The 103,573-nt window shown below is 59.0% G+C and carries 103 protein-coding genes and 1 pseudogene; 48 read left to right on the top strand and 56 right to left on the bottom strand.

Going from position 1 to position 103,573, the window contains the following annotated elements:
• Positions 1–18: 18 nt before the first annotated feature.
• Positions 19–912 carry an AraC family transcriptional regulator N-terminal domain-containing protein gene (locus tag ACIQY3_RS07310; RefSeq protein ID WP_403018202.1) on the bottom strand — a complete coding sequence of 298 codons (894 nt, stop codon included), beginning with the start codon at positions 910–912 and terminating at the stop codon, positions 19–21.
• Positions 913–1,050: 138 nt separating this feature from the next.
• On the opposite strand from ACIQY3_RS07310, the gene ACIQY3_RS07315 reads away from it, so the two are divergent.
• Complete coding sequence (locus ACIQY3_RS07315; protein WP_403018205.1) at positions 1,051–1,794, top strand: SDR family NAD(P)-dependent oxidoreductase; 744 nt, start codon at positions 1,051–1,053, stop codon at positions 1,792–1,794.
• On the opposite strand, the gene ACIQY3_RS07320 is transcribed toward ACIQY3_RS07315, so the two are convergent.
• The gene (locus ACIQY3_RS07320; protein ID WP_403018206.1) at positions 1,791–2,306 is read right to left on the bottom strand and encodes a GNAT family N-acetyltransferase; all 516 of its coding nucleotides are present in this window, start codon (positions 2,304–2,306) and stop codon (positions 1,791–1,793) included. The genes ACIQY3_RS07315 and ACIQY3_RS07320 overlap by 4 nt on opposite strands.
• A 336-nt stretch (positions 2,307–2,642) precedes the next feature.
• On the opposite strand from ACIQY3_RS07320, the gene ACIQY3_RS07325 reads away from it, so the two are divergent.
• Positions 2,643–3,683 (top strand): ABC transporter substrate-binding protein, encoded by a 1,041-nt coding sequence (locus ACIQY3_RS07325; protein WP_403018207.1) that lies wholly within the window; start codon positions 2,643–2,645, stop codon positions 3,681–3,683.
• A gap of 190 nt (positions 3,684–3,873) precedes the next feature.
• On the opposite strand, the gene ACIQY3_RS07330 is transcribed toward ACIQY3_RS07325, so the two are convergent.
• From ACIQY3_RS07330 to ACIQY3_RS07345, 4 genes are all read right to left on the bottom strand, one after another.
• The gene (locus tag ACIQY3_RS07330) at positions 3,874–5,253 is read right to left on the bottom strand and encodes an MFS transporter (protein WP_403018208.1); all 1,380 of its coding nucleotides are present in this window, start codon (positions 5,251–5,253) and stop codon (positions 3,874–3,876) included.
• A gap of 115 nt (positions 5,254–5,368) precedes the next feature.
• On the bottom strand, positions 5,369–6,229 hold the full coding sequence (locus ACIQY3_RS07335) for a CAP domain-containing protein (protein ID WP_403018211.1): 861 nt from the start codon (positions 6,227–6,229) through the stop codon (positions 5,369–5,371).
• Between the two features lie 596 nt (positions 6,230–6,825).
• The gene (locus ACIQY3_RS07340; protein WP_403018213.1) at positions 6,826–8,130 is read right to left on the bottom strand and encodes an ATP-binding protein; all 1,305 of its coding nucleotides are present in this window, start codon (positions 8,128–8,130) and stop codon (positions 6,826–6,828) included.
• A complete protein-coding gene (locus tag ACIQY3_RS07345; RefSeq protein ID WP_054055184.1) occupies positions 8,127–8,867 on the bottom strand; it encodes a response regulator in 741 nt (246 codons plus the stop codon). The genes ACIQY3_RS07340 and ACIQY3_RS07345 overlap by 4 nt, the downstream gene beginning before the upstream one ends.
• A 297-nt stretch (positions 8,868–9,164) precedes the next feature.
• On the opposite strand from ACIQY3_RS07345, the gene ACIQY3_RS07350 reads away from it, so the two are divergent.
• From ACIQY3_RS07350 to ACIQY3_RS07360, 3 genes are all read left to right on the top strand, one after another.
• Entirely contained in the window at positions 9,165–9,428 is a 264-nt protein-coding gene (locus ACIQY3_RS07350) for a DUF2790 domain-containing protein (RefSeq protein ID WP_403018214.1), read from the top strand.
• A 39-nt stretch (positions 9,429–9,467) separates the two neighbouring features.
• Entirely contained in the window at positions 9,468–9,722 is a 255-nt protein-coding gene (locus tag ACIQY3_RS07355) for a hypothetical protein (protein WP_403018215.1), read from the top strand.
• A gap of 170 nt (positions 9,723–9,892) precedes the next feature.
• Positions 9,893–11,104: a cytochrome c biogenesis protein DipZ gene (locus tag ACIQY3_RS07360; RefSeq protein ID WP_403018216.1), complete on the top strand. Its 1,212-nt coding sequence runs from the start codon at positions 9,893–9,895 to the stop codon at positions 11,102–11,104.
• A gap of 9 nt (positions 11,105–11,113) precedes the next feature.
• Here ACIQY3_RS07360 and ACIQY3_RS07365 read toward each other — a convergent pair whose 3' ends face one another.
• Positions 11,114–12,103: an AraC family transcriptional regulator gene (locus ACIQY3_RS07365; protein WP_403018218.1), complete on the bottom strand. Its 990-nt coding sequence runs from the start codon at positions 12,101–12,103 to the stop codon at positions 11,114–11,116.
• Positions 12,104–12,283: 180 nt separating this feature from the next.
• On the opposite strand from ACIQY3_RS07365, the gene ACIQY3_RS07370 reads away from it, so the two are divergent.
• Entirely contained in the window at positions 12,284–12,574 is a 291-nt protein-coding gene (locus ACIQY3_RS07370; RefSeq protein WP_213942169.1) for a DUF4242 domain-containing protein, read from the top strand.
• 33 nt (positions 12,575–12,607) lie between these two features.
• Positions 12,608–13,420: a class I SAM-dependent methyltransferase gene (locus tag ACIQY3_RS07375; RefSeq protein WP_403018219.1), complete on the top strand. Its 813-nt coding sequence runs from the start codon at positions 12,608–12,610 to the stop codon at positions 13,418–13,420.
• Positions 13,421–13,980: 560 nt separating this feature from the next.
• On the opposite strand, the gene ACIQY3_RS07380 is transcribed toward ACIQY3_RS07375, so the two are convergent.
• The 3 genes from ACIQY3_RS07380 to ACIQY3_RS07390 form a co-directional block, all read right to left on the bottom strand.
• Positions 13,981–14,367 carry a DUF488 domain-containing protein gene (locus ACIQY3_RS07380; protein WP_403018220.1) on the bottom strand — a complete coding sequence of 129 codons (387 nt, stop codon included), beginning with the start codon at positions 14,365–14,367 and terminating at the stop codon, positions 13,981–13,983.
• Positions 14,368–14,373: 6 nt separating this feature from the next.
• A complete protein-coding gene (gene pcsA / locus ACIQY3_RS07385; RefSeq protein ID WP_403018221.1) occupies positions 14,374–15,096 on the bottom strand; it encodes a phosphatidylcholine synthase in 723 nt (240 codons plus the stop codon).
• Positions 15,097–15,417: 321 nt separating this feature from the next.
• Positions 15,418–15,783, bottom strand: a complete 366-nt coding sequence (locus ACIQY3_RS07390; RefSeq protein WP_403018222.1) for a VOC family protein — start codon at positions 15,781–15,783, stop codon at positions 15,418–15,420.
• Between the two features lie 162 nt (positions 15,784–15,945).
• Here ACIQY3_RS07390 and ACIQY3_RS07395 point away from each other — a divergent pair, with 162 nt between their 5' ends.
• The 3 genes from ACIQY3_RS07395 to ACIQY3_RS07405 all read left to right on the top strand — a co-directional run bounded on the left by ACIQY3_RS07395 (position 15,946) and on the right by ACIQY3_RS07405 (position 18,789).
• Entirely contained in the window at positions 15,946–16,671 is a 726-nt protein-coding gene (locus tag ACIQY3_RS07395; RefSeq protein WP_403018224.1) for a tellurite resistance TerB family protein, read from the top strand.
• A gap of 496 nt (positions 16,672–17,167) precedes the next feature.
• Complete coding sequence (locus tag ACIQY3_RS07400; RefSeq protein WP_403018225.1) at positions 17,168–18,295, top strand: saccharopine dehydrogenase family protein; 1,128 nt, start codon at positions 17,168–17,170, stop codon at positions 18,293–18,295.
• A gap of 2 nt (positions 18,296–18,297) precedes the next feature.
• Positions 18,298–18,789, top strand: a complete 492-nt coding sequence (locus tag ACIQY3_RS07405; protein ID WP_403018227.1) for a DUF2269 family protein — start codon at positions 18,298–18,300, stop codon at positions 18,787–18,789.
• Positions 18,790–19,098: 309 nt separating this feature from the next.
• Here the strand turns inward: ACIQY3_RS07405 and ACIQY3_RS07410 are convergent, their stop codons facing one another.
• Positions 19,099–19,773: a DUF3313 domain-containing protein gene (locus ACIQY3_RS07410; RefSeq protein ID WP_403018229.1), complete on the bottom strand. Its 675-nt coding sequence runs from the start codon at positions 19,771–19,773 to the stop codon at positions 19,099–19,101.
• A gap of 224 nt (positions 19,774–19,997) precedes the next feature.
• Between ACIQY3_RS07410 and ACIQY3_RS07415 the strand changes: the two genes are divergently transcribed.
• Positions 19,998–21,008: a hypothetical protein gene (locus ACIQY3_RS07415; RefSeq protein ID WP_403018230.1), complete on the top strand. Its 1,011-nt coding sequence runs from the start codon at positions 19,998–20,000 to the stop codon at positions 21,006–21,008.
• Positions 21,009–21,047: 39 nt separating this feature from the next.
• On the opposite strand, the gene ACIQY3_RS07420 is transcribed toward ACIQY3_RS07415, so the two are convergent.
• From ACIQY3_RS07420 to ACIQY3_RS07430, 3 genes are all read right to left on the bottom strand, one after another.
• Positions 21,048–21,326, bottom strand: coding sequence for a DUF3303 domain-containing protein (locus tag ACIQY3_RS07420; protein ID WP_403018231.1), 279 nt, complete (start codon positions 21,324–21,326; stop codon positions 21,048–21,050).
• A 221-nt stretch (positions 21,327–21,547) separates the two neighbouring features.
• Positions 21,548–21,949 carry a hypothetical protein gene (locus ACIQY3_RS07425; protein WP_403018233.1) on the bottom strand — a complete coding sequence of 134 codons (402 nt, stop codon included), beginning with the start codon at positions 21,947–21,949 and terminating at the stop codon, positions 21,548–21,550.
• A 113-nt stretch (positions 21,950–22,062) separates the two neighbouring features.
• Positions 22,063–22,377: a DUF2388 domain-containing protein gene (locus ACIQY3_RS07430; protein ID WP_054055228.1), complete on the bottom strand. Its 315-nt coding sequence runs from the start codon at positions 22,375–22,377 to the stop codon at positions 22,063–22,065.
• 224 nt (positions 22,378–22,601) lie between these two features.
• Here ACIQY3_RS07430 and ACIQY3_RS07435 point away from each other — a divergent pair.
• From ACIQY3_RS07435 to ACIQY3_RS07445, 3 genes and pseudogenes are all read left to right on the top strand, one after another.
• Positions 22,602–23,357 (top strand): annotated as a pseudogene (locus tag ACIQY3_RS07435) (MCP four helix bundle domain-containing protein); the annotation flags it as partial.
• A 132-nt stretch (positions 23,358–23,489) separates the two neighbouring features.
• Positions 23,490–24,215 (top strand): methyl-accepting chemotaxis protein, encoded by a 726-nt coding sequence (locus ACIQY3_RS07440; RefSeq protein ID WP_403018755.1) that lies wholly within the window; start codon positions 23,490–23,492, stop codon positions 24,213–24,215.
• Between the two features lie 66 nt (positions 24,216–24,281).
• On the top strand, positions 24,282–24,947 hold the full coding sequence (locus ACIQY3_RS07445) for a polysaccharide lyase family 7 protein (RefSeq protein ID WP_403018235.1): 666 nt from the start codon (positions 24,282–24,284) through the stop codon (positions 24,945–24,947).
• 135 nt (positions 24,948–25,082) lie between these two features.
• On the opposite strand, the gene ACIQY3_RS07450 is transcribed toward ACIQY3_RS07445, so the two are convergent.
• On the bottom strand, positions 25,083–25,484 hold the full coding sequence (locus tag ACIQY3_RS07450; protein ID WP_403018237.1) for a winged helix-turn-helix transcriptional regulator: 402 nt from the start codon (positions 25,482–25,484) through the stop codon (positions 25,083–25,085).
• A 100-nt stretch (positions 25,485–25,584) separates the two neighbouring features.
• Here ACIQY3_RS07450 and ACIQY3_RS07455 point away from each other — a divergent pair, with 100 nt between their 5' ends.
• Positions 25,585–26,514: an aromatic alcohol reductase gene (locus ACIQY3_RS07455; protein WP_403018238.1), complete on the top strand. Its 930-nt coding sequence runs from the start codon at positions 25,585–25,587 to the stop codon at positions 26,512–26,514.
• 124 nt (positions 26,515–26,638) lie between these two features.
• On the opposite strand, the gene ACIQY3_RS07460 is transcribed toward ACIQY3_RS07455, so the two are convergent.
• Positions 26,639–27,070: a nuclear transport factor 2 family protein gene (locus ACIQY3_RS07460; RefSeq protein WP_403018240.1), complete on the bottom strand. Its 432-nt coding sequence runs from the start codon at positions 27,068–27,070 to the stop codon at positions 26,639–26,641.
• A 183-nt stretch (positions 27,071–27,253) separates the two neighbouring features.
• On the opposite strand from ACIQY3_RS07460, the gene ACIQY3_RS07465 reads away from it, so the two are divergent.
• The 4 genes from ACIQY3_RS07465 (at position 27,254) to mqo (ending at position 30,840) form a co-directional block, all read left to right on the top strand.
• Positions 27,254–27,475 (top strand): hypothetical protein, encoded by a 222-nt coding sequence (locus ACIQY3_RS07465; protein WP_403018241.1) that lies wholly within the window; start codon positions 27,254–27,256, stop codon positions 27,473–27,475.
• A gap of 12 nt (positions 27,476–27,487) precedes the next feature.
• Positions 27,488–27,919, top strand: a complete 432-nt coding sequence (locus ACIQY3_RS07470) for a DNA methylase (RefSeq protein ID WP_403018243.1) — start codon at positions 27,488–27,490, stop codon at positions 27,917–27,919.
• Between the two features lie 53 nt (positions 27,920–27,972).
• The gene (locus ACIQY3_RS07475) at positions 27,973–28,638 is read left to right on the top strand and encodes a DUF72 domain-containing protein (RefSeq protein WP_403018244.1); all 666 of its coding nucleotides are present in this window, start codon (positions 27,973–27,975) and stop codon (positions 28,636–28,638) included.
• A 549-nt stretch (positions 28,639–29,187) separates the two neighbouring features.
• Positions 29,188–30,840, top strand: a complete 1,653-nt coding sequence (mqo, locus tag ACIQY3_RS07480) for a malate dehydrogenase (quinone) (protein WP_403018245.1) — start codon at positions 29,188–29,190, stop codon at positions 30,838–30,840.
• A gap of 137 nt (positions 30,841–30,977) precedes the next feature.
• Here mqo and ACIQY3_RS07485 read toward each other — a convergent pair whose 3' ends face one another.
• The 5 genes from ACIQY3_RS07485 to ACIQY3_RS07505 all read right to left on the bottom strand — a co-directional run bounded on the left by ACIQY3_RS07485 (position 30,978) and on the right by ACIQY3_RS07505 (position 35,363).
• Entirely contained in the window at positions 30,978–32,165 is a 1,188-nt protein-coding gene (locus ACIQY3_RS07485) for a hypothetical protein (protein ID WP_403018246.1), read from the bottom strand.
• Positions 32,166–32,285: 120 nt separating this feature from the next.
• Positions 32,286–33,143, bottom strand: coding sequence for an HNH endonuclease signature motif containing protein (locus ACIQY3_RS07490; protein WP_403018248.1), 858 nt, complete (start codon positions 33,141–33,143; stop codon positions 32,286–32,288).
• A gap of 181 nt (positions 33,144–33,324) precedes the next feature.
• Complete coding sequence (locus ACIQY3_RS07495; RefSeq protein WP_403018249.1) at positions 33,325–34,125, bottom strand: restriction endonuclease; 801 nt, start codon at positions 34,123–34,125, stop codon at positions 33,325–33,327.
• A gap of 172 nt (positions 34,126–34,297) precedes the next feature.
• Positions 34,298–34,570 carry a hypothetical protein gene (locus ACIQY3_RS07500; protein WP_403018250.1) on the bottom strand — a complete coding sequence of 91 codons (273 nt, stop codon included), beginning with the start codon at positions 34,568–34,570 and terminating at the stop codon, positions 34,298–34,300.
• Positions 34,571–34,613: 43 nt separating this feature from the next.
• A complete protein-coding gene (locus ACIQY3_RS07505) occupies positions 34,614–35,363 on the bottom strand; it encodes a hypothetical protein (RefSeq protein ID WP_403018252.1) in 750 nt (249 codons plus the stop codon).
• A gap of 306 nt (positions 35,364–35,669) precedes the next feature.
• Between ACIQY3_RS07505 and ACIQY3_RS07510 the strand changes: the two genes are divergently transcribed.
• The 3 genes from ACIQY3_RS07510 (at position 35,670) to katG (ending at position 40,414) form a co-directional block, all read left to right on the top strand.
• Positions 35,670–36,737 (top strand): NAD(P)-dependent alcohol dehydrogenase, encoded by a 1,068-nt coding sequence (locus ACIQY3_RS07510; protein ID WP_403018253.1) that lies wholly within the window; start codon positions 35,670–35,672, stop codon positions 36,735–36,737.
• A 196-nt stretch (positions 36,738–36,933) separates the two neighbouring features.
• Positions 36,934–37,785 (top strand): class I SAM-dependent methyltransferase, encoded by an 852-nt coding sequence (locus ACIQY3_RS07515; RefSeq protein ID WP_403018254.1) that lies wholly within the window; start codon positions 36,934–36,936, stop codon positions 37,783–37,785.
• A gap of 373 nt (positions 37,786–38,158) precedes the next feature.
• Positions 38,159–40,414 carry a catalase/peroxidase HPI gene (gene katG, locus ACIQY3_RS07520; RefSeq protein WP_403018256.1) on the top strand — a complete coding sequence of 752 codons (2,256 nt, stop codon included), beginning with the start codon at positions 38,159–38,161 and terminating at the stop codon, positions 40,412–40,414.
• 464 nt (positions 40,415–40,878) lie between these two features.
• On the opposite strand, the gene ACIQY3_RS07525 is transcribed toward katG, so the two are convergent.
• The gene (locus ACIQY3_RS07525; RefSeq protein WP_403018258.1) at positions 40,879–41,493 is read right to left on the bottom strand and encodes a hypothetical protein; all 615 of its coding nucleotides are present in this window, start codon (positions 41,491–41,493) and stop codon (positions 40,879–40,881) included.
• A gap of 500 nt (positions 41,494–41,993) precedes the next feature.
• On the opposite strand from ACIQY3_RS07525, the gene ACIQY3_RS07530 reads away from it, so the two are divergent.
• Positions 41,994–42,215, top strand: coding sequence for a hypothetical protein (locus tag ACIQY3_RS07530; protein WP_403018259.1), 222 nt, complete (start codon positions 41,994–41,996; stop codon positions 42,213–42,215).
• 154 nt (positions 42,216–42,369) lie between these two features.
• Here ACIQY3_RS07530 and ACIQY3_RS07535 read toward each other — a convergent pair whose 3' ends face one another.
• From ACIQY3_RS07535 to ACIQY3_RS07550, 4 genes are all read right to left on the bottom strand, one after another.
• The gene (locus ACIQY3_RS07535; protein WP_403018260.1) at positions 42,370–42,588 is read right to left on the bottom strand and encodes a hypothetical protein; all 219 of its coding nucleotides are present in this window, start codon (positions 42,586–42,588) and stop codon (positions 42,370–42,372) included.
• 61 nt (positions 42,589–42,649) lie between these two features.
• Positions 42,650–43,672 (bottom strand): AbrB family transcriptional regulator, encoded by a 1,023-nt coding sequence (locus ACIQY3_RS07540; RefSeq protein WP_403018262.1) that lies wholly within the window; start codon positions 43,670–43,672, stop codon positions 42,650–42,652.
• Between the two features lie 73 nt (positions 43,673–43,745).
• Entirely contained in the window at positions 43,746–44,156 is a 411-nt protein-coding gene (locus ACIQY3_RS07545) for a low affinity iron permease family protein (protein WP_403018264.1), read from the bottom strand.
• A 177-nt stretch (positions 44,157–44,333) separates the two neighbouring features.
• Entirely contained in the window at positions 44,334–46,913 is a 2,580-nt protein-coding gene (locus tag ACIQY3_RS07550) for an EAL domain-containing protein (RefSeq protein ID WP_403018266.1), read from the bottom strand.
• Positions 46,914–47,276: 363 nt separating this feature from the next.
• Here ACIQY3_RS07550 and ACIQY3_RS07555 point away from each other — a divergent pair, with 363 nt between their 5' ends.
• From ACIQY3_RS07555 to ACIQY3_RS07565, 3 genes are all read left to right on the top strand, one after another.
• Entirely contained in the window at positions 47,277–48,497 is a 1,221-nt protein-coding gene (locus ACIQY3_RS07555) for a helix-turn-helix domain-containing protein (protein ID WP_403018267.1), read from the top strand.
• Between the two features lie 35 nt (positions 48,498–48,532).
• Entirely contained in the window at positions 48,533–49,162 is a 630-nt protein-coding gene (locus tag ACIQY3_RS07560) for a PQQ-binding-like beta-propeller repeat protein (RefSeq protein WP_403018269.1), read from the top strand.
• A 180-nt stretch (positions 49,163–49,342) separates the two neighbouring features.
• The gene (locus ACIQY3_RS07565) at positions 49,343–49,705 is read left to right on the top strand and encodes a hypothetical protein (protein ID WP_403018271.1); all 363 of its coding nucleotides are present in this window, start codon (positions 49,343–49,345) and stop codon (positions 49,703–49,705) included.
• On the opposite strand, the gene ACIQY3_RS07570 is transcribed toward ACIQY3_RS07565, so the two are convergent.
• The 6 genes from ACIQY3_RS07570 to ACIQY3_RS07595 all read right to left on the bottom strand — a co-directional run bounded on the left by ACIQY3_RS07570 (position 49,700) and on the right by ACIQY3_RS07595 (position 54,841).
• Complete coding sequence (locus tag ACIQY3_RS07570) at positions 49,700–50,488, bottom strand: alpha/beta hydrolase (RefSeq protein WP_403018273.1); 789 nt, start codon at positions 50,486–50,488, stop codon at positions 49,700–49,702. The two genes, ACIQY3_RS07565 and ACIQY3_RS07570, sit on opposite strands and share 6 nt — an antisense overlap.
• Before the next feature lie 70 nt (positions 50,489–50,558).
• Positions 50,559–51,680, bottom strand: coding sequence for a hypothetical protein (locus ACIQY3_RS07575; RefSeq protein ID WP_403018275.1), 1,122 nt, complete (start codon positions 51,678–51,680; stop codon positions 50,559–50,561).
• 88 nt (positions 51,681–51,768) lie between these two features.
• Entirely contained in the window at positions 51,769–53,232 is a 1,464-nt protein-coding gene (locus ACIQY3_RS07580; RefSeq protein WP_403018277.1) for a GDL motif peptide-associated radical SAM/SPASM maturase, read from the bottom strand.
• A gap of 103 nt (positions 53,233–53,335) precedes the next feature.
• Positions 53,336–53,917 carry a DUF1842 domain-containing protein gene (locus ACIQY3_RS07585; RefSeq protein ID WP_403018278.1) on the bottom strand — a complete coding sequence of 194 codons (582 nt, stop codon included), beginning with the start codon at positions 53,915–53,917 and terminating at the stop codon, positions 53,336–53,338.
• Positions 53,918–53,971: 54 nt separating this feature from the next.
• Complete coding sequence (locus tag ACIQY3_RS07590; RefSeq protein WP_403018279.1) at positions 53,972–54,613, bottom strand: DUF1842 domain-containing protein; 642 nt, start codon at positions 54,611–54,613, stop codon at positions 53,972–53,974.
• Between the two features lie 39 nt (positions 54,614–54,652).
• Positions 54,653–54,841: a DUF1843 domain-containing protein gene (locus tag ACIQY3_RS07595; RefSeq protein WP_163913938.1), complete on the bottom strand. Its 189-nt coding sequence runs from the start codon at positions 54,839–54,841 to the stop codon at positions 54,653–54,655.
• Between the two features lie 317 nt (positions 54,842–55,158).
• Between ACIQY3_RS07595 and ACIQY3_RS07600 the strand changes: the two genes are divergently transcribed.
• Positions 55,159–55,392, top strand: coding sequence for a hypothetical protein (locus ACIQY3_RS07600; protein ID WP_403018281.1), 234 nt, complete (start codon positions 55,159–55,161; stop codon positions 55,390–55,392).
• Here the strand turns inward: ACIQY3_RS07600 and yghX are convergent.
• Positions 55,380–56,288, bottom strand: coding sequence for a YghX family hydrolase (gene yghX / locus ACIQY3_RS07605; protein WP_403018282.1), 909 nt, complete (start codon positions 56,286–56,288; stop codon positions 55,380–55,382). The two genes, ACIQY3_RS07600 and yghX, sit on opposite strands and share 13 nt — an antisense overlap.
• A 24-nt stretch (positions 56,289–56,312) precedes the next feature.
• The gene (locus ACIQY3_RS07610; protein WP_403018283.1) at positions 56,313–56,813 is read right to left on the bottom strand and encodes a transporter suffix domain-containing protein; all 501 of its coding nucleotides are present in this window, start codon (positions 56,811–56,813) and stop codon (positions 56,313–56,315) included.
• Positions 56,814–56,987: 174 nt separating this feature from the next.
• Between ACIQY3_RS07610 and ACIQY3_RS07615 the strand changes: the two genes are divergently transcribed.
• The 4 genes from ACIQY3_RS07615 (at position 56,988) to ACIQY3_RS07630 (ending at position 61,330) form a co-directional block, all read left to right on the top strand.
• Positions 56,988–58,523, top strand: coding sequence for an efflux transporter outer membrane subunit (locus ACIQY3_RS07615; protein ID WP_403018757.1), 1,536 nt, complete (start codon positions 56,988–56,990; stop codon positions 58,521–58,523).
• The gene (locus ACIQY3_RS07620) at positions 58,516–59,655 is read left to right on the top strand and encodes an HlyD family secretion protein (RefSeq protein ID WP_403018286.1); all 1,140 of its coding nucleotides are present in this window, start codon (positions 58,516–58,518) and stop codon (positions 59,653–59,655) included. Before ACIQY3_RS07615 ends, ACIQY3_RS07620 begins: the two co-directional genes overlap by 8 nt.
• The gene (locus tag ACIQY3_RS07625) at positions 59,645–60,661 is read left to right on the top strand and encodes a DUF2955 domain-containing protein (RefSeq protein ID WP_403018287.1); all 1,017 of its coding nucleotides are present in this window, start codon (positions 59,645–59,647) and stop codon (positions 60,659–60,661) included. The genes ACIQY3_RS07620 and ACIQY3_RS07625 overlap by 11 nt, the downstream gene beginning before the upstream one ends.
• A gap of 90 nt (positions 60,662–60,751) precedes the next feature.
• Entirely contained in the window at positions 60,752–61,330 is a 579-nt protein-coding gene (locus tag ACIQY3_RS07630) for a DUF4337 domain-containing protein (protein WP_403018289.1), read from the top strand.
• Positions 61,331–61,777: 447 nt separating this feature from the next.
• Here the strand turns inward: ACIQY3_RS07630 and ACIQY3_RS07635 are convergent, their stop codons facing one another.
• Together ACIQY3_RS07635 and ACIQY3_RS07640 are read right to left on the bottom strand one after the other, a co-directional pair.
• Entirely contained in the window at positions 61,778–65,575 is a 3,798-nt protein-coding gene (locus tag ACIQY3_RS07635; RefSeq protein ID WP_403018292.1) for a CheR family methyltransferase, read from the bottom strand.
• Positions 65,576–65,945: 370 nt separating this feature from the next.
• Positions 65,946–67,709 (bottom strand): L-lactate permease, encoded by a 1,764-nt coding sequence (locus ACIQY3_RS07640; RefSeq protein ID WP_403018294.1) that lies wholly within the window; start codon positions 67,707–67,709, stop codon positions 65,946–65,948.
• Positions 67,710–68,016: 307 nt separating this feature from the next.
• On the opposite strand from ACIQY3_RS07640, the gene ACIQY3_RS07645 reads away from it, so the two are divergent.
• Positions 68,017–68,271, top strand: coding sequence for a hypothetical protein (locus ACIQY3_RS07645; RefSeq protein ID WP_403018297.1), 255 nt, complete (start codon positions 68,017–68,019; stop codon positions 68,269–68,271).
• 6 nt (positions 68,272–68,277) lie between these two features.
• On the opposite strand, the gene ACIQY3_RS07650 is transcribed toward ACIQY3_RS07645, so the two are convergent.
• Positions 68,278–68,538 carry a hypothetical protein gene (locus ACIQY3_RS07650; RefSeq protein WP_403018299.1) on the bottom strand — a complete coding sequence of 87 codons (261 nt, stop codon included), beginning with the start codon at positions 68,536–68,538 and terminating at the stop codon, positions 68,278–68,280.
• A 457-nt stretch (positions 68,539–68,995) separates the two neighbouring features.
• On the opposite strand from ACIQY3_RS07650, the gene ACIQY3_RS07655 reads away from it, so the two are divergent.
• Positions 68,996–70,081, top strand: a complete 1,086-nt coding sequence (locus ACIQY3_RS07655) for a hypothetical protein (RefSeq protein WP_403018302.1) — start codon at positions 68,996–68,998, stop codon at positions 70,079–70,081.
• Between the two features lies 1 nt (position 70,082).
• Entirely contained in the window at positions 70,083–70,436 is a 354-nt protein-coding gene (locus ACIQY3_RS07660; protein ID WP_123509042.1) for a DUF1428 domain-containing protein, read from the top strand.
• 15 nt (positions 70,437–70,451) lie between these two features.
• Here the strand turns inward: ACIQY3_RS07660 and ACIQY3_RS07665 are convergent, their stop codons facing one another.
• Complete coding sequence (locus tag ACIQY3_RS07665) at positions 70,452–70,646, bottom strand: hypothetical protein (protein WP_290029574.1); 195 nt, start codon at positions 70,644–70,646, stop codon at positions 70,452–70,454.
• Positions 70,647–70,706: 60 nt separating this feature from the next.
• Between ACIQY3_RS07665 and thpR the strand changes: the two genes are divergently transcribed.
• Entirely contained in the window at positions 70,707–71,243 is a 537-nt protein-coding gene (gene thpR, locus ACIQY3_RS07670) for an RNA 2',3'-cyclic phosphodiesterase (RefSeq protein ID WP_403018307.1), read from the top strand.
• A 366-nt stretch (positions 71,244–71,609) separates the two neighbouring features.
• Here the strand turns inward: thpR and ACIQY3_RS07675 are convergent, their stop codons facing one another.
• From ACIQY3_RS07675 to ACIQY3_RS07695, 5 genes are all read right to left on the bottom strand, one after another.
• Positions 71,610–72,707, bottom strand: a complete 1,098-nt coding sequence (locus ACIQY3_RS07675; protein ID WP_403018310.1) for a polyamine ABC transporter substrate-binding protein — start codon at positions 72,705–72,707, stop codon at positions 71,610–71,612.
• Positions 72,708–72,924: 217 nt separating this feature from the next.
• Positions 72,925–73,809 carry an ABC transporter permease subunit gene (locus ACIQY3_RS07680; protein ID WP_401320186.1) on the bottom strand — a complete coding sequence of 295 codons (885 nt, stop codon included), beginning with the start codon at positions 73,807–73,809 and terminating at the stop codon, positions 72,925–72,927.
• Positions 73,806–74,720, bottom strand: coding sequence for an ABC transporter permease subunit (locus ACIQY3_RS07685; protein WP_054051129.1), 915 nt, complete (start codon positions 74,718–74,720; stop codon positions 73,806–73,808). The genes ACIQY3_RS07680 and ACIQY3_RS07685 overlap by 4 nt, the downstream gene beginning before the upstream one ends.
• Positions 74,717–75,859, bottom strand: a complete 1,143-nt coding sequence (locus ACIQY3_RS07690) for an ABC transporter ATP-binding protein (RefSeq protein WP_054051131.1) — start codon at positions 75,857–75,859, stop codon at positions 74,717–74,719. The genes ACIQY3_RS07685 and ACIQY3_RS07690 overlap by 4 nt, the downstream gene beginning before the upstream one ends.
• Before the next feature lie 372 nt (positions 75,860–76,231).
• The gene (locus ACIQY3_RS07695; RefSeq protein WP_290029736.1) at positions 76,232–76,993 is read right to left on the bottom strand and encodes a gamma-glutamyl-gamma-aminobutyrate hydrolase family protein; all 762 of its coding nucleotides are present in this window, start codon (positions 76,991–76,993) and stop codon (positions 76,232–76,234) included.
• A 280-nt stretch (positions 76,994–77,273) separates the two neighbouring features.
• On the opposite strand from ACIQY3_RS07695, the gene ACIQY3_RS07700 reads away from it, so the two are divergent.
• The 5 genes from ACIQY3_RS07700 (at position 77,274) to ACIQY3_RS07720 (ending at position 83,573) form a co-directional block, all read left to right on the top strand.
• Positions 77,274–78,650, top strand: a complete 1,377-nt coding sequence (locus ACIQY3_RS07700) for a glutamine synthetase family protein (RefSeq protein ID WP_403018314.1) — start codon at positions 77,274–77,276, stop codon at positions 78,648–78,650.
• 301 nt (positions 78,651–78,951) lie between these two features.
• A complete protein-coding gene (locus ACIQY3_RS07705) occupies positions 78,952–80,442 on the top strand; it encodes an aldehyde dehydrogenase (RefSeq protein WP_403018315.1) in 1,491 nt (496 codons plus the stop codon).
• Between the two features lie 52 nt (positions 80,443–80,494).
• Positions 80,495–81,781 (top strand): NAD(P)/FAD-dependent oxidoreductase, encoded by a 1,287-nt coding sequence (locus tag ACIQY3_RS07710; protein ID WP_403018318.1) that lies wholly within the window; start codon positions 80,495–80,497, stop codon positions 81,779–81,781.
• Between the two features lie 461 nt (positions 81,782–82,242).
• Complete coding sequence (locus ACIQY3_RS07715; RefSeq protein WP_028623608.1) at positions 82,243–82,791, top strand: cupin domain-containing protein; 549 nt, start codon at positions 82,243–82,245, stop codon at positions 82,789–82,791.
• 299 nt (positions 82,792–83,090) lie between these two features.
• On the top strand, positions 83,091–83,573 hold the full coding sequence (locus ACIQY3_RS07720) for a hypothetical protein (protein WP_403018321.1): 483 nt from the start codon (positions 83,091–83,093) through the stop codon (positions 83,571–83,573).
• Between the two features lie 17 nt (positions 83,574–83,590).
• On the opposite strand, the gene ACIQY3_RS07725 is transcribed toward ACIQY3_RS07720, so the two are convergent.
• Both ACIQY3_RS07725 and ACIQY3_RS07730 read right to left on the bottom strand, forming a co-directional pair.
• Positions 83,591–84,277 (bottom strand): DUF4225 domain-containing protein, encoded by a 687-nt coding sequence (locus ACIQY3_RS07725; protein WP_403018322.1) that lies wholly within the window; start codon positions 84,275–84,277, stop codon positions 83,591–83,593.
• Positions 84,270–84,770 (bottom strand): Hcp family type VI secretion system effector, encoded by a 501-nt coding sequence (locus ACIQY3_RS07730; RefSeq protein ID WP_403018323.1) that lies wholly within the window; start codon positions 84,768–84,770, stop codon positions 84,270–84,272. Before ACIQY3_RS07730 ends, ACIQY3_RS07725 begins: the two co-directional genes overlap by 8 nt.
• Before the next feature lie 417 nt (positions 84,771–85,187).
• On the opposite strand from ACIQY3_RS07730, the gene ACIQY3_RS07735 reads away from it, so the two are divergent.
• Complete coding sequence (locus ACIQY3_RS07735) at positions 85,188–85,679, top strand: GNAT family N-acetyltransferase (protein WP_403018324.1); 492 nt, start codon at positions 85,188–85,190, stop codon at positions 85,677–85,679.
• A 443-nt stretch (positions 85,680–86,122) separates the two neighbouring features.
• On the opposite strand, the gene ACIQY3_RS07740 is transcribed toward ACIQY3_RS07735, so the two are convergent.
• Entirely contained in the window at positions 86,123–86,416 is a 294-nt protein-coding gene (locus ACIQY3_RS07740; protein WP_403018325.1) for a fructose-bisphosphate aldolase, read from the bottom strand.
• Positions 86,417–87,182: 766 nt separating this feature from the next.
• Here ACIQY3_RS07740 and ACIQY3_RS07745 point away from each other — a divergent pair.
• Entirely contained in the window at positions 87,183–88,523 is a 1,341-nt protein-coding gene (locus ACIQY3_RS07745) for a hypothetical protein (RefSeq protein WP_403018327.1), read from the top strand.
• Positions 88,524–88,871: 348 nt separating this feature from the next.
• Here ACIQY3_RS07745 and ACIQY3_RS07750 read toward each other — a convergent pair whose 3' ends face one another.
• The 3 genes from ACIQY3_RS07750 to ACIQY3_RS07760 all read right to left on the bottom strand — a co-directional run bounded on the left by ACIQY3_RS07750 (position 88,872) and on the right by ACIQY3_RS07760 (position 90,914).
• Complete coding sequence (locus ACIQY3_RS07750; RefSeq protein WP_054051149.1) at positions 88,872–89,072, bottom strand: PLD nuclease N-terminal domain-containing protein; 201 nt, start codon at positions 89,070–89,072, stop codon at positions 88,872–88,874.
• A gap of 101 nt (positions 89,073–89,173) precedes the next feature.
• Positions 89,174–90,043, bottom strand: coding sequence for an alpha/beta fold hydrolase (locus ACIQY3_RS07755; RefSeq protein ID WP_403018328.1), 870 nt, complete (start codon positions 90,041–90,043; stop codon positions 89,174–89,176).
• A 241-nt stretch (positions 90,044–90,284) separates the two neighbouring features.
• Positions 90,285–90,914 carry an ABATE domain-containing protein gene (locus tag ACIQY3_RS07760; RefSeq protein WP_290029718.1) on the bottom strand — a complete coding sequence of 210 codons (630 nt, stop codon included), beginning with the start codon at positions 90,912–90,914 and terminating at the stop codon, positions 90,285–90,287.
• A 163-nt stretch (positions 90,915–91,077) separates the two neighbouring features.
• Between ACIQY3_RS07760 and ACIQY3_RS07765 the strand changes: the two genes are divergently transcribed.
• Positions 91,078–92,046, top strand: coding sequence for a zinc-binding alcohol dehydrogenase family protein (locus tag ACIQY3_RS07765; protein WP_403018330.1), 969 nt, complete (start codon positions 91,078–91,080; stop codon positions 92,044–92,046).
• Between the two features lie 20 nt (positions 92,047–92,066).
• Positions 92,067–92,837, top strand: a complete 771-nt coding sequence (locus tag ACIQY3_RS07770) for an SDR family oxidoreductase (RefSeq protein ID WP_403018332.1) — start codon at positions 92,067–92,069, stop codon at positions 92,835–92,837.
• A gap of 117 nt (positions 92,838–92,954) precedes the next feature.
• Here ACIQY3_RS07770 and ACIQY3_RS07775 read toward each other — a convergent pair whose 3' ends face one another.
• The 3 genes from ACIQY3_RS07775 to ACIQY3_RS07785 all read right to left on the bottom strand — a co-directional run bounded on the left by ACIQY3_RS07775 (position 92,955) and on the right by ACIQY3_RS07785 (position 96,480).
• On the bottom strand, positions 92,955–94,664 hold the full coding sequence (locus ACIQY3_RS07775; protein WP_403018333.1) for an amidase: 1,710 nt from the start codon (positions 94,662–94,664) through the stop codon (positions 92,955–92,957).
• Positions 94,665–94,769: 105 nt separating this feature from the next.
• Positions 94,770–95,264, bottom strand: coding sequence for a PaaI family thioesterase (locus ACIQY3_RS07780; protein WP_403018334.1), 495 nt, complete (start codon positions 95,262–95,264; stop codon positions 94,770–94,772).
• Positions 95,265–95,328: 64 nt separating this feature from the next.
• Positions 95,329–96,480, bottom strand: coding sequence for a GGDEF domain-containing protein (locus tag ACIQY3_RS07785; protein WP_403018336.1), 1,152 nt, complete (start codon positions 96,478–96,480; stop codon positions 95,329–95,331).
• Positions 96,481–96,613: 133 nt separating this feature from the next.
• Between ACIQY3_RS07785 and ACIQY3_RS07790 the strand changes: the two genes are divergently transcribed.
• Positions 96,614–97,048 (top strand): GNAT family N-acetyltransferase, encoded by a 435-nt coding sequence (locus ACIQY3_RS07790; protein WP_403018338.1) that lies wholly within the window; start codon positions 96,614–96,616, stop codon positions 97,046–97,048.
• An 8-nt stretch (positions 97,049–97,056) separates the two neighbouring features.
• Here the strand turns inward: ACIQY3_RS07790 and dapF are convergent, their stop codons facing one another.
• The 3 genes from dapF to ACIQY3_RS07805 are packed head-to-tail and all read right to left on the bottom strand — an operon-like array spanning position 97,057 to position 98,834.
• Positions 97,057–97,875: a diaminopimelate epimerase gene (gene dapF, locus ACIQY3_RS07795; RefSeq protein ID WP_403018339.1), complete on the bottom strand. Its 819-nt coding sequence runs from the start codon at positions 97,873–97,875 to the stop codon at positions 97,057–97,059.
• Between the two features lie 38 nt (positions 97,876–97,913).
• Complete coding sequence (locus tag ACIQY3_RS07800; RefSeq protein ID WP_403018340.1) at positions 97,914–98,399, bottom strand: GNAT family N-acetyltransferase; 486 nt, start codon at positions 98,397–98,399, stop codon at positions 97,914–97,916.
• Between the two features lie 54 nt (positions 98,400–98,453).
• Positions 98,454–98,834 carry a hypothetical protein gene (locus ACIQY3_RS07805; RefSeq protein ID WP_403018341.1) on the bottom strand — a complete coding sequence of 127 codons (381 nt, stop codon included), beginning with the start codon at positions 98,832–98,834 and terminating at the stop codon, positions 98,454–98,456.
• Positions 98,835–99,031: 197 nt separating this feature from the next.
• On the opposite strand from ACIQY3_RS07805, the gene ACIQY3_RS07810 reads away from it, so the two are divergent.
• The gene (locus ACIQY3_RS07810) at positions 99,032–99,391 is read left to right on the top strand and encodes a hypothetical protein (RefSeq protein ID WP_403018343.1); all 360 of its coding nucleotides are present in this window, start codon (positions 99,032–99,034) and stop codon (positions 99,389–99,391) included.
• Here ACIQY3_RS07810 and ACIQY3_RS07815 read toward each other — a convergent pair.
• A complete protein-coding gene (locus tag ACIQY3_RS07815) occupies positions 99,386–100,321 on the bottom strand; it encodes a DMT family transporter (protein WP_403018344.1) in 936 nt (311 codons plus the stop codon). The two genes, ACIQY3_RS07810 and ACIQY3_RS07815, sit on opposite strands and share 6 nt — an antisense overlap.
• A 74-nt stretch (positions 100,322–100,395) precedes the next feature.
• Between ACIQY3_RS07815 and ACIQY3_RS07820 the strand changes: the two genes are divergently transcribed.
• Positions 100,396–101,244: a LysR family transcriptional regulator gene (locus tag ACIQY3_RS07820; RefSeq protein WP_403018346.1), complete on the top strand. Its 849-nt coding sequence runs from the start codon at positions 100,396–100,398 to the stop codon at positions 101,242–101,244.
• A gap of 140 nt (positions 101,245–101,384) precedes the next feature.
• Positions 101,385–103,304 (top strand): tyrosine-protein phosphatase, encoded by a 1,920-nt coding sequence (locus ACIQY3_RS07825; RefSeq protein ID WP_403018348.1) that lies wholly within the window; start codon positions 101,385–101,387, stop codon positions 103,302–103,304.
• Positions 103,305–103,573: the final 269 nt, after the last annotated feature.

Genomic DNA, 103,573 nt, shown 5'->3' on the forward strand with positions numbered 1-103,573 from the left:
TCCAGAGAGTGTCCATATTCATCGGGTCGCCCCTCGCGTATCCGCCAGAATCCGCGCCGCATCCCGTGCCGGCGGCAAGCCGAATACGCGGGCATAGTCGCGGCTGAACTGGGTCGCGCTTTCATAGCCGACATCGAACGCTGCGCTGGTGACGCTTTTGGCGCTGGCCACCAGCAGCGTCCGGGCCTGAAGCAGTCGAACGCGCTTCTGATACTGCAACGGACTGAAGTTAGTCACAGCCTTGAAGTGGCGGTGGAAGGACGACACGCTCATCGCCGCTGACTGCGCCAGGGTCTCCACTCGCAACGGCGCGGCGAAGTCGCGGCGGATCCACTGGATGGCCTGGCTCACGCGGGCCATCGCGCTGTCGGGCGCGGCGATTTCCCGCAGCATTGCGCCGTGGGGACCTTGCAGCACTCGATAGAGAATTTCCCGCTCATAGACCGGGCTCAGCGCCGCGATGTCCGCCGGCCGGTCCATCAATCGCAGCATGCGCACCCAGGCGTCCATCAGTTCGGGCGTGACCGCGGCGACGGAAAAACCGCTTTCCTGTTCATGACGCCCGGTCGCCGGGGGAAGGTCCGCCAGCAGGTTCGCCACAACGGTGGGCTCCAGCGTCAGACTGACCGCCAGGTAAGGTTCGCCAGTCGCAGCCGGATGCACCTGGCCCACCGCCGGCAGCTCGATGGACATGACAAAGTAGGTCGCCGGGTCGTACCGCAGCGTGCGGTCGCCGACGGTCATCGATTTACTGCCCTGCAGGATCAGGTTGATCATCGGGTCGTAGACCGCTGCCAACAGGTGTTCCGGAATCGCGCCCTGGACCATGGCCACCCGTGGGATGCCCGTCTCGGTGCGGCGGTTTTCGGCCCTGGCGGCCAGGGTTCTGAGTTCATTGAGCTGATTGTTCATGGGGAGACATCTGATCCCATGGCAACCCTCGGCGCAAGTAAAAAGCAGAAACAGGCAGTTTCCGAGTAGAAACGGCTGCGCCCGTCGGGAGGTCAATCGCTACCGTGGTGGCTCACCTCATCCACAGTGGAGCAGCACATGAACATCATCGTCATCACCGGCGGCAGCCGAGGCATTGGCGCCGCCACCGCCCAATTGTGTGCCCGGCGCGGCATGGGTGTGATCCTGACCTACACCAGCAATGCGCAGGCCGCCGAGTCGGTCGTGGCAGGAATCCATGCAGACGGCGGCAAGGCTGTCGCGCTCGAACTGGATGTAAGTGATATCAAGTCGTTCGGTGCTTTTACCGACGCCGTTCGCGCTGAGCTGCAATCAATCTGGCAGAAGACGTCGCTAAGCGGCCTGGTCAACAACGCCGGTCACGGCTTGTTCAACCCGATCGAGACGGTCAGTGAGGCGCAATTCGACGGCCTGTTGAACGTCCACCTCAAAGGCCCGTTTTTCCTGACCCAGGCGCTGTTGCCACTGATGGAGGAGGGCGCAAGCATCGTCAACCTGACCAGCGCGACGACCCGCGTGGCCACCGCCGGCGTCGCGCCATACGCCGCGTCCAAGGGCGCACTGGACGTACTCACCCGCTACATGGCCAAGGAGTTTGGCGAGCACCGGATTCGCGCGAATGCCGTCTCGCCGGGTGCGATTCGTACGGAACTGGGCGGCGGCTTGAATGACGAGTTCGAAGCCTTGCTGGCCTCGCAAACCGCCCTTGGTCGGGTGGGTGAACCGGACGATGTAGCGCGGGTGATCGCCACGTTGCTGTCCGAAGACAGTGGCTGGATCAACGGGCAGAGCATCGACGTATCGGGTGGCTACATCCTCTAGCGGCGATCGGCCCTATACACCAGGCTTTGCGGCTGTCCCGGCACATCGTCGAGCAGGTCGATGCACTGCATGCCGATTTTCTCCAGCACGCCGATGGACGCCTGATGACTCGGCCGGACCAGCGCAAACACTTGCTCGGCCTGTAGCTCATTGAAGGCGAACGCCAGCGCCGTGGTGCCCAACTCCGTCGCATAACCCTTGCCCCACGCGGCGGCGTCAAACCGATAACCGAGGTTGAGGCGCAAGACGTCGAGGTAGTTGTACAACGCGATGCCACCGAAACCGATGACCTGCTCCGGCGCTTCACGGGTGGCAATCGCCCATTGTCCGTAGCCGTTTTCATCCCAATGGCGCAGCCAGCCTGCCAGCAAGGTTTCGGCCTGTTGGACATCGGCCAACGGGCCGGCCGGGTTGAATTGGTTGGTCGCCGGGTCGCCGTAGATGGCAAACAGGCGAGCCAGGTCTTCGGCCTGCGGTGGCCTTAATATCAATCGCGCGGTGGTTTGTTGCATGGTCCGGTCAGTCCTTGGTCGGCACAGAAAGCGCCTGATGGGCGAGGCGTCAGGTCAGGGCATCGGTTGGCCCCGAGTGTATCGCCAACACGGATTTGAAGCGCCTGGGCTAACGAGCTTTTTTATCGCTCCCAAGCATATTTTTAATAATTTTCCTCTGCAGAGGGATGTCGCACTATCGAGCCACACCCAGCGTGGTTCGGCTCTCCCGGATGAAGGCCGTTGCTCATAACGATGTAGGTCCCATGAGACCAGCACGATGGAACTGTTATTGGTCTCTGGCCAGCACTGCCCGGCTTTACCCTAATTTTAAAAAAACAGCTGCGGGAGCGTTCCATGTCTTTAACCTTACGTACGTGTATCCCTTTTTCCCTGGCCCTGTTGTGCACCGGCGTGTTCGCCGCGCCGCAGGATTTGACCGTCATTTCGTTTGGCGGCGTCACCAAGCAGGCCCAGGACAAAGCCTACTTCCAACCCTTCAACGCCAGTGGCGCCGGACGCATCGTCGCCGGTGAATACAATGGCGAGTTGTCGAAAATCAAGGCGATGGTCGATGTCGGCCACACCAGTTGGGACGTGGTCGAGGTCGAGAGCCCGGAGCTGTTGCGCGGCTGCGATGCCGGTTTGTTCGAGAAACTCGACCCGGCCAGTTTTGGCGATCAGAGCCAGTTCGTGCCGGGGACGTTTACCGAGTGCGGCGTGGCCACTTACGTCTGGTCGATGGTCATGGCGTTCGACCAGAACAAGCTGACCAAGACCCCGACTTCGTGGGCGGATTTCTGGAACGTCAACGACTTTCCGGGCAAGCGCGGCCTGCGCAAAGGCGCGAAGTACACCTTGGAAATCGCGCTGCTGGCCGATGGCGTCGCGCCGGATCAACTCTACAAAGTGCTGAACACTACTGAGGGTGTCAGCCGCGCCTTTGCCAAGCTCGACAAGATCAAGTCGAACATCCAGTGGTGGGAGGCCGGCGCGCAACCGGCGCAGTGGTTGATTGCCGGTGACGTGGTGATGAGTGCCGCCTACAACGGCCGGATCGCCTCGGCGCAGAAAGAGGGCATGAACCTGAGCATCGTCTGGCCGCAAAGCCTTTACGACCCGGAATACTGGGCCGTGGTCAAAGGCACGCCGAACAAGGCCATGGCCGAGCGTTTCATCGCGTTCGCCAGCCAGCCGCAGACCCAGAAAGTGTTCTCGGAAAACATCCCTTACGGCCCGGTTCACCGTCAGGCCCTGGCACTCTTGCCGCAGCAAGTGCAGCAGCAACTGCCGACTGCCGACGCCAACATGGCCAAGGCCAGGGCGGTGGATGCGGAGTTCTGGGTGGATCATGGGGAGGAGCTGGAAGAGCGGTTTAATGCGTGGGCGGCTCGTTAACTCAGCCACTCGAATCTTTGGCGAAAGTGCTTTTGTGGCGAGGGAGCTTGCTGTGGCGAAGGGGCTTGCTGTGGCGAGGGGGCTTGCCCCCGTTGGGTCGCGAAGCGGCCCTCGCTTTTAGGGGACTGCTGCGCAGTCCAACGGGGGCAAGCCCCCTCGCCACAAAAAAACCCTCGCCACAGGTCCGGTGTCATGCCCTGGCCGCCACCAACCGCAACGCACTCGCCACACTCCCCACCGCTGCGAACCCCGCCCCAATACTCAGCGCCAGCACCGGACCATGGGTGCCCGACATCCCGAAGCTCAACGCCACCAACGCGGCGCCGGTCGCCTGGCCGATCAGCCGGGCCATGGCGATGGTGCCACTGGCGCCGCTGCTGCGTTCCCGGGGCGCGCTGGTCATCAGGGCTTTCTGGTTCGGAGCCTGGAAGAAGCCGAAACCGATCCCGCAGATGAGCATGCGAATCACGATCCCGGTGGCACTGAGATCCGCCGGCATGATCGCCAGGGACACCATCCCTGCGCAGAGAATCGCCAACCCGATTCCGCCCAGCAAACCGGGTGGATAAGTGTCGGACAGGCGCCCGGCCACGGGTGCGATCATCGCCACGATGATGGACCACGGTGTCATCAGGAAACCGGTCTGGATCGGGTCGCGGCCCAGGGTGGTTTCGAAGAAGAACGGCAGAGAGACAAACGCCAACCCCTGAGTGGCGAAGGCGCAGAACGCGGTCAGTGTCGACAGGGCGAACATCGGGCGCTTGAGCAGGTCGAGGGGGAACATCGGCGCCGGATGCCCGGCCTCACGGCGCAACATCAATGCCCCGGCAACCAGGAACACCGCCAGGGCAATCACCACGCTACTCATCGAGCCTAACTGCGCGGCCTGACTCAGTGCGAAGATCAACGCGCCGAACGTGATGACGTTGAGCACGGCGGTCATCCGGTCAAACACCACGGCTTTGGGCTGGCTGGTCGGCAATGAACTCCAGGCGAAGCTCAGGGCGAACAGTCCCAGGGGCAAGTTGATCGCAAACAGCCAGGGCCAATTGGCCACCGACAGCACCAGCGAAGCGATGGTCGGGCCGGCGGCGAAGCAGGTGCCGACCACCAGCGCGTTCAATCCCAGGCCACGGCCCATGCGTTCCGGCGGGAAGATCAAACCGATCAGCGCAGCGTTCACACTCATGATCGCGCTGGCTCCGACGCCCTGAAGCACGCGGGCCACGGTCAGGGTCGGCAGCGACCACGCGAGCGCACACAACCCCGACGCCACCACGAACAGGATGATGCCGCTGAGGAATACTTTGCGATGCCCGATGATCCCGCCGAGGGCGGCGAACGGCAGCAGCGTGGCCACGGCCGCCAGTTGGTAGGCGTTGATGATCCACACCGACGCGGCGGGGGAGGCGTTGAGGTCTGCGGCAATGGTGGGCAGCGCGGTGTTGGCGATGGCGGTGTCGAGCACCGCCAGGGCGATCGACACCAGAATCGCAACCAGCCCGCGCAGTTCACGGGAGGTGAGTTTGCCGGGGGCGGCGGTCGGGAGTGGCGAGGCCGGCTGAGTCATGAGTTGCGACCGCCAAGGGCAAGGACTGAAAGACTGATCATGCTGATTCCCCGTGTGCAGGCGTTGCGCAAGGGCCTCACTCTACCTAAATCCGTGGACGGTTCGCGAGCCTGACTTACTTCGCGCCGAACAGCATCGTCCAGTACACGCCCTCGTCGCTGCGTGCATCGGTGGCGAAGGCTGCGCCGACCTGGGTGAACATCGGGTTCATCAGGTTGGCGCAGTGCCCGGGGCTGGCGAGCCAACCGGCCATCGCCTTGCTCGGTGAACTCTGACCGGCGGCGATGTTTTCGCCGATCTGCCGACCACGAAAGCCAGCGGCCCTGGCGCGGTCCGCCGGCATTTCACCGTCGGGGTCCTGGTGCGCGAAGTAGTTGCCGTAGGCCATGTCTTTGCTATGACCTTGCGCGGCGGCGCCCAACGCGGCGTTCCAGCTCAATGGCCGGGCGGCGGCGAAGCGTCGGCCGCCACACATTCGCGACTTTGCCCGTGCTGCGTTGACTTCGGCCAGCAACGTTTTGCTGGCTGATCGGACATCGCTGACCTGATTGTCGAGCACCGGCCGCGCCAGCACGATTTGCCATTCACTGCGGGCGCGACTGATGCCGATGTCGGCGTACTGTGCGTCGAGCAGCGCGCCGCAATAGTTGTCCTGCAACTCATCGAAGGCGTCCTCGGCATCCCGGGCGCCGACCAGGCGGATCGTCCGCACGGTCACCGCTTGATACCCGTTCTGCTTCAACCCTTCACGCAGAGCACCGCCATAACCGAGCGGCAGCGCCAGGTTCGACTTCAGCACCAAGGGCTTCAAACCCTGGACCGGACGTATCGAACAGCCCCGAGGGTGGGCGCGGTAATTGTTGATCTCCGACACCAGTTGCCGCTCCTCACCGGCATGGGCGGGTGTGGCGAACAGGGGAAGAAGTGGAACCAGACAGAGCGAAACAACGCGAAAAGACAGGACGATTTGGCGCATGAGGCGAACGGCTCTGAGGAGATGACGACGGTACGGGCGACCATTGGGCTGAGGATGCGCTGGTCGTTTGGCGGACGAGCGCATTTCAGGGCAGGTCTAAGACTGCGGGTTTCAAATCTGGTTCATGGGCGGAGAGGGCAAATTTCGAGGGGGCGGCGGCCCGCCGCAGATCCCCTGTGGGAGCGGGCTTGCTCGCGATAGCGGAGTGTCAGCCGACATCCATGCTGGATGTGCCGGCCCCTTCGCGAGCAAGCCCGCTCCCACAGGTAATCAGCGGTGGACACAATATTAGCAATCCACACAGATCCCCTGTGGGAGCGGGCTTGCTCGCGAAGGCGGGGTGTCAGTCGATATCCATTTTGGATATGCCGGCCTCTTCGCGAGCAGGCTCGCTCCCACAGTAGATTAGGGTCGATCAGGAATGTTGTGACCGCCGCAGTTCCCTTGTGGGAGCGGGCTTGCTCGCGAAGGCGGCGTGTCAGTCGATATCCATTTTGGATATGCCGGCCTCATCGCGAGCAGGCTCGCTCCCACAGGGAATCAGTGTTGGACACAAAATTGGCAATTCCCACAGATCCCCGGGGGGATCTGCGGGGTTATTTGCTTGCGGGCAACCGCAGTTCTGCGCACAAGCCGCCGCCTTCGCGGTTGCTCAGGGTCAGTGAGCCGCCGATCGCGAGGGCCAGTTGCTGGGCGATGGCCAAGCCAAGCCCGGTGCCGCCGGTGCTGCGGTTGCGTGAGTTTTCCACGCGGTAGAACGGCTCCATCACCTGGGCCAGTTCTTCCTCGGCAATCCCCGGTCCGCGGTCCATGACTTTCACCGACAAGCTGCCGTCGGTCTTTTTTTCTACCTGCAACTCCGCCGCCCCGGCGAATTTCAGGGCGTTGTCCGTCAGGTTCACCAGCACTCGACGCAAGGCGTGGGGCCGGGTGTCGATGACGGCGGCGGTTTTGCCGCTCAGTTGCACGTCTTTGCCCATGTCCTGGTAGTCGAACACCAGGCTGTCGAGAAACGAATCCATATCCGTGCGCCGACTCTCTTCGGTCGCGCCATGGACGCTGCGCGCATACGCCACGCCTTCGCGCACCAGGTGTTCCATCTCGCCGAGGTCATTCCACAGTTTGTCTTTCTCGCTGGAGTCGTCCATGAATTCCGCCCGCAGTTTCATGCGGGTGATCGGGGTTTGCAGGTCGTGGGAAATCGCCGCCAGCAGTTGCATGCGTTCCTTGAGGTACGCCGCGATCCGCGCCTGCATGGCATTGAACGCCATGGCGGCATGGGCAACTTCGGTTGGGCCTTTTTCGTCCAGGTGCACCGCGTGGGTGTTGGGGTCGAGGGTTTCCACGGCCACGGCGAGGCGGGTGAGGGGACGGATAGCGATCCGTACGGCCAGCCAAGTGCAGGCGATCATCAGCGCCAACTGGCCCAGCAACACGATCGGCAGCCACGGCGACAACGGCACCATCGCCGGCCGCACATCGATGGTCACCGGGCTGCCGTCCGCCAGTTTCAGGTGCACCTGGAAGTGTTTTTGCGCCCCGGGGATATCGGTCACGGTCATCGGGTATTCCATGCCGATGGCGTCCTTGATCGAAGTCACTGCGATCGGCGTATCACTCATGGCCGTGCCCGGCGAGCCTTCGTCCAGCAGATAGCGATAATTTCGCCGTTCCAGTTGCTGCAACCAGCCCGCACGCTCATTTGCCGGCAAGCGATCAAGAATCGCGATGGACGTAGAAACGTCGGTTTCCAGATTGCCCAGCATGGTGTTTTTCGAACTTTCGTAACGCTCGTAATACTGCGCGCCAAAGGACAGCGCCTGAGCGAGGATCAGGCCCACCAGAAAGATCAGCGACAGCCGTGACGCCAGGGTACGCGGCCAGCGCATCGAGAGGTTCATGACGACGCCCCGATCACTTCCACCGGAAGGGAAAACACATAACCTTCGCTGCGCACGGTCTTGATGTAGGCCGGCTCGCGGGCATCATCGAGCAGGCGTTGGCGCAGGCGGCTCACCAGCAAATCGATGGAACGGTCGAACAGGTCGGCGTCGCGGCCCTGGGTCAGGTTCAGCAACTGGTCACGGTTGAGCACCCGTTGCGGGTGATCGAGGAACACCCGCAGCAACCGATATTCCGCGCCGCTGAGGGCGACCATGGTGCCGTCACTGTCGAGCAGGTGCCGGGCCGAGGTGTCCAGGCGCCAGCGCCCGAAAGCCAGCAGACGACCGCTTTCGGTGACCACCAGGTTCGGCGGCAGCATGCGGGTACGGCGCAGTACGGCGTTGATCCGCGCCAGCAATTCACGGGCGGCGAACGGCTTGACCAGGTAATCGTCGGCGCCCATTTCCAGGCCGATGATGCGGTCGGTTTCGTCGTTGCGTGCGGTGAGCATCAGCACCGGCGTGGCTTTGTGTTTGCCGGCGCGCAACTCGCGGCAGAGCATCAGCCCGTCGTCGCCGGGCATCATGATGTCGAGCACGATCAGGTCCACCGGCGTCGACTCCAGGAACGAACGCATCTGCCGCCCATCCGCCACCACCGTGGTGCGCAGGCCATTCTTCTTCAGGTAGTTACCTACCAGCTCTCGAATCTCGCGGTCATCGTCCACGATGAGAATGTGATCGACGTGTTCCATGGGGCCAAGCCTCTATAAATGGGGGATGTCGCGCAGTCTATCGAGCCTTTGTCCATTCGCCTGCTGCCCTTTGTATTCCAATGTATCTGATGTGTCGACGGATACATGCAGACGCAAAAACATGAATTTTCGGGGGTTTTGTATCGCTGTGTATCGGGCGACGGCTTTGATACGTAACGATTTACTCGCGGCGAATCCCGACACAGACGGGATACCTCCCGGGCTTCTAATGGGTCCCATCGAGGCAAACCAACCCGCCTCGGACCAACTAATCATTGAAGTCTTGAGGGAACCACTATGAACACCAAAGCCGTCTACGCCGCTTGCCTGTTTGCCGCCCTGAACATCTGCACCTTGTCGGCCCGTGCCGAAGCCGAGGTCACCCCGCAAACCTACACCTACGGCACGCATCTGGACATCCAGAAAGTCGTGTCGCTGAAAGAGGGCACCGGCCCTTCCTGCGGGATTGTGAATGCCCGGCTGACTTACCTGGATTCCCAGGGCAAAACCCAGGCTCTGGACTACAGCAAGTTTTCCGATGACTGCCACGAAGGCAACTGAATCCTTCTCCCAATCCCTATTTGAAACAGGAAGAACACCATGAACAACGTGACTCGTTATTTGACCGCCATGGCCTTTTCCGTGGCCGGCGCCGCCGCCCATGCCAATGCTGCGGTTGAGCAGGATAGCTGTGGCAGTGCCACGTGCTTTCAACTGACGCCGGTGGCGCACAAGGACGGCAATGCGTTCCTGGCCGAGGACGGCTACAGCCGCACACCGCAGGGGCAGATGGTGGCGGAGAACGGCGGCAGCCGGACGCCTCAGGGGCAGTTGTTGGATAACCAGACTGCCTGATGCCAGGCGCCTATTCCGTGAATACCCCATGTCCCCTGTGGGAGCGGGCTTGCTCGCGAAGACGGCGGCACATTCACCATTGATGTGTCTGACACACCGCTTTCGCGAGCAAGCCCGCTCCCACAGGGGATGTGTGGTGGCCCCTTTATCCGATTCCAAAGGTAATCCCCATGTTCCTCATCGCATTCCTGGGCGGTATTTTGACCGTCCTCAGCCCCTGCATCCTCCCGGTCGTGCCGTTCCTGTTCGCCGGCGTCGAACGCACCCGTTCTTCGATCCTGCTCACCCTGGGCGGCATGGTCCTGACCTTCGCCCTGATCTCCAGCCTGGCCGTGGTCAGCAGTGAATGGGTGGTGCAGGCCAACAACACCGGCCGCCATGTGGCGCTGATCGTCATGGTGCTGTTTGCCCTGTCGCTGATCTCCGTCCGTGTCGGCGGCTGGCTGGCCCGTCCGTTCGTGCTGCTGGGCAATCGCCTCGACCCCGATACCCGCAAAATGTCCGGCCCGCTGAGTTCGGTGATGATCGGCGTCGCTACCGGTCTGCTCTGGGCACCGTGCGCCGGGCCGATCCTCGGTGTGATCCTCACCGGCGCCATGCTGCAAGGCGCCAACGCGCAAACCAGCCTGCTGCTGGTGGCTTACGGCTTGGGCAGCGCGTTGTCCCTGGGTACCTTGATCTTTGCCGGTCGCGGCTTGGTCAATCGCTTGAAAGCATCGATCCCGGTCACCGGTTGGTTGCGTCGGGTTGCCGGTGTGGCAGTGCTGGGCGCTGCGGCCGTGATTTCCACCGGCGCCGACAAAACACTGCTGGCCGGAACATCGTCGGAAGGCGTCAGCAGCATCGAAAAAGGCGTGTTGGAAACCGTCCCGAAAGTGGTCGATTACTTCGTCAGCAAGGTCAAGGCCGACACGTCCATGGACAATGCCCAAGGCCCGATGCCTTCGCTCAACGGCGCGGTGGAATGGCTGAACTCACCGGCCCTGACCAGCGAATCCCTCAAAGGCAAAGTGGTGCTGGTCGACTTCTGGACCTACGACTGCATCAACTGCCAGCACACCTTGCCGTACGTGAAGGACTGGGCGAAGAAATACGAGAAGGATGGCCTGGTGGTGATCGGCGTCCACACCCCTGAATACGGCTTCGAACGCATCATCGACAACGTCAAGGATCAGGTGAAAAAACTCGGCATCACCTACCCGGTGGCCATCGACAATAACTACGCGATCTGGCGCAACTTCGACAACCAGTACTGGCCCGCGCACTACCTGATCGACGCCAAGGGTCAGGTGCGTTACACCCACTTCGGCGAAGGTCGCTACGACACCCAGGAGCAGATGATCCAGCAGTTGCTGCAAGAGGCCAAAGCGCCTGCGGCGTAACGATGCAAGTCAATGGCTCACGGGTTCCGCACCGTGGGCCATTTTTTCATTCTGACCCCGTCGCCACGCCGCTGGCGGTGCGCCGAACTCGCGGCGAAACGCGCGACTGAATGCGGTATCGGTTTGATAACCCACTTCCTCGGCAATCCGCGCCAGTGACGTGTTGCTGCGGCGTAACAGGTTGGCCGCCAGCAACATCCGCCATTGGGTCAGGTACTGCATCGGAGAGCTGCCGACCAATTGCTGAAAGCGCTCAGCCAACACCGATCTTGAGGTGCTGGCGGTGCGCGCCAGTTCTTCCAGGGTCCAGCAATGACTTGGCTTGGTGTGCAGGGCATTCAGCGCGGCGCCGACAATCCGGTCGCCGACGCCCGCGAGCCAACCGGTGCGACCTTCGCCGTGTTCGTTCATGTACATCCGCAGCACTTCGATGAACAGCACCTCGGCCAGTTTCGCCAGCACGCCTTCGCCACCCGGCCGTGGCGAACGCGCCTCGGCCAGGGCGTAACGCACCGAAGATTCCAGCCACATGCCGGCGTTCGAGCCGCGCACGTTGACCCGGATCACCGCCGGCAACCCGGTCAGCATCATGCCCGCCAGTCGCGTATCACATGCCAGGTAACCGCACACCAGCCGTGTCGTCGCGCCACCCCCGCCATAACTCAACTGCCGTGGACGCCGCGCCAGCACCACATCCAGCCGCGCACCGGTGGCGGGTTTAAGTCCGGGTGCAGAACTCATGCGATGGGCATCTCCCTGAGGGAAAACCACCACGTCGCCGGCGTTCAGCAGCAGGGGTGGATCGTTACCGAGCTCGACGTAGCACTCGCCTTCGGTGACCAGATGGAAGATCACCACCCGCTCGGCGCCGGGCTCCAGGAAGGGCGCGGCCGAGTCGGCGCTGGGGGATTGATAGCACCAGGGCGCGGTGAACCGGGCATTGATGAAAATCGCGCCGATCAGGCGCACGACACGCAGGGTTTGTGAGAGGGCGTCCATGGTGATTGCTCATTTTGGGCGAGTCGTTTGATTGTGAGCCGGTTACTGCGCGGCGTGAAACCTCCGGACGATCGGACAGTGTTGGCCGACGATCGGGCAGGACGCAGGCCCGCGCTGGCGCGATAGTTGAAGCACAGGGTCACTGCCGGCCTTGTATCGATAAGAAGAAGAGAGGTTGCCATGCCGAAGTTCGTTATAGAGCGGGAAATCCCAGGCGCCGGAGCACTGTCGGAACGGGATCTGAAAGCCATTTCGCAGAAGTCCTGCCGTGTATTGCGCGAGTTGGGCCCCGAGGTGCAATGGCTGCAGAGTTACGTTACCGGCGACAAGATCTACTGCGTGTACATCGCGCCAAACGAAGAGCTCATTCGGGAACATGCCAGGCAGGGCGGTTTCCCAGCGAACAGTGTGTCCCGGGTCATGGGCATCATTGATCCCACCACGGCGGAAGAGTCGTCCGTCAGAGCCTGATTTGTGTTCAAACCCGCGAGGGAGCCACACCTCATGAGTACACCCATTGATCTTACTGCCCTGAAAAACCGTCAGATGGCCGCTTGGGCCAGTGGCGACTACGCCGTGATCGGCACCACGTTGCAGATCGTCGGCGAGGAATTGGCCGAAGCCTGCGACCTGCATTGCGACGAACTCGTGCTGGATGTCGCCGCCGGCAACGGCAATGTCACGCTGGCCGCTGCCCGGCGAGGTTGCAAAGTCACGTCCACCGACTATGTGGCAGCGTTGCTCGAACGCGGCGAAGACCGCGCCCGGGCCGAGCGGCTGGAGGTGATTTTCCAGGTGGCCGACGCCGAGGCGCTACCGTTTGACGATGCCAGCTACGACGCTGTGCTCTCGACCTTCGGCGTGATGTTCGCGCCAGACCAGGCCAAGGCTGCCAGCGAACTGGCGCGGGTGGTTCGCCCCGGTGGCCGCATCGGCCTGGCCAACTGGACGCCGGAAGGCTTTGTCGGCCAGATGTTCAAGACCCTCGGCCAACACCTGCCACCACCACCCGGCGCACTGCCGCCGTCGAACTGGGGCAATGAAGCCTGGTTGCACACGCACTTCGACGACCACGACTTCCAGACCCAGGTCACGCGCCGCACCTTCAACTTCCGCTACCGCTCGGCCGCACACTTCATCGACACCTTCCGTAGTTGGTACGGGCCGGTGCACAAGGCTTTCGCGGTACTGCCGGCGGACGGTGCAGCAGCACTGGAAAAGGACTTCACCGCGTTGCTGAACCGGATGAACCGGGCCGGGGAATCGTCACTGGTAGTGCCGAGCGAGTACTTGGAAGTGGTCATCACCCGGCGTTGACGGTAGGCCAGGCAAAACCAATGTGGGCGCGGCGGTGCGACGATTCGACTTGCTCGCGAAGGCGGTGGTTCAGTCGATATTTATGGTGACTGACACACAGCTTTCGCGAGCAAGCCCGCTCCCACATTTGGTCCGGGGTCAGCCGCAGATTTTTGTGCAGCACACCAATCCCCTGTGGGAGCGGGCTCGCTCGCGAAAGCGGTGGTTCAGTCGATATTGATATTGGCGGACACTCCGTCTTCGCGAGCAGGCTCGCTCCCACATTTGGTCCGGGCCAGCCGCAGATTTTTGTGCAGCACACCAATCCCCTGTGGGAGCGGGCTTGCTCGCGAAAGCGGTGGTTCAGTCGATATTGATGTTGGCTGACACACCGCCTTCGCGAGCAAGCCCGCTCCCACATTTGGTCCGGGTCAGCCGCAGATATTTTTGCAACACACCAACCCCCCTGTGGGAGCGGGCTTGCTCGCGAAAGCGGTGGTTCAGTCGAATTGATGTTGGTTGGCACACCGCCTTCGCGAGCAAGCCCGCTCCCACAGGGACTGGGGAGGCATCAGGGAGGTTTAGATAACCTGCGCGCCCCGCGCTTGCAGCAGTTCACGCAAGACCGAGCGGTGACAATGGGCCTCATCCTCGCAATAACACCCCACCGCCAGCGATGTTTGATGAGACAGCGCCGCCAACAAATCCAATAGTTGGCTGGGCGCCGGGTGATTCATTTCAGTCTTGAATTTGCGCTTGAAAGCGTCCCAGGCCTTGGCATCTTCAGCCGCTTTCGCCTCGGCGACCAGTTCCGGGCTGGGGGACAGCAGCGGCTGCCAGACGTCATAGAAATCACGGCTGGCGAACTCGGCTTTCGGTACGCCTCTAGGCGGGCGGCGTACGGTGCCCAGGCGCAGGCCTTCGTCGGGCCCACGGGGTGAGCCCAGCCGCACGATGTGGATGGGCATGTTCGGTTACTTGTGCCGCGAGCCGTCAAACCATTCCATCGCCGTGCGCCAGATACAGATGCCCAGGAAGTACGCCGACATCAGCAGCCAAAGCCCCATCACCAGCGGGTTGATCACCGGGTGGTTGACCACCAGCGACAAGCTGCACAGCAGCCAGATGGCAGTCACGGCAATGTTGATCGGCATGAACTTGCGCACGCGGAACGGATGCAGGAATTTCATCCGGGTCACGGTCAGCAGGGCCAGGCCGATCACGGTCAGCAGCGTGATCCACGGCGACGGACTAATGATGTACAGGCACAACGCGACGACGTTCCAGGCAGCGGGGAAGCCCTGGAAGTAGTTATCCTTGCTTTTCATGTTGACGTTGCAGAAGCAGAACAGCGACGAGACCAGGATCAGCGACACGGTCAGCAGCAGCGTGTAGTCCGGCAACGGGATGTAGCGGTAGATGAACAGCGCCGGAATGAACACGTAGGTCAGGTAATCGATGACCAGGTCGAGGACCGAGCCGTCGAAACTCGGCAGCACCGATTGCACATTGACCTTGCGCGCCAGTGCACCGTCCAGTCCATCGACGATCAGGGCCACGCCCAGCCACAGCAGGCAATGAGTGGCCTGGTTCTCCAGCAGAGCGAGGGTGGCGAGGAAGGCGGTGACCACGCCTGTGGCGGTAAAACCATGGGCGCCCCATGCTTTGAGCCTGGCGATGTGTAGGGTCGATATCACGGGGGCGTTCTCCAAAAAGTGAAGCAAGCCAGTCAGCACCCTTCTAGTGGGGGCGTCGGCAAACCGGGTCGGGTTGCAGGTATCGACCGGGAAACCGGGGTTAAGGTTCACCATCTATGAATCTTAGCTGCCCCGGAAAAAAATACTTCGGAGAAATTTGCATGGCTGGTGACTTGGGCCCGAGTCTTCAGGCACCCCAAAATCCCTGTGGGAGCGGGCTTGCTCGCGAAGGCGTTCGTCCAGGCAATATTGATGTTGACTGATACACCGCTTTCGCGAGCAAGCCCGCTCCCACAGGGGATGTGCAATGTCAGGAATCGCTCAGCGAGGGAAGAACACTCGCAGCCGATGCTCATCCGGGTCAAGCGCCACAAACGTGCGGCCAAAATCCAGCTCGATGGGCGTTTGCAGGATGCTCAAGCCCAGGTTCGACCATTGGCTGAACAACGCGTCGACCTCTTCGGCGGACTCCACCGGAAACGCCAGCTCCATGCCGCCGCCGGTCATCGCCGCTGCCGGTTCGACGGTGTGTCGCGACCACAGGCCCAGTTTGTAGCCGTCCTCCAGCACGAACAGCGCGAAAGTCGGGGATTCTTCCACGGGTTTCAGGCCCAGCAGGAATTCATAGAAGCGTGCACTGACGGCGGGATTTTCGACGAAAAGCAACATATAGCGTGGCGTGATCATGGGACTGCTCCGTGGTAAGTCGGTGCAGCATAAAAGGAGGCGCTGTCAGTTTCTGTCAGGAGCGTGTCGCGCCTGTTCACGTCGGCCAAACGGTGCTGGCGCAATTGCCGGCGGGGGCTATTGTTGCCTGACTGCGTTGTATCTATTGATGAGGACGTCGTCATGAACACCAGCGATTTGCTCGAACAACTTCTGCGGGCCGGGCAGGGCTCGATGTCGCAACAGGGTGGCGGCGCATCGCCATCCCAGGGAGGCCTGGGCGGTCTCGGCGGATTGCTCGGTGGCCTGTTGGGCGGTGGCGCCGGATCATGCGCGGGCGGTGGCGGGTTGGGTGGTTTGCTCGGTGGTTTGCTGGGCGGCGGCTCGGCACTGGGCGGTTCGACCCAGACTCGATCTTCCGGCGGCACCAACTATGCGGCGCTGGCGTCTCTCGGGATGATGGCATTCCAGGCCTATCAAGCCTGGCAACGCAACCAGGCCTCGGCACCGCAACAGGCACCGCGCACCGTGGATTTGCTGTCCGGCCCGGAAGTCGAAGATCACAGCCACGCCGTGCTGCGCGCGTTGATCGCTGCCGCCAAGGCTGACGGCCGGATCGACGACAACGAAAAACAGATGATCAGCACCGAAATCGGCCGTCACACCGACGACCCGCAACTGCAGCAATGGCTCGACGACGAAGTCGCCCGGCCACTGGACGCCGCCGATGTGGCGCAGTCAGCCACCGACCCGGCCATCGCCGCGGAAATGTATTTGGCCAGCGTGATGGTGGTGGACGATCAGCAAGACGCCGAGCGCAATTACCTGGATGAACTGGCGGCGGCGCTGAAGATCGAGCCGGAGTTGCAAGTGCATCTGGAGCAGCAGGCGAAGGGTGGGGCGGTTTAGCACTGGAATTGATGCACCGTTAGTACGGCCGCCTTCGCGAGCAAGCCCGCTCCCACAGTAGATCTGCGGTGGATGCGGATCTTGCGTACAACCTCAATCCCCTGTGGGAGCGGGCTTGCCCGCGAAGAGGTCGGCACATTCAACATTGATGCTGACTGACACACCGCCTTCGCGAGCAGGCCCGCTCCCACAAGGGATCTGCAGCGGACACAGATTTTGTGTACGACGATCCCCCCTGTGGGAGCGGGTTTGCTCGCGAAGAGGCCGGCACAGCCAATATTTATACTGGCTGACACATCGCCTTCGCGAGCAGGCTCGCTCCCACAAGGGATCTTCAGCGGACACAGATTTGTGCCCGACCGCGATCCCCTGTGGGAGCGAGCCTGCTCGCGAAGAACGATAACGCGGTCTATCTGCCGAGAAAACCATCCCCGCCTGATCATTCAATCCCTTAGAATCGCGCTTCGGTCGCGTAGATGATTCAGGGAAGCAACACATGGCACTCAAGGTATTGGTGATCGGCGGCTACGGGAACTTTGGCAGTATCGTGTGCCGGCATTTGGCGGTGATGCCGGGCATCGATCTGGTGATCTCCGGACGTGACCCGCGCAAGTTGTCAGCTCAGGTCGAGGCGTTGAAAGCCCAATCAGGCAAGACCTGTGAAGGCTGGTGCGGCGATGCCATGGGGGCTGGTTTCAAGTCCGCACTGGACTCGCTGGGCGTTCAATTGGTCATTCACACCGGCGGCCCATTCCAGGGGCAATCCTATGCGGTGGCCGAGGCGTGTATCGACACGGGGGTGAATTACTGCGATCTGGCGGACTGCCGCACTTTCGTCAACGCCATCGCCGTGCTGGATGCCCGGGCCAAAGATGCAGGCGTGGCGGTCCTCAGCGGTTGCAGCTCGGTGCCGACGCTGTCGTCCGCCATCATTGATCAGCACCGCTCGCGGTTTAAGCGCATCGATTCAATCGAACACGGAATTTCCTCTTCAGCGAAGATGCCGGGGCTGTCCACTGTCGCTGGCGTGCTGGTCTATGCCGGCAAGCCCATCAAACAACTGAAAAACGCTCAGGTGCACGAAGTGCCGGGCTGGATGGACCTGACCCTGCGCAAGATGCCGCAGATGGGCACTCGGGTACTGGCTAATGTCGACGTGCCCGACATGGACATCTTCGCCAGTCGCTACGGTGCCCATACCTTGCGATTCAGGGCCGGTTCGGGCCTCAAGCTCGGCGGCGTGGCCAATTATCTGCTGGCCCAGGCGCTGCGCAGGGGGCTGATTCGCGACCACGCCCCCTGGGCCGCCCGGCTGCACCGTTGGGGCACCTGGTTCGAAGGCTTTGGCGATGGCAAAAGTGCGATGTACATCGACGTCCATGGGCTAGGCCTCGATGACAAGCCATTGTCCATGACCGTGCAACTCACTGCGTTCAATGACAAAGGCCCGCAGATCCCGAGCTGCGCCGCCGTCGCCCTGGCGGTGAAAATGCTCCAGGGTTACGTGCCCGAACCCGGTGCCCGGCCTTGCGTTGGTGAAATCAGCGTCGATGAATACATGGCCGCCATCAACGACCCGGAAAACCTGCAGCTGTCCGTGGTTTTTTCTGACGGGCAGGGCTGAACATGCTCTATCTCGGCCTCAAGTACGCCCACATCATTGCCGCGATATTCCTGTTCGGCTTCGGCATGGGCTCCTACCTGTATCTGATCGCTGCCAGCCGCACGGCGAATCCGCTGGTGATCGCCCATGTGGCGCGAATGGTGGTGCGGTTCGACACCTGGATCACCACACCGGCGGGTTTCATTCAAATCCTCACCGGGTATGGATTGGTGAAACTCAGTGGATTGCCATTGACCACGGAATGGGTGCTGACGGCGCTGGCGATCTTCCTCTGTACCGGGGCGCTGTGGCTGCCGGTGCTGGTGCTGCAAAAGCGTTTGCAGGTGCTGGCGCTGAGCGCGGTGGAAACGGGACACGGGCTGGCTGATGAGTACGCTGTTGTTTACCGCAAGTGGTTCTGGATGGGTGTTCTGGGGTTTTTCGGGATGTTTGTGATTGTGCTGATCATGGTCACCCGCATGACGCCGGGGCAGTGGGTGGCGATGTTGGGGTAGTGGGGAGCCAGATCAATTTCCTGTTCTGATACACCGCTTTCGCGAGCAAGCCCGCTCCCACAGGGGATCTTCAGCGGACACAGATTTTGTGTACGACTAAGATCCCCCCTGTGGGAGCGGGCTTGCTCGCGAAGAGGCCGGCACAGTCAATATTGATGCCGGCTGACACACCGCCTTCGCGTCTACAAGCACCCCGGTAGGCGCTGCCGAAGGCTGCGGTCTTTTGATCTTGCTTTTGATCTGTTCGATGTAAAAGCCGCCGAAGATCAAAAGATCGCAGCCTTCGGCAGCTCCTACGGTGGGGGTGTTCTACCGAATAAACGCCTGCAAATCCGCCGTCAATTTGCTGATCGCCGCTTTAAAGTCATTGGTGGTGATCTTCTCGCTCGAGTTCTTCAACTGTTCGCCAAACACCTTGCGCACCACTTTGGCCATGATCTGGTTATTACTGGCATCCACCAGTTCCGCTTCAAGGAACAGCGTAGTGTCCTGGCTGCGATGGCCGGACGCCGCGCTGACCCCGCCGACCACCGCGGCGACGGGCACCACTTCATACCATTGCATGCCTTCGTTCGATGCGGTTACGCCAGTGATCGCGGCGCGCACAACTAGGGTTTTCGAGCCCGCCGGGGCTTTTTTGGCACTCGGCACGACGCGGTATTTCTGGCCAAGCACACCCTTGGCGCTGTTGGTCATGTAGGTCTGCAATTCTTCCAGGGTGCGCTGGTCAACCCGGTCGTTGGGCTTGGGCACCGGATACAGTTCCAGCTTCATGAAGGCCACGGTGTCGTAGGCGTTGGGATTCCACGACGGACTGACCCAGCGCATGGCTTTCTCGCCGCTGGGGGTGGTCACTTCCTGGAGGTTGTTGTAGTTGGGCAGGAACCCCGAGTACTGCTCCCGCTCGGTGACTTTCGAGGTACAACCGCCCAGCAGCAGGCCGGTCAGTGCGGCGCCGATCAACACGTTTCGGGACAGGTTCATGGTGGTGGGTGCTCCGTGGGGGTAGTCGTTATTTTTTTGATAACGGTAGTTCAAAAACGCCGGAGCATAGGGACGGTCATTTACTGACAGGCGGTTTGCCAGGATGGACAGCATGATGGCCATTCAGTAGCATTCCGCGCCTCCCTTTGTGCCAAACACTTCAAGGACGATTCATGTCGGTGTTTCCCTTCAACTTCACTCGCGCCGTCGCCATCGTAACGTTCGTGTCCGCGCTGCTCAGCGGCTGCAGCGTCAACGGCACTTATCCCGACGCCACTGAACCTGATGCAGCCAAACTGCGCTTTGTCGCCAACACAGAAAACGCCACCCTCGATTACTTTGACGGTGCCCACTGTGACGGGTTGACGACAGGCATCCTTAACAATCTGTTCTTGGGCGACACCTCTCGCCGGGCAGGTATGAGCTCTGCACCACCCGCCGATGCCAGGGGTTATCTTGAAATCAAGCTCAAGCCTGAACAGGATGCCTACCTGCGCGTCAACACCCTGAGTACTTTTTCGGTGTGCGGTACAACGTTCAACCTCACCCCTGAGCGTAATGCGGAATACGAACTGACGTTCGACGCCAGACCGGGACAATGCCGCTCACTGTTGCAGCGCATCACGCGAGTTGATGGCAAGGATGTACGCACGCCTGTGCCGATCGAGCGCAAGGGGCTGCCGGCCTGTATAGGCCGCAGTCCATTATTTGTGAAATTGCCGGATCCGTTGCCTGACACGCCCCATCGCGTAACCCTGATCAACCAAATCATCGACGACTCGACGAACCCGGCAATGAAGCCTGACCCGGCCAAGGACAACAGCGATCGCTCGACTCCAGAACAGCTCGACAAATTGCTTGCCGAGCGCCAAGGCAAACTCGGTTTTACCTTGCCGGATGATTATTGGGCACTGTATCGCCAGAACCTGATCGCCTTCGACGATGAAGCGGCCCAAAACAAAGCCCAGACCTTCAAGCGTTACACCGACGAGTATCGCCTGCGCTTGCAACGACTCGACGACCAGCAACTGGAAGCCTGGGCAAAGCCCGAAGACAAATCGGCCAAGCCCGTCAACAAGGCAGCATTTGAGCAATACAAAGCGATGACGCTGTTCTACTTTGAGGCCCAGAAAAATGTGCTGGTAGAGACCATCAACCATCACCTTGACCGGATGGCGCAGATGGATCGGCAGTACAAGGTGTGTGAGCGTTATTCGGAGTGCTGGAAGCGTTGATGCCCAGAGCGGCGAGCCAGGCTCGCCGCTTGAATGACGTTACTTGCCGAGCGTCCCCGCCAGCAACGGCGCCATTTGCTCGTCGGTCAGCGCCGCGTGGACTTCCATGTTCATCAGGTCGTTCCACTCCAGCACCCATTTCTGGATGGCGACCGGGTCACTGGCGTCGGCGATGCCAAAACCGCTGGAGGCGCCGATCGCGTGCCAGCGTCCGAGCATTTTGACGCCGGCGGGCGGGGCGCCTCCGGTCTTGAGGAAACGTTCGATTGCGGCGTTTCGGCTTTGCGGACTGATGGTCCAGCTGACGATGAATAACATCTGCCACCTCCTGTCACGGACTGGCACCTGTTTTCGGATTGCGCACCTGGCTGGCGCCCGGTCCGGGTTCACATTTATGTTTGCCGCGCCGTCCTGGCTTGCTTCAAACCATTGCCCCCACGATCAGGCATAGCAGCGGCGCGCCCCCGGCGTACGACCGCTGATCTTGTTTCGTTGGGTTTGAAGTGAATCGCCGCGCCAGTGATACGGCGGTGAAACACTCAGGCGTCGCGCAACAAGTCGTTGGCGTTGAGCAGCTCGTAGGCGATTTCCGGACGCTTTTCCAAGCTGCGGCGAATGGCAGCCGGAATGGCGGCGCGAGTCTTGCGGCACAGACCGGGCAGTTCCTCGATTTGAATGCCGATACCGCGCATGGTCCGCACTTCGTTGAAACTCGGCAGCAGTTCGACGCGAATGCCCAATTGATCCAACATCCGCACTTTAAGGCGTTCAAGGTCCGCGAGGCTTTGCAGGTTTTCCAGACGATCCAGCAGGCGTTTTTCTTCCTGGCGGGTCAGGAACAGGATGCGCACGTCCGCGCCGGGTGTTTCCAGCAACGGGTCACGCCCGCAGATGCAGGCGCCAGGTGGGCAGGGTGAGCGGATCGGGGCCGAGGTCGTCATGGGCTCAATCATAGAGGCCCATGAACGGTTTTGCCCATAGCGTTCGCGCGCGGCCCAAGGGCAGGCATCCATTCGAGCCTGCCCCTGATATTCACGCGGATAAACGCAGGTGTTTAGTGAGCCGCCGGCCCTTCGTACTGAGCGAGGATGGCGTTGGCCAGCTCTTCGTCGGTGGCGTTGAGGCCTGGGTTGTCCTGGCGGATCTGCTGCAACACCGCCTCCATGTAGACCCCGCGAATTGCGCCGTTACTGGCGACAAATGCAGAAACGTCATCCCTGGCCGGAATCACCATTTTGTGATCTTTGAAGGTGGAATACAGCGAAGCGGAAACCCCTGCCGAGGTCGCGACATCCTTGCCGCTTACGGCCAGGGCTGACCCGATGGGCAGGCACAATATCAGAGAAGTAATGAGTAGCATGCGGCGCATGGCGTCGTCCTCCAACAGCGTAAGGCGAAAAGGAAGTAACACATTACTTAGGAGGTGCGGCGAGGCTCAGGAGTTCAATGCTGTGTGCATAACCCCCCGCAATGGGCGGGTGCGCCGTTGGTCTTAAACCGACGGGCGTGTGGAAATAGGCTTAAATAACCACAGGATGGGGTCGATAACCCTTTAAGAGCCGCCTTTCGCAGCGTCCGCCCGGGGAACTACAAGTGTCCATAAAACTGCGTCTACTTCTCTTGATGGGAACTGGCCTGCTCACTGCGTTGATCATGAGCCTGGTCAGTTATGTGGGAAACACCCAGATGGCCCAGGCCGTGAACGACAGCGAGGTCAGCATGGCGGCGCTGCGTAATCACCTCGAGGCCGACATGATGCACGACGCCCTGCGCGCCGATGTGCTGTCGGCGATGCTGGTCGGGCTGGGCAAAAGCACCAGCAGCAAGGAAGAGGTGCGCAGTTCCATCGAGGAACATGCGGCGCGTTTTCGTGAGGTGGTGGGGGAGAACCTCAAGCTGCCGGTCAACGACACCATCATGGCGGGCCTGAACAAGGTCAAGCCGAGCCTCGACACCTACATCAGCGCCGCCGAACGCATCGTCGGGCTGGCACTGGAAAACCCGGACGCGGCGCAGCAGCAGTTGGGCTCGTTCAACACCGTGTTCACTCAGCTGGAAGGCGATATGTCGTCGCTGAGCGAACTGATCGAAACCAATACCCAACAGGCCAGCCAGGCTACTCAACAAGCCATCAGCCACGCCAATATCGCCCTCGGCAGCGTCCTCGTCGCCAGTCTGCTGTTACTGCTGGCCCAGGGTCGTTGGGTGATCCTGAGCATCCTGGGCCCATTGCGCTCGGCCAGCCGGATCGCCGACAGCATCGCCCACGGCAACCTGAGCGAACCGATCATCGAGCCCACCGGCCATGACGAAGCCAGCACCTTGATCCGCACCCTGGCGACCATGCAACGGGACCTGCGCGGCATGATCGAAGTGGTGCGCAGCAACGCCCATGGCGTCAGTGGCATGAGCCAGCAACTGAGCAACGGCTGCCACGAAGTCGCCGGCAGCAGCCAGCAACAAAGCGTCGCCGCCAGCACCATGGCCGCCGCTGCCAGCGAAATGACCGCCAGCATCGAAGAAATCACCCGCCACGCCGATCGCGCGCTGAACATGGCCAGCCAGGCCGAAGAGTTGGCCAAGGATGGCGGCAAAGTGATTCATCAGGTGGTCAGCGACATGGACGGCATCGCTCGTTCGGCGCAGCAGTCGGCCCAGGTGATTCGCACACTGGACAAGGAATCCGAGGGGATTTTCAGCATCATTCAGGTGATCAAGGGCATCGCCGACCAGACCAACCTGCTGGCGCTCAATGCGGCAATCGAGGCCGCGCGTGCCGGTGAGCAGGGCCGTGGATTTGCCGTGGTCGCCGATGAAGTGCGTAGCCTGGCGGGCCGCACCAGCGCCTCGACCCAGGAAATCGCCGCGATGGTCGCGCGCATCCAGCAAAGCACCCGTGAGGCCGTCACCAGCATGGAGGCCGGCGTGGCCCAGGTCGACAAAGGCATGGCCGTGACCGCCGACGTCGAGCGCGCCATTCGTGAAATTCTCGAAGCCACGTTGAACACCACGCAATTGGTCAACGACATCAGCCGCACCATCGGCGAACAGAGCCTGGCCAGCAACGAAATCGCCCATCAGGTGGAAATGATTGCCGGCATGTCCGAGGACAACAGCAAAGTGATCGGACGCACGGCGTCGACCACGGATGAGTTGTCGACGCTGGCGGGCCAGCTGTCGCAGTCGGTGGATCGCTTCCGGCTCTAAGAACATTCCTTGTGGGCCATTGGACTTAAGTGCTGTAGGGTCCGGTCGCCCCCAAGGAGAGTTGTAATGATTGATCTGGCCACCTGGAACCTGACGATCCCTGTCGGGACGCCTGCCAAAGTCATCGATACGCCGCGATTGGTGGATGGCTATTCCGATTCGTATTTTCGCTCCGGCGATAACCTATTTTTCTGGGCGCCGGTTACCGGGTCCAGCACCTCAAAGTCCGAATTCCCCCGCAGCGAATTGCGCGAAACCCTGAGTGACGGGACGCTGCGCAACTGGACTTATCCCGAAGCCGATCACCGACTCAAAGCCGTGTTGAAGGTCAATCAAGTGCCTTCGACGGGCAGGATCGTGATTGGGCAAATCCATATCTACCAAGCCAAAGGCCCGCTGCTGAAAGTTGAATACCAGTACGACGAACTCAGCAAGAAGGGCAATGTAATTGCCAACTATCGACTGAAACCGGGCAGTGAAGACATCACCGTCGTGATTGCCAGGGACATTGCGTTGGGCAAGCCTTTTTCTTACGAAGTTCGCTTCAGTTCTGCCGGGTATTTGAATGTCAGTTCCCAGGGGTATAGCTGGGGCAAGCAAATCAGTTCGAGCTGGAAGAACAAGCAGTTGTATTTCAAGGCCGGGGTGTATGCGCTGGACAATGCAGGATACAAAAATGAAGGGGGGCAGGTGACGTTCAGTCAGTTGGATGTGGCGCATACCCGGCCCTGACTGAAGATTGAGGTGCCTGTGCGGGCCTCTTCGCGAGCAGGCTCGCTCCCACATTGGATCTCCAGTGTCCTCAAATCCCCTGTGGGAGCGAGCCTGCTCGCGAAGGCGTCAGACCAGACACCCAAGCTCTAAAGTCTATTCAACCGATTTTTCATATTTAGCCCTTGCCGCCCGAAAACCCCCAGCGTTGTCCATCACCCAATTCCACAACGGAATCATGTTCTCCAACAACCCGGTGCCCAGCTCAGAGAGTTGATACTCCACCCGTGGCGGCACTTCCTGGTAGTCGTGGCGCAAGACCAAACCATCGCGTTCCAGCGTGCGCAACGTGCGGGTCAACATGCGCTGAGTCACGCCTTCCATGCGCCGTCCGATCTCGGCATGCCGCAGCGGACCGGCCACGCCCAACGCATAAACAATGCCCAGGGACCAGCGATTGCCGGCGTGTGTCAGCACCTCGCGCTTGAGCCCGTCGTCGTCCGCACTCAGCGCTTCGCAAGCCACTTGCGAGTGTTTGATGATGTCTGAAATGTCCACTCGGTTCTCCGGTATCACCCGTGTGCCTACTTATGCGCGGCGTCGAAGGGTGCCAGCATGATTGCTGAAATTCAGTCATCTGGCGAACAGGAGCCACACGATGAGCAACCACCCAAACAGCGGTTCGCGAAATATTCTGGTGCTTGGCGCCGGGGAATTGGGCATGGCCGTGATGCGGGAATTATCCGAACAGGCGTCGGGCGCGAAGGTCACTGTGCTGTTGCGCGCTTCGGCCATCGACACACAAGACCCGAGTCGCCTCGCGCAATTGTCCGAGCTGCAAACACTCGGCATCCAGACCCTGGCTGGCGATATCGCGAAAGGCACGGTCAGCGAACTGGCGGCGCTGTTTGCAGACTTCGACACGGTGATCAGTTGCGTCGGATTTGCTGCGGGGCCGGGCACTCAGACCAAACTGACCCAAGCGGCGATCGAGTCTGGCGTTGCCCGTTACTTCCCATGGCAATTCGGCGTGGACTACGACGTGATTGGCTTCGGCAGCGCGCAGGATACGTTTGACGAGCAACTGCACGTGCGCAATCTGCTGCGCGCTCAACAGCGAATCGAATGGGTGATCGTGTCCACCGGCATGTTCACCAGTTTCCTGTTCGAACCGTCCTTCGGCGTGGTCGATCTGGCCAACAGTACGGTCCATGCGCTCGGGGACTGGCATACACAATTGACGAATACTACACCTGAAGACATCGGCCTGCTCACGGCCAAAATTGTGTTCAAGCAGCCACGCTTTGCGAACCGGATTATGTACGTGGCCGGCGACACCATCACCTACGGGCAACTGGCTGACGTGGTGGAATCCGCACTCGCGCGCAAGATCACGCGGGTGCAGTGGAGTGTGCCGATGCTCAGGGCTGAACTGGCAAAGCGGCCGGATGATCAGTTGAGCAAGTATCGCTTGGTGTTTGCCGAGGGCAGGGGCGTGGCGTGGGATAAGGCGGGGACGTTCAATGCTCAAGAGAAGATTGACGTGGTGACGCTGGAGCAGTGGGTTGCGGGGCATTTGGGCAACTGAGGATTTGCAGTGTCTTGGCTGGCCTCTTCGCGAGCAAGCCCGCTCCCACAGGAGGAATGCATTCCAAATGTGGGAGCGGGCTTGCTCGCGAAAGCAACAGATCAGACAACCACTATCCCAACCATCAGATACGGAAAGCCTGACGCCCAATCAACAACCACTTCCCACCCTGTTTCTGCCAAATCTGAAAGTTCTCGATCTCGGTCGGCACCACTTCCGTGCCATTGAGCGCCAGCGCCGAGAAGTGGTTGCGCACCAGCGCCGTGTCGCCCAGCAGGGTGATGGTCTGCTTCTGCATTTCCAGGGTCTTGAATGCGCTTTTGCCGGTTTCGATATCGGCAATAAATTCTTTCTTGTCCTGGACCTTGCCGCTGGAATGCCCGTAGCTCAGCTTGGCGGCCGTCAGCTTTTGCAGCTCGGGAATGTCCTTGTGCAGCATGGCTTGGGTCAGGTGGTCGACGGCTTGTGCCACGTCTTTCTCGGCGGTCGTCGGGGCGGCGGCTACGTAGCCACTGAACAGGCACAGAAAACCGATCACTAATTTGGCTTTTTGCATGGGTGTTTCCTTGTTGTTGTGGGTGGGCGAGACTGGCTTAATTTGTCAGTCGTCGTACAACTTAGCAGATATTTTGCGGATAAGGCAGATCGCGTTTCGGGTGTTTATCGCCATTTGTCGGGAGCGGGGAACGGGCCTCTAGCTCAACACTTCCAAGGGAAAACGACCCAAGGAAGCCAGACCATGAATGACGATCCGAAGCAGGAAGCCTTGGCCGCCTGGTACAAGCTGCTACGACAACCCGGCATCCGCATGGACAGCGAGGAGCACTACGACGAACTGTTGAAGGCTGCCGATGACATGGAGCGCGCCGGCTTTATCAATGCCTCGGAGTGGCGCGTGCTGGTACGCGAGGCGGGTGTGGCGTTCGCGCAATCAATTCAAGGCATCGGTGGTGGAACCTAGGAGGGGCGCGCCATGAGCAAATCAATCAGCGCTCGCGACTTGGGCATCGACCTGAAGAAAGGGGATGAAGGCGCTTTGTTCAATTGGTTCGTCGCCAGTTTCCTGATGGGCAAGCGTATCCAGGCCGATATCGCTGCCCAGGCGTATCGCGTGATTGTTGAGAAACACACGCGGGACACGGCACGCAAGTTGGCGGGTTGTACCCATAGAGAATTGGTGGCGATGCTCGGCGAAGCCCATTACGTGCGTTACGACGAAACCACGGCCGAGCGTTTGCGCCACTTGGGCAAAAAACTCAGCGACGAATACGCCGGCAAAATCGGCCATATTCACAGTGTCAGTGAAGACCGCCAGGCCTTCGAAAAACGCCTCGGCGAGTTTGAAGGCGTCGGGCCGAAAACCATCGAAATCTTTATGCGTGATGCTGCGGCGGTGCTCTATTGAAACCGCTCTACATCGGCTGTGCGGGCTGGAGTTTGCCTCGGGAATACGGGGCGATGTTTCCCGACACAGGCACGCACTTGCAGCGCTATGCGACGCAACTGACGGCCGTCGAAATCAACAGCTCGTTCTATCGCCCGCATCAGCCCCGGACCTATCTTCGCTGGGCGCAATCCGTACCGGCGGCGTTTCGGTTTTCGGTGAAGCTGCCGAAGATCATCACCCATGTTCAGCGCTTGCAGAACTGCGAAGGGCTGCTCGACGAGTTCCTTTCTCAATGCCTGCAATTGGGGGACAAGTTGGGCTGTTTGTTGATCCAGTTACCGCCCTCGCTGGCCTATGACGCCTTGGTGGCCGCGGAGTTTTTCCGCGTCTTGCGCCAACGTTATTTCGGTTCAGCGGTGCTTGAACCTCGCCACGAAACCTGGCGCGCAGCCAGCGGGTTGCTGATCGAACACCGGATCGGGCGGGTTGCGGCGGATCCATCGCCGATTACTGGCGGCACTACCCCGGGTGGATGGTCCGGTGTGCGCTATTGGCGGCTGCATGGATCGCCACGGATTTATTACAGCGATTACGACTTGGAGCGATTGCAGGAGCTGGCGACGAAGGTACAACTGTCGGCGCAGGCGGGGGCCGAGACGTGGTGCATTTTTGATAACACTGCGAGCGGGTTTGCGTTGGGGAATGCGTTGAGTTTGCGGGGGCTTTCAGGGGCTTGAGTTTGGTGGTGTCTGTACCGGCCTCTTCGCGAGCAAGCCCGCTCCCACAGTTGATCGCATTCCAATGTGGGAGCGGGCTTGCTCGCGAAGGCGTCCGACTAGCCACCCGAAATCTCAGAGCAATCCACCCTAAATCTGCTGTGCATATAAATCCCCCTGTGGGAGCGAGCCTGCTCGCGAAGAGGCCCATCCAGACACCGCAAATCCAACAGCCCTCAGCCCCAAACCCGGACCACCAAGTCGCGAACAGACGCGCGGGTTTGCCGTGTCGTGATATTCTTCGCCCCAACTTGCTTTGACCTATTCAGTTCGCACGTCCCCGAGACGCGCAAACAGGATCAATGTCGCTCAAGTAGCTGAAGCCAATAATGATAAAAAGTCAGTTCAGTAGGGACATATAAACTGAGGTCGATGGAACACGTCGGCCTTGTGTGCCCACCCTCCAATCCTGATGTGCGGGAACCCGCGACATGCTGCCTGCGTGCCGTGAACCAGGGGCCCTGGCGTTGGGATGGAAGGGCGGATGGCGTTTTATCATAGGTGCTACAGATGCTTAAAAAACTTAACACGGCCCTGCTGGGGCTGGCTTTGTCGATGGGGATCACGTCCGTTCACGCGGAAGAGGCAAAGAAAGTCGATGTGCTGCTCATTGGCGGCGGCATCATGAGCGCGACCCTGGGTGTGTGGCTCAATGAGTTGCAACCGGACTGGTCCATGGAAATGGTCGAGCGCCTAGACGGCGTCGCCCTGGAAAGCTCCAACGGCTGGAACAACGCCGGTACCGGTCACTCCGCACTCGCCGAGCTGAACTACACCCCGGAAGACGAGAACGGCAAAGTGTCGATCCCGAAAGCCGTTGAAATCAACGAAGCTTTCCAGATCTCCCGCCAGTTCTGGTCGTGGCAGGTTCAGCAAGGCGTCCTGAAGAACCCGCGTTCGTTCATCAACTCCACACCGCACATGAGCTTCGTGTGGGGCGATGACAACATCAAGTTCCTGAAAAAACGTTACGAAGCCCTGCAAGCGAGCCCGCTGTTCGCCGGCATGCAGTACTCCGAAGACCCGGCTGTGATCAAGAAGTGGGTTCCGCTGATGATGGAAGGGCGCGACCCGAACCAGAAAATCGCGGCCACCTGGACCCCGATCGGCACCGACGTCAACTTTGGCGAAATCACCCGCCAGTTCGTTGCGCACCTGCAAGCCACACCGAAGTTCGACTTGAAACTGTCTAGCGAAGTGCAAGACATCACAAAGAACGACGACGGCACCTGGCGCGTCAGCTACAAGAACCTGAAAGACGGCACCAAAACCGAAACCGACGCCAAGTTCGTGTTCATCGGCGCGGGCGGCGGTGCACTGCACCTGCTGCAGAAGTCCGGCATTCCTGAAGCCAAGGAATACGCAGGCTTCCCGGTTGGCGGCTCGTTCCTCGTGACCGAAAACCCGACCATCGCCGAACAACACCTGGCCAAGGCCTACGGCAAAGCCTCCGTTGGCGCACCGCCAATGTCGGTTCCGCACCTGGACACCCGTGTCCTGGACGGCAAGCGCGTCATCCTGTTTGGCCCATTCGCGACCTTCAGCACCAAGTTCCTGAAAGAAGGCTCGTACCTGGACCTGCTGACCAGCACCACCACCCACAACATCTGGCCGATGACCAAAGTCGGCATCAAGGAATACCCACTGGTTGAGTACCTTGCCGGCCAACTCATGCTGTCCGACGAAGACCGCCTGAACGCCCTGAAAGAATACTTCCCGAACGCCAAAGCCGAAGACTGGCGCCTGTGGCAAGCCGGCCAACGCGTGCAAATCATCAAGCGTGATGAAGCTGCCGGTGGCGTGCTGAAGTTGGGTACCGAGATTGTTGCCTCGGCGGACGGCACCATTGCCGGCCTGCTGGGCGCATCGCCGGGTGCATCGACTGCGGCACCGATCATGCTGACCGTGCTGCAGAAAGTGTTCAAGGATCAGGTTGCTTCGCCAGCCTGGCAGGAGAAGTTGCATCAGATCGTGCCGAGCTATGGCACTCAACTGAACAACGACCCGGCCAAAGTGGCTGAGGAGTGGGCTTACACTGCAAAAGTGTTGCAACTGACTCCGCCACCGGCGATCCCGCAGTTGACGGCTCCGGCTGCTGCTCCGGCGCCTGCTGATGCTGGCAAGGCTCCGAAGGCTAATGCTGCAAGTGATATGGCTCTGTAACTAAAAGCCTTATCGGAAAAAGCCCACTGAACCGGTGACGGTTAAGCGGGCTTTTTTATGGATAAAAAGTTTTCACATTTAGAGCTGTATGTCCAATTCTGTAATCAAGAAGTAGCGCTTGCTTTTTTTATACTTAATTAAATCTGATCTGGCTTGATTTGAACTGGTTGCAGGTGTTTAAGTGAAAACAAGTTTAAAGCGGCAATGGCTTCAGTGACTTTTATGCACATTACCAAATATTCTTTATAGGTTATGCTGATGGGCGTGCCATTGTTTTGATTGAAACTGATTTTTGCTTTTTTTGGATTGTACTTCATATGACTATGGAAAGAAGCATTTCTCAAGTGGTTGTCATAGCAAGAGGATATTTTATTTAAGTTGATGTTATCTTTTATGCAGCGGAGCTTATCCCCGTTTCCATTGCTAATGAATTTACCTAGGGAGTCTATTTTTTCAAATCTGTGCGGATCTCCCCTTTCTATTGCGTTGTTTAATCCTGCGGGAATAAATAACATTTTGGCTAAGGTTTCATAGGCGGAGCTATAGTATTTTTTTGTTCTGTTGAAGTCGGTTGAAGTTGGCTTCACACTGTCTGATATTTCAATTCCCTTGTTTAGGTAAGTAAAGACTTGTGAAAACTCACTGAATAGTCCTATGAATTCTTCGATGGATTCAAGGTTGTCGATGCTTTGAGTTGTATTGAAATCAATTAAGGTGGATATATCGCCAGCTTTATTTTTCTCTTCGGTGATAGCGTTTAATAGCTCTAGCCCATACGAGCCTAGTAGGTGGTTTAATAGCTTCTCGAAGTAATAATTGTAGGTTTCGCCTGTTTTCTCATCAAAGTTTGTTTTGTTTTTTTCAATGTAGCTGTTTGCAAGTTCGTTCTTGTTTTTGCTAAGTAGTGAGCAGATTTTTAAGTAAAAACGCATCGCTTCACTGTTGTAGTTTTCATAGTTGGCACGATGCTCGATAATCCCCTCATTCTGTTCTTTTCTCAGTAGGGCGTCCATTCTCTGCATTTCCAAGCAGTTTGACATGACCGCTGTAAATATATCCCCTGCCTGGACAATCTTATGGCTGGTGCCAAAGTCAGGATTCAGGTGGACCTGAATGGCTTCGGAATAATCGAAATTATCCGCCCGGCAGTTACGGATATATCTATATTGACCGCGGGAAAAAAGACTCTCTAATCCGAATTCAATTTCCTCTTCGCACTCGGTACAAGGGAATATGTGGTTTTGTTTATCCTCTCTCCCTACAGTTACCTTTAACAGATGCTTGGTGTCGCAGGTGTTGCAAGCTATTTTCGGGGTGATTACCATGCGTCTCTCCAAAGAAAAAATGAAAATTGTTTATGCTGAAAATTTAGTTGGAAATAGATTGATCTAAATGGAGTTCAATAGATGCTAAAAAATAAACTTGGTCGTTTTATTGCCAGGTATTTAGAGTTTTTTCATTTGGTAGGACACCATGCCAGGATATGGGCCTTGGTAAACTCTCAAAAAATCGTTAAACCTTTCGAGCAACTTCACAAGCAACTGCATCGAGCGGGCTGTAGGGTCTATGTAAACTATCTCGTCACCAGCAATATAGTTATAGAAACTTACCGGCTGGCTTCTCGCAATTGAGATTCCGTCCATGCCGGCCAATATCTCGGCACGCCTGACAATCTCGGTTTTCCAAGCCTGAAAATCCGGTAAGAACGTCCAGTGCGGATGCTCGGCATTCCAACGCCTTGAATTTTTGCAACCTGCTTCGCGAATAGCGAATACAATTGGTGCTGGGATGGATTTGGGCGGCGTGAGTTGATCCTTATAAACCGAGTAGAAAGAAATATCGTGCATGAACTCCCCGAGAGGGAAAAGCTGCTTAATAAAATCTTTAGCTTTTTCATACTCGTGCTTCATATCCACGCCGATCGGAGCGAGCGAGCGCCGGCGGCTGCTCTCGTTGTGAGCATATTCAGCAGCTTCCTTCCACAGAAGTAAATCTTCACCGCGGAACAGCTCAGGGCTCTGATCTACCATTCGGTGACAAACTCGGCAAAGCCAGATTCCATTCCCATAACTATTAGGGTCTAAGTTTTGCGGTAAATCGTCATATCTTGCGGACCCTGCTCGGTTTTCCGTTCCACCGCGCAACCCATAGATATGAGCTGCTTCACCGGTGAATTGCTGTTTGCCCTGCGAATGATTGTAGGTATTCGTTTGTGCATTACAAAATGGTGCAGAGCAGTGAAAGCCTACTGCTTCTCGAAGTCGTTGTTTGATATTTGAGCCAAATCCACTTTCGTCTGCCATAAAATTCCTTGTTCGCTCCATTAGCCTTAGGTGATGGGCTGTATTATTTGCTTGTAGGAAAAAATCCGAAGACTGGGTTACGATTTTCCTAAGGCACATCGTAAGTAGAGAGCATGTTTGTCTGTCGCGTGCAGTAAAAATAAATGCATCCCCGTTTTGTGAACATGTCAGCAGAGATAAATTACTTTTTCACATCTTCTATGGATGGAATAGGTTCACCAAAATACTCGTTAGTCAAATCCTCTCGTGACGCGTGTATACCAATAAACTGTGCGTCTGGCTTTGAACCCGGTGGAAGGAAGCAGATTAGCGCGCCTCCATTCATTTTTTTCTCGTAGAGTTCAAGGGTGATCAAGAAGGCTCGTAGTGCGAAACGAGGGAGGCCCCGAACGGCCCATCGTGTGGGATCAAGTCCTGCGTCACGGAATAGTCGTTCTGCATGATATTTTGAGTATGTTAGCGGTATTAGATCTTTACCTGAAATAGGGTCTTTATTAGCATAATGCGAGCCAGTTACTTTACCGTTCCGAATCTCCATGATGATCCAAAAAGGCTCTCCTATATAATCATCGCCAGGAAGCGCAACAGTCTTTAGTCGCTCTGCCAACAAGTTGTTGAAAGACGGGAGGTCATCAAAAACCAACGGTAAAATTTCATGAAATTTGGCGTATTTATCTGCGCCACTCTGATATCCATTTCTGGAAACTATCACCCCGGTAATATTTCCGATGTCACGTAGTTTTGATTCGAATTCTAGAACTTGGCCCTTCGAGATACCACCCGCCCAGTCTTTGCATTCGATGGCTACACGGTGTCTAACACCTGCTCGTGCAAATTCATAGTAAACGTCGACTTCATGTTGAAGTCCAGATTTTCCGACTATAAATACAGAGTTACCTACAGTCACCCCTTCGTCACGCATGTTTAGTAGAAATGAGTAGATGCGCTGTACATCTTTTTCTAATGATTTACCTGGTTTCATGTGTGGTTACCAACATGTGTTTGTATTTTTAATTTTCGATAAAACTAGCCTGAAGCAGTTTCGTCTAGATAATGGTATGTGCGTGTAAGTTTTATTTTTCAATTCAAGACAACGATATTCGTCGACTCTCATTTCTTCTTCGGCTGCCAATATTGCTCCTTGGAGGAATTCCTTACTTCCAAACCCAGTGATAAACCCGCTTCACCAACTCCAGATAATTCCACGCCAACGTCGCCCCAATCGCAACCCCGGCCAGCCCAATCTTGAAAACCGATTGCTGCCAGTCATACGACCGATCAAACACCAAATGTGCCAGCCAGTAACCGTCGTAGTGGTAATAGGTTTTGTAGGTCACCAGAAAGGCAAAAACACACAACATCACCGACAAACAAAACACCACGAATCCCAACTTGTTCAGCGGTGTTTCAAGCTTCTTCAACATCATGCGTACGGCTTCCTATAAAAAACGATTAAGCACAGCGCACTCATCACGCCTTTTCTTTTTTCAAATTCTGCGCGACTTCGCCGGTCACGCCAGCCGTGATCACACCCGCGCCCGGCAGTATGTTCGTCACCGTGCTGGTCCCCGTGATAGGAACATTGCGGATATAGGCATCGACTGGCACACCACCGCGCATATGCGCCGAGACCATTTGTGGGGTGAGGACGGTGCGGGTGATGGTGGAGCTGACGGTTCGGAACAGGTTTCCCAGGGCCGATACGATGGAGATGATGGTGAGGGCGGCGAAGGGGATGGAGAGCCACATGACGCTCATTTTGAACAGCGCATGTTCTGTGGATAGGCCGTTAAGGCTGCGGCAGTAGAGAATCGAGGCGATCAGATAGACGCCAGCGATTATAACGATGGCCATCGGGTCGCGTATGTCGAAGGCCAGTCGTGCGCAGAGCAGCCCGTAGATCACCACGCTGGCGAGCACGTCGGGCATCAAGCTTTTCAGGCCTTCCAGGGCTTTGGAGATGTTGTAGATGACGAAGCCGATGACGACGATCCAGCCAAGCACGGGTATGAAACCGATGATCAGGACGACGACCGAGAGCAGCAGGCCTTTGATGATGCCGTGGTGCAGGTTGTTTCTGATCAGGTAGAAGACGAAGTAGCCGAAGGAAAACAACGCGATCAGGGCGAGGGATGCCAACACCGCTTCAGGCTGGAGGAAAAAGCTCATGCCGCCTACGGCAATCATGAAGGCGAGGCAGAGGTAACCACTTTTGTTCATGGGTGTTCGTCCGTGATCTGGGAGCAGGGCGTTCTTGCGTTTGGACGTGCATGCTACTAATTAGCCATTACTTTTGTCGAGCCACGGTTGCTGACCCAGTTCAGCGGGATCAGGCAAGAATTCAGCAGAATGCGGCCATCGCTCACACCCGCCCACGCCGTACTCTATTCGCACCACGGCGCAATCCAGCCGCCAAGTCTCCTCGACGGTCGACTGTCCATCGACCGCCCCTGTCATCCACTTGAACGATTCAGCAACTACGCTACTCCTCTTGTATTCAACATCTGACTCAAAAAGGCGATCGCAATGACCAAGACTTACAGCTATGCCGCGCAAGGCTCCAAGGACTCGCTCAAGCCTTTCACCTTCGAACGTCGCGCCCCGGGCGCTGATGATGTGCAGATTGATATCCTCTATTGCGGCGTGTGCCATTCCGACTTGCACACGGTAAAAAACGAGTGGCACAACACCTTGTATCCGTCGGTGCCGGGCCATGAAATTGTCGGTCGGGTGACCGCTGTTGGCGCGAATGTCAGCAAGTTTAAAGTCGGTGATCTGGCTGGTGTTGGTTGCATGGTCGACAGTTGCCAGCACTGCGCATCGTGCGCGGAAGGCGACGAGCAGTATTGTGAGAATGGCTTCACCGGTACTTACAACGGTCCAGTGTTTGGTGGTGAAAACACGTTCGGCGGTTACTCGGACAATATCGTGGTGAAGGAGAAGTTCGTTCTGCACATCTCCCACGGTGACGCCAATCTGGCCGCTGTAGCGCCGTTGTTGTGTGCCGGCATCACCACGTATTCGCCGTTGCACCACTGGAAGGTCGGTCCTGGCAAAAAAGTCGGCGTGGTCGGTCTCGGTGGCCTGGGGCATATGGCGGTGAAGATTGCCCATGCCATGGGCGCGCATGTGGTGTTGTTCACCACGTCGCCGAACAAGCGTGAAGATGGTCTGCGCCTGGGCGCCGATGAAGTGGTGGTGTCGAAGAATCCGGACGAGATGGCCAAGTTTGCCAACACCCTGGACTTCATCCTCAACACCGTCGCCGCACCGCATGATCTGGACGCGTTCCTCGGGCTGCTCAAACGCGATGGCACGATGACGCTGGTCGGCGCGCCGGACAGTCCGCATCCGTCGCCATCGGTGTTTAACCTGATCTTCAAGCGCCGCAGTCTGGCCGGTTCGTTGATTGGCGGGATTCAGGAAACCCAGGAAATGCTGGATTTCTGCGCCAAGCACGGGATTGTTTCGGATATCGAGATGATCAACATTCAGGACATCAACGAAGCCTATGACCGGATGTTGAAGGGCGATGTGAAGTATCGGTTTGTGATTGATATGAGCAGCCTCAAGAAAGAAGCGAATGCTGCCTGATTGAGGGTTAATCAACCCTGCTTGAAGTAAGAGAAAAACCCGCTGGAGCCATCAAGGCCCAGCGGGTTTTTTTGTGGATTTTGTGAATGGATGGTGGCGCGTGGCTACTGTAGTATCGCCCGGCGCTGGGCCTGTCGACGATGAAATGGTGTTGCATGGGCAAATGGAGCTACTTAATGGCTGACAAGGATATGGAATGAGTTTGCCAATTGATTTTTCTGCTGAGCAATACCTTGTTTTACACCCTGACGTGCGATTGGCCGGCATTGATGCTGCCGTTCATTATGTGAACTGGGGCCAGGGAGAAGGGCGTCCTTACAAACCCAGTCCTGATCCTCTTCTTTCCAAAGTCAGGGGTGAGTTCCATTTCGATGGATTGAGGACCGTACACAATCACGACTTCATGAGCGACCCACGTTACATCGCAGCTTATGACCGTGGCATTCAGGCTTCCGGCACTGACTATCAATGGTATTGGCGTGTTCACATGGGGCTGTGGGCGGCACGTACCGCCGCGAATCGCCCAGGTGATTTTGTCGAGTGTGGCGTCAATTACGGGTTTTTAAGTTCAGCGATCATGGCGGATCTGGACTGGGACTACACCGGCAAAACGTTTTATCTGCTGGACACTTACTCCGGTATCGACGATCGGTTTTTGTCCGCCGAAGAGAAAACGGGCGGTGTTTCGGGCAAAAGCCAGAAGTGGGTCGGCGACGGCACTTACACGTCGAATATTGATGCCGTGAAAGCCAACTTCTCGGAATGGTCGAATGTGAGGATCATTCAGGGTTCAATCCCTGAAACGCTGACCCAGATCGACTCGACCCAGATTGCTTATTTGCACATCGATATGAATTGCATGTTGCCTGAAGTCGCTGCCCTGGAGTTTTTATGGGATCGCCTGGTGCCAGGCGCGATCGTTTTGCTGGATGACTACGCGTTCTTTGGCTATCAACCGCAAAAGGACGGGATGGACGAGTGGGCTGCCAACAGGAACATTGCGATCGCCAGTCTGCCAACGGGGCAGGGGCTTTTGATCAAGCCATGACGGCATGACCGTTGCGCTATGGAAACCCTCTAGCGCGACGGGATCTCACCCCTCCCGCCGAACAAAAGATTCTCCCTATCACGCCCTAACACTGCGCCTATTAGCAGTCCCCTCCAGACGGTCTAGTCTTACCGTTGCGCTGGCGCAAGCTGGCCGCTTAATACCTGATGAAAGAGATAAGAAAGAGTCACAGGCTTGCCGTGGGCCCGCGTGCTGGCGAATCGATCGCCGATTTCTGGAATTCCCGTGTGGCCACATTGGGCAGTTGATGGAACTGCCTGGCCCAGCAGCCTATGTCCTTGATTTCACTCATTGCTATTGCAGGCCCGTCGGGCCGGGTAGCTGGATGAACACGACCAAAGGTAGCTCTTACATGGCAACTGAATCGAAATGCCCGTTCAATCACGCCGCTGGCGGTGGCACGACGAACCGCGACTGGTGGCCGAATCAACTGAACCTGAAGATCCTGCACCAGCACTCGTCCCTGTCCGATCCCCTGGACGAGGGCTTTGACTATGCCGAAGCGTTCAAAAAACTGGATTTTGCGGCAGTCAAAGCGGATTTGAATGCGCTGATGACCGATTCGCAAGACTGGTGGCCGGCGGACTTCGGTCATTACGGGCCGTTCTTTATCCGCATGGCCTGGCACGCGGCCGGTACGTATCGCACCGGTGACGGCCGTGGCGGCGCGGGTTCCGGCCAGCAGCGGTTTGCGCCGCTCAACAGTTGGCCGGACAACGTCAGCCTCGATAAGGCGCGGCGGCTGCTGTGGCCGATCAAGCAGAAGTATGGCCAGAACATTTCCTGGGCTGACCTGATTGTCCTCACCGGCAACGTGGCGCTGGAGTCCATGGGCTTCAAGACTTTTGGTTTCTCTGGCGGACGTCCCGATGTGTGGGAGCCGGACGAGGACGTGTACTGGGGTTCCGAGACCAAGTGGCTCGGCGGCGACACCCGCTACGACAAGGCAAATCCCCCCGTGGAAGCGCCGGGTGACGGTCCTCTGGTAGCCGAGCCGGGGAAAAACGAGGAGAGCCGTACCGACCACGGTCGCAACCTTGAGAACCCGCTGGCCGCCGTGCAAATGGGCCTGATCTACGTCAACCCCGAAGGCCCGGAAGGCGAGCCAGACCCGGTCAAGTCCGCCCTGGACATCCGCGAAACCTTCGGCCGCATGGCCATGAATGACGAAGAAACCGTGGCGCTGATTGCTGGCGGCCACGCCTTCGGTAAAACCCACGGCGCCGGGCCTGCCGACAACGTGGGCGCGGAACCGGAAGCGGCGGGCCTCGAACAGCAAGGCTTTGGCTGGAAGAACAGTTTCGGCACCGGTAAAGGCCCCGACACCATCACCAGCGGGCTGGAAGTGACCTGGACCACCACGCCGACGAAGTGGAGCAACAACTACCTGGAAAACCTGTTCGGCTTCGAGTGGGAACTGACCAAAAGTCCGGCAGGCGCGCATCAGTGGACGCCGAAAAACGGCGCGGGCGCCGGGATCATTCCGGACGCTTTCGATCCGTCGAAACGGCGTAACCCGACCATGCTGACCTCGGACCTTGCCCTGCGCTTCGACCCGATCTACGAGCCGATTTCCCGGCGCTTCCTGGCCAATCCCGACCAACTCGCCGACGCATTCGCCCGCGCCTGGTTCAAGCTGATTCACCGCGACATGGGGCCGCTCTCGCGCTACCTCGGCCCGGAAATGCCGGCCGAAGAATTGCTGTGGCAGGATCCGATTCCGGACCTCGACCACGAGGTGGTCAACGACAGCGACATCGCTGCACTGAAGAGCAAAGTGCTGGCCTCGGGGCTAAGCGTTTCGCAACTGGTTTCCACTGCGTGGGCGGCGGCGTCCACTTTCCGTGGCTCGGACAAACGCGGCGGCGCCAACGGTGGACGCCTGCGTCTTGAGCCACAGAAATCCTGGCAAGCCAACCAGCCCGATCAACTGGCCAACGTGCTGGGGAAACTCGAAAGCATCCAGCGCGAGTTCAGCAACGGTGGCAAGAAAATCTCCCTGGCCGACCTGATCGTGCTGGCGGGCAGCGCAGGCGTTGAACAAGCGGCGAAAAATGCAGGGCACAACGTGACAGTGCCGTTTACACCGGGGCGGATGGACGCGTCGCAAGAGCAAACTGACGTCGAATCGTTCGGCTTCCTCGAACCGATCGCCGACGGTTTCCGCAACTACCTCAAAACCCGCTACAGCGTACCGGCCGAGCACCTGTTGATCGACAAGGCCCAGCAACTGACCCTCACCGCGCCAGAACTGACCGCATTGATCGGCGGCCTGCGCGTGCTCAACACCAACGTGGGCCAGACCAAGCACGGCGTCTTCACCCAACGGCCAGAAGCGCTGAGCAACGACTTCTTCACCAACCTGCTGGACATGGGCGTGGAGTGGAAACCGACGTCGGATGCGCAGGAACAGTTCGAAGGACGTGATCGAAAAACCGGTGCAGTGAAGTGGACGGCGACCCGGGTTGACTTGGTCTTCGGTTCACACGCGCAGTTGCGCGCGTTGGCGGAGGTGTATGCCAGCAGCGATGCGAAGGAGCGGTTTGTTAAGGACTTTGTGGCAGCGTGGGTCAAGGTCATGAACCTCGATCGGTTTGATTTGAAGTGATGTAAAGCTGCAAAAAAGCCCGCTGAACCGGTGACGGTCAGCGGGCTTTTTTTGCCCGGGATTACACAAACCCTGTGGGAGCGGGCTTGCTCGCGAAGGCGTCGTGTCAGTCGACATTCATATTGGCTGACCCACCGCCTTCGCGAGCAAGCCCGCTCCCACAGGGGATGCGGTGATCTGATCCGTATTTTCCAGCGCCTCTGCCTCTGTAACCAGATCAGCCCCAGTCCCACAATGCCTCACCGGCCCGGCCGCCTGAAGTGAACACACTTCACTGCGCCTGTTGCGCCGCAAACTCAAGTGGTAGGAGGCCTTATGGCTAAGATGGCGATTTTCCTGGGTGGGTTTCTGGTGCTGACCATTTTGATTGGTGTCCTTGCCACGATTTCTCCGACGTAAAGACACAAAAAGCCCGCTGAACCGGTGACGGTGAGCGGGCGTTTTTGTGCGGGGGGATCTTCGTGTTACTCGCCTCCGTACATCAACTCCAGACTGTCAATCCACGCGTCAGTAGCGCCGTACTTCGTGAAGTAAGCGTTCTTTTGAGCCTTGTTCAAACCAGTAAAAAACGGCAAGAAATAGCTGTCGTTGTAGTAACCGTTCGCGCCTTGCATGTTGCCTCCCCACCATGAAGGGTTATAACCCTCAAACGCTATCCACGGTGGGGGAACGGCGAAACGCTCACGATGAATAATGTCCAGAAAATCGACGCTGTTCGTGACCAGTCGTACGGTTGTGGAATTAAAGGCATCGTTGGAGGTGAAACAGACCAGATGTTGGTTTTTGGGGTTGTTTGCGTATTGCTGGACGGGGAGGTGGTTGAATCGCTTTTCAGTCTCGTAGCTGAAGTTTGATTCGACGAGAGCCCAAAAAATACCCGCGTCTTCGTTGTCGATCAGAAACGAAGAGTAATAGGCCGGGATGCCGCTGTTCTCCAGCGATGCCGCTTGAGGGTAGGTCGTCATAAAATCTGTTAAAGGCTTGTCAAAAACAGCCTTCAATTCAGAGATGGAATATCCGACGATTTGTTCTTCTGGCCGTTGCTTCAAAACGGTTTTGAAACGACTGAAAAGGCTCATAGGCCAACTTCGATCCTGGAGATTAAAATCCGTTTTTCAGCGCAGACAGATGGGCGTGCTGCTCTGCTATCCACGCATCAGGGTAGGGCTCCGAGTCTTCCAGGAACTCGGTTCGGTACGTTCCGAAATCCTGAAAGTCGTAGTAAATCTGCATGGCCTCAACATGCGACATAGCCCAGAACACCCAGACGCACTCACTGCCAGGCTCGCACAAGCTTCTGGCAGCATCGCCGCTCGGACCGAGGGACATACAGGAGGACAGGAACTGACCCTCTTCGTCAGAGGATAGCCAGATTTCGTGGTAGTACCGGTTGGGCATTGGGAGTGCTGTATCGATTGGGATGGAGGTTTATGGCATGTGTCGCGTTTAATCTCAAATGTTATGACAAAAATAATACCGAAAATACATCAGCACACTTACTGTTCCCGTTTTTGCCAACATGTTATTAGGTGGTATACGATACATAGAGTATTAAATTTTACTAAGATAAGGCGCTGCTATGCATACTTGTACTATTGCCGTGGATCATCTTCCAGGCCATGCAGATGAAAACGATTTTGAGACTGCTGTATGCAATGAGTGCGTAGAGGAAAGTGCAGCACAGGATCAAATGAATGAATCAGGAATTCTTGATGTTCAAATGTGGGATCCAGACCTGGGAGATAGATGTTATTTCTGCGATAAGACTGAAGAAGATGAGCGTCTTGCTGACGGAGAATAAGGTCGGCGAGGTACAGGCGGGTTGCCCAATAGGAGAGGGCGTTGCACAACGACCCGCTTAGAAAGCCCCGTTCCTTTCCAGAGACCGGGGCTTTTTTGCATCTTGAAGTTCAAAAAATCGCAGCTTTCGATAGCTCCTGTCTCGGCCGCAATTGCTAGTTGCCATCCGCAACTTTACGCTCAATCTCATCAACCTTCCGCCGCAACTCCTCGGCCTCCTGCTCTTTAACCCGGGTCGAAGACGGCGTGATGGTTTCACCGACAGCACGACTGTCGCTGTCCCCATCCTCAAGATCTCTCTCCACTACATTCACCGGTTTGCCCGACACATCAGTCGGCGGCGCGTTCGGCGTTGCTTTCGAATCTTCGTTCATCTCGCATTCCTCCATTGACCGTAATCATTGGAGGCATCGATATCGCGGGAGTTCGAGTTTTCTACGATTCGCTCTCACGCCAGCGCCGCGCCTGGACCAGCACCGCCGGGGCAAAGTGCAGCATGACCATGCGCACCAGGTGGTGGGTCAGGATGAACACCACATTCAGCCCGCCACTGAACGCGACGATGGCGATGGTTTCGATGGCGCCGGGCATGTAGGCCAGCCACAACGACAAGGGGTCGCTGCCCAGCACTCGCGAAGCCGCGACAGCAAACACTGCGGCGATGAGGATCATCAGGGCGACGGACATCACGCCGGAGCGGCCGTGGCGGATCAGATCCGCCAGGGAAATATCCTTGAATTTCGAGCCAATCAGCGTGCCGAGGATGACGGTGGCGAAGTTGACGCTCCAGGCCGGCATCTGGAAGTCCGGCAGGAAACCCATCTTGACGTAGATGCCGGTGGCGACGATGGCGGTGAGCATGAACGGTGCCGGGACGCCGATGCGCAGCAGCACGCGACCGATGCCGATGCACAAGGCGATCAGCGACAGCACGATCACCAGGGTGCCGGTGAGCAGCGGGGCTTCTTCGGTGAGCAGCAGGTTGGGTTGCGCCGGGATGAGAAAACTGACCAGCACCGTGATCGAGAGCAAGCGCACCAGGTGCACCACGATCACTTTGCCGGACGCTCGCTCTGACTCCAGCAAATCGAACACCGCGGCGAGTGCGCCGGGGTAGACGGCGAGCAGCGAGTCCTTGAGGTTCCAGCGCGAAATCTTCAACAGCCAGAACCCGGCCGCCGTGATCTGCAACGCCAGGCACACAAACAAAAAGCCCAGGCTCGGCAACATCGCGGCGGCGGTGTGGCTGTCCCAGGCCTTGAACATCAGGCCGGTGGCGATTCCCAGCACGACTTGTACGTAGCCGAGGCCCAAGGGCAGGGTGGGCGCGAAACGCAGGTTGCTGACAATCAGCGCGCTCCCGAGTATCGAGCCGAGCAGCAGGCCATGGGGCACGCCGGCATATTGCAACGCCGTGCCGACGCCCGTGGCGATCAGCAAACACAACAGGGTTTTCATGAGTCGTCCTTGATTCTAGTTGTTTCCCAATGTTTCAAAGCATGCACTTTCTCCCATTGATCCGTGTGCAGCGTCAAGCAGAAGGCGATGCGCTCGGCTGATCTGCCTGTGCAGCGGGCGTCGGAATCTGCATCGGCTCGCTTTCTCCCATCGTGCTGTATTGCTCGCGCAATGCGCGCAGTTCCTTGGTGCCGAGCTTGTCCAGGCACAGCGCCGCGTTCTGCGCTTCGTGGGTGGCGCGAAGCAGTTCGTCAATTTTCAAATGCAGAATGTCGTTGTCGCGGTTCTGGGTGTTTTGGATCAGGAAAACCATCAGGAAGGTGATGATGGTGGTCGAGGTGTTGATGATCAGTTGCCAGGTGTCGTTGTAATGGAAGTACGGCCCGGTGCATGCCCAGATGCCGATCAGCGCGATGGCGAGCAGGAACGTTTTGGAGCTGCCGGCCCAGTTGGAGAGGGATTGACAGAATTTTGCGAATTTCATGGCCGTGGTTCCTGAGAGTTGGTGAACCATGGACTGCGGCGAGTTCTTGAAATTCTTTTTTACATTTAGACAGTCCGACGAAACGTCTTTTTTTTGGCTGGAGGTGTCTGGCTTGCGGTGTGTGGAGACTTTTAGGGGCCTCTTCGCGGGCAAGCCTCGCTCCTGCAAAGATCTTGGTTAGGGGCGGGATTGACTGAGCAGTTTGCTGAACGCTTGTTTGTCGACGGGGCGGCTCATGTAGAAGCCTTGTACTTCGTGGCATTGATCGGCGCCGAGGATGTTCAGTTGTTCTTCGGTTTCGACGCCTTCGGCGGTGACGGTCAGGCCCATGGCTTTGCCCAGGCCGATGATGGCCTGGACCACGGCGCGGTCATTGCCCCCGCTGCCCATCGAGGCGATGAAGCGTTTGTCGATCTTGATGCCGTCGAACGGGTAGGCGCGCAGGTAGCCCAGTGAGGAATAGCCGGTGCCGAAGTCGTCCATGTTCAAGCGCACACCGAGTTCCTTGAGGGCGTTCATGGTGGTGAGGGCGCCGTCGATGTCGTTGAGCATCACGTTTTCGGTGATCTCCAGTTCGAGGCGGCTGGCCGGGAAACGGGTCTCGACCAACACCTCGCGCACGTCCTCCACCACGTCGCTGCGGGCGAATTGCGCCGGGGACAGGTTGACCGACAGCAGGATGTCGTCGGGCCAGGTCAGGGCGGTTTCGCAGGCTTCGCGCAGGACCCAGCGGCCTAGCGGCACGATCAGGTCGGTTTGCTCGGCCAACGGAATGAACACGTCCGGCCCGAGCAGCCCTTGGGTCGGATGCTGCCAGCGGACCAGCGCTTCCACCGAGACAATTTCCTTGCCGTCCACTTTGTAGCGCGGCTGGTAATGCAGCACGAATTCGTTTCGTTGCACCGCCAGCCGCAGGTCGTCCTCCAGTTGGCGGCGATGCTGGATCTGGTCGCTCATGTGCGCTTCGAAATAGCACCAGGTGTTTTTGCCGTCGGACTTGGCCTTGTACAGGGCGATGTCGGCGCAGCGGATCAATTCGCTGGGCAGGTAGCCCTGGCGGCGACTGAGGGCGATGCCCAGGCTGGCGCCGATATGCAGGGCATGGGTTTCATAGTGGATGGGCTGGTGCAGGCTTTCGATCAGGCGGGTGCAGAACTTGTCGACCTCACTGCGGCTGTCCATGTTGTGCAGCACCACGACAAACTCGTCACCGCCGAGCCTGGCCACGATGTCATGGTCGCGGGTGCACTCGCGCAAACGTGCGCCGACTTCCTGCAACACCGCATCGCCGGCGGGATGGCCGAGGGAATCGTTGATCGGCTTGAAGTTATCCAGGTCGAGCATCAATAACGTCAGGGGCGCCGAGTGCTCCTTGAGCAGCAAGGCGTCTTCCAGGTAGCGCGCAAGCTTGTTGCGATTGGGCAATCCGGTCAGCGCGTCGTGCATCGACAGGTGCTGGATCTGCGCGTGGGCGGCGACTTCATCGGTGATGTCGCTGGCCGTCCCGCGATAGCCAATGACCGTCTCGTTATCGAAAATCGGGCGGGCAGATACCCGGCAGTAGCGCTGTTGACCGCTTTGATCGCGGTAGGTACAGCGCAGGTCGCTGTCACTGTTTTCCTCGGTCAGTTTGTTCAGCCAAAGGGCCAGCGGGGTGGTGTCGCAGTACAGCAATTGCTCGATGTTTTGTCCCAGCCATTGCTGATCGGAAAACCCGGTCACAGCGCTGAAGCGTCCCGACAAATAGGTGATGAACTGGCGCTGATCAATTTCCCAGATCCAGTCGGACGCCGCTTCCGCCACCGCGCGAAAGCGTTCTTCGCTGGCTTCCAATGCGTGATTGGCGGTTTCCAGCGCCTGGTTGGAGGCTTGCAACACTTCATAACTGCTGTCGACGTACCGGGACGAGCGCAACGCATAGCGAAAGAAATAAGCGGTGAGCAACATCAGCAACACCAAGGTCCCGCCCAGGGTTGGCAACAGCGACCACAACAGATGTTTGCCGGGCTGGTCGAGTTCGGCGATCAGGCTGTAGCCGGTGCTTTCCAGCGGGACTTGCTGCTGGTCTTTGGCGAGGGTGCCATCGAGGGCGAGGTTCAAATTTGCCAGGCCATAACTGGCGCCCAGGGTATGCAGTTTGGGCGCGGTCAGTTGATCGATGAACACCAGGACGGACGTGCTTTTCGGATCTTCAATCGGACGCTCGTCATTCGGCATGATCGCCTCGGCGGTCAACAACGCGGGCGCTCCCTCGAACATCGTGTACAGGCTGATCGGTTTGGTCAGTTCAGCCTGGCTCTGAACCTGATCGATCAGCGCAGCGGCGGACGCTGTCAGGTAACTGGAAAATTCCCTCTGGACCAATTGCCCGCGAATCACCGCGTATTTGGTGTGCCCCCGGTCGAGTACGAAAACGCCCTCGTAGCCATCGCTGGAGAACATCGTCTTGCCCATGTTTTGCTGGGTGTACGCCCAGTCGGTGTCCACTTCACCGTTCAAATGGTCATAGGCGGACGTCCAGTAGGCATAGCTGGTGATGTAGTTTTTTGACGCGGTGATGCGGTTTTCCAGCGCGCGTGCGGTGTAGAAGCGGGTGTCGTTGATGTCTTCGGCGTCGAGGCCGGTGGCGATGCTGAACAGCGCAGCGACCACCATGCAGACGCCGAGGACAAACAGAATGCCCATCGCAAAGGCCAGTCGCCGGGTCACCAGGCTTTGTCGGGTGGGGGCGGGGGCCGTATAGGCTGAAACGTCCATGCACTCGTCCTTGATCCATTGTCGCGGCACCTGGGCGTGACCTGCTTGTTGCGAGGGTCAGGCTGCCCAGCGATCCAGTCATCCGCGACTGTTGGTGATGCATCTATGGGCGTGAGTATAGGTCGCGTGGGGGCGAGCGTCGGGGCCATCCTGGGTTTGGCGTTGATTGTCACGGCCTCTTCGCGAGCAAGCCCGCTCCCACAGGGGATTTGTGTACGCCACAGATCCAATGTGGGAGCGGGCTTGCTCGCGAAGATGGCTGCCCAGCCACCAAAAATCCCGGATCAATTCGAGGTCCGCCATCCTGAGATAGACTCACTACGGTGCATCAACCGGCAGGAGTGACAATGTGACGCGACTCAGATGGATTCGTTGATCACGGCGGCAGCGCGAGCACTGGCGGCGGGTGATCCCCTCGGCGCGCTGAACCGGGTTGCCCTGCGCGAAGACGCGGCTGCGCTGGCACTGCGGGGCATCGCCATGGCGCAGCTCGGTGATCTGGTGCGGGCCAGGGCGCTGGTGCAGCGAGCGGCGCGGGCCTTCGGGCCGAAAGAGGCGTTGGCGCGGGCGCGGTGTGTAGTCGCCGAGGCCGAGATTGCGTTGGCATCACGGGAACTCGGCTGGCCGGTCAAGAAGCTCGACACGGCGCGCCGGACCCTCGAAGCCCATGGCGATTTCGTCAACGCTGCCCATGCGCGGTATCTGGAAATTCGACGCTTGCTGCTGATCGGGCGCCTGGATGACGCGCAGCACACACTCGCCGAACTCGACCCGGCGCCATTGCCGCCAACCTTGCGCGCGGTACATGAACTGGTGGTGGCCGGGATCGCGATGCGGCGCCTGCAATCCAACACCGCGCAGGCGGCCCTGACCCGCGCCGAAGCGGCGGCCCATGACGCCGCGATCCCGGCGCTGACCGCCGAAGTCGAACACGCCACCCGAATCTTCGATACGCCCGTCGCGAGGCTGATTGCCCAGGGTCAGGAACGGCCACTGTTGCTGGCGGAAGTTGAAGCGTTGCTCGCCTCAACCTCGCTGGTGGTGGACGCCTGCCGCTACAGCGTGCGCGGCGCCGGCATGTCGGTGTCCCTGGCTTCGCGCCCGGTGTTGTTCGCCATCGTTCGTGCGCTGGCGGAAGCCTGGCCGGGGGACGTGTCCAGAGAAACGCTGATCGCCCGAGCCTTTCGCCTGAAGCTCAGCGATGAATCCCATCGCGCCCGTTTGCGCGTCGAAGTCGGGCGCCTGCGAGCGGCGTTGGAGCCCCTGGCCAGTGTGACCGCCACTCCGAGCGGTTTTGCGTTGGTGGTGCGGGGTGAACGCGACGTGGTGCTGCTGGCGCAACCGGTCGAGGAGAAATACGCCGCGCTGTTTGCGTTCCTCGCCGACGGTGAATCCTGGTCGAGTTCCGCCCTGGCGCTCGCCCTCGGCATCAGTCAGCGCTCCGTGCAACGGGCGCTCGACACGCTGGCGGCGGACGCCAGGGTGCAGTCATTCGGACGCGGTCGGGCGCGACGCTGGATGACCCCGCCGGTGCCGGGTTTCGCGACGACTTTGTTACTCACGGCGCCGTTGCCCAGTGATTAGGATCACCTCACCAACCCGTGACTGAGGAAGCGATCATGAAACACTCAACAGCCGAAATACTCCGTGAATATGGACCTTTTGCCGGAGTCGACGCCGTGCATGGCGTGACCTGGGACGGTCAGCGCGTGTGGTTCGCCAGCGGCGAAAAACTCAACGCCCTCGACCCGGCCAGCGGCCAGACCTTGCGCTCGATCGACATCACCGCCGATGCCGGAACCGCGTTCGATGGCGAGCACCTGTTCCAGATCGCCGCCGACCGCATCCAGAAAATCGACCCCAAGACCGGCCATGTTCTCCACACCATCCCCGCGCCCGGCAACAGCGATTCGGGCCTGACCTGGGCCGAAGGCACGCTGTGGGTCGGCGAATATCGCGACCGCAAGATTCACCAGATCGACCCCGAGACTGGCGCGATCCTGCGCACCATTGAGTCCAATCGTTTTGTCACTGGCGTGACTTGGGTCGAGGGCGCGTTGTGGCACGGGACGTGGGAGGGCGATGAGAGTGAGTTGCGGCGCGTGGATCCGGCCACGGGCGAGGTTTTGCAGAGCGTGAAAATGCCGGCGGGGGTTGGGGTTTCGGGGCTGGAATCCGATGGTGCGGATCAGTTCTTTTGTGGCGGTGGCGGGAGTGGCAAGGTGAGGGCGGTGCGGCGGCCGAGATGAGATCACATCGCCGATTTTGGTGGTGGCTGTGAGGCCGCCTTCGCGAGCAAGCCCGCTCCCACAGGGGATTTGTGTACGCCACAGATCCAATGTGGGAGCGGGCTTGCTCGCGAAGAGGCCCGAACAGACAACAAAAGCGCCTATGATTACCGCCCCCAAGCCAGCCACAAGGACCACCCCATGGCTTCAAGCAAACGCGAACAAGCCCACCTCGAACGCCGCCTGGTCGCCACCCTGACCGAAGCCTGTGAAACCGCCAAAGCCGAAATCATCGGTTTCAGCTGGCTGACCCACGAAGTCGATTACGCCAGATTCCCCTCCAGCCTGCGAGTGGTCTGGGTCTTCAACACCGAAGCCGAGAAAAATCAGGCACTGGCCAACGGGCAGGACGAGCGCATGGTTGAACTGACCACCTTCGCGTTAGCCGAAGCAGAGGTGCTCGTCACCCCGGTCGCCGCCCATGTGCAGTTCGATTCCGAAGAGCAATGCCAGCGAGTCAACGGCGGAAACTGGGTGCAACGCCTGGCGCGGCGCAAGTCATAGCCCGGCGCCTATCAACCTGAGGTACTCGGGACTTTCGGAAATCGAGTTGTGCCCCACCCCCGCAATCACCTTCATTGACGCCACACCCGGATTGAAATGTTCATAGAGCCGATCCGTACTCGAACGCGGGATCACGTCGTCGTTTTCAGCGGCGATCAAGAGCGTTGGCACGCTGATGTGCTCGGCGTATTTGCCTGAGTCAAAGGTGTCCTTCAACAACCACTTCACCGGAAAAACCGGGTACTGGCGGGCGGCGAGTTCGAGCAGGCTGTTGTAAGGCGTGATCAGGATCAGGCGCGCCGCCGGGCGTTGGCTGGCGAGGCGAATGGCGACGCCGGTGCCGAGGCTGCGACCGACCACGGCCACCTGCGGGTGTTCGGCGTAGACCCGGTCAAACAAGTCCAGGGCATCGCGGGCAATGGCCTCTTCGGAAGGCGACCCGGAGCTGCCGCCGTAACCTCGATAGTGCAGCAGATAGATGGCCTGATCCGGGAACGCGTCGGAAAACGAAGGCAGGTTTTGCGAGACGTCCTCGGCATTGCCGCCGAAGTAGATCAGCGCCTTGGGGCCGGCGTGGGGCCTGACGGATACCTGTAAATCCGCATCGGCCACCGACAGCATGAGCACCGTGTCCGCCGTGGCGCTGGCGCCGGGTTGCGGGAAGTAGATCAAGGCGCGTTGAAACACGAACAGCGCCAGGCACAGCAGCAAGTAAAGGGCTGCGAGTGAGACGAGGATGTACACCAGGATTCGTGGCATTCGGCTGGATTTTCTGAGTGGCATTGACGGCTCGGGCTGAGGACGACGATCACTGTCGCAGTCTAGTCCATTGGCAGCGCCGCCCCGGCGTCCGTTACCGCAGCGGGATCGGCAGGATTCCGAGCAGCAGCACGGGCCCCACAGATTTTAGCGGCACATCGGCAACCCCTTTACCGGAGCGCTGGAATAATTTGCAGCCCGCTTCATCGCCGGCAGCGGCAATATGTGCGGCAAAACCGGACTTTGTTTTGGTGGGCGGCAGTTTTTCACCGGCCGTGACAGAAAGGCTGTCGGAGATCGTCACCCAGATGATTGCGTTGGCCTCGACATACGTCTTGATGTGGCGGTCGTTATAGTCCGCACAAATCATCATCGCGAGTGTGTGCCCCCAAATGTTGATCGTAGGGCACTGGGTCCCCGGGACAAATTGAATCGAGGCATTCTGGTAGGTTTCATGAAAGTCGTTCTGTTTGCTGTATTTGAGAACGAGCTCGCCGTTCAGGTAAACGAAACAGGTGTTCTTTACCAGGTACTTCAGCTCCGGGGCTTGCAGGGCGGCTATTTTTTGTTGGTAGGTTTGCTGTTGATTGAACCCGTCAATATTGGCCACCATCGCAGGTTCCCGGAATAACCGCGCAGGAGCGCCTTTTTTGGGAGACTTCCTGGCGGCATGCCAGGCGCCTATCCCGGCCGCGTACTTTGCTCGACGCTCGAACTCCGCCTGTTGGTGAAGGGCCGTGGGGTCGAAGGCGTCATAAAAAATATCGGTTTGCTGATCCTCTTCATCAAAGACTTCTTGCCCTGGCGGGTTCCATGCCGCCAACGCCGAGGCCAGCAAGCGTGAGGGAATTGCGTCGACACCCTTGCGCCATACAACGGTGCCGCAAAACATCAGAACCCCCGGAAACTTTGCGCTTAACGCCCCAAGGGAACGGGTGATGTCTTGTTTTTCCTGCTCGGAATAGGAGAGTGCCGTAACCGTATTTTTTTCAATGGTCTGCGGTCGAAACAAGTATTCCGGAGCCACAAAAATAGCGATTGGCTTTAAGCCCGCGACCGCTTCCACCGCGCTGGACGAACTGGATGAAGAAGACAGCAAGGTGCTCATCTGCGTGAGTTGTTCTTCAAGCTGGGCAAAACGCATCATCCAGGTAGTGGGCGCTTCTCTTGAGCCGAACCCGAAATTCTGATGCCAATAAAACACTGGAATATCCATAGGCTTCCTTAGCAGTCGATCGGTAGTTTTGTGTCCGCCACAAGTCCCCTGTAGGAGCGAGGCTTGCCCGCTCCCACATTTTGAGTCGTTACATCAGGGTGTTTTGCGGCAGCCCCAACAACCCGGTCAGCGTGTTCATGATCCCTTGTTGCCGCGCTCGATCCACTTGGTGCATGGCCTCCGCGGCCGCCACATCCGCTGCACAATGCGGGCAAGTCACTTCGTGTTGATGGATGTACTGCAAGCATCCACGGCACAACGCCAGTTGCGTCGGCACGCGACCTTCATCGGGTGATTTCTGCCCCTGGTTCGCCCACGCCAGTTTGATCACCTGACCGCTGTCGCTGACGCTACTCACCGTTTCTCCCGTCTCGATGCGTTCGGTGATCAAGTCAAAACGCCCCACCGCGAAGGACTTCTGCGCCGCGTCCTCCAGTTTGACAATCCGCTCACGCAGCCCGCGTTTTTGCAGGTCCAGCGCGCGGTAATGGCAGTAGGGATTGTTGCCGGGTTTGCCGAGCAACGAGTGCGAAGTCCAGGTGCAGCCGCCACGGCAGACGTCGTTGTAGTAGCAGCCGCGGCAGTAGCCCCACAGGTCGTCGACCGAGCGCAGGCGGCCGAAGTGCATGCCTTCGCTGTAGTGCCAGATGTCGTGCAGGCTCATGTTGCGCACGTTGCCGCCGGAGAAACCGACGGTGGCCAGCGACGGGCAGCCTTTGACCGTGCCATCGGCCTCCAGCGCCAACACGGTTTGCCCGGCGGCGCAGCCACTCCAGTGCACGCGCTCGTCGCCGAAGCCGCGCCACATGTGTTCATACGGGCCGTAGTAGCCGATGTTGTTGCCGACGTTCATCAGCAGGCCGCGATCGACGCCTTCGCGGTACAGGCGCGCGAGTAGCGGCATCACTTCCAGCAGTTGGTAGGGTTGCAGCAACAATTCCGGGTGATCGACGGCGTTGCCCATGGCGACGGTCAACTGGATCTGCCAGTGGGTGGCGCCGAGGTCGATGATCAGGTCCATCAGTTCGGGCAAGTCGGGCAGGGTGGCGGCGCCGATCTGGGTGTTGACGCTCACTGCCAGCCCGGATTGTTTGGCGCGGCGCAAGGTGTCCACGGCTTTATCGAATGAGCCGGGCACGTTGCGCACCGCATCATGCAGCGGCGCCAGTCCGTCCAGCGAAACCCCGACGCCATTCAGCCCGGCGTCCACAGCGGCCTGCATTTTTGCCGGGGTAAGGTTGCGGCCACCGGTCTGGATCGCGCAATACATGCCGTGGTCGTGGATGGCCTGGATCAGTCGGGTCCAGTCCTTGCGCAGATAGGCTTCGCCGCCGATCAGGGTGATCTCGCGGGTGCCGAGCGCCGCCAGGGAGTCGATGACGTCGAGGCATTCCTGGGTGTTCAATTCGTCGGGGCGTCGGTGACCGGCGCGGGAGCCGCAATGCAGGCATTTGAGGTCGCAGGCCAGGGTGATTTCCCAGACCACATGCACCGGCACGTAGCGCTTGAGGTCGGTTTCACTGAGGTAGCGGGCAGGGCGATTGTCTGACATGGGAAATCCTTGCGCACCGACATGTGCGCGGCACGAATCCATCGTAGTTGTGGCGAGGGAGCGAGCCCTCGCCACGGATCACTCCAATCACTTCGCTGACGGTTTAGCGTGCTTCCAGATGCGCAATCTCCGCGTTCAACTGCTCCAGCGCACCGCGCAATGCGCCACTGTGAGCCAGTTGCTGTTCGCCTTTACTCACCACCGTTTTCAACTGCGCCAGATCACCGCTGGCTTGCGCCTGCTGCACCGCAACGGCGTACAGCGGCTGAGCGTGGTGCGGATGTTCCGGCTGCACAATTACCGGAGCCGGGCTGACGGCCGCATGTTTGACCGCATGCCAGGTGCCCCCTTCCTGATATTTGTAATCGACAAAACCGCTGACCCAATCAGCCCCCAGAATGCCCTTCAAACCGAAGGTCTGGGCGATCTGGCTCAGCGGGCCGCTCGGGCTGCCATCGAGGGTCAGGATGATGTGGTTTTCCGCCGTCGGCACCAGTTTGGCCTCCGAGTATTCACCCCAGACACGGGCGCGAAAGTTGAGCGGCGGCCAGGTGCTTTGATAGATGCTGGCAACACCGCTGACTTTCTTTTTAACCGTATCCACCAGCAGGTCGAGGGTCAGAACCGGGGCGCCGAGCAGATGATTGCTGACGTTGAGGCGTGTGTGAAAAAGTCCGATTGACATGGTGCAACTCCCTTAAGTGTTTTCAGGACAAGCCAGGCACATTCAGTGGCCGGGTCAGCGGCGCTCGAGCCGGCTGATTTCGCCCTTGGCGGCTTCCAGTGCACTTTGCAGTTGTGGCTGCTGATCCAGTTGCTGTTTGGCCAGGCTGGCCAGGCTTTTCATCTGTGCCAGGTCACCGCTGGCGATGGCGCTCTGAATCGGCGCGGCGTACAGCGGCATGATCGGCGGATAAGGAGACTGCGGCGGAATCACCGGGCCGGGTTCCAGGGGCGGGAAGGCGCTGGAGCGCACGGTTTCGGCGAGGCGGGCGGGCACGTTGTTCACTTCGATCCAGCGTTGGCCGTCGTAATACGTGTAGTTGGCGACCCCGTCCTTCCAGTCGGTGCCCACCACCAGTTGAATCTTGAAATTCACGATGGAATTGGAGCCCGGGCCACCCTGATTGCCCTGGGCGGTGATCAGGATTTTGCTGACTCCCGGCGACATGACCGTCAGGTAGGTGTATTCGCCCCAGACGTCGGAATGCACGTCCAGCGGCGGGTTGGTTGCTTGAGTGATTGCCGCTGTGCCGTTGACTGTTTCGTCAGGGGTAAAGACCAGCAGATTAAGTGCCAGGCTTTGTGCGCCCGGCGCCGAAGTACCAATTCGGTAGGCGAGCGGGAACAAGCCGACAGGCTGTTGATTAGAACCAGACATGGTTATTGCCTCCATTGCAATAAGGGGAGAAAAACAGAGCTAGTGTTTTTCCTGGCGCGAAACTTCCTTGGCCAGTCTTTCGTAGGCGGTCTGTAGCTCTTTGGGTTCAGCTTTGGCTGCGTCGCGTTGTTTCAATAACGCTTTCATCTTTTGCAGATTGCCTTCCGTGATCGCGTCATGGATGGCAGCCCCGTACGGGGGGATGGGATGAGACGAAGAACTGCTCATAACGACTCCTTCCGTGGTAGTTGTGACACTGCTCCGATCAGCAGTTTTTGCAGTTAAGCAGGACTCTTTGAATATGCAATGGCCAATGGAGGCAAAAGGCCTGTTAAATTTTTAATGCCGTTTTATTAATCGCGATAAGTTTGGATGACGTTTGACAGGTATTAATAATCGCGATGAGTAGAAAGACTTGCAGCTTTTTTCTCATATATCACAGGCGTCTTTATCGCCATTAATAATGAGCTTTTAATATAACGTTTGGCGTTAAACTTCAGTGTCTTTTGATAGGGGGCTGAAGGCCAACAAACCGGGAGTACAACATGACCGAGCGCCACCTGATCCACACCGAAACCTTGCCCAATGGCTGCAAAATTGAAGTGAAAGCCAGGATACTCAGGGACGGCTCACTGGAGATGTTTATCGGGGTTTACCGACCGGACGGCACGGTGATTCTTGAGGACAACGATCCATCGCCGCACCTGCTCGACATGGAAGATGCGCTGGACTGGGGCATCGAGATCGCGAGAAAGGCCGGTAATGCTCAGACCGCCTGACCTTCATTCAGCGCCAGATAGCGCTTGAACCAATCCAGCGTGCGGCTCCAGGCGAGTTTGGCGGCTGCTTCGTCGTAGCGCGGCGTGGAGTCGTTATGAAAGCCGTGGTTCGCGCCGGGGTAGATGTAGGCTTCATAGGTCTTGCCCGATGCTTTCAAAGCCTGCTCGAACGCCGGCCAGCCTTCGTTGATGCGGGTATCCAGTTCGCCGTAGTGGAGCATCAGTGGCGCCTTGATGCGCGGCACATCCTTGGCCTCGGGCTGGCGACCATAAAAAGACACCGCCGCGGCCAGTTCCGGATAGGCCACGGCTGCCGCGTTGACCACGCCACCGCCATAACAAAAACCGGTGATGCCGACTTTGCCGGTGCCTGCGGCATGACTCATCAGCCACTCGATGGCGGCGAAAAAATCATTCATGAGTTTTTCCGGGTCGACGGTCAGTTGCAGCTCCCGGCCCTTTTCATCGTTGCCGGGATAGCCGCCCACCGACGTCAGGCCATCGGGGGCGAGGGCGATGAAACCGGCCTTGGCCAGGCGCCGGGCGACGTCTTCGATGTACGGGTTGAGCCCACGATTCTCATGCACGACCACCACCGCGGGCACCTTGCCGGTGGCTTTCGCCGGGCGCACCAGATAACCGCGCACCTGGCCGTTGCCTTTGGGGGACGGGTAGGTGATGTACTCGGCGAGGATGTCCGGGTCGGTGAATTCCACTTGCTCGGCCAGGGCGTAATTCGGGCTCAGGGCCGCGAGCAGGGCGGAGGCGGTCAAACCGCCGAGGGTGAACAGCGCCGCACGGTCGAGAAACTCGCGCCGGTTGATCTGGCCATGCACGTAGTAGTCGTAGAGTTCCAGCAATTCAGGGGCGAAGTCTTTGGCGGTCAGACGGGTCATTGGCCTGTTTCCTGTCGATTATGTTTAGGCGTTTGCAACCCTGGCGGTGCGGATAAACAGCGCGCGCACCTTGTCCCAGAAATTGCCGCCCAGCACGAAGAAGCTGCCGATCAGCATCACATCCCCCAGCAACTGAAGCTGCCAGAGATTAGGCCGCAACCCCGGCCAGATACTGTCGACGTAGGGTTCAACAAGCGCCGAGATCAGCGGCAGGCAAAACATCACCAGGCCGACGCGATGACGAAACGGGCCCACTTCGGTATCCGCACTGGGCGCTAATGAAGTCACGTAGCCGAATACGCTGCGTTTCAACTGCTGGAACCCGGCCTTGCCCATGACCGCGATCACCAGGATCAGCAGCACCTTGTTGCTGATAAACAGCACGCCGGTCAGCGCCGCGACTTTCGAGCCCGGCACCCCGACAGCGGCGGCGAGCGGCACCATCAGCCACGAGCCCAGCATCAAGCAGAGAATGACGATGCCCAGTTTGAAGCGCCAGCCGGCCGAGTGGGGTTGGGTGGTCATGAGGGTCGCACCTTTGATGGATTGCCGCTGTTTTGCGAGCACTTGAAAAGCGTAGCAGCTGACACGTGACTGTGAGCAAGTCGGCGTTTTTCTACCGCTCGGCTTTCATAGGGACGGCTATGCTCCAGTCATCTTCCTTGGCCGGGGAAAAACCCTATGCATTCACGTGCCGCCATGCTGATCCGGTCGGGGCCGCTCTTGCTGCTGGTGCTCGGCTTCAGCGGCTGCGCGCGCGTGGGGCCGGACTTCCAGCCGCCGGGCGAGGAATGGGTCAAACACTGGAGCACGCCAGCACTGGAGAAAGCCAGTGAGCGCGGCGAAAGTCCGGACCTGCGCCAGTGGTGGCAAGTCTTCAACGACCCGGTGCTCGACCAGTTGATCACTGACGCCGATGCCCACAACTCCAGCCTGAAAATCGCCGGCCTGCGGGTGATGGAAGCCCGTGCGCAACTGGGCATCGCCCAGGCCGGGCGTTATCCGCAATTGCAGCAGGCCAATGTCGATTTGCTCTACGCGGAGCGCCGCCAGTACAGCGGCAGCAATCCGAAGAACAGCCGTTTCTGGCAATTCAGCGAAGGCTTCGATGTGGGTTGGGAGCTGGATTTCTGGGGGCGTTTCAGTCGCGCGATTGAGTCTTCCGATGCCAGTTACTTCGCTGCCCAGGCCAACTATGAAGACGTGCTGGTGCTGCTGCGCGCGCAAGTGGCGGACACCTACTTTTCCATGCGCACCACCGAAGCGCGATTGCGCGTGGCTCGGGACAATACTCGGCAGCAGAAACGCAGCCTGGAGATCACCCGCAAGTTGTTCAACAGTGGCCAGACTGCCGAACTCGACCTGCAACAGGCCAAGACCCAATACCTCGGCACGCTGGCCAGCATCCCCAATCTTGAAGACCAGTTGCATCGGACTCGCAATGCCTTGGCCGTGCTGACCGGGCAGGCGCCGGGAGAATTGCCGCAAGTGACGGACAATGAAGAATTGATCCCGCTGCTGGACCACGCGGTGCTGCGAGATGTGCCGGCCAACCTGTTGCTGCGTCGCCCCGATGTGCGCGCCGCCGAGCTGAATGTCGCCGCCCAGTCGGCGCTGATCGGTGTCGCTGTCAGTGATTTCTACCCGTCGCTGACCTTGCTCGGCAGCATCGTCTGGACCGCCAGTTCCGTGGGCGGCACGCCAAACAACCTGGATTTTGTCGGTGGCCCGAGCCTGCGCTGGAACCTGTTCGACCATGGCCAGATCAGCAACAACGTGCGGGTGCAGGATGCGCGTTTGCAGCAATTGATCGAGTCCTATCGCGACACCGTGCGCCAGGCTGCACGGGAGGCCGACGATGCCGCCAGCGGCTTGAGCAGATCCCTGGAGCGCGAACGCATCCTGCGCCAGGCCGAAGTGGCGGCCAAGCGCTCGCTGGTGCTGGCGCGGGCGCAGTACACCGAAGGTTTTTCCGATTTTCAGCGGGTGCTGGATGCGCAACGGGCGCTGCTTGAACAACAGGACAACTACCTGGTCAGCCGCAGCAATGCCGTGAGCAATCTGATTGCGCTGTACAAAGCCCTCGGCGGTGGCTGGTATGCCGCGCAGCCGATCGTCGATCGCGCCACGCAAAAACAAATGGAAAAACGCACGGACTGGGGCGACTTGCTCGACGAGCCCACCGCAACGCCGCCAGTCTTTCCCCAGTCCGACAAGGTGAACAAGCATGAGTGAAGCCGCGCAGCCCTCTGTTGAAGCGCCTCCACCCAAGGCGCCCGCACCGGCCGCCGACCCGGCGAAAAAAGGCATCAAGTGGGTGTTGCTGCTGACCCTCGTCAGCCTCGCCTGGTACTTGCTGGCCGACCGCTTCACCCCTTACACGCAACAGGCGCGGGTCGGGGCGTTCGTGATTCCGGTGGCGTCGGAAGTGGCGGGCCGGGTGATCCGGGTAAATGTGCGCAACAACCAGGACGTGCGTGCCGGTGACATTCTTTTCGAGGTCGATCCGCAGCCGTATCAGATTGCCGTGGATCGCGCCCGCGCCGACCTTGAATCGACCCGCCGCCAGATCGGTGCCAGCACTGCCGGCATTGCTTCGGCGCAAGCCTCGTTGCGTTCGGCCCAGGCCAACGAGCTGAGGGCGCGGCAGGACAGTCAGCGCCTGGAAGGTTTGTACCGCGCGGATAAAGGCACGGTGTCGGTGCGCCTGCTGGAAGTATCCCGGGCGAATCTTGAACAGGCTTCGAGCCAGGTCGCGGCGGCGGAGGCCGAAGTGCAACGGGCGAAGGAGCAGGAGGGCGGCAGCGAGGCGGAGAACGCATTACTCCGCAGCGCGGCGACGGCGTTGTCAAAAGCCGAACTGGATTTGGCCAACACCCGTATCGGCGCGCGCTCGGCCGGGCTGATCACCGACCTGCGCACCGACGTCGGCCAGTTCACTGCCGGGGGCAGTCCGGTGATGACCCTGATCGCCATCCACGACATCTGGATCAGTGCCGACATGACCGAGAACAACCTGGGCCTGGTCAAGCCCGACACACCGGTGGCCATCGTGCTGGATGCGTTGCCCGGTGAAGTGTTCGGCGGTCGGGTGCGTAGCGTCGGCTACGGCGTCAGTGTGGGCCAGCCGCCGGCGCCCGGCACCTTGCCGAGCGTGCAGAACAGCCGCGACTGGCTGCGTCCGGCCCAGCGGTTTCCGGTGGTGATCGAGTTTGATGAGGACGCGTTGAACAGCCTGCGCGACAGTCGTGCTATCCGCGCGGGCGGGCAGGCGGAAGTGATGGCGTTCCCGGCCTCGGGTAATCCATTGAATCCTCTGGGTCGGGTGTTTTTGAGCCTGATGAGCTGGCTGTCGTATGCCTACTAAGCGCACGGCTCGGGATCAGCGTTCACTCAGGCTGGCCACCGGCACGGCCCTGTGCCTGGCCGCGAGTTTCGGCTTGGCGTTGCCGATTCCCTTTCTTGCGCCGGTGCTGGCGCTGCTGTTTTTGGCCACGCTGAATCGGCCATTGCCGTTCAAGGCCGGGGTGGCTCTGGCGCTGGTGGCGATGCTCACCACTGGCATCGGTTTGTTAATGATTCCGCTGCTGGGGCATTACCCGATCAGCGGGTTGCTGCTGATTGGTGTTGGGTTGTTCCTGGTGTTTCGCTTTGGCCTGCGCGGCGGCAATAACCTGATCGTGACCTTCCTGGTGATCGGCCTGACCATGATTTCGGCGGCGGGCACTGCCAGTTTTGATTTGGCGTTGCTGGTGATTGGCGCGTTGGTCAAAGGGTTGTTGCTTGCTGTGATAGTTGTGATCGTGAGTCATGGGCTGTTTCCCGAACCGACCAATGCGCCGCCGTCACCTGTCGCGCCGACACTTCCTGCCGAGGAGGTTGATCGGGTCGCGCTGCGTGCCACGTTGATCGTGTTGCCAGCGTTCCTGCTGGCGCTGATCGATCCGGCCAGCTATCTGCCGATCATCCTCAAAGCCGTCAGCCTGGGGCAGCAGAGTTCCACGACCACGGCGCGCAATGCCGGTCGCGAGTTGCTTGGCTCGACGCTGCTGGGCGGTGTGTTGGCGATTCTTTTCTGGTGTGCCCTGAGTTTGTTTGTGCACCTGTGGATGTTCTTCCTGTGGATGCTGCTGTTCGGCCTGGTGCTGGCGCGCAAACTCTATGCCCTGAGCCCGACCCGGTTCAGTCCGGGGTTCTGGCTGAATACGATGATCACGCTGATCATCCTGCTGGGTCAGTCGGTGCAGGACAGCGCCGCCGGCAAGGATGTCTACACCGCGTTTGCCGTGCGCATGGGGCTGTTTATCGCGGTGACGTTGTATGCCTGGCTGATGGTGCATTTGTTGGAACAACGCCGAGTGAGCCCAGCCTGAACCCTGGCTGAACGGCTCTGCAGTGGGCAGCGCTTTGGAGGAGGGCTGGCCTTACACTTCGGCACTCGTCCAACCCCTGAAGTCAAAGCCATGTCTGAAGCGTTCGAAGTCCCCAGCCCCCACGAACATCATGTCGAACACGTCACGCATCACGCCCATGGCACCGGCGATAACTTCGCCAGCAAAATCGCGGTGATGACCGCCATCATGGCAACCATCGGCGCCTTGCTCAGCTATCAGGCGGGCTCCACGGAAAGCGAAGCGGCGATGGACAAGAACAACGCCGCCATCGAGAAAACCGAAGCCTCCAACCAGTGGAATTACTACCAGGCCAAATCCAGTCGGCAGAACCTGTCCGAACTCGCGACCCATATCCCGGGCATCGACGCCGCGCACTATGTGGCCGAAGCCGAGCGCTACAAACAAGAGAAAGAGGTGGTGCGCAAGAAAGCCGAAGCGCTGGAGGAAGAGGTGCGGGTGTGGGATGAAAAATCAGAACAGGCCCTGCATCAACATCACCGCTGGGCCCAGGCGATGACCGCCATCCAGATCGCGATTTCCCTGGCCGCCATCACCCTGCTGACCCGCAAGGAATGGCTGAAAAAACTCGCCTACACCGCGGCGGGTGCGAGTGTGGTGCTGGGCACGTTGGCGTGGTTGCATCTGTAAAAGGACAGGCCTGCCTGCACACCAATCCCCCTGTGGGAGCGAGCCTGCTCGCGAAAGCTATCTACCATTCAACATTGATATCGACTGACCCACCGCCTTCGCGAGCAAGCCCGCTCCCACAGGTAATCTGTGGTGGATGGAAATGGTGTGTACGACCCCAATCCCCTGTGGGAGCGAGCCTGCTCGCGAAAGCTATCTACCATTCAACATTGATATTGACTGACCCACTGCCTTCGCGAGCAGGCTCGCTCCCACAGGTAATCTGCGGCGGATGGAAATGGTGTGTTCGACACATAACCACTGTGGGAGCGGGCTTGCTCGCGAAAGCTATTTGCCCTTCAACATTGATATCGACTGACCCACTGCCTTCGCGAGCAAGCCCGCTCCCACAGGGAATCTGCGGCGGATGGAGATGTTGTGTACAACACCAATCCCCTGTGGGGGAGATCAATCCCCCCGTATCTGCCTCAGTTCTTCAATCGTCTCGATCAGCGCGTCATACGACACCGGTTTGCCCAAATGCCGGTCGAAACCGGATTTGCGGGTTTTCTCGATGTCGCTTTCAGCACCGTATCCAGTCAAGGCAATGGCCGGGACTTGTTTGATATGCGGCAGTTCACGCAAGGCGCGCATCAGGTCGTGGCCGCTCATGCCCGGCATGCCCACGTCGGACACCACCACGTCGTATCGACCGGTCTGGGCGGCTTCCAGCGCCTGGCGTGGCTCGGTGAAGTCGATGACCCGGGCGTCTTCCATTTCCAGCAGAATTTTCAGGGTGTCCAGCACGTCCCGAGAGTCATCCACCAGCAACACCGTGAGCCCGGCAAGACGCCCGGACTGTTCGCCGGCTTGCGTCGATGGCGCCACCAGGTCATGGGGCTGTCTCAAGGGCAGCAGTACGGTAAAGGTACAACCCTGGCCCAACCCGGCGGATTGCACCTCGACACTACCCCCATGCGCTTCGGTCAACTGGCGTACCAGCGACAGGCCGATACCCAGACCATCCCGTTGATGGGTTGCATGCTGATTGGCGGCCTGGCCGAACAGATCGAACACTTGATGCAGGCTCTCAGCGCTCAGGCCCACACCACTGTCACGCACATCAAGCCGGGCCATGCCGCCAACGTGGGCGGTGACCAGCTGAATCTTGCCGCCAGCAGGCGTGAACTTCAGGGCGTTGTTCACCAGGTTCCAGACAATTTGTTCGACCCGGGTCGGGTCGGCATCGATCACCAGGAGTTCCGGCATTTGCACCGACATGTCGACGTCCGGGTTGTCGTTGGTTACCACCTGATAGACGTCTTGCAGCATCCGGTTCAGATCCACGGCGCTACGCTTGAGCCGCAGCTTGCCGGTGCGCACCCGGGCGACATCGAGCAAATCGTCAATGATCCGCGCCTGGCTGCTGACCGCCTCACAAATGGTACTGACGGCTTTTTCCGCCGGCGTCGCGGATTTGATAACGGGCAGGCGCCGCAACAGTTCGGCGTTGAGCTGGATCAGGTTCAGCGGGTGCTTGAGCTCATGGGACATCACCGCAAAGAACTCATCCTTCAAGTGGTTGCTGCTCTTGATGTCGGACAGTTCCTGGTTTTGCTCGTCGTGCAGGCGCATGCGTTCCTGGCCCATGCGCAACTCTTCTTCGGCGGCCCGGCGCTTGGTGATGTCGATGAAGGTCAGCACCGTGCCGTCGATGTGATTTTCGCTGGAGCGGTAGGGCAGGATCCGGGCGATGTACCAACGGTTGTCGGTGCTGCTGACTTCACGCTCGATCATGTTCAACGACTCGAACACTAGCGCCGCGTCACCCGCCAGGTCTTCGTAATCCAGGCGATGGGTGATGTCGAGCAACGAGCGCCCGGTGTCCACCGGCAACATGCTGAAGATATCGGTGGCCCGGGGGGTGAACCACTTGATGCGCAGTTTGCTGTCGACGAACACCGTGGCGATGTCGGTGGAGGCGATCAGGTTGGTCAGATAGTCGTTGATCTTGTCGGTTTCTTCGACTTTGGTTTTCAGCTCGAAGTTGACGGTCAACAACTCTTCGTTGATCGACTGCAACTCTTCCTTGCTGGTTTCCAGCTCTTCGGTGGCCGAGCGCAGTTCTTCGTTGATCGCCTGCATTTCTTCGTTGGAAGCCTTGAGCTCTTCGCTGGAGACTTCCGATTGTTCGATGGTGTCCTGCAACTGCAACTTGGTGCGTTGCAATTCCCGCTCAAGGTTGGATAACACCTGGTTTTCCGATTGCAGCGCGGCACCGGTGGCGACGTCGGCAGCGTCGACCTCGACTTCTTCGAAAATCACCAGGACGAACTCGCTGTCGGATTCTTCGTCACGGTAAGGGTGGGCCAGAAGGTCGACTTTGTAGCTGCGATCCTCACGTTTTATGACCACCGCCCGGGACTTCACCACCTGGCTGCTTTGTTGCGCCTGGAACAGCGTGGTGCGCACTTCAAGGCGCAACTCCGGAATGATCAGCGTCAGCAGATTGCGCGACAACTCACCGCCGACATGCCGCAAGTAACGCCCCGAGCTTTCGCTCATGTGCAGGATGTCGGCATTGGCGTCGACGATCATGCTCGGCGGTGCGGAATGCTCCAGAGCGCGCTGGTGGATGTCGGCAAACGACAGTTTGCGCGGCGCACTGCTTTGTGGAACCTGGCGGGTGATATCGGTTCGCACATAGCCTCCGCGCGGCATTGTAGGAGGACGGCGGCTGTTGCCGGCGCCGGTCTTGGCCCGGAAGATCCGGTTGCGCTTGTCCACCGGGGCAAACAGGTCATGGCAGGCGTCCGCGCTCTCGGAAGTGCCGAGGAACAGGAAGCCACCAGGACGCAGGGCAAAGTGGAACATTTGCAGGATCTCGCGTTGGACTTCTCGATCCAGATAGATCAGCAGATTACGACAGACAATCAGGTCCATGTGCGAGAACGGTGGGTCGGACAACAGGCTGTGCTTGGCAAACAACACCTTCTCGCGCAGCTCTTTGCGAATCCGGTAGTGCTGGTCTTCCTTGCTGAAGTAATGCCGCAATCGGGTCGGCGGCACATCCGTGATGATCGCTTGCGGGTACAGTCCGCTGCGACCGACGCTGATGGCGCGCTCGTCGATGTCGGTGGCGAACAGTTGCAACGTGGCCTGGCTGGACTCCAGTTGCATTTGGTCATTGAGCAACATCGCCAGGCTGTAGACTTCCTCGCCGGTGGAGCAGCCCGCCGACCAGACGCGGATTTCTTCTTTTTCCGGCTGGGCCGAGATGGCGGCGTTGACCAGTTGCGGCACCACGTCTCGCTCCAGGGCTTCGAAGGCCTCGCGGTCGCGGAAGAAGTTGGTCACGCCGATCAGCATGTCGGCCAGCAACGCCTTGGTTTCTTCGGGGCTGCTTTGCAGATAGTGGTAATAGGCGGCCAGGTCGGGCTGCGCCGTGACCTGCATCCGCCGTTCGATGCGGCGCAACACGGTGGCGCGCTTGTAGTGCTTGAAGTCATGGCCGGTGCCGGCGCGCAACTGAATCAGAATGCTGTGCAGCAATTGTTCGGCGGTCGCGGCGTCACGCTCGTTGACCGAGGCGAAGGCTTGCAGGTCGGGATCGTTGGCCGTGGGCAGGGTGATCGCCTTGGCGTTGCGCCACAACTCCAGCAGCTTTTGCGGCATTTCCACCACGGGCAAAATCAGGTCGACCATTTGCGTTTCGATGGCTGCCCTGGGCATGCCGTCGAACTCGGCGTCCTCCGGGGCCTGGGCCAGGGTCACGCCGCCCTGTTCCTTGATTCGCGACAGGCCGACGGCGCCATCTGAGCCCGTGCCGGATAACACCAGGCAAAAGGCCCGTTCACGGTGCACATCCGCCAGGTTCCGGAAGAACAGATCGATGGCCGAGGTTCGACCCAGGCGCGGGTCGGACGGGCTGACCTCAAGGTAACCGTCATTCATGGTCAGCCGGTGCGCCGGAGAAATCACATACACATGATTGCGTTCGATGGGCACCGTTTCGGTGACCTGCAGGACCGGCATCTGCGTCGATTCCTGGATGATCTTGTCGGCAATGCTTTCGTGATCCGGCGACAGGTGAAGAATGATCACAAACGCCATGCCGTTGTCGTGGGGCATGTTGTCGAAAAACAACTTGATGGCTTGCAGGCCACCGGCAGACGCGCCAATACCGACGACACCAAAGTCGAGTGGGTGAAACGGATGTTGCGCTGAGGTGGCAACACTGGACTTTGGGTCGGATGAAGTGGTCATGCATTTGCCTTGGAAAGCGACGTCCTGACGCCGCTGCAAAATAATCAGGCTTGCGCCTGCCTCGTGAATCATGGGCAGGGCGATCTTATTTATCGCCGTCGCGATCGGTTACCTGCATCAAATCAACGCAACTTTTTTAGTGGCGGAAATTTAGCATTCTATTCGTAAAACGGGTGGACGTTTATTCGGGGGACTGAACCGACCAAAAGGATGCGCCCGGGCGCACTGGCTCAGTCTTTTAAGCTTAGTCGATTATCAAAGGATAAGCGGCGGCGGGGGAAGGTTCCCGGTCGTGCTGATAAAAGGCCCGGAGTACGCCGAACCTGTGGCGAGGGAGCAAGCTCCCTCGCCACAGGGGACCGCGTCAGCGTCAATGCCCACCGACCACCATGTGCGTGAACGGCGCCACATACGCCTGCAACGTTACCAATCCACCAACCAGTATCGCCAGCACGATGGAGTGGAAGAACACATAGCGCAGAATCTCCCCTTCATGGCCGTACCAGCGAGTGGCGGTGGAGGCGACCACGATGGACTGGGCGTCGACCATTTTGCCCATGACCCCGCCGGAGCTGTTGGCGGCGGCCATCAATACCGGGCTGATGCCCAGCTGTTCGGAAGTCACCCGTTGCAAGCCGCCAAACAGCACGTTGGAGGCCGTATCCGAGCCGGTCAGCGCAACGCCGAGCCAGCCGAGCAGGGTGCCGAACATCGGGTAGAAAATCCCCGTGGCCGCGAACGCCAGACCCATGGTCGCGTCCAGTCCCGAATAGCGTGTCAGATAGCCCAGGGCGAGCATCGCCGCAATGGTGATCAGCGAAAAGCGCACCACCCACAGTGTTTTCAGGTATTGGCGCGCCAGTTGCGGAATCGAATAACCCATCAGCAACCCGCCGAGGATCGCCGCGAAAAAGATGCCGCTGCCGGTGGCGGTGAACCAGGTGAACTTGTAGATCGCGTCTTCGGTTTTCGGCGTCGGTACGACCGGCGGTACTTTTTCGACTTGCTGGTGCAGGGTGGTGAAGGTCAGCGCCGGGGAGAAGATCGGGTTCGCCTCGCGCAATGGTTTGCCCTGCGGGTCGAGCGTGGCGGAGTGGGTTTGCGGGTCGATGACGGCGCGGGTATCGAACAGGTTCTTGAAGCCCTGGGTGCCCCAGGCGAACACAAACACCGTGAGGATGATCCACGGCATCCACGCGCGCATGACCGCCGGTTTGGCGTCGCTGGCAAACGTGGCGCTGGCCTCGGGTTTTTGCTCATGCTCGGCATCGATTTTGGAGTTGTCGACACGTCCTGACAAAGCCGCTGACGTGTGCACAGTGGCGGGTTTCCAGACCTTGAGGAAACCGGTCAGGCAGGCCATGGAAATCAACGCGGCGATCACGTCCACCAGCATCGGCCCGTGGTAGTTGGAGACAATGAATTGCGGCACGGCGAAACTGACCCCGGCCACCAGAATCGCCGGCCAGATTTCCAGCATCTTGCGCCAACCGGCGAAGGCCCAGATCAGCCAGAACGGCACCAATACCGAGAAGAACGGCAGTTGCCGGCCGACCATCATCGACAGCTCCATTTCATCCAGCCCGGTGACTTTGGCCAGGGTGATGATCGGTGTGCCGAGGGCGCCGAAGGCCACCGGTGCTGTGTTGGCGATCAGCGCCAGACCCGACGCGGCCAGAGGCGAGAAGCCGAGGCCGATCAGAATCGCCCCGGTCACCGCCACCGGCGTGCCGAACCCGGCCGCGCCTTCGAAGAAAGCACCGAAGCAGAAAGCAATCAGCAGCAATTGCAGGCGCCGGTCATCGGTGATGCGCGCCAGGGAATCCTGCAGCACCTTGAACGAACCGTTCTCGGTGGTCAGTCGGTGCAGGAAGATGATGTTGAGCACGATCCAGCCAATCGGCAGCAGCCCGTTGGCCGCACCGAACAGCGCCGCCGTGCCCGCCATGTTCGCCGGCATGCCGAAGGCGAAAATGGCGATCAGCAAAGCCGAGGCCAGGGCCAGCAGGGCCGCCATGTGCGCCTTGATATGAAAAAACGCCAGGGAGGCCAGCATCACCACCACCGGCACTGCTGCCATGACGGTCGATAACACCGGGTTGCCGAACGGGTCGTAGATTTGCTGCCAGACCATGTTCCACCTCTGCTTTTTTATTGTTGGAAGCGCAGGTCCTTTGCGGCTAGGTGGTTGGAGTATAGGTGGCATTTGGCCGCTGTCCTGTCACGGGCACGGCTTGGGGAGGGAGGGTGATTTTGCGGGCTTCTTCGCGAGCAAGCCCGCTCCCACATTTGGAATGCATTCCAGTGTGGGAGCGGGCTTGCTCGCGAAATCGTCTTAAGAGGCTATAAAAAATGGCCCTATGAAATGCCCTGTAAGTGGCTCTTCTAGTAGGACCATTCAACTCATAGGATAGGTTTTCCACAACAGGAAGCCCCTAACCATGCAATCAAAAATGAGCTATCCGGCCGCCTGGAAACTGGCCGCCACGGTGATGTCGGTCGCACTGTTATCCGGCTGCGAACCACCCTCGCGCGCGGACTTCATCAAGTACCCATCGCTGCGGCAAAAGTGGTCGATGACCTGCGACGCCCGCAGTCACCTGGCCGAAGTCAATGTGGAAGGTTGCGAGAACCTGCGTCAGTGGCAGAGCGCCAATCAGCAACCCGGTCTGATGAATCAAAACCTGGGCAAGTGACGCCTGTCAGAAGGTGAACTGGCGGGAGGACAGCTGGGCCATTTCGGTGTCGAGCAGGTGCTCGGCCAGCACATCATTCAGGAAGCGGAACTGGTCATTGATCCCGACCACTTCGTTGCTGAAGTGATTGGCGGCGGCGGGCATCAGCAGCGCTTCGAAGTTCTTGTCGAACACCAGCGCGATCTCTTTGCGCGAGACCACCTGCTGCGAATAGTAGTTGGTGCCAAACACCGGGAAACTCACGGCCAGGGTAACGATGCGGATCATGACGGGTGCTCCTCGGTGTGGCCGATGTCCAGGAAGAAACGGGAAAACAGGGTCAGGGTGACGGCGGTCAGGGCCAGGCAGGTCAGGAGATGGATCAACATGATGTGCCCCTCCGATACGGGGTTTGCGTTGGGTATGGGGTGATCCTGCGCCGGACGGTTTTTTGGCGGAAGGCATTCGTTGCGATGGTGAATATCGACGGGAATGATGGTGAAGGTTTTTTCATTGTTCTGGCGGGCCTCTTCGCGAGCAAGCCCGCTCCCACAGTGGTTTGAGAGTGGGCCAAGAATCTGTGAACGACGCCAGACCCTGTGGGAGCGGGCTTGCTCGCGAAGGCGGCCTCCAGGGCACCACAAAAACTCCAGACGAACGGCCAAAACCCTGAACCTATACTCAACTCAATAGCTTTATGAGCACTGGGCATTTCGCTCGGGAGCGACTCCAGGACACCGCGATCGTGAACCTGCGTTCGTTGATCGTTGCCGTGATGGTGGTGTTGGCCGGTTGCGCCACGTCTGACCGTGCCCCGGCGCCAGCGCCAGTCGTGGTGGTGGCGCCTAGCACTTGGCAGCAAGTGGACCGGGAGATTGTCGCCGCGTCGCAATCGGCCACCGAGCAGACCAAAATCTATGCGCGCGGGGCCATGGATTACTGGCGCACGCGGGTCTATCAACTGACCGAAGAGAACTTCATTCCCTGGTTCAGCAGTTATTGGACCCAGGAATGGCTGTCGATGAAGGTCAGTTGGTACACGATCAGTGCCACGGGTGAGCAGGATGCCTCGGCCAAGCGTCTGGCGGCTTATCTGCTGGAGCAATACCAGAAGCGCGTGCTGGCGCCAGTCGCGGTGGAGATCGATCCCGACGCGATTCTCGGCCTGGCCACGGCGTTCTACGTGGACATTCTCCAGGAAGAACTGCAGAAAATTTCCCAGCGTCACGGCGTGCCGATGGCGCAGCTCAACGGGCGGATCCAGAAAATCCCGGCGATTGCCCTGGGGCCGCCGCCGGCCCGGGACGCTTCGCTGTATCAGGTGGTGCATTCCGAACCGTTGAACGCGTTGCCGGCCTACGCGGCGCTGATCGACAAGATCCACCAGGCCGGCGGCGACAAAGGGGTGGGTTCGACCGACACCGCCATGGCGCCGGTGGCCAAGCGCGCCAGCCAACGGATGGAAGCCGAGATGCCTACCCGTGGCGCCGCCAGCGCGGTGGCTGCGGCGGCGGGCAAACTGGCCGGCGGCTTGATCACCGTCGGGGTGGCGGGAATCCGCGCGATCATCCAGGCCAACGACCGGCCGGACAGCGAAGCACTGATCCGCAGCAGCCTGGGCAACACCTTCGACAAGGCTTGGGCGAAGCTGCTGCAAAACCCGACCACTGGCGTCATGGCGGGTACGCTGTACCTGGCCGCGCAAATCGAGGGCAACCTGGCGGGGAGCGCTGAAGTACCGTCGGTCAGTTCGAGCAGCGGCGCTGTCGATTGGAGCCCGACGGAATCGACTACCCAGCAGATCGACCCCCAACTCCCAGCAGGAGAATGACATGTCTTACATCGATGGCTTAGTCGCCGCAGTCCCCACCGCCAACCGCGAAAAATTCATCAAGCACGCCGAGATCGCCGCGAAGATCTTCAAGGAAGCCGGTGCCTTGAGCATTACCGAATGCTGGGGCGATGACGTGCCCGACGGCAAGGTGACCTCATTTCCGATGGCGGTGAAGCTCAAGGAAGACGAAACCGTGATCTTTTCCTGGATCGTCTGGCCCGACAAGGCCACCCGCGATGCCGGCATGCAGAAAGTCATGGTCGATCCACGCATGCAGCAGGACGTCAACCCGATGCCGTTCGATGGCCAGCGCATGGTGTTTGGTGGTTTCAATATTGTGCTGCAGGCGTAAAGCATCACCGCAGGATCATTCCGGCGACGGAGTGATCCTGCAGCTTTTGCGGTTGCGGATCTCATTGTCCGTCGGCCGCTCCCGGACAAACTCGAAACGCGGCTCACCTTCGCTATAGTGAACCAGCCAGCCCCATTCCAGCTCAGACTCCTCCTGGCCGGGTTGCGGCGGCATCGCCCACCATGGCTCTTTGCTGATGATCTCTCGCATGGCGCCCTCCGGTTGATTCGGTTGGTTCAACTATAACGTGCATGTCAGGAGGTGCCAGGCGTGAGCGACGAATCCCATGAACCGTTCAAGCGTCTGTTTTTTGCCCTGAACTGCGCGCCGGAACAGCGGCGGGCGATTGCCCAGTGGCGCGGGGCTTTGCAACTGCGCAGCGGACGGCCGGTGCCGGCGGAGAATTTTCACCTGACGTTGAAGTTCTTGGGCGCGGTGGGTGTGGCGCAGATCGCCGACATCTGCACGGCGGCGGCGAAGGTGCGGGTGCCGGGTGTGGCGTTGCGGGTGATGCTGGATCGGGTGGATGTGTGGCGCAGGCATGGGGTTTTGGTGCTGGCGTCGGAACAGGCGCCGCCGGAGTTGTTGCGGCTGGTGTATGCGCTGGAGCAGGCGATGTTGCCGTTTGGATTTGAGGATTCGCCCAAGGAATTTCGCCCGCATTTGACCTTGATGCGGGACTATCGATTGCCGGTGCCTGAGTCGGCAACACCGCCCGAATTTATCCTGCGCGCCGAGCATTTCACGCTGTTTGAATCCCACAAGGGCTGCTATCGGGCGCTGGCCGAATGGCCGCTCATTCTCTAGGACAAAAAAAGGCGCCCGAGGGCGCCTGAAGTTCACCTTAACCGAGGAGCCAGGTGAGGCCGTTCGCAGGAAGTGCAGCGGTGGTAAGGCGCTGCTTGAACGGAAGAGCGGAAAGCTGAAATTGATGTTGAATGTAAGGGGCCCTTCGCGAGCAGGCTCGCTCCCACAGGGCATTGTTGTCGTTCACAAATCTGTGTTTCACCACGGCCCCTGTGGGAGCGGGCTTGCTCGCGAAAGCGGTAGATCAGGCCCATTGATGCTGGCTGTGCTGCCGTCTTCGCGAGCAAGCCCGCTCCCACATTAGAGCGGTGTGATCACACATCCCTTGTGGGAGCGAGCCTGCTCGCGAAGGCGTCTTCAAGCGAATTACTTCCCGAGTTTTACGCGGGTCCAGCCTCGGGTCATGACCCGTTGAACACCAATCGGCATATCCGGAATCGCATACAGCGTCGCCATCACCGCCTGTGACGGGTACGAGCCGGGATCATCACGAATCGCCTCATCCACCAACGGCGTCGCCGCTGCGTTGGCGTTGCTGTAGCCGATGTTGTTGGTGATCTCGGCGATGATGTCCGGGCGCATCAGGAAGTTCATGAACAGGTAGGCGTTGTCGACGTTCGCCGCGTCCCGTGGGATGGCGACCATGTCGTAGAAGCTGCCGGCGCCTTCTTTCGGGATGCTGTAGTCGATCTTCACCGTGTCGCCAGCCTCTTTGGCGCGAGCCTTGGCTTGCAACACGTCACCGGAATAGCCCACAGCCACACAGATGTTGCCGTTGGCCAGGTCGGAGATGTATTTCGAGGAATGGAAGTACGCCACTGACGGCCGAATCCTCATGAACAACGCTTCAGCTTCGGCAATCTGCGCCTTGTCCTGGGAATTCACCGGGTAGCCCAGATAGTGCAGGGCGGCCGGGAGCATTTCCGTTGGCGAATCAAGGAAACTGATGCCACAAGCTTTAAGCTTTTCCGCGTTTTCCGGTTTGAACAACAAGTCCCAGGAATTGGTCGGCGCATTGGCCCCGAGCACTTCCTTGACCTTGGCCGGGTTGAAGCCGATGCCGATCGAGCCCCACATGTACGGGAAGGCGTGAGCGTTATCCGGGTCGCTGGCCGAGGCGTTTTTCAGCAGCACCGGGTTGAGGTTTTTCCAGTTCGGCAGCATCGATTTGTCCAGCGTCTGATACACGCCTGCCTTGATCTGCTTGGCCAGGAAACTGTTGGACGGCACCACGATGTCGTAGCCGGATTTACCCGCGAGCAGGCGTGCCTCAAGGGTTTCATTGCTGTCGAACACATCGTAGGTCACGCGGATCCCGGTCTCGTCTTCGAACTTCTTGACCGTGTCCGGGGCGATGTAATCCGACCAGTTATAAACGCGCAGAACCTTGTCGTTGGCCTGGGCAACCGTCGCCAGGGCGCCCACTAAGGACAGTGTCAGCAGAGTCCTGCCAAACATTTTCATCGGTACAACTCCATTTCTTTTTTATTCAAATACGCAAAACAATGCAGTGCTGGCGCACCCCTTGTAGCAGCTGGCGAAGCCTGCGTTCGGCTGCGAAGCAGTCGTAAAACCTGCGAATTCAATCTTCCTGAAAGAACCGCAGTGACTGAATTCACGACTGCTGCGCAGCCGAACGCAGGCTTCGCCAGCTGCTACAAAGTGTGCGTGTTGCAGGCCATTAGGCCGTCGCTTCGACTCGTTGGTTTTTCGGTTGTGTCCAGGACTCGCTGGCCGTCTGGTCCATCGCTTCCTGGATCGCCCGTTTGCGGGTGGCTTCGGCGCGGCGGCTGAAGTACCAGACCATGAACGTCACGATCGACACCGCGAGCAGAATCAGACTGGCGACTGCGTTGATCTCAGGTTTCACCCCCAGACGTACCGCCGAGAACACTTCCATCGGCAGCGTGGTGGAACCCGGCCCGGACACGAAACTCGCCAGCACCAAATCATCCAGCGACAAGGCAAACGACATCATGCCGCCCGCCGCCAACGACGGCGCGATCATCGGAATGGTGATCAGGAAGAACACCTTCAATGGCCGCGCACCGAGATCCATGGCTGCCTCTTCGATGGACAGGTCCAGCTCACGCAAACGCGCCGAAACCACCACCGCCACATATGCGGCACAGAATGTGGTGTGGGCAATCCAGATTGTTACCAGACCGCGTTCCTGTGGCCAGCCAATCAACTGCGCCATGGCCACGAACAACAGCAGCAACGACAGACCGGTGATCACTTCCGGCATCACCAGCGGCGCCGTCACCAGACCACCGAACAGCGTGCGACCCTTGAAGCGCGTCACGCGAGTCAGCACGAACGCCGCCAAGGTCCCCAGCGCCACCGCCGCAATCGCGGTGTAGCAGGCGATTTCCAGCGAGCGCACCACCGAGCCCATCAGTTGTGTGTTGTCGAGCAGACCGACGTACCACTTCACCGACCAGCCGCCCCACACCGTCACCAGTTTCGAGGCGTTGAACGAGTAGATCACCAGGATCAGCATCGGCAGGTAGATAAACGACAGGCCGAAAATCAGCATGAACTTTGAAAATCCGAAGCGTTTCATCCCCGTGCCTCCATCTCTTTGGCCTGGCTGCGGTTGAACAGCAGAATCGGCACAATCAGGATCAACAGCATCACCACCGCCAGCGCGGACGCCACCGGCCAGTCGCGGTTATTGAAGAACTCTTGCCACAGCACACGGCCGATCATCAGCGTCTCCGGGCCACCCAGCAGTTCCGGAATCACGAACTCACCGACCACTGGAATGAACACCAGCATGCAACCGGCGATGATGCCGTTCTTGGCCAGCGGCACGGTGATTTTCCAGAAGTTGTTGAAGTTGCTCGAACCCAGGTCCGACGCGGCTTCCAGCAGGCTGCCGTCGTGTTTCACCAAGTTGGCGTAGAGCGGCAACACCATGAACGGCAGGTACGCGTAAACCACCCCGATATACACGGCGGTATTAGTGTTGAGGATCTCGATCGGGTGATCGGTGATCCCGGTCCACATCAGAAACGCGTTGAGCAAACCGTTGTTGCTGAGGATGCCCATCCACGCGTAAACGCGGATCAGGATCGCGGTCCAGGTCGGCATCATGATCAACAGCATCAGGACGTTTTGCGTTTCCTTTTTTGCCTTGGTAATCGCGTAGGCCATCGGGAAACCGATCACCAGGCACATCAACGTGCTGAAAAACGCGACCTTCAACGAACCCAGATACGCCGAGATGTACAACTCATCCTGGGTCAGCAACGAGTAGTTGCCGAGGTTCAGCAGCAGCTGGAATTTCTGCTCGGCGAAGGTGTAGATCTCCGAGTACGGCGGAATCGCCAGCGCCGCTTCCGAGAAGCTGATCTTCATCACCAAAAAGAACGGCAGCATGAAGAACAGGAACAGCCAGATGAACGGAATGCCGATCACCAGTTTGCGCCCGCTGGGGACCAGTCTTAGAAATTGCTGATTGAAGGTTTTCATGAGCGCAGTACCACGCCGCTGTCGTCTTCCCACCACACGTAGACCTTGTCGTCCCAGGTCGGACGCGCGCCCCGGCGTTCGGCGTTGGCCATGAACGACTGCACGACTTTGCCGCCGGGCAATTCGACGTAGAACACCGAGTGACCGCCGAGGTAGGCGATGTCATGCACCTTGCCTTGGGACCAGTTGTAGCGCTGCTCCGGCTTGATCGTGCTGACCAGCATTTTTTCCGGGCGGATGGCGTAGGTGATCGACTTGTCCTGCACCGAAGTGCTGACGCCGTGACCGACGTAAATCTTCTGCTCCAGGTCCGGGCTGTGGATGATCGCGTGACCTTCCAGGTCCTCGACAACGGTGCCGTCGAAGGCGTTCACGTTGCCGATGAATTCGCAGACCATGCGGCTGACCGGCGCTTCGTAAATGTCCACCGGGCTGCCGATCTGGGCGATCCAGCCGAGGTGCATGATTGCGATGCGCTCGGCCATGGTCATGGCCTCTTCCTGGTCGTGGGTCACCATCACGCAGGTCACGCCGACCCGCTCGATGATCTGCACCAGTTCCAGTTGCATCTGCGAACGCAGCTTCTTATCCAGCGCGCCCATGGGTTCGTCGAGCAACAACAGCTTCGGACGCTTGGCCAGGGAGCGGGCGAGGGCGACGCGCTGACGCTGGCCGCCGGACAACTGATGGGGTTTGCGTTTGGCGTATTGGGTCATGTGCACCAGGCGCAGCATCTCTTCGACGCGGGCGTCGATTTCGCTGGCGGACAACCGATCCTGCTTCAGGCCGAAGGCGATGTTCTGCGCCACCGTCATGTGCGGGAACAGCGCGTAGGACTGGAACATCATGTTGATCGGCCGCTCGTAGGGCGGCATGTCGGTGATGTCGACACCGTCGAGCAAGATCCGTCCTTCGGTCGGGCGTTCGAAGCCGGCGAGCATACGCAGCAGGGTCGATTTGCCCGAACCGGAACCACCGAGCAGGGCGAAGATTTCGCCTTGATGGATCTCCAGGGACACATCGTCCACGGCGGTGGTTTCGTCGAACTTCTTGGTCACGCGATCGATTTTCACCAAGACCTTTTTCGGGGCCTGGTGACCTTCAAGAGCCTTCCTGTAAGTGCTGGAGGCATTTGCCATGTGAAACTCCCAACAGGTTTCAGTCGTCGGGCCAACGCGGCCTGACTTAATAGTTGATTGCAAGCCTGAGCCGTGCGGTGCCAATGGTTCATATCGCCTATCTCCTGTGGGAGCGAGCCTGCTCGCGAAAGCGGTGGATCATTCAACATTGATGTCGCATGACACATTGCATTCGCGAGCAGGCTCGCTCCCACAGGGTTGCGGTGCATTCATTGGCCCATACCGCTCGGGCTTATTCGGCGCCGCCGTCCTGGCTGCCTGGTGGTGCTTGTTGTTGTCTTGTTTCGTTTTTTACGCGTGAAGAAGCAGCGCGCGTCGGCGCAGCCGCCCGTTCACGAGGGCAGTTAAATCGTTGGATGAGGGTTTAAGTCGTCAGCGTTTTTTACGTAGCGCCGCCCGTTGCCGGCATGCGTCGCCAAACGCCTGGAAAATACTTAAATACTGAGGATTCGATAGCACCTGCCATTCCGGGTGCCATTGCACACCGACGGCAAAAGTCGGGCTGTGGTCCACCGAGATCGCCTCGATCAAACCGTCCGGTGCCACTGCTTCGCAACGCAGCCCCGGCGCCAGTCGATCAATGCCCTGGCTGTGAATCGAATTGACCATGAACTCGGCCGGCAACTCCAGCGCTTCGAACACGCCGCCCGGTTGCACGGTGACCGCATGGGCCGGCGCGTACTGCACCGCCAACTCCGGACTGTCCGCTTCCCGGTGATCGAGCATGCCGGGCAGTTCATGGACCTTCTGATGCAGGCTGCCGCCGAACGCCACGTTCATTTCCTGGAAGCCGCGACAGATGCCCAACACCGGCACACCGGCGGCAATCGCTGCACGCAATAAAGGAAGGGTGGTGGCGTCCCGCGCCGGATCGTGATCCGTGCCGGGAGCACTGGCCGGGCCTTGATAGTGGAAGGGCTCCACATTCGATGGCGAGCCGGTCAGCAACAGACCGTCGAGCTGCGCGAGCAGGTCCTCGATTTCGGTGAGTTCGCCCAGGGAAGGAATGACCACGGGCAGACCCAAAGCCGCGACGCTGACAGCACGCAAGTACTTGTCGCCGCTGACGTGGTAGGGGTGCAGGCCAATCTGTTTGACGCACGCTGTAACGCCGATCAATGGCTTGAATGCCATTTTTATCACCTCGAAGTTTCACACTTGAACGAGCTTTTCCGGAGCTTAGCCTTGTTGATTTTAATTAACAACTCTCATGTAAAAAATTCTAAACGCCGATCGTCCGATCCTCAGGATTCACGCGGTGTGCGGGACGTATCTGGCACTCTCGTGCCCATAAAAGGCCCGAAAATAAAGGTTGAAAGGCCAAGTGTTCGCTATTGACTTCACTTTGCCTTTCGGATTGACTGGGCTCGCAACAAGGTAGTGAACATAATAATTAACAGCTAATAGGTGCATCATGTCGGTCCCTCTGCGTACCGTTCAACTCAACGAAGCAAACGCATTCCTTAAGAAATATCCTGAGGTTTTGTACGTCGACCTTCTGATTGCGGATATGAACGGTGTGGTGCGCGGCAAGCGCATCGAACGCACCAGTCTTCATAAGGTTTACGAAAAAGGCATCAACCTCCCGGCGTCATTGTTTGCCCTGGACATCAATGGTTCTACGGTGGAAAGCACCGGCCTGGGTCTGGACATCGGCGACTCGGATCGAATCTGCTACCCCATCCCTGACACCCTGAGCATTGAGCCGTGGCAGAAACGCCCAACCGCGCAATTGCTGATGACCATGCACGAACTCGAAGGCCAGCCGTTCTTCGCCGACCCTCGGGAAGTGCTGGCGAATGTGGTGCGCAAATTCGACGAACTCGGCCTGACCATCTGCGCGGCGTTCGAGCTGGAGTTCTACCTGATCGACCAGGACAACGTGAACGGTCGTCCGCAGTCGCCGCGTTCGCCGGTATCGGGCAAGCGTCCGGTGTCGACTCAGGTGTACCTGATCGATGACCTCGACGAATACGTCGATTGCCTGCAGGACATCCTCGAAGGCGCGAAAGAGCAGGGCATTCCTGCGGACGCCATCGTCAAGGAAAGCGCCCCGGCGCAGTTCGAAGTCAACCTGCATCACGTCAACGACCCGATCAAGGCCTGCGATTACGCGGTGTTGCTCAAGCGTCTGGTGAAGAACATCGCCTACGACCACGAGATGGACACCACGTTTATGGCCAAGCCGTATCCGGGCCAGGCGGGCAACGGTTTGCACGTGCACATTTCGATTCTCGACAAAGAAGGCAACAACATCTTTGCCAGCGAGGATCCCGAGCAGAACGCCGCGCTGCGACACGCGATCGGCGGTGTGCTCGAGACCCTGCCGGCGCAGATGGCCTTCCTGTGCCCGAACGTCAACTCGTACCGCCGTTTCGGCGCGCAGTTCTACGTACCGAACTCGCCGAGCTGGGGCATCGACAACCGTACCGTTGCCGTGCGTGTGCCAACTGGTTCGGCGGACTCGGTGCGCATCGAACACCGCGTGGCCGGCGCCGATGCCAACCCGTACCTGTTGATGGCGTCAGTCCTGGCCGGTATTCACCACGGCCTGACCAACAAAATCGAACCGGGCCCTCCGGTGGAAGGCAACAGCTACGAGCAAAACGAACAGAGCCTGCCGAACAACCTGCGCGACGCACTGCGCGAGCTGGACGACAGCGAAGTCATGCCCAAATACATCGACCCGCTCTACATCGACGTGTTCGTGGCGTGCAAGGAAAGCGAACTGGCCGAGTTCGAAAACTCCATCTCGGACCTTGAGTACAACTGGTATTTGCACACCGTTTAACGGCCAGTGAAATCCCTGTGGGAGCGAGCCTGCTCGCGAAGAGGCCGGCACAGCCAGCATTGATGTCGCTTGAGATACCGCTTTCGCGAGCAAGCCCGCTCCCACAAGGGATTGCCGGTGAACACGAATTCTGTGAGCACCGCTGATCCAATGTGGGAGCGGGCTTGCTCGCGAAGACGCCGGCACAGCCAACATCAATGTTGCCTGATCCACCGCCTTCGCGAGCAAGCCCGCTCCCACAGGGGATTGCATTGCACGTTTTAACTGACCATCACTTATTCCTCTGCGTCGAGTCACAACAATGACAAACACTCGCAGCGACTGGGAACAACGCTTCCAGTCCTTATCCATCGAAGGCCGCGCTTTTATCGACGGCCAATATCGCTCGGCACTCAGCGGCGATACCTTCGAATGCATCAGCCCGGTGGACGGCCGTTTCCTGGCTAACGTCGCCAGCACCGACGAAGCCGATGCCAATGCGGCAGTCGCCGTCGCCCGCCAGACCTTCGAGTCCGGCGTCTGGGCCAAACAGGCACCCGCCGAGCGCAAGCGCATCCTGATCCGCTTCGCCGATCTGATCCTGGCTAACCAGGAAGAACTGGCCCTGCTCGAAACCCTCGACATGGGCAAGCCGATCAGCGATTCCATGAACATCGACATCCCGGCGACCGCCAACGCGATCCGCTGGAGCGCCGAAGCGATCGACAAGATCTACGACGAAGTCGCCGCCACGCCCCACGATCAACTCGGCCTCATCACCCGCGAACCGACGGGTGTGGTCGCCGCCATCGTGCCGTGGAACTTCCCGCTGATCATGGCCAGCTGGAAGTTCGCCCCGGCCCTCGCTGCGGGTAACTCGTTCATCCTCAAACCTTCGGAAAAATCGCCACTGACCGCGATCCGCATCGCCCAATTGGCGCTGGACGCAGGCATCCCGAAAGGCGTGTTCAACGTGCTGCCGGGCTACGGTCACACCGTGGGCAAAGCGCTGGCGTTGCACATGGACGTCGACGTGCTGGCCTTCACCGGCTCCACCGCGATTGCCAAGCAACTGCTGATCTACGCCGGGCAAAGCAACATGAAACGCGTTTGGCTCGAAGCTGGGGGGAAGAGTCCGAACGTGGTGTTCGCCGACGCGCCGGATTTGCGCGCGGCAGCACAAGCCGCGGCCGGGGCGATTGCCTTCAACCAGGGCGAAGTCTGCACCGCCGGTTCGCGGTTGCTGGTGGAGCGCTCGATTCGCGAGCAGTTCATTCCGCTGCTGGTGGAAGCGCTGCAAGCCTGGAAACCGGGGCACGCCCTCGATCCGGACACCACCGTCGGCGCGGTCGTCGATCAGCGTCAACTGGACAACGTGTTGCGCTACATCCAGGTCGGCAAAGACCAGGGCGCGCACCTGATTGCCGGCGGCAGCCGCACCCTCGAAAGCACCGGTGGCCTGTACGTGGAGCCGGCGATTTTCGACGGCGTGACCAACGCCATGACCATCGCCCAGGAAGAAATCTTCGGCCCGGTGCTGTCGCTGATCACCTTCGACACCGAGGAAGAAGCGCTGGCCATCGCCAACGACAGCATCTTCGGCCTGGCGGCGGGCGTGTGGACCAGCAACCTGAGCAAGGCCCACACCTTCGCCCGTGGTTTGCGCGCCGGCAGCGTCTGGGTCAACCAGTACGACGGCGGCGACATGACCGCGCCGTTCGGCGGGTTCAAGCAGTCGGGTAACGGTCGGGACAAATCGCTGCATGCGTTCGACAAATACACCGAACTCAAAGCGACCTGGATCAAGCTCTAACACCTTTACAGCGGAGGTCGCCGGCACATGCCAGCGGCCATCGGAGAAACCTATGAAACCTACAACACATGTAAACAGCTACTACGCCGCCACCCGCAACTTCACCGGCGAATTCCCGGTGCTTGAAGAGCTGGTGGAATGCGACGTCTGCGTGATCGGCGCCGGCTACACCGGTTTGTCCTCGGCGCTGTTCCTCAGCGAAGCGGGCTACAGCGTGACCGTGCTCGAAGCCGCCAAAGTCGGGTTCGGCGCCAGCGGTCGCAACGGCGGCCAACTGGTCAACTCCTACAGCCGCGACGTCGACGTGATCGAAGAACGCTACGGCGACAAAACCGCCGAAGTCCTCGGCAGCATGATCTTCGAAGGCGCCGACATCATCCGTTCGCGCATCCAGCACTACGACATCCAGTGCGACTACAAGCCCGGTGGCATCTTCGCCGCGCTGAACAAAAAGCAACTCAAAGGCCTGGCCGAGCAGAAAAGCAGCTGGGAACGCTACGGCAACAAAAACCTGAAGATGCTCGACGCGGCGGACATCAAGCGCGAAGTCGGTTGCGACAACTACGTCGGCGGCCTGCTCGACATGCAGGGCGGCCACATTCACCCGCTGAACCTGGCCCTCGGCGAAGCCTCGGCGATCATCGGCCTCGGCGGCAAAATCTACGAACAATCGGCGGCGGTGGAAATCACCTACGGCGAACCAATCACCGTGCGCACCGCCAAAGGCGTGGTTCGCGCCAAATACCTGCTGATCGCCGGCAACGCCTACCTGCCGCAAGACCTCGACAATCGCGTCACGCGTAAAAGCATGCCCTGCGGCTCGCAAATCGTCGTCACCGAACCGTTGTCCGAACAGGTCGCGCGCAGCCTGATCAAAAACAACTACTGCGTCGAAGACTGCAACTACCTGCTCGACTACTACCGCCTCACCGCCGACAACCGCTTGCTGTACGGCGGCGGCGTGGTCTACGGCGCCCGCGAGCCGGACGACATCGAACAACTGATCAAGCCGAAAATCCTCAAGACCTTCCCGCAACTGAAGGACGTGAAAATCGACTACCGCTGGACCGGCAACTTCCTGCTGACCATGTCCCGCATGCCGCAATTCGGCCGCATCGAGAAAAACGCCTACTACATGCAAGGCTACAGCGGCCACGGCGTCACCTGCTCCCACCTGGCCGGAAAACTGATCTCCGAAATGATCCGCGGCGACGCCGAACGCTTCGACGCCTTCGCCTCCCTGCCGCACATGCCGATGCTCGGCGGCCGCACCTTCTCGGCGCCACTCACCGCCATGGGCGCCGCGTACTACTCGTTGCGCGACCGGTTCGGTATCTAAGCCATCACGCAAACCCCCAGTGGAAAACAATCCCTGTGGGAGCGGGCTTGCTCGCGAAGGCGGCGTATCAGTCACCATCGATGTGGCTGACCCACCGCCTTCGCGAGCAAGCCCGCTCCCACAGGAGAACCATGCCAGACACAAATCCTGCGCCCAACCCGGATCAAGCCTGTGGGAGCGAGCCTGCTCGCGAAGAGCTCATATCAGCCACAGTAATGCTGTCTGAAACACCGCTTTCGCGAGCAGGCTCACTCCCACAGCCAACGCACCAAAACAGACCAATACCAGGCCCGCCAGCCTTTTTATCCCCCCACCCATCGAACCTGCTGAGCAACACGAACAAACGTGATTTAATACCCGCCTTTCACGTTTCTGGGACAGGGAAGCGGTGTTCCTCGCGGCCAAAAGTCGCCCGCCATCCACCCCCATAACCCCTTAAGTAGTTCACACATAAGGCTGTCATGGACACGGGCTCACGACTCAAATTAGTACGCGAAAGCTACAAACTGTCCCAGCGCGAGCTGGCCCGCCGTAGCGGCGTCACCAATGCCACCATCTCCCTGATCGAACAAAATCGCGTCAGCCCCTCCGTCAGCTCCCTCAAAAAACTGCTCGAAGGCATTCCGATGTCCCTGGCGGACTTCTTCACTTTCGACCAGCCACCGCGCGAGCATCAATACGTGTTCCGCGCCAACGAACAGCCAGACCTCGGCCGTCATGGCCTGCGATTGCTGCTGATCGGCGCTTCAGTGCCGAGCCGGCAAATGCGCTTGCTGCGCGAGCAATACGCGCCTGGTGCGAGTTCTGGCGAGGAACCGATCGTTCACTCGGAAGGCGAGGAGTGTGGGCTGGTGACGCGCGGGACGGTTGAGCTCACCGTTGATGGGCAGATTAGTGTGCTGAACGCCGGGGATGGGTATTACTTCCCGACGACGCTGCCGCATCGGTTTCGGAATATTGGCCAGGATGAGGCGGAAATCATCAGCGCCAACACCCCGGCTAACTTCTGATAGCGATGAACTCTTGCATCGCTAAAACTTGATTTTCCCCGCATGATAAAAGTCCATTCCCGCTCAGGTTTCGGACTTTTATTATTTGCGCAGGTCTGAAAATGTCTTTTGCTAAACTAAACCCCTAGGCTTCCGGTTTGAATACTCTTTATAGGTTTGGTTTTTTTTGTGCATTGCTTTTGGATCTTTGGGATAAATATGTAAGAAAAAAGAAGGTGGTGTGTAGGAGTCTTCGGATCGTCGTTCTTTGATGTCGTTTGTTAGAGTGAGTAGTAGTAATGACAGGATTATAATTTTGGATGCATGTGCAGATTGTATATGGGCTCAAAAAGGGTATCAGGCTTCCTGAGGGGGTAATAATGCGGTTGCGGGTTTTCTTCACGGTTTTAATTTCGGACTTACTAGCTGTTATGCTTTCTATGCTTTATGCGGCATTCCTTGCGAAGTTAATAGAAAAAGCGGTTCCTTTATGTGGTGTTTATTATTGGCTGGTGCTAGGCTTTCTTTTTGTTTTCTTGTTGTTTGTTAACTTTTATTATTGTTTTCCCAGTTATATTGATGTTTCACATGGGCGCGATCGAAATCCCCGCAGAGACTCTGCTTGGGTTGCGTATTTTGGTGCTTTTATCAGTTCTTTATTTTTGACTGCCGTGATCGATCTACAAATTGATCAGGCAGTTTCGCTGCAAGGCAGCCTTTCGTTTTTCGTTAGTGCGGCTATTTTTGCATTGGTTTTTTCCTGTTTATGTCTTTATATAATGAAGCTTCGTCGAAAAAAGTAATACACTTGAGATTTGATTTATTTTAAATTTGTTTCTTCTGCCATATTTTTTATTGTGATTGTATCGACTAAGGCTTCAAAGGCCAGTGCCAGCTTTCCTGTTTGTCTGTACGCTCGTTCATAATTGATAGGGTCTTTTCTGAAAAGCTCAAGTGTATCGTTTTTACGCACTAAGCTCATTACGCCGAACGCTGATAGTCCCAAGTCTACAGAGTAATAGAGTGTGTTGCCGATTTCCGTGTTATCGGCTAAATATTGATATGTTTTTCTGATTGGCCCTACTGTGCCGGGAGCACCAGGTCCGTTGTATATATTCGCTGCGCTTTCATAAATATTATTGGTGCCGTGCGCGATGTAGGTTAATCCGACGACTGATTTAGTGCCTCTTGAATTTCCGAGTAACGAAGCACCCGTTTGAACTTGCATTGCTCCCGCTAAAACACCAATACCATTTTGAGTATAAAACATTGCTTTGGATGATAATTCTGCATACTCATCTCTGATACTCTGCAAGCCCTGTCGTGCTCTGATTAAGCCCTCGTCAACCGCTTGGATAATCTCGTTGGCAAAAGAAGAAATAATCGAACTAAATTTAAGTTGTAAAAAACTATCGTGCAAATGTGTGGCGCCAAGGGTACATCCAAACGCGACCAAATCAGAAGCAGCTCTAGTCACATCATGAATATCACAACTATCATCACTCATCTTCGTTCCCCCAAAAGCTGTAAGCACTTGTACCCGCTTGAACGTGTGTCCAACTAATATCTCGATAACGAATGGATACCATTTCTTGTGGCTGATCTTCGTTCATATGTATGGAGTGAGGAACTTGAAGATTCAAATGAGCGATTTTTGCTCCGGTTAATCGTACTGAATAATACTTATCCTGGCCTCCGGCTGGTGATGTTCGATAAAAATGTATTGTGCATTCGATTTCTTCACGTTCGTGCAGCGCACTTGCCAGCAGTGGAGAGGATTTGTCGATGTTCTTGGTGATCATGATAGGCAGGTGCTTGCCGCGATTGCTTGAGTATCCGCCGTCATTACCTGTAGTCATATTGTGCGAATAAGCCAGAACCATGATTTCATCCTCATGCCCGATCTGGCATTTGTTGCCGATAGAACTTTGGCTAGAACAACCTGCAGAAATCAAACCTTGTCGCTTGCCCGTGATACTCATGTAACCGTGATTCGCCATGCGTGACACTCCCATTTAGTTGCCTGATCGATCTATTTCAAGAGTAACAAGTGCTCTGTCAGAAGGGATCTGGTGTAATTGAGTGCATCAAAGAGTTCGGATGCTTCTTACGAAGTACGAAGAAATACTCGATAGAAGAGCCCTACAACTTCAGGCAGTGGTCGCCAAATTGAAAGCCATAAGCGCTGATCGAAAACGAGATTACGATCACGTTGCCGGTTGACAGACCGGATCATCCCAAACACTATCGACCCATGACCTACACACGCCACACGAACATGATGTGCTCCTCCATGACCGCTTCCGGCGGACCATGAGGTCACGCGTTCATAAGATTTGACGCAGTTGCCCAGAGCCCCGCCAGAAATGGACGGGGCTTTTTAGTTCTTCGTCTATGGATGGTTTACGGAGAAAGAAATGTTTGAGATTAGACGTGCTAAACCGAGCGATGCCCAAACTGCGTTCGATATACGCCTTCAAGCGATACGGCATCAATGCATTGGGGCCTACACCGAGGATCAAATGCTTGCCTGGACGGCTGGAGCCGCTAAGGATGGATATGACGTCCTGATGGGCAAACACTTTTATCTGAGCTGTATTGACGGTGAGCCGGTGGCGACGGGGATGCTGGATGTGGAGAACGGTGAAATTGGTGCGATCTTTGTGCTGCCGGGGTTTATGAATCAGGGTGTTGGGCTAAAAATCCTTAACCACCTGGAAGAGCTGGCGCGGGATTTAGGTTTGGAGAAGGTCAATCTGGACGCTACGTTGAATGCGGCTGACTTTTATCGGAGGTGCGGTTATGTCGGCGATGAGCCTGCTATATACCATTCGCCTTCAGGGCTGCAGTTAGCTTGTGTGCCAATGGTGAAGTGGCTTTTGCTTTGGCGGGGAAGTAGCGAAAGATAAAGTCCTGAAAACCCGCGACGATGAGGCTTTTTTCATTTTTGATTTTGCCTGATCCGGTCAACTGAAAGTTTCGCCACTGCCATGAACCGCTCGCCCGCGTCGAGGCTTATTTTTCAGCGCTCGTTCTCCCATAGACGTGCTAATCACACGCAGAAAGAATTGAGGGATAACAGCGAAGATGATCTTGGACGAAGTGCTAGCAGTAGCCAGACAACGACTTCTTCATGCAGCTGGACTGGTGGAGCGATAAGGGACGCCATCACTGCGTCAGCATCACGCCAAAATGGCCTAACACTCACATCTATCTCGACTTGAACGGCAATATCGATACTGAAAAAGGTCTAGGGACGGATGAAGACCGCTTGGGTCAATGCATGGGAAATTCAGCGAAGCCATAAACTAAAAACCCGCAGTAATGCGGGTTTTTTGCGACTTAAACCTGGTTACTGATTTTGGGGCGTATCAAACCCCCGCTGCTCAATCACCCGAAACACGTCATGCACATCCCGGATAAGGATCCAGGCGATGTTGGTGACGGTGTTGATGTCGTTCTCGGCGTAGTCGGGGAGGGTGGTGCAGCCCATGAGGTTGAGGTATTTGAGGACGGCGTTGAGGCGTTCGCTGACGCAGTTGTGGAGTTCGCGGATGGGGGCATCGTTGTCGATTAGGAGGACGGGGTAGTCGGTGGCGAATTGGGACATGGGGGTGAAGCGGCGGGGCGGGTGTTGAGTAGTCATGGTGTAAATCCTAATAGAAGAAGATTTACCACCTCTTTGCTGCGAAACAAATGGGTGGCAGTTGTGCGTGGGTTCGCAGACCGGAGGATTTACACCAAGACCCGGCAGACCCGAAGATCTCCCACGCACAACCGCCATGAAACATCATGCGGCCAGAGCCGGCTGCATCATGCCTGACGGTACTTTGGTGTCAACTTTGAGGGCTGCGAAACCCTATCGCCAATTGCTGTGGCGACGGGTCGAATATAGGTGTCGACTTTGGGGCTCGCAACCGGGGTGTAGGACGCCTTTTAGGCCATCGTGGTGAAGGGGATTTACTACGTTCGACCACGAAACCCTTGTGAGCCGGGCACTCGGAAATGTCTGAGGAAATTGGGGGTAGGGGATTAGGACTGCTTCGCATCCCAGCGGGAGCAAGGTCCCTCGCCACAAAGGGTGTTTTCCTACGTGGTTTTCAGACGTGAAGATCAAAAGATCGCAGCCTTCGGCAGCTCCTACGTGGGTTAGGGGATGGCGAATGAGTTCGGTGTGTCAGTCGGTGCGTAATTGCATGGATTTGACCACCCATTTACATTGCCACTGACCAATCGATTGCATACGTGCTGACCAACCGTTTGCATTCGACTTGACCAGCACACGCCGTAGTGATGACCGATAGTTACCTCCACATGCACATCTCCTAGGAGCGGGCCAGGTAAGGCCCCGATCTTCAGGCCGGGCAAAGCCCGTGTACTATGGTTGCTCTCAATACCGAATAGGGGGCGGCATGGGGATCTACAAGAGCTATAAAAGCATCATCAAGCAGGCCGAGTTGATGGCGATGTCCCCGGACACGCTCGCCGCGCTTTTGAAGAAGCGGGCCTCGCAGGCCGAGGCCGAGTGGCGCAATGACGAGGTGGACGAGGACATAGAAGCCGCTCTGCTCCTGCGCGGTGATCCGGCGATCGACCTGGCACTCGCCAAGCACGGCCGCTTCATCGCAACATTGCGGCCCTTGTTCGCCGCCGGCGAGTCATCAGGAGCCGCCCGGCTATCCGTCCTCTCCAACACCGTCGTGGGCGGCGAAATCTTCTCGAAATTCCCATCTGATTTATTCGATGATGAGGACGAGGTAGCCGCATGGCTGAGCGCGGCTCCGGACGAGGAGATCTCGGCCCTGTTCGAGAACGACAACCTCGACGACATATTTCTCCGGGGCTTGCTGGAAGGCAAGAAGCCATGGGATCAGATCTCGGATGATCGCCTCGCGACCATCGTGTCGATGCTACATCGCAATGAGCGGATGCGGCGGCCATACGATGACAGCTTCATGGATGGCTACGCCGAATACACCTATGGGGCCGTGTTCAACGCCGCATGGACTCTCGCCGAACGGGTAAAGCCCACAGATCGTTGGGCTGCGGTGCTCAACAACCTGTATGACCGCATGGAGACCGACGCCTTCTCCATCGAGATGCCATTGGAGCTCGTGGGCCGCTGGCGCACGGCCCCATCGGACGCCGATGCCGTCGCGAAGGAGTCTAAGGACGCCAAGGATGGCTGGCTCTCCAACTATCAAGGGGTCCGCAAGGGCTTGGGCCGCCTCGCCCTCAGTAAGGACTCGAATCTGCTGGCGACCTTGCTGGACAGCGACGACCCTGCCCTCCGATCAGCCGCGTACTCGGATGGAGACATCAAGCCCGAGCAGCTTTCCGCATCCTACGAGCGGGATGGCGAACTCGTGTTCAACCAAGCCATGCACAACCACAAGATTTGGCGGTCGCAAGCGGGCCGCGAGGCCTTGAAAGACATAGCGTGGGCGGTGGTCAGCGCCGACAAGCATTCTGATCTGATGGCGGCCAACATCTTCAACAGCATCCGCAGCGACTTCGTCAAGAAGCATCCGGATTGGTTCAAGGACGAGGAGGACTTCCGGTCGGAGTTGGAAGCGAGCGACGAGCCCGCGACCAAGGCTGACATACAGACGTTGTCTGAGATGCTGTCTCAGCCTTGTTTCGGCCAAACCTTGGAGCAGTTGCGGCAGTCCATGGGCGCGATCCTCCGCCGCCTCGGCTGGGTATGGTGGATTTCGCTGGGGGCCTTGGCGGCCAGCCTCTGGCGCCACTGAGGCGCGTTAAGCGAGTGACGGCTCGCTCAGCGAGCGGGCGGGCTTTGCGCCCGCTCGCCAACTCAATCAGCTCCTCCAGCCGTTCTCCCCGAATGGCAGCTCTTGGCTGTGGATTCAACCGATCTCTACCGGTCCTGCCCACGAATCTAGCTGGTCAAATCCGATGCAAATGGCTGGTCAGGTCGAATGCAAATGGGTGGGCAAATCCTTGTAATTACCCAGTCGGGAATGAAAAAGCCCCAAGTTTTCGGGGCTTTCGGGAAGGGCTGGGGTTTTTTGGGGCTGCTTCGCGGCCCAACGGGGGCAAGCTCCCTCGCCACAGAAGTCGAGTTCGCTTTGGCCCGTTGGCTATTGCGCGCTATGGGTGCTGTGTTTCGGCCCGGCCAGTGCCCAAGCGATGAGGCCGATCAGCGGCACGAAGACGATGACGACGATCCATACGCCTTTGTTGTCGATCTTGCTGCCGCTCTTGATCACTTTGTTGATTGCCCACAATTCAATCACCACCAGTACTGCCGCGAGTGCGATCCAGACGTATTCGATTTGCATTAGCCACCTCCTGAAAGTCATTTCATTAGGCGGGCGGTGGTGGTGAGGGTTCATTTCTTTTTGTCAGGCGGATGCGGCCTTGCATCCGCCTGCTGTCGTCATCACACGGCGCTGCGGATCACTTCAATAATCCGCTGGGCGATGTATTCCACATGGGTTTCCATCGCGAAGTGCCCAGTATCCAGCAATTCCACCACTGCATTCGGGTTGTCTCGCTTGAACGCTTCTGCGCCTGGCGGGATGAAGAATGGGTCGTGTTTGCCCCAGATCGCGAGGGTCGGGAGTTGGGTTTCGCGGAAGAAGCGCTGGAAGTCGGGGTAGCGTTTTAGGTTGTTGGCGTAGTCGAGGAACAGGTCGAGTTGGATGTCTTTGTTGCCGGGCCGTTCCAGGAGCAGGGCGTCGAGGGTGTAGGACTCGGGGGCGATGAATTCGGGGTGGCTGACGCCGTGTTCGTACTGCCAGCGGGTGCCTTCCAGGTGGAGGACAGCGTCGGCGATGGCTTGGCGGTTGGTGGCGTTCGGTTCGGCCCAGTAGGTTTTGATCGGTGCCCAGGCGTCGCCGAGGCCTTCGAGGTAGGCGTTACCGTTTTGCGAGATGAGGGCGGTCATGCGTTCCGGGTGTTTGACCGCGAGGCGCAGGCCGGTGGGGGCGCCGTAGTCGAAGACGAACATGGCGTAGCGTTTCAGGCCCAGGGTGTCGACGAAGTGTTCGAGGGTTTGGGCGAGGGCGTCGAAGCTGTAGACGTATTCGCGCTCGGCGGGCACTTCGGTGAAGCCGAAGCCGGGCAGGTCGGGGGCGATGATGTGGAAGTGTTGCGAGAGCAGCGGGATGAGTTGGCGGAACTGGTGGGAGGAGCTGGGAAAGCCGTGGAGCAGGAGGAGGGTTGGCTGGCTGGGGTCGCCGGCTTCGCGGTAGAAGACGTTGATGCCGTCGGCGTGGGCAAATTTGTAGGTGATGGTTGGGGTGTTCATAGTGGTGGACCTCGTAACCTGTTGGATGGGGTTTAGGCGGTTTCGAGTAAGACTGTTGCATGGGATTTGTAACCTGTCAAAGTTATTTTTATGGGTTACTAATTTTTATGGCTGGCGCAAAAACACTGTGGGAGCGGGCTTGCTCGCGAAGGCGGTGTGTCAGGCAACATTTTTGTTGACTGGTGCACCGTATTCGCGAGCAAGCCCGCTCCCACAGGGGGATTTCACAGGTCTTTAGATTTTATACGCCCAGGTTTTTCTGGCGTTCGCGGTGGGCGGCGGCTTTGGCGCGGTTGCCGCACACGGCCATGCTGCACCAGCGGCGTTTTCGGCCTCGGGTGTGGTCGACGAACATCAGGGTGCAGGCGTGGCCTTCGCAGCATTTCACGTTGGAAAAATCTTCGGTGCTGACGAATTGCGCGAGCACTTCGCCCAAGGGCAGCAGCAGGGAGTCCGGGCTGCGCCAGCGGCGTTGCAGTTGTGCGGCGAGGGTCGGTGTGTCGCCGGTTTGCAGGGTGATTTGGGTGTATTTTTCGTCGCGTTCGAGCAGGCGATTCAGGGCGTCCAACTCGGTCAGCACCGAGGCGTCCAGCGGTTTGCCTTTGTATTTCAGGACGAAGCCGCGAAACCATTCTCGTAACGAGCGCGCCTGGGCCGCGACGTTTTCCAGTTCGCCGGGCATCGCCTGGGCCTGAAGGCGTTCCAGCACGGCGTCTTCGACCCATCCAGATTGTTTCAGCCAGTCCAGCCAACCCGCGCCGTCGTCGATCCAGTCGACCGGTTCATCGACGGGTGTCGCGATCGAGTTCAGAAAGTCCAGAGCGGGGGCGTCAGCAACGAAGATGGCCGGACCGCGAGGTGTGCTGCTCATGAGGGTGTCCACCAAAGCCGTGATTGATGTTGGTCAGCGTAACCACTCAAAATGCGTTTGACAAGTTACTGATCGCTGCATAACCTCTTAATCATCTTCAGTGCGGTTATGTAGATGCGCCGCCGAAGTGACCCCAAAAACAATCAACCCTGGGATAGACGTCATGAAAGCGATCGTTCTTGAGAAATTCGGCGGCCTCGACAGTTTGGTTTACAGAGATATTCCTGAGCCCGAAGCGATGCCGGGTCATGTGGTGATTGAGATCAAGGCCTTCGGCATCAACCACGCGGAGATGCACATGCGTCGCGGCGAGTGGGCCGAGGCGGCGCCGGTGTCGGGTATTGAGTGCGTGGGGCTGGTGAAGTCGTGCCCCGGTGGCGAGTTTGCGGTGGGGGCCAAAGTCGCGGCGCTGATGGGCGGATTGGGCCGGACCATCAACGGCAGCTACGCGCAGTACACCCGGGCGCCGGTGTCGAACGTGGCGCTGATCGAGGCGGATTTGCCTTGGGCTGAACTCGCGGCGATTCCGGAAACCTATGCCACGGCGTGGACCTGTTTGTTTCGCAATCTGGAACTTGTCGAAGGGCAGCGGTTGCTGATTCGCGGCGCTACTTCGTCGTTCGGTCAGGCTGCGGTGAAACTGGCGGTGAATGCCGGTGCGCAAGTTGTTGCGACATCCAGGAGCACTGAGCGCTTCGCCATGCTAGAGGCGCTGGGTGTTGCCGGTGTCGAACAGGAAGGGCCTGGGCTGTCCGCGAGAATAAATGGGCAATTCGACGCCGTGCTCGATCTGGTCGGCAACAGCACCATCCTGGATTCGCTGTCGATGGTGCGCCGGGGTGGCAAGGTTTGCCTGGCGGGTTGGCTGGGCGGGCTCGCTCCCATCCCAGAGTTCAATCCCTTGCTGCAAATGGCCAGCGGCGTTTATCTCACTTTCTTCGGCAGTTTTGTGTTCGGGACGCCGGGTTTTCCGCTGTCGGACGTGCCGTTGCAGGCCATCGCCGAAGACGTGGTGGCGGGGCGCCTGGATGTCACGCCATCAAGGATCTTCAAGTTCGAGGAAATCCACGAGGCCCATCGCGTGATGGAAGCCAATGAGGCAGGCGGAAAAATGGTTGTGGTGCACGCATGAGTCAGGCCTGGGAGAACACGATGATCAACTCAGTAGCGATTGTGACCGGTGCCAGCCAGGGCATCGGCCGCTCGACGGCGATTCGTCTGGCGCGGGATTTTGATGCGCTGGTGCTTGTCGCCAGAAATCGGCCGAACCTTGAGGCGACGGCGCAAGCAGTCCGCGAGGTCGGCGCGCAATGCCTGATCGTTGAAGGCGACGTCGCCGACTCCGCGATCCCCGCGCAAGTGGTGGAGCAGACGTTGGCGGCGTTTGGCCGAATCGATGCCTTGCTCAACATCGCCGGCGCCGTGCCGCAGATCGATTTGTTCGACATGACCGACCAGCAATGGCATGACGGCGCCGAGCTGAAATTGCACGGCGCGCGGCGGATGACCCTGGCGGCGTGGCCGGCGTTGAAAGCGGCGAAGGGCGCGGTGGTGTTGATGTCCGGCAATTCGGCAGCGACACCCAAGGCGCCTTATGCGGCAGTGGCCACGATCAATGCGGCGATTGTGGCGCTGGCGAAGGCGTTTGCGGATCGCGGCACGCAGGATGAGGTTCAGGTGAATAGCGTGTTGCCGGGGCCGGTGATGACCGGGCGGCGACGTTCGTATCTGGAGAAATGGGCGCCGGCCCATGGGTTGTCGGTGGAGGAGGCCATGTTGAAGTTTCCCCAACAGGCGGGGATTGGCAGGTTTGGTGAGCCGGAGGAAATTGCGGAGTTGATGGCGTTTTTGGTGTCGCCAGGGGCGAGGTGGATGACGGGGTCGGCGTTGCGGATGGATGGTGGGGAGGTAAAAGCCATTTAAGTCGAACACCGTACCTGTGGGAGCGGGCTTGCTCGCGAAGGCGGCGCATCAGTCAACTTAAATGTTGAATGACACACCGCTTTCGCGAGCAAGCCCGCTCCCACAATGGATTTGTGTTTAATTGGCGGACAGTGCTGGCGTGCGCGGCGGAATAAGACGCTTGCTGCCAGTCGCCTCAAACGCCGAGGCCAATCGCAGCAACGTCGAATCGTCATACGCCCGACCGGCAAACGTCAGCCCGACCGGCATGCCAATGTCCGCCATCACACCCATCGGCACCGTCACCGTCGGCACACCCAAATGCCGGATCGCGAGGTTGCCATTCGCGACCCAAATCCCATTGCTCCACGCGATATCCGCCGACGCAGGATTCACATCCGCATCCGCCGGCCCAACGTCAGCAACGGTTGGGAACAGCACCGCATCCAGCCCGAGGCGATCCATCCAGTCTTCCAGGTCGAGCTTGCGCGTCTGCTCAAGCCCACGCAGGCCATCCGGCACGGTGCTGATCTGGTCCCACGGCGTAATCCCGCGCTCAGCCATGCGCACATACTCATCCATGCCGGCAGCCAGATCGCCCTCGCGATTGGGCAGCGTTCCCGGATCGTGGGGGAAGATCAGCGGCCCATCGACATCCACCAGACGATTCAATTTCGGATCGCCATTCGCCCGCAGGAAATCGTCAAATGCCCAAGCCGTCAGGTCCCATAACTCATGGTGCAGGAACTCCTTGGACACGATGCCGCGATTGAACACGGTCGGCGCTCCAGGGCGATCACCTTCGCAATTGGAAACCAGCGGGAAGTCGACTTCAATCACTTCGGCACCGGCCGCTTCGAGTGCCTGGCGCGCCTGTTTCCAGAGTTCGATCACCGAATCGCGGGTGTTGATGCGCTGCCCGGTCGGGCCACCAATCCCCGGTGCTTCCGACGTACCCGCCTCGGGATCAGCATTGATGTACATGCGCGGAATGCCAAGGCGTTTGCCAGCGAGGGCCTCGGGATTCGCGGCAAGTTCGGCATAGGAAGCAGGGCGCACCGAAGCCACACTCGGAATCGGCACCCAAGGTTGCAGCCGCCATAGATCACCGCGCGTGTCGGTGTCTTCGGCGACCACGACGTCGAGCACTTCGAGCAAGTCCGCCATGGTCCGCGCAAACGGCACGACCACGTCCATGGTCGGCGTCAGCGGCCAGTTGCCGCGCACCGAGATCACTCCGCGCGATGGCGTGTAGGCGCACAAGCCATTGTTCGATGCCGGGCCGCGACCGCTGGACCAGGTTTCTTCCGCCAGACCGAATGCCGCGAAACTGGCAGCGGTGGCCGTACCGGCGCCATTCGACGAGCCGGAGGCGAATGGTGCGGTGAGGTAGTCAGCGTTGTACGGGCTCTCGGCCCGGCCATAGACACCGCGCTGCATCCCGCCGTTGGCCATCGGCGGCATGTTGGTCTTGCCCAGGCAAATCGCCCCGGCGCCGCGCAGGCGTTCGATGGTGAAGGCATCGCGGTAGGCAATCAGGTTGGCAAACGCAGGGCTGCCGGACGCGGCGGTCAGGCCCTTCACCAAATAGCTGTCCTTGGCGGTGTAGGGAATGCCATCCAGCGGGCCGAGTGTCTGGCCTTTGGCTCGGCGGGCATCGGACGCCTGCGCTTCGTTCAGCGCTTCGGGGTTGCGCACCACCAAGGCGTTGAGGGCAGTGGTGGTGTCGGGGCCGTCGTAGGCGTCGATGCGCGCGAGGTAGGCCTGGACCAGCTCAACCGCGGTGGTCTGGCCCGATTCGAGCGCAGCGCGCAGCTCGGCAATGGAAACCTCGGTGACCTCGATCATGCTGTTCTCTCAAAATGGCTGTTCATGGTTGTTCTCGTTTTGCGGTGTTGCGCGAATGGGCGCTATTTAACACCAAGCGGCGAGCCGAGGCATGGGTGAAATGCTTCACCGGCCGTGCGCCGCGTCCGCCAGTTGCCCGGTGTCCACCCGCACGAAAACCGAGTCGCCGATGGCGGTGAGTACTTCGCCCGCATAGACCTCGCAGACCACCCGGGTCTTGCGTCCCACTTCGCCCTCGACTTTCGCCCGCAGGGTCAGCGTCACGCCCATGGGCGTCGGTTTGATGAACTTGATTCCGAGGTTGCCCGTGACGCAGTCGATGCGCGGCAGACTGCCCGGTTCACGCTGCTCCGCGCGGTAGTGGTAGGCCATCGCCGTCCAGTTGGAGTGGCAATCGACCAGCATCGCGATCAGGCCGCCGTAGACCAGGTCCGGCCAGCCGCTGTATTTGGCCTCCGGGATGTGCTCGGCGATCACATGCACGCCGTCTTCATCCCAGACACTCTTGACGTGCAGCCCATGGGGATTGCGGCCGCCGCAGCCGTAGCACACGCCTTCGGGGGCGGCGAGGTCTTGCAGGGACGTTTCGGTATGAGGCATGACGGTCATCCTGAACATTGTGAGCCTGACGTTGGCGGATTCTAACGCTGAACCCAGTCGGGAATTAAAGCGTCCGATCAACCAGCCGAATGCTGTTGCGTCCGCCACGCTTGGAAGCGTAGAGCGCGGCGTCACCTTGCTCGATTAAGTCTGCGAGGCTGGCGGGCGGTTGGTCGAACAAGTCGGCGCCGATGCTCAGTGTCACCGGTTCGGGCGTGGGGAAGGTTTGTGAGGCGGTTTGCTGGAATTGCTCGCGTAACGCGTTGCCAAGCAGTACGACACGTTCGTTCGAAGTGTTGTTCAGCAGAATCACGAATTCGTCACCGCCTAGTCGGGCCGCCAGCGCGTCGTCGGGCAGCACCGCGCGAATCATCTCGCTCAGCGCGACAAGCAATCGGTCGCCAGCGGTATGGCCGTACAGGTCGTTGACCAGTTTGAAATTGTCGATATCGATCAACAGCAAGGCGCCGGGGCGAGTCGGCGAGACGTCTTCCAGCAGGCGCGCTGCCCGCATCTCGAGGGCGCGGCGGTTGTACAGCGCGGTCAACGGGTCGCGGGCGGCGAGGTGCGCGATCTGTTTCTCCCGCCGATAACGCTCGGTGCCGGTCATCGACAAGGCGATCAGCATGATCGCCATCACGCCTTCGACCAGGGAAACCTGAATGATCGCGCCGCGCAACGCCGCCAGATCGATGAGCGTGCCCGGAATCACCGCCGTCAGGGCCTTGGCCACATAGAAAACCCCGTGGGCCAGCAGCACATACCGCAGCTGCACCGCGCCCACGCTCAAAGACTTGCCATGGGGGCGCAGAAGGAAACTGGCCCTGAGGGTCGACAGCGCGACCAGCAGCGAGTTGACCAGCAACATGACCTTCGACCAGATCGGCCCGTCCGGCACCAGCAACATGGCCAGCCACGCGATGAACATCAGCGCCCAGCCACGGGACAAACGCGTCTGGGTGAAGCGCGCGACGCCGAGCAAAAACAGAAAGTGCGCGATCACCAACAGGCCGTTGGCGAACCAGATACCGATGAACAGAAAACCACTGCTGCGCAACAGCGCGAGGGTGGAGCCTACGGTGATCGTGGCAAACCCCGCGCTCCAGAACAGCAACGAAGGTTCGCGAATGCTGCGCCATTCGATCGCCAGGTACAGCGCAGCGGCCGCCGCAAGGGCGACCGAGATTGTCAACATCGTGAGCGGGTCGAGCGGCATGTCCTGGCGGGCCTGTCTTTTGAGCAAAGAGACGGCGATTGTAAGCGTTTGGGGCGGGTTTTCGCAGAGGGGGCGCCAGCAAGGTTCTGATAGTCTGCCGGACACACTGATTATCAAAGCAAGGGCTTCATCAATGTTCACTCTCCGTGTCTTGACCCTGGACGATTACGAGGCCGTGATCGACCTCATGAAGCGTACGCCAGGCGTTTCCTTCCGGGATGCCGACTCTCGTGAATCGACCGCGAGGTACCTGGAGCGCAATCCCGGGATGAGCTTCGTTGCGCAGGTGGAGGGCGTTATCGGCGGTTGTGTCATGTGCGGGCACGATGGCCGCCGAGGGTATCTGCAGCATTTGGTGGTTCTGCCGCAGCATCGGCGGCAAGGCATCGCCAATGCGCTGGTGGCGCGCTGTCTTTCGAGCCTTGAGGCGCTCGGGATACTTAAATGTCATCTCGATGTTTTCAAAACTAACGAAGCTGCAGCCAAGTATTGGCATAGCCAGGGCTGGCGGCTCAGGACGGATATCGATCGGTATTCGTTTACCCGGCCGGGTGATGAAAACGCCTGACCGAGAATTTAAAAAGCCTGCAACTGGCTATCCGGGATGACGCCCGAAAAACTCGTCTCGACCGGCCCTGTGAGAACGACGGGGCCTGCGCCATCCCACTGAACCGTGACGATTCCACCGTCGCATTCCACCGTAACGGAATTGTCCAACAAGCCACGGCGAATGCCGTTTACTGCGGCGCCACAACAGCAAGAGCCTGAACCGAGAGGGATACCACCTCCGCGTTCCCAGATGCGCAACCGGATGTGCTTTCGGTCAATGACCTGGACGAAATGCACGTTTGTTCCGAGGGGGAACAGGGGATTGGTTTCAAGGGTGGGACCGATGGTCGCGATGTCGATGGCTGTCAGGTCATCCACAAAATAAGTGCAGTGCGGATTGCCCATGCTGCAAGCCGCCGGGTCACCGGCAAGTGGCAAAACAGCGGTGTCCATTTCCCGCGCCAGGGGAATGTCCGGCCAGTCGAAAAGCGGCGCTCCCATGTTGACGGAAATGGTGCCGGCCGACGTGCGTTCGCACGTGAGCAAGCCACGATTGGTGCGCAATACGATCGACGTCACACGGGATTCACGCATCAGCCTGTCCGCGGCGCCCCGGGTGGCGCTGCCACACGTGTCCAGCGCCGAGCCATCGGCATTCCAGAAGATCAGGCGCGCGTCTGCATCATCGCAATCGAGCACCACGGCGAGTTGATTGAAGCCGATGCCCCGGTTCCGGTCGCCCATTCGCCGAGCCAAGCTACTGGTGACTGGATTGGACGCGTTGCGCGCGTCGACGATAACGAAGTCATCGCCATTGGCGTGCATTTTGTGAAAGCTCAACGGCATTGATAAACCCTCGTGGCGAGACACCGGATGAGTAGACGTCAGTTGCGCACAACCCAGAACATCGTCTGAACCCTGATATGCGGATGACTTTCCAAAGGCTCCCATTCATCCATGAACGTGAAGCCCTGCCTCAGATAGAAGTTCGCAGCCCTGGCATTGTCGGGAGAGACGTCCAGGAAAACCTGATCGTACCCTCTGCTCACCGCGCGGGACTTCACCGCCGCAACCAGTTGATTGGCCACACCTGACCCACGGGCGGCGGGCTCAACCCACATGCCGATCAAGTTGTAGCGATTCGCCTGGCTGACCGCGGCTCCGATCATACCTACCGGTTTATCGTCCTCGATGGCCAGCCAGAACTGCGTTCCGGTGTCTGACGAGGCGCGTTCTTTCCATTGTTCGTCAGTGTAACGGGCGGCGGTTTGGTAGCTCACACCAAACGCTGTCGGGGTGTCCAACAGCGCAGCGAGGCGGACTTGCTTCAACCGCTTCCAGTCTTTTTCTTCCGTGAGTCGAATATCCATGATTTTCCTGTAAGAGCGCGAAGCCTGAGAGGGCCTGTTTACGGCGATAAGTAGTTACCGACTAACCAACGGGTAATGTTTGATACGACACGCATAATCATTGCCGTCACCTTTACAGATGCCATCCAGATAACGGTAATCAATGCGCACCGACTGGCCTTTTTTGGGCCACTGCCGACGTGGCAATGTGGCTTGGTAGTCAGTTGTTTCCGGGGTGAACGTGACCGTTATCCCGACTTCCGGGCATTCGACCGAGGTCGATGCGGGGGTGGCTTTCAGGATTTGCGCCTGTAGTTGTGGATACGGGCGTTTCACTACCTCGGTGACACGAACTTCCATCCTGCAAATTTGCCATGTGGATGCCTGCGCTGGTTCGCACAACACGGTGAGCGGCAAAACGAATAGCACGTAGCGTGTTGCGCCAATCTTCATCATTGCGCTTGCCTGGGGTACGGACGTCGAAGGCATGAATCGCCGTTCACTGTTTATGTTGGGCGGACGAGGTGTCAGGAGATTCTGGCAGCAACTCTGGATTAAGTGCTTTTATTTTGTGCCCTGATGACCGTGCACTCGGTCTCAACGTGGTTCGACAAGGTCTGTCGACTGTCATTGCCCAACGATTGGATTTACGGATGAACCCAACCAAGCGACTCCCGTTCCACGCAAAGAAAATCTTCGCTATCGCAGTCACGTCTCTGTTTCTAAATGGTTGTGTCGGGGTAGTGGTTTCTCTACCGGATGAAGAGCAAAGAAGTCACGTTCCCTTGACCGAGCAGAAAACCGACAGCGACCTGACCACTCGGGCGTGGTGTGGTGTCACGATTTGGGCGGTGGTTGTGCCGATTCCCTTGAAGTTGCCGGTGTGCCAGCTTCATGTGGGGCAGTCTTTGACATCACCCTTTTATGCTTGCGGTCCGTTTATGTTCCTGGGAGGTATGTCTAACGGTTATGAGGGACATTTCCTGTGCGGAAAGTTTCCCAAGGTGTCATGACGAGGTCTGCCGAGCCTCCGCCCGCACCACCAGCCAGATTCCCACCCCGGACACCAACATCCCGGACACCATCTGCCACGACAGCGGTTCGTTGAACATCGCCCAGGCCCACAGCATTGTCACTGGCGGGCTGAGGTATAGAACGCTGGCGACCCGGGTCGCCGTTGCGCGACGCAGGCATATCCAGTAAAGCCCATATCCGCCCACGGTCGACAATCCCACCGTCCACAGCACGCTCAGTGCAAACCCCGTGCTGGGGATCGGCATCAGGCTGCCCTGGCTTCCGTCGACGATGGCGAATGCGATGCTCGACACGCAACATTGCAGCCAAAGGTTGGGCAGCAGATCCAGCGACTCCGCTGCGGGCAAACGCTTCTGCCACAGCGTCGCAACGGCGAGCGAAAGCATGCCGAGCAACGGCAGACCATACGCCCATAACGGCGCGTTGCCCCACGCCAGCGCGCCATGGGTCACCACGATCACGCCGACCAGACCGATGACCAAACCAGCCCAAACCTGCCAGGCCAGTCGTTGCCCCAGCACCAGCGCGGCGAGCAGCGCCATGCCCATCGGCAGCAGATCGGCGAACAGTGCGGCCAGACCCGCCGGCACGCCGAGGGCGATGCCTTGGATGACACCGGCCAGATAGCCCGCCATGGCCAACAGGCCGATGCCGGCGTTTTTCAGCAGGGTGGGCAGGGAGGTTCGCCGCAAAGATTTGGCGACGAAGGGCAACAGGATGAGCGTGACCACCACGCAGCGCCAAAACACCACCAGCAAGGCCGGGGCGTAATCAATCGAGAACCGCGCGCCGACGAACCCGGAACTCCAGGTGAGAATCAGCGCCGCCTCGAGTAACGGCAGTGGGATCGCCTCGCGCCAGGTTAGTGTGGCTTGTGGATGAGCGGTAATCGGAGTGTGCTGGTTCATCACCACAGGCTACGAAACCGGCGTAGTCTAATAAATCAAAATAAAGTGCAGCAGTCATTCACAAAGGCTGAACCATGACAGCGATACTCGATATAGAACTGGTCCGCACGTTTCACGCCGTGGCGCGGATCGGCAAATTCAGCGCGGCGGCCGAGCAGCTGCATAAAAGTCCGGCGGCGGTCAGCGTGCATATCCAGCGACTTGAGGCGGTGGCCGGCGGGCGTTTGCTGAACCGCGATAACCAGTCCGTCTCCCTGACCGCACTGGGCAAGCGCCTGCTCCTGTCCACCACAGAACTGCTGAGCACCCATGACCGCGTGCTGGCCGATCTGCATGGCACGCATTTGGCCGGGCGCATTACTTTGGGTGTCCCCGATGAATACGCGGTCCATGTCATCCGCGACATCCTGCCGACTTTCGCGGCGGCGTGGCCCAACGTGGTGCTGGAACTGAAGACCGCGCCAAGCTACGCGCTGCGAGACCTGGTTCAGCGCGGCAAGCTTCAAGCGGCGGTGATTGCCCAGCCCATGGGGCAAGCGAGTGCGCACGTGCTCGTCGTCACCACGCCTGTCTGGGTCGGGCCGACTCACACGACGGTGTCCTCGATGGACCCGTTGCCGCTGGCCGTGCACGCGGCGCAATGCCCGTATCGGCAAGCCATGATGGAATCGCTCAAGCACAGCGGCCGCCGCTCGCGGGTGGTGCTGGAAAGTCCTTCCAATCAGGCGATCAAGGCGTGTGTCGAGGCGGGGCTGGCGATCAGTCTGATCGACCGCGCCATGGTCACGGACAACATGCAGATCCTCGACGGATTGCCCGTGATTCCGGAGCACGAAGTCGTGTTTCTAAGGTCGTCATCCTCACACGACGATGAAGCGGTGAACCTGCTGGCCCAAGCCATGCAGCAACATTTTCGGCTCTGACGTTCCTCGGTGCCACGGACAGAAAACGCACCCGACGGACCCATCGCGCACGGATTTTCATCCGTCGGCAATTTGTCATATTCGGTCTCAATTCAATGCAGATAGTGGGCAGCCCAACGCGATTTGAATGAGGCTGCACCGTGTTTCAACGTCTTCTGTGTTCACTGTCCGTTTTGAGCCTGTCCATTGCCGCTGCCCAGGCCGCCGACACCACCACCCTCGATACGCCGCACCTGCGCAGCATCGACAACTTCCGTGATCTCGCCGGCACCACCACTGCGTATTCCACCGCCAATGACGGCACGATGCGCGCCGGCGTGTTCTACCGCTCCAATGCGCTGACGCCGTCGGCGGCAGATCTGGCGACGTTGAACGGCTTGGGCATCAAGGCTGTGTATGACCTGCGCACGCCGACCGAGATTGCCGGCACGCCCGACACACTGCTCACGGGGGCGACCTACGAGAACATCGACATCATCGGCAGCACCACGTCCGGCTCGAACATCACCACGGTCTCGTTCAAAAGCGCCGCCGATGCCATCGCGATGATGCAGGAGACCAACCGCGCGTTCGTCAGTGATGCGGGGATGCGCGGCCAGTTCACCCGACTGTTCAATGAGCTGGCCAGCGTCGATGGCGCCGCGCTGTTCCATTGCACCGCCGGCAAGGACCGCACCGGTTGGACCGCCGCCGTGCTGCTGAGTATTGCCGGGGTCGACAGCGCCACGATTATGAGCAACTACCTGGCCACCAACGACTACACCGCCGCGCGGATGAAGGCGACGCTGGCGGCGATGCCGGCGAGTATGGCAGCGATCTACGCGCCGTTGCTCGGGGTGGAGGCCAGTTACCTGCAAGCGGGTCTGGATCAGGTCACCGCGCAGTACGGCAGCATGGACAACTACCTCAAACAAGGCCTGGGTCTGTCCCAGGAAACCCTCTATGTGCTGCGCGGCAAAATGGTCGAGTACAACAGCCTGCCGGGCCAGGCGGGCCTGATCGGCAACTCGGCCGCTGGCGCGCAACTGTTGCAGCAGTTGCAGGGCAGCAAATTGTCCGGCACTTACAGCGCCTATAACTATTACCTGCAATCGGCGATCGATGCCGGCACGCTCGGCGGTGTCGAATCTACCGTCGGCGGCCAGGTGCATGCGGACGCCGCCAGTTACTTGCTGCGTCAGGGCGCGATGATCGATCAGGCAGCGGCGCCGTTCAGCAGCGGCACGGACCTCAAGGTCGGCCAATACCGTTTGTGGAGCACTGCGCTGGCGGGGTATCTGGGCACCGACGGCTCGTCCCATGTCGCGAGCAGCAACGAGCACAGCCAAGGCTTGATGATCGGCCTGACCCAGCGCTTCTCCGAACAACTCAGCGCCCATGGCGGTTTCGGCTACAGCCGTGGCAACGTTGGCGGGGCGGGTGGCGAGGCCGATACCGACCTGACCTTTTTCACCGTGGGTGCACGCTACGCGCCGGATGGTCTGGAGCGCGGGCTGTTTGTCGATGCCGACGTCAACGCCGGTTGGCTCGACTACGACAGCAAGCGCGACCTCGGCGGCGGGCTCGGTTCGGCCAAGGGCGACAGCCATGGCAATCTCTCCGGCGCCAGTCTGGCGCTGGGCTACCGTGTGCCACTGAGCGGCATGATCCTCGAACCGAGCCTCGGGGTGCGCGTCAGCCACCTGGACCTGTCGGGCTTCAAGGAAAAGGGCAGCGAACTCGCCCTTGATGTCGATGGTATCCAGGCCACCCGGCGCAGTGCCGTGGCGAACCTCAAGGCTTCGTTCGCGCCGATTGGCATGGGCGCGTGGAATCTGGTGCCGGGCGTCGAAGTGGGGTACGAGCATGTGCTGGGTGATCATACGGTTGACAGCGAAGCTCATCTGCTTGGCCTCGACATTGAACAGCGGGCTGCTTTCGACAATCGTGATCAGTTCACGGGCGGGGTCAATCTCATGGCCAATCTGGGTGCGCTGAGTGTGGGGGCGGAAGTTGGCGCCAGTGGCGGCGGTGACAGCCATGGCTTCAGCGGCGGCCTCAAGGCCAGCTACCTGTTCTGATCCCTGTAGGAGCATGGCTTGCCCAAGAAGAGGCCGGCACATTCAGAATGGATGTCGGCTGACCCACCGCTTTCGCGAGCAGGCTCGCTCCCACACTGGATCTGCAGTGGACGCAGTATTTGTGAACAACCCACATCCCCTGTGGGAGCGGGCTTGCTCGCGAAGAGGCCGGCACATTCAGAATGGATGTCGGCTGACCCACCGCTTTCGCGAGCAGGCTCGCTCCCACACTGGATCTGCAGTGGACGCAGTATTTGTGAACAACCCAC

This window comes from Pseudomonas sp. NPDC096950 (assembly GCF_044762525.1).
GTDB lineage: Bacteria > Pseudomonadota > Gammaproteobacteria > Pseudomonadales > Pseudomonadaceae > Aquipseudomonas.

What these genes read in the sequence shown, in the direction of transcription:
- ACIQY3_RS07425 (WP_403018233.1), bottom strand. Translation starts at nt 21,949, where the DNA reads ATGACGACCTCGGCCCCGATCCGCTCACCCTGCCCACCTGGCGCCTGC.
- ACIQY3_RS07590 (WP_403018279.1), bottom strand. Translation starts at nt 54,613, where the DNA reads ATGTCTGGTTCTAATCAACAGCCTGTCGGCTTGTTCCCGCTCGCCTAC.
- ACIQY3_RS07440 (WP_403018755.1), top strand. Translation starts at nt 23,490, where the DNA reads ATGGCCGCCGCTGCCAGCGAAATGACCGCCAGCATCGAAGAAATCACC.
- ACIQY3_RS07690 (WP_054051131.1), bottom strand. Translation starts at nt 75,859, where the DNA reads ATGGCAAATGCCTCCAGCACTTACAGGAAGGCTCTTGAAGGTCACCAG.
- ACIQY3_RS07565 (WP_403018271.1), top strand. Translation starts at nt 49,343, where the DNA reads ATGGCTTCAAGCAAACGCGAACAAGCCCACCTCGAACGCCGCCTGGTC.
- ACIQY3_RS07750 (WP_054051149.1), bottom strand. Translation starts at nt 89,072, where the DNA reads ATGCAAATCGAATACGTCTGGATCGCACTCGCGGCAGTACTGGTGGTG.
- ACIQY3_RS07715 (WP_028623608.1), top strand. Translation starts at nt 82,243, where the DNA reads ATGGACACGGGCTCACGACTCAAATTAGTACGCGAAAGCTACAAACTG.
- ACIQY3_RS07380 (WP_403018220.1), bottom strand. Translation starts at nt 14,367, where the DNA reads ATGCCCATCCACATCGTGCGGCTGGGCTCACCCCGTGGGCCCGACGAA.
- ACIQY3_RS07530 (WP_403018259.1), top strand. Translation starts at nt 41,994, where the DNA reads ATGCATACTTGTACTATTGCCGTGGATCATCTTCCAGGCCATGCAGAT.
- ACIQY3_RS07360 (WP_403018216.1), top strand. Translation starts at nt 9,893, where the DNA reads ATGTTCCTCATCGCATTCCTGGGCGGTATTTTGACCGTCCTCAGCCCC.
- ACIQY3_RS07455 (WP_403018238.1), top strand. Translation starts at nt 25,585, where the DNA reads ATGAGCAACCACCCAAACAGCGGTTCGCGAAATATTCTGGTGCTTGGC.
- ACIQY3_RS07650 (WP_403018299.1), bottom strand. Translation starts at nt 68,538, where the DNA reads ATGATCCGCATCGTTACCCTGGCCGTGAGTTTCCCGGTGTTTGGCACC.
- ACIQY3_RS07740 (WP_403018325.1), bottom strand. Translation starts at nt 86,416, where the DNA reads ATGACTACTCAACACCCGCCCCGCCGCTTCACCCCCATGTCCCAATTC.
- ACIQY3_RS07355 (WP_403018215.1), top strand. Translation starts at nt 9,468, where the DNA reads ATGAACAACGTGACTCGTTATTTGACCGCCATGGCCTTTTCCGTGGCC.
- yghX (WP_403018282.1), bottom strand. Translation starts at nt 56,288, where the DNA reads ATGACCCGTCTGACCGCCAAAGACTTCGCCCCTGAATTGCTGGAACTC.
- ACIQY3_RS07310 (WP_403018202.1), bottom strand. Translation starts at nt 912, where the DNA reads ATGAACAATCAGCTCAATGAACTCAGAACCCTGGCCGCCAGGGCCGAA.
- ACIQY3_RS07375 (WP_403018219.1), top strand. Translation starts at nt 12,608, where the DNA reads ATGAGTACACCCATTGATCTTACTGCCCTGAAAAACCGTCAGATGGCC.
- ACIQY3_RS07810 (WP_403018343.1), top strand. Translation starts at nt 99,032, where the DNA reads ATGAACCCAACCAAGCGACTCCCGTTCCACGCAAAGAAAATCTTCGCT.
- ACIQY3_RS07805 (WP_403018341.1), bottom strand. Translation starts at nt 98,834, where the DNA reads ATGATGAAGATTGGCGCAACACGCTACGTGCTATTCGTTTTGCCGCTC.
- ACIQY3_RS07675 (WP_403018310.1), bottom strand. Translation starts at nt 72,707, where the DNA reads ATGAAAATGTTTGGCAGGACTCTGCTGACACTGTCCTTAGTGGGCGCC.
- ACIQY3_RS07515 (WP_403018254.1), top strand. Translation starts at nt 36,934, where the DNA reads ATGAGTTTGCCAATTGATTTTTCTGCTGAGCAATACCTTGTTTTACAC.
- ACIQY3_RS07330 (WP_403018208.1), bottom strand. Translation starts at nt 5,253, where the DNA reads ATGACTCAGCCGGCCTCGCCACTCCCGACCGCCGCCCCCGGCAAACTC.
- dapF (WP_403018339.1), bottom strand. Translation starts at nt 97,875, where the DNA reads ATGCCGTTGAGCTTTCACAAAATGCACGCCAATGGCGATGACTTCGTT.
- ACIQY3_RS07490 (WP_403018248.1), bottom strand. Translation starts at nt 33,143, where the DNA reads ATGGCAGACGAAAGTGGATTTGGCTCAAATATCAAACAACGACTTCGA.
- ACIQY3_RS07775 (WP_403018333.1), bottom strand. Translation starts at nt 94,664, where the DNA reads ATGATCGAGGTCACCGAGGTTTCCATTGCCGAGCTGCGCGCTGCGCTC.
- ACIQY3_RS07325 (WP_403018207.1), top strand. Translation starts at nt 2,643, where the DNA reads ATGTCTTTAACCTTACGTACGTGTATCCCTTTTTCCCTGGCCCTGTTG.
- ACIQY3_RS07370 (WP_213942169.1), top strand. Translation starts at nt 12,284, where the DNA reads ATGCCGAAGTTCGTTATAGAGCGGGAAATCCCAGGCGCCGGAGCACTG.
- ACIQY3_RS07525 (WP_403018258.1), bottom strand. Translation starts at nt 41,493, where the DNA reads ATGAGCCTTTTCAGTCGTTTCAAAACCGTTTTGAAGCAACGGCCAGAA.
- ACIQY3_RS07505 (WP_403018252.1), bottom strand. Translation starts at nt 35,363, where the DNA reads ATGAACAAAAGTGGTTACCTCTGCCTCGCCTTCATGATTGCCGTAGGC.
- ACIQY3_RS07405 (WP_403018227.1), top strand. Translation starts at nt 18,298, where the DNA reads ATGCTCTATCTCGGCCTCAAGTACGCCCACATCATTGCCGCGATATTC.
- ACIQY3_RS07755 (WP_403018328.1), bottom strand. Translation starts at nt 90,043, where the DNA reads ATGAACACCCCAACCATCACCTACAAATTTGCCCACGCCGACGGCATC.
- ACIQY3_RS07625 (WP_403018287.1), top strand. Translation starts at nt 59,645, where the DNA reads ATGCCTACTAAGCGCACGGCTCGGGATCAGCGTTCACTCAGGCTGGCC.
- ACIQY3_RS07695 (WP_290029736.1), bottom strand. Translation starts at nt 76,993, where the DNA reads ATGGCATTCAAGCCATTGATCGGCGTTACAGCGTGCGTCAAACAGATT.
- ACIQY3_RS07475 (WP_403018244.1), top strand. Translation starts at nt 27,973, where the DNA reads ATGTTTCCCGACACAGGCACGCACTTGCAGCGCTATGCGACGCAACTG.
- ACIQY3_RS07785 (WP_403018336.1), bottom strand. Translation starts at nt 96,480, where the DNA reads ATGCCGCTCGACCCGCTCACGATGTTGACAATCTCGGTCGCCCTTGCG.
- ACIQY3_RS07635 (WP_403018292.1), bottom strand. Translation starts at nt 65,575, where the DNA reads ATGACCACTTCATCCGACCCAAAGTCCAGTGTTGCCACCTCAGCGCAA.
- ACIQY3_RS07535 (WP_403018260.1), bottom strand. Translation starts at nt 42,588, where the DNA reads ATGAACGAAGATTCGAAAGCAACGCCGAACGCGCCGCCGACTGATGTG.
- ACIQY3_RS07395 (WP_403018224.1), top strand. Translation starts at nt 15,946, where the DNA reads ATGAACACCAGCGATTTGCTCGAACAACTTCTGCGGGCCGGGCAGGGC.
- ACIQY3_RS07585 (WP_403018278.1), bottom strand. Translation starts at nt 53,917, where the DNA reads ATGTCAATCGGACTTTTTCACACACGCCTCAACGTCAGCAATCATCTG.
- ACIQY3_RS07410 (WP_403018229.1), bottom strand. Translation starts at nt 19,773, where the DNA reads ATGAACCTGTCCCGAAACGTGTTGATCGGCGCCGCACTGACCGGCCTG.
- ACIQY3_RS07790 (WP_403018338.1), top strand. Translation starts at nt 96,614, where the DNA reads ATGTTCACTCTCCGTGTCTTGACCCTGGACGATTACGAGGCCGTGATC.
- ACIQY3_RS07660 (WP_123509042.1), top strand. Translation starts at nt 70,083, where the DNA reads ATGTCTTACATCGATGGCTTAGTCGCCGCAGTCCCCACCGCCAACCGC.
- ACIQY3_RS07610 (WP_403018283.1), bottom strand. Translation starts at nt 56,813, where the DNA reads ATGACCACCCAACCCCACTCGGCCGGCTGGCGCTTCAAACTGGGCATC.
- ACIQY3_RS07430 (WP_054055228.1), bottom strand. Translation starts at nt 22,377, where the DNA reads ATGCGCCGCATGCTACTCATTACTTCTCTGATATTGTGCCTGCCCATC.
- ACIQY3_RS07470 (WP_403018243.1), top strand. Translation starts at nt 27,488, where the DNA reads ATGAGCAAATCAATCAGCGCTCGCGACTTGGGCATCGACCTGAAGAAA.
- ACIQY3_RS07510 (WP_403018253.1), top strand. Translation starts at nt 35,670, where the DNA reads ATGACCAAGACTTACAGCTATGCCGCGCAAGGCTCCAAGGACTCGCTC.
- ACIQY3_RS07335 (WP_403018211.1), bottom strand. Translation starts at nt 6,229, where the DNA reads ATGCGCCAAATCGTCCTGTCTTTTCGCGTTGTTTCGCTCTGTCTGGTT.
- ACIQY3_RS07700 (WP_403018314.1), top strand. Translation starts at nt 77,274, where the DNA reads ATGTCGGTCCCTCTGCGTACCGTTCAACTCAACGAAGCAAACGCATTC.
- ACIQY3_RS07540 (WP_403018262.1), bottom strand. Translation starts at nt 43,672, where the DNA reads ATGAAAACCCTGTTGTGTTTGCTGATCGCCACGGGCGTCGGCACGGCG.
- ACIQY3_RS07545 (WP_403018264.1), bottom strand. Translation starts at nt 44,156, where the DNA reads ATGAAATTCGCAAAATTCTGTCAATCCCTCTCCAACTGGGCCGGCAGC.
- ACIQY3_RS07765 (WP_403018330.1), top strand. Translation starts at nt 91,078, where the DNA reads ATGAAAGCGATCGTTCTTGAGAAATTCGGCGGCCTCGACAGTTTGGTT.
- ACIQY3_RS07420 (WP_403018231.1), bottom strand. Translation starts at nt 21,326, where the DNA reads ATGTTATTCATCGTCAGCTGGACCATCAGTCCGCAAAGCCGAAACGCC.
- ACIQY3_RS07720 (WP_403018321.1), top strand. Translation starts at nt 83,091, where the DNA reads ATGCATGTGCAGATTGTATATGGGCTCAAAAAGGGTATCAGGCTTCCT.
- ACIQY3_RS07735 (WP_403018324.1), top strand. Translation starts at nt 85,188, where the DNA reads ATGTTTGAGATTAGACGTGCTAAACCGAGCGATGCCCAAACTGCGTTC.
- ACIQY3_RS07705 (WP_403018315.1), top strand. Translation starts at nt 78,952, where the DNA reads ATGACAAACACTCGCAGCGACTGGGAACAACGCTTCCAGTCCTTATCC.
- ACIQY3_RS07320 (WP_403018206.1), bottom strand. Translation starts at nt 2,306, where the DNA reads ATGCAACAAACCACCGCGCGATTGATATTAAGGCCACCGCAGGCCGAA.
- katG (WP_403018256.1), top strand. Translation starts at nt 38,159, where the DNA reads ATGGCAACTGAATCGAAATGCCCGTTCAATCACGCCGCTGGCGGTGGC.
- ACIQY3_RS07570 (WP_403018273.1), bottom strand. Translation starts at nt 50,488, where the DNA reads ATGCCACTCAGAAAATCCAGCCGAATGCCACGAATCCTGGTGTACATC.
- ACIQY3_RS07550 (WP_403018266.1), bottom strand. Translation starts at nt 46,913, where the DNA reads ATGGACGTTTCAGCCTATACGGCCCCCGCCCCCACCCGACAAAGCCTG.
- ACIQY3_RS07485 (WP_403018246.1), bottom strand. Translation starts at nt 32,165, where the DNA reads ATGGTAATCACCCCGAAAATAGCTTGCAACACCTGCGACACCAAGCAT.
- ACIQY3_RS07365 (WP_403018218.1), bottom strand. Translation starts at nt 12,103, where the DNA reads ATGGACGCCCTCTCACAAACCCTGCGTGTCGTGCGCCTGATCGGCGCG.
- ACIQY3_RS07730 (WP_403018323.1), bottom strand. Translation starts at nt 84,770, where the DNA reads ATGGCGAATCACGGTTACATGAGTATCACGGGCAAGCGACAAGGTTTG.
- ACIQY3_RS07500 (WP_403018250.1), bottom strand. Translation starts at nt 34,570, where the DNA reads ATGATGTTGAAGAAGCTTGAAACACCGCTGAACAAGTTGGGATTCGTG.
- ACIQY3_RS07615 (WP_403018757.1), top strand. Translation starts at nt 56,988, where the DNA reads ATGCTGATCCGGTCGGGGCCGCTCTTGCTGCTGGTGCTCGGCTTCAGC.
- ACIQY3_RS07710 (WP_403018318.1), top strand. Translation starts at nt 80,495, where the DNA reads ATGAAACCTACAACACATGTAAACAGCTACTACGCCGCCACCCGCAAC.
- ACIQY3_RS07345 (WP_054055184.1), bottom strand. Translation starts at nt 8,867, where the DNA reads ATGGAACACGTCGATCACATTCTCATCGTGGACGATGACCGCGAGATT.
- ACIQY3_RS07495 (WP_403018249.1), bottom strand. Translation starts at nt 34,125, where the DNA reads ATGAAACCAGGTAAATCATTAGAAAAAGATGTACAGCGCATCTACTCA.
- ACIQY3_RS07460 (WP_403018240.1), bottom strand. Translation starts at nt 27,070, where the DNA reads ATGCAAAAAGCCAAATTAGTGATCGGTTTTCTGTGCCTGTTCAGTGGC.
- ACIQY3_RS07350 (WP_403018214.1), top strand. Translation starts at nt 9,165, where the DNA reads ATGAACACCAAAGCCGTCTACGCCGCTTGCCTGTTTGCCGCCCTGAAC.
- ACIQY3_RS07725 (WP_403018322.1), bottom strand. Translation starts at nt 84,277, where the DNA reads ATGAGTGATGATAGTTGTGATATTCATGATGTGACTAGAGCTGCTTCT.
- ACIQY3_RS07315 (WP_403018205.1), top strand. Translation starts at nt 1,051, where the DNA reads ATGAACATCATCGTCATCACCGGCGGCAGCCGAGGCATTGGCGCCGCC.
- ACIQY3_RS07815 (WP_403018344.1), bottom strand. Translation starts at nt 100,321, where the DNA reads ATGAACCAGCACACTCCGATTACCGCTCATCCACAAGCCACACTAACC.
- ACIQY3_RS07760 (WP_290029718.1), bottom strand. Translation starts at nt 90,914, where the DNA reads ATGAGCAGCACACCTCGCGGTCCGGCCATCTTCGTTGCTGACGCCCCC.
- ACIQY3_RS07465 (WP_403018241.1), top strand. Translation starts at nt 27,254, where the DNA reads ATGAATGACGATCCGAAGCAGGAAGCCTTGGCCGCCTGGTACAAGCTG.
- ACIQY3_RS07560 (WP_403018269.1), top strand. Translation starts at nt 48,533, where the DNA reads ATGAAACACTCAACAGCCGAAATACTCCGTGAATATGGACCTTTTGCC.
- ACIQY3_RS07400 (WP_403018225.1), top strand. Translation starts at nt 17,168, where the DNA reads ATGGCACTCAAGGTATTGGTGATCGGCGGCTACGGGAACTTTGGCAGT.
- ACIQY3_RS07600 (WP_403018281.1), top strand. Translation starts at nt 55,159, where the DNA reads ATGACCGAGCGCCACCTGATCCACACCGAAACCTTGCCCAATGGCTGC.
- ACIQY3_RS07685 (WP_054051129.1), bottom strand. Translation starts at nt 74,720, where the DNA reads ATGAAAACCTTCAATCAGCAATTTCTAAGACTGGTCCCCAGCGGGCGC.
- ACIQY3_RS07390 (WP_403018222.1), bottom strand. Translation starts at nt 15,783, where the DNA reads ATGATCACGCCACGCTATATGTTGCTTTTCGTCGAAAATCCCGCCGTC.
- ACIQY3_RS07820 (WP_403018346.1), top strand. Translation starts at nt 100,396, where the DNA reads ATGACAGCGATACTCGATATAGAACTGGTCCGCACGTTTCACGCCGTG.
- ACIQY3_RS07745 (WP_403018327.1), top strand. Translation starts at nt 87,183, where the DNA reads ATGGGGATCTACAAGAGCTATAAAAGCATCATCAAGCAGGCCGAGTTG.
- ACIQY3_RS07645 (WP_403018297.1), top strand. Translation starts at nt 68,017, where the DNA reads ATGCAATCAAAAATGAGCTATCCGGCCGCCTGGAAACTGGCCGCCACG.
- ACIQY3_RS07770 (WP_403018332.1), top strand. Translation starts at nt 92,067, where the DNA reads ATGATCAACTCAGTAGCGATTGTGACCGGTGCCAGCCAGGGCATCGGC.
- ACIQY3_RS07780 (WP_403018334.1), bottom strand. Translation starts at nt 95,264, where the DNA reads ATGCCTCATACCGAAACGTCCCTGCAAGACCTCGCCGCCCCCGAAGGC.
- ACIQY3_RS07630 (WP_403018289.1), top strand. Translation starts at nt 60,752, where the DNA reads ATGTCTGAAGCGTTCGAAGTCCCCAGCCCCCACGAACATCATGTCGAA.
- ACIQY3_RS07640 (WP_403018294.1), bottom strand. Translation starts at nt 67,709, where the DNA reads ATGGTCTGGCAGCAAATCTACGACCCGTTCGGCAACCCGGTGTTATCG.
- ACIQY3_RS07800 (WP_403018340.1), bottom strand. Translation starts at nt 98,399, where the DNA reads ATGGATATTCGACTCACGGAAGAAAAAGACTGGAAGCGGTTGAAGCAA.
- ACIQY3_RS07580 (WP_403018277.1), bottom strand. Translation starts at nt 53,232, where the DNA reads ATGTCAGACAATCGCCCTGCCCGCTACCTCAGTGAAACCGACCTCAAG.
- ACIQY3_RS07340 (WP_403018213.1), bottom strand. Translation starts at nt 8,130, where the DNA reads ATGAACCTCTCGATGCGCTGGCCGCGTACCCTGGCGTCACGGCTGTCG.
- ACIQY3_RS07620 (WP_403018286.1), top strand. Translation starts at nt 58,516, where the DNA reads ATGAGTGAAGCCGCGCAGCCCTCTGTTGAAGCGCCTCCACCCAAGGCG.
- ACIQY3_RS07575 (WP_403018275.1), bottom strand. Translation starts at nt 51,680, where the DNA reads ATGGATATTCCAGTGTTTTATTGGCATCAGAATTTCGGGTTCGGCTCA.
- ACIQY3_RS07445 (WP_403018235.1), top strand. Translation starts at nt 24,282, where the DNA reads ATGATTGATCTGGCCACCTGGAACCTGACGATCCCTGTCGGGACGCCT.
- ACIQY3_RS07555 (WP_403018267.1), top strand. Translation starts at nt 47,277, where the DNA reads ATGGATTCGTTGATCACGGCGGCAGCGCGAGCACTGGCGGCGGGTGAT.
- mqo (WP_403018245.1), top strand. Translation starts at nt 29,188, where the DNA reads ATGCTTAAAAAACTTAACACGGCCCTGCTGGGGCTGGCTTTGTCGATG.
- ACIQY3_RS07680 (WP_401320186.1), bottom strand. Translation starts at nt 73,809, where the DNA reads ATGAAACGCTTCGGATTTTCAAAGTTCATGCTGATTTTCGGCCTGTCG.
- ACIQY3_RS07595 (WP_163913938.1), bottom strand. Translation starts at nt 54,841, where the DNA reads ATGAGCAGTTCTTCGTCTCATCCCATCCCCCCGTACGGGGCTGCCATC.
- ACIQY3_RS07665 (WP_290029574.1), bottom strand. Translation starts at nt 70,646, where the DNA reads ATGCGAGAGATCATCAGCAAAGAGCCATGGTGGGCGATGCCGCCGCAA.